General features: G+C 73.2%; 114 protein-coding genes, 3 tRNA genes, 1 other RNA gene, 2 pseudogenes and 1 riboswitch (2 of these 121 running past the window's edge). Of the genes and pseudogenes, 49 read left to right on the forward strand and 71 right to left on the reverse strand.

Annotated features, from left to right (window positions below; all coding sequences use genetic code 11):
* Positions 1-1,781 carry the 3' portion of a YhgE/Pip family protein gene (locus AC0GKK_RS13505; protein WP_489881754.1) on the forward strand. The gene continues 370 nt to the left of window position 1, outside the view, so 1,781 of the gene's 2,151 nt are visible here — the last part of the coding sequence; the start codon falls outside the window, past its left edge; its stop codon occupies positions 1,779-1,781.
* Between the two features lie 7 nt (positions 1,782-1,788).
* On the opposite strand, the gene AC0GKK_RS13510 is transcribed toward AC0GKK_RS13505, so the two are convergent.
* The 7 genes from AC0GKK_RS13510 to acs form a co-directional block, all read right to left on the reverse strand.
* Complete coding sequence (locus AC0GKK_RS13510) at positions 1,789-2,907, reverse strand: aminotransferase class I/II-fold pyridoxal phosphate-dependent enzyme (protein WP_202416648.1); 1,119 nt, start codon at positions 2,905-2,907, stop codon at positions 1,789-1,791.
* A 166-nt stretch (positions 2,908-3,073) separates the two neighbouring features.
* Positions 3,074-3,283: a hypothetical protein gene (locus AC0GKK_RS13515; RefSeq protein WP_139282823.1), complete on the reverse strand. Its 210-nt coding sequence runs from the start codon at positions 3,281-3,283 to the stop codon at positions 3,074-3,076.
* Between the two features lie 198 nt (positions 3,284-3,481).
* A complete protein-coding gene (purD, locus tag AC0GKK_RS13520; RefSeq protein WP_405420065.1) occupies positions 3,482-4,750 on the reverse strand; it encodes a phosphoribosylamine--glycine ligase in 1,269 nt (422 codons plus the stop codon).
* A 50-nt stretch (positions 4,751-4,800) separates the two neighbouring features.
* Complete coding sequence (locus AC0GKK_RS13525; RefSeq protein ID WP_357438553.1) at positions 4,801-5,751, reverse strand: alpha/beta fold hydrolase; 951 nt, start codon at positions 5,749-5,751, stop codon at positions 4,801-4,803.
* Between the two features lie 6 nt (positions 5,752-5,757).
* Positions 5,758-6,279 (reverse strand): phage holin family protein, encoded by a 522-nt coding sequence (locus AC0GKK_RS13530; protein ID WP_073575814.1) that lies wholly within the window; start codon positions 6,277-6,279, stop codon positions 5,758-5,760.
* Between the two features lie 133 nt (positions 6,280-6,412).
* Positions 6,413-6,838: an alternative ribosome rescue aminoacyl-tRNA hydrolase ArfB gene (arfB, locus tag AC0GKK_RS13535; protein WP_357438556.1), complete on the reverse strand. Its 426-nt coding sequence runs from the start codon at positions 6,836-6,838 to the stop codon at positions 6,413-6,415.
* A gap of 73 nt (positions 6,839-6,911) precedes the next feature.
* Positions 6,912-8,888 carry an acetate--CoA ligase gene (acs, locus tag AC0GKK_RS13540; protein ID WP_489881755.1) on the reverse strand — a complete coding sequence of 659 codons (1,977 nt, stop codon included), beginning with the start codon at positions 8,886-8,888 and terminating at the stop codon, positions 6,912-6,914.
* Positions 8,889-9,224: 336 nt separating this feature from the next.
* On the opposite strand from acs, the gene AC0GKK_RS13545 reads away from it, so the two are divergent.
* Positions 9,225-9,977, forward strand: a complete 753-nt coding sequence (locus AC0GKK_RS13545) for an oxidoreductase (protein ID WP_489881756.1) — start codon at positions 9,225-9,227, stop codon at positions 9,975-9,977.
* Between the two features lie 1,061 nt (positions 9,978-11,038).
* On the opposite strand, the gene AC0GKK_RS13550 is transcribed toward AC0GKK_RS13545, so the two are convergent.
* Positions 11,039-11,962, reverse strand: a complete 924-nt coding sequence (locus AC0GKK_RS13550; protein WP_489881757.1) for an HAD family hydrolase — start codon at positions 11,960-11,962, stop codon at positions 11,039-11,041.
* A 660-nt stretch (positions 11,963-12,622) separates the two neighbouring features.
* Here AC0GKK_RS13550 and ssd point away from each other — a divergent pair.
* The 7 genes from ssd to AC0GKK_RS13585 are packed head-to-tail and all read left to right on the forward strand — an operon-like array spanning position 12,623 to position 17,555.
* Positions 12,623-13,714 carry a septum site-determining protein Ssd gene (gene ssd, locus AC0GKK_RS13555; RefSeq protein ID WP_405420078.1) on the forward strand — a complete coding sequence of 364 codons (1,092 nt, stop codon included), beginning with the start codon at positions 12,623-12,625 and terminating at the stop codon, positions 13,712-13,714.
* Positions 13,711-14,868, forward strand: a complete 1,158-nt coding sequence (locus AC0GKK_RS13560) for a TadA family conjugal transfer-associated ATPase (protein ID WP_489881758.1) — start codon at positions 13,711-13,713, stop codon at positions 14,866-14,868. The genes ssd and AC0GKK_RS13560 overlap by 4 nt, the downstream gene beginning before the upstream one ends.
* 26 nt (positions 14,869-14,894) lie before the next feature.
* Positions 14,895-15,683, forward strand: a complete 789-nt coding sequence (locus tag AC0GKK_RS13565; RefSeq protein WP_489881759.1) for a type II secretion system F family protein — start codon at positions 14,895-14,897, stop codon at positions 15,681-15,683.
* Positions 15,680-16,393, forward strand: a complete 714-nt coding sequence (locus tag AC0GKK_RS13570; RefSeq protein WP_489881760.1) for a type II secretion system F family protein — start codon at positions 15,680-15,682, stop codon at positions 16,391-16,393. Before AC0GKK_RS13565 ends, AC0GKK_RS13570 begins: the two co-directional genes overlap by 4 nt.
* Before the next feature lie 58 nt (positions 16,394-16,451).
* The gene (locus tag AC0GKK_RS13575) at positions 16,452-16,652 is read left to right on the forward strand and encodes a DUF4244 domain-containing protein (protein WP_489881761.1); all 201 of its coding nucleotides are present in this window, start codon (positions 16,452-16,454) and stop codon (positions 16,650-16,652) included.
* Positions 16,630-17,124, forward strand: coding sequence for a TadE family type IV pilus minor pilin (locus AC0GKK_RS13580; RefSeq protein WP_489881762.1), 495 nt, complete (start codon positions 16,630-16,632; stop codon positions 17,122-17,124). The genes AC0GKK_RS13575 and AC0GKK_RS13580 overlap by 23 nt, the downstream gene beginning before the upstream one ends.
* Positions 17,121-17,555, forward strand: a complete 435-nt coding sequence (locus AC0GKK_RS13585) for an Rv3654c family TadE-like protein (RefSeq protein WP_405420092.1) — start codon at positions 17,121-17,123, stop codon at positions 17,553-17,555. Before AC0GKK_RS13580 ends, AC0GKK_RS13585 begins: the two co-directional genes overlap by 4 nt.
* Before the next feature lie 374 nt (positions 17,556-17,929).
* On the opposite strand, the gene AC0GKK_RS13590 is transcribed toward AC0GKK_RS13585, so the two are convergent.
* Positions 17,930-20,473: a DEAD/DEAH box helicase gene (locus tag AC0GKK_RS13590; RefSeq protein ID WP_489881763.1), complete on the reverse strand. Its 2,544-nt coding sequence runs from the start codon at positions 20,471-20,473 to the stop codon at positions 17,930-17,932.
* A 367-nt stretch (positions 20,474-20,840) separates the two neighbouring features.
* On the opposite strand from AC0GKK_RS13590, the gene AC0GKK_RS13595 reads away from it, so the two are divergent.
* The 5 genes from AC0GKK_RS13595 (at position 20,841) to topA (ending at position 28,380) form a co-directional block, all read left to right on the forward strand.
* Positions 20,841-23,144 carry a sodium-translocating pyrophosphatase gene (locus tag AC0GKK_RS13595; RefSeq protein ID WP_251783082.1) on the forward strand — a complete coding sequence of 768 codons (2,304 nt, stop codon included), beginning with the start codon at positions 20,841-20,843 and terminating at the stop codon, positions 23,142-23,144.
* Between the two features lie 119 nt (positions 23,145-23,263).
* Positions 23,264-23,869: a hypothetical protein gene (locus AC0GKK_RS13600; RefSeq protein WP_489881764.1), complete on the forward strand. Its 606-nt coding sequence runs from the start codon at positions 23,264-23,266 to the stop codon at positions 23,867-23,869.
* 74 nt (positions 23,870-23,943) lie between these two features.
* The gene (locus AC0GKK_RS13605) at positions 23,944-24,546 is read left to right on the forward strand and encodes a hypothetical protein (protein WP_062399624.1); all 603 of its coding nucleotides are present in this window, start codon (positions 23,944-23,946) and stop codon (positions 24,544-24,546) included.
* 75 nt (positions 24,547-24,621) lie between these two features.
* Positions 24,622-25,212 carry a hypothetical protein gene (locus AC0GKK_RS13610; protein ID WP_489884022.1) on the forward strand — a complete coding sequence of 197 codons (591 nt, stop codon included), beginning with the start codon at positions 24,622-24,624 and terminating at the stop codon, positions 25,210-25,212.
* Positions 25,213-25,551: 339 nt separating this feature from the next.
* Positions 25,552-28,380: a type I DNA topoisomerase gene (gene topA, locus AC0GKK_RS13615; RefSeq protein ID WP_489881765.1), complete on the forward strand. Its 2,829-nt coding sequence runs from the start codon at positions 25,552-25,554 to the stop codon at positions 28,378-28,380.
* Between the two features lie 68 nt (positions 28,381-28,448).
* On the opposite strand, the gene AC0GKK_RS13620 is transcribed toward topA, so the two are convergent.
* On the reverse strand, positions 28,449-28,922 hold the full coding sequence (locus tag AC0GKK_RS13620) for a GatB/YqeY domain-containing protein (protein WP_178374803.1): 474 nt from the start codon (positions 28,920-28,922) through the stop codon (positions 28,449-28,451).
* Positions 28,923-28,960: 38 nt separating this feature from the next.
* On the opposite strand from AC0GKK_RS13620, the gene AC0GKK_RS13625 reads away from it, so the two are divergent.
* On the forward strand, positions 28,961-29,911 hold the full coding sequence (locus tag AC0GKK_RS13625) for a metallophosphoesterase (RefSeq protein ID WP_226364720.1): 951 nt from the start codon (positions 28,961-28,963) through the stop codon (positions 29,909-29,911).
* Between the two features lie 37 nt (positions 29,912-29,948).
* Positions 29,949-30,022: transfer RNA gene (locus tag AC0GKK_RS13630), tRNA-Pro, on the forward strand.
* An 85-nt stretch (positions 30,023-30,107) separates the two neighbouring features.
* Here AC0GKK_RS13630 and AC0GKK_RS13635 read toward each other — a convergent pair.
* Positions 30,108-30,506: a tyrosine-type recombinase/integrase gene (locus AC0GKK_RS13635; RefSeq protein WP_489881766.1), complete on the reverse strand. Its 399-nt coding sequence runs from the start codon at positions 30,504-30,506 to the stop codon at positions 30,108-30,110.
* A gap of 293 nt (positions 30,507-30,799) precedes the next feature.
* On the opposite strand from AC0GKK_RS13635, the gene AC0GKK_RS13640 reads away from it, so the two are divergent.
* Both AC0GKK_RS13640 and AC0GKK_RS13645 read left to right on the forward strand, forming a co-directional pair.
* Positions 30,800-31,597 carry a transposase family protein gene (locus tag AC0GKK_RS13640; protein ID WP_161152599.1) on the forward strand — a complete coding sequence of 266 codons (798 nt, stop codon included), beginning with the start codon at positions 30,800-30,802 and terminating at the stop codon, positions 31,595-31,597.
* A 34-nt stretch (positions 31,598-31,631) separates the two neighbouring features.
* The gene (locus AC0GKK_RS13645) at positions 31,632-31,955 is read left to right on the forward strand and encodes an NUDIX hydrolase (RefSeq protein ID WP_489881767.1); all 324 of its coding nucleotides are present in this window, start codon (positions 31,632-31,634) and stop codon (positions 31,953-31,955) included.
* Here AC0GKK_RS13645 and AC0GKK_RS13650 read toward each other — a convergent pair.
* The 6 genes from AC0GKK_RS13650 to AC0GKK_RS13675 form a co-directional block, all read right to left on the reverse strand.
* A complete protein-coding gene (locus AC0GKK_RS13650) occupies positions 31,952-32,527 on the reverse strand; it encodes a hypothetical protein (protein ID WP_489881768.1) in 576 nt (191 codons plus the stop codon). The two genes, AC0GKK_RS13645 and AC0GKK_RS13650, sit on opposite strands and share 4 nt — an antisense overlap.
* Entirely contained in the window at positions 32,524-33,135 is a 612-nt protein-coding gene (locus AC0GKK_RS13655; protein WP_489881769.1) for a hypothetical protein, read from the reverse strand. Before AC0GKK_RS13655 ends, AC0GKK_RS13650 begins: the two co-directional genes overlap by 4 nt.
* A 49-nt stretch (positions 33,136-33,184) precedes the next feature.
* Entirely contained in the window at positions 33,185-33,982 is a 798-nt protein-coding gene (locus AC0GKK_RS13660) for a transposase family protein (RefSeq protein ID WP_345649927.1), read from the reverse strand.
* 225 nt (positions 33,983-34,207) lie between these two features.
* A complete protein-coding gene (locus AC0GKK_RS13665; protein ID WP_489881770.1) occupies positions 34,208-34,762 on the reverse strand; it encodes an HD domain-containing protein in 555 nt (184 codons plus the stop codon).
* 408 nt (positions 34,763-35,170) lie between these two features.
* Positions 35,171-35,557, reverse strand: a complete 387-nt coding sequence (locus tag AC0GKK_RS13670) for a hypothetical protein (RefSeq protein ID WP_489881771.1) — start codon at positions 35,555-35,557, stop codon at positions 35,171-35,173.
* Positions 35,558-36,368: 811 nt separating this feature from the next.
* Positions 36,369-37,127, reverse strand: a complete 759-nt coding sequence (locus tag AC0GKK_RS13675) for a TetR/AcrR family transcriptional regulator C-terminal domain-containing protein (RefSeq protein ID WP_489881772.1) — start codon at positions 37,125-37,127, stop codon at positions 36,369-36,371.
* Positions 37,128-37,194: 67 nt separating this feature from the next.
* Here AC0GKK_RS13675 and AC0GKK_RS13680 point away from each other — a divergent pair, with 67 nt between their 5' ends.
* The 7 genes from AC0GKK_RS13680 to AC0GKK_RS13710 all read left to right on the forward strand — a co-directional run bounded on the left by AC0GKK_RS13680 (position 37,195) and on the right by AC0GKK_RS13710 (position 41,080).
* On the forward strand, positions 37,195-37,587 hold the full coding sequence (locus AC0GKK_RS13680) for a VOC family protein (RefSeq protein WP_224403785.1): 393 nt from the start codon (positions 37,195-37,197) through the stop codon (positions 37,585-37,587).
* A 29-nt stretch (positions 37,588-37,616) separates the two neighbouring features.
* The gene (locus AC0GKK_RS13685; RefSeq protein WP_489881773.1) at positions 37,617-38,129 is read left to right on the forward strand and encodes a polyketide cyclase; all 513 of its coding nucleotides are present in this window, start codon (positions 37,617-37,619) and stop codon (positions 38,127-38,129) included.
* 57 nt (positions 38,130-38,186) lie between these two features.
* Positions 38,187-38,519, forward strand: a complete 333-nt coding sequence (locus AC0GKK_RS13690) for a hypothetical protein (protein WP_073575791.1) — start codon at positions 38,187-38,189, stop codon at positions 38,517-38,519.
* 349 nt (positions 38,520-38,868) lie between these two features.
* Positions 38,869-39,072, forward strand: coding sequence for a cold-shock protein (locus tag AC0GKK_RS13695; protein ID WP_020627798.1), 204 nt, complete (start codon positions 38,869-38,871; stop codon positions 39,070-39,072).
* A gap of 103 nt (positions 39,073-39,175) precedes the next feature.
* Positions 39,176-40,006: a phosphotransferase family protein gene (locus tag AC0GKK_RS13700; RefSeq protein ID WP_489881774.1), complete on the forward strand. Its 831-nt coding sequence runs from the start codon at positions 39,176-39,178 to the stop codon at positions 40,004-40,006.
* A gap of 9 nt (positions 40,007-40,015) precedes the next feature.
* A complete protein-coding gene (locus AC0GKK_RS13705; RefSeq protein ID WP_178374809.1) occupies positions 40,016-40,594 on the forward strand; it encodes a GNAT family N-acetyltransferase in 579 nt (192 codons plus the stop codon).
* Positions 40,595-40,714: 120 nt separating this feature from the next.
* Positions 40,715-41,080, forward strand: a complete 366-nt coding sequence (locus AC0GKK_RS13710) for a DUF4345 family protein (RefSeq protein ID WP_489881775.1) — start codon at positions 40,715-40,717, stop codon at positions 41,078-41,080.
* Here AC0GKK_RS13710 and AC0GKK_RS13715 read toward each other — a convergent pair.
* From AC0GKK_RS13715 to AC0GKK_RS13750, 8 genes are all read right to left on the reverse strand, one after another.
* Positions 41,023-41,799, reverse strand: coding sequence for a helix-turn-helix domain-containing protein (locus AC0GKK_RS13715; protein WP_489881776.1), 777 nt, complete (start codon positions 41,797-41,799; stop codon positions 41,023-41,025). The genes AC0GKK_RS13710 and AC0GKK_RS13715 overlap by 58 nt on opposite strands.
* Complete coding sequence (gene lnt / locus AC0GKK_RS13720; RefSeq protein WP_489881777.1) at positions 41,796-44,672, reverse strand: apolipoprotein N-acyltransferase; 2,877 nt, start codon at positions 44,670-44,672, stop codon at positions 41,796-41,798. The genes AC0GKK_RS13715 and lnt overlap by 4 nt, the downstream gene beginning before the upstream one ends.
* 8 nt (positions 44,673-44,680) lie before the next feature.
* The gene (locus AC0GKK_RS13725; protein WP_489881778.1) at positions 44,681-46,711 is read right to left on the reverse strand and encodes a hypothetical protein; all 2,031 of its coding nucleotides are present in this window, start codon (positions 46,709-46,711) and stop codon (positions 44,681-44,683) included.
* 47 nt (positions 46,712-46,758) lie between these two features.
* Positions 46,759-48,000 (reverse strand): ATP-grasp domain-containing protein, encoded by a 1,242-nt coding sequence (locus AC0GKK_RS13730; RefSeq protein ID WP_062399604.1) that lies wholly within the window; start codon positions 47,998-48,000, stop codon positions 46,759-46,761.
* Positions 48,001-48,099: 99 nt separating this feature from the next.
* Complete coding sequence (gene whiA / locus AC0GKK_RS13735) at positions 48,100-49,038, reverse strand: DNA-binding protein WhiA (protein WP_489881779.1); 939 nt, start codon at positions 49,036-49,038, stop codon at positions 48,100-48,102.
* A gap of 106 nt (positions 49,039-49,144) precedes the next feature.
* Positions 49,145-49,300, reverse strand: a complete 156-nt coding sequence (locus tag AC0GKK_RS13740; protein ID WP_226354787.1) for a hypothetical protein — start codon at positions 49,298-49,300, stop codon at positions 49,145-49,147.
* Between the two features lie 185 nt (positions 49,301-49,485).
* Positions 49,486-50,199: a TetR family transcriptional regulator gene (locus AC0GKK_RS13745; RefSeq protein WP_208823387.1), complete on the reverse strand. Its 714-nt coding sequence runs from the start codon at positions 50,197-50,199 to the stop codon at positions 49,486-49,488.
* 64 nt (positions 50,200-50,263) lie between these two features.
* Positions 50,264-50,896 carry a TetR/AcrR family transcriptional regulator gene (locus AC0GKK_RS13750; protein ID WP_346106413.1) on the reverse strand — a complete coding sequence of 211 codons (633 nt, stop codon included), beginning with the start codon at positions 50,894-50,896 and terminating at the stop codon, positions 50,264-50,266.
* A gap of 85 nt (positions 50,897-50,981) precedes the next feature.
* Between AC0GKK_RS13750 and AC0GKK_RS13755 the strand changes: the two genes are divergently transcribed.
* From AC0GKK_RS13755 to AC0GKK_RS13780, 6 genes are all read left to right on the forward strand, one after another.
* A complete protein-coding gene (locus AC0GKK_RS13755; RefSeq protein WP_062399596.1) occupies positions 50,982-51,422 on the forward strand; it encodes a nuclear transport factor 2 family protein in 441 nt (146 codons plus the stop codon).
* Complete coding sequence (locus AC0GKK_RS13760; protein ID WP_489881780.1) at positions 51,419-52,234, forward strand: Rossmann-fold NAD(P)-binding domain-containing protein; 816 nt, start codon at positions 51,419-51,421, stop codon at positions 52,232-52,234. Before AC0GKK_RS13755 ends, AC0GKK_RS13760 begins: the two co-directional genes overlap by 4 nt.
* Before the next feature lie 82 nt (positions 52,235-52,316).
* A complete protein-coding gene (locus AC0GKK_RS13765) occupies positions 52,317-52,916 on the forward strand; it encodes an alcohol dehydrogenase catalytic domain-containing protein (protein WP_489881781.1) in 600 nt (199 codons plus the stop codon).
* The gene (locus AC0GKK_RS13770; RefSeq protein WP_489884023.1) at positions 52,880-53,254 is read left to right on the forward strand and encodes a zinc-binding dehydrogenase; all 375 of its coding nucleotides are present in this window, start codon (positions 52,880-52,882) and stop codon (positions 53,252-53,254) included. The genes AC0GKK_RS13765 and AC0GKK_RS13770 overlap by 37 nt, the downstream gene beginning before the upstream one ends.
* Before the next feature lie 202 nt (positions 53,255-53,456).
* Positions 53,457-54,212 (forward strand): excalibur calcium-binding domain-containing protein, encoded by a 756-nt coding sequence (locus AC0GKK_RS13775; RefSeq protein WP_489881782.1) that lies wholly within the window; start codon positions 53,457-53,459, stop codon positions 54,210-54,212.
* A gap of 154 nt (positions 54,213-54,366) precedes the next feature.
* Positions 54,367-54,798, forward strand: a complete 432-nt coding sequence (locus AC0GKK_RS13780; protein ID WP_489881783.1) for a DUF1707 SHOCT-like domain-containing protein — start codon at positions 54,367-54,369, stop codon at positions 54,796-54,798.
* Between the two features lie 18 nt (positions 54,799-54,816).
* On the opposite strand, the gene AC0GKK_RS13785 is transcribed toward AC0GKK_RS13780, so the two are convergent.
* Entirely contained in the window at positions 54,817-55,902 is a 1,086-nt protein-coding gene (locus AC0GKK_RS13785) for an LLM class flavin-dependent oxidoreductase (protein WP_489881784.1), read from the reverse strand.
* 241 nt (positions 55,903-56,143) lie between these two features.
* Here AC0GKK_RS13785 and AC0GKK_RS13790 point away from each other — a divergent pair, with 241 nt between their 5' ends.
* Positions 56,144-56,734, forward strand: coding sequence for a TetR/AcrR family transcriptional regulator (locus tag AC0GKK_RS13790; RefSeq protein WP_073575772.1), 591 nt, complete (start codon positions 56,144-56,146; stop codon positions 56,732-56,734).
* 12 nt (positions 56,735-56,746) lie between these two features.
* On the opposite strand, the gene AC0GKK_RS13795 is transcribed toward AC0GKK_RS13790, so the two are convergent.
* Complete coding sequence (locus AC0GKK_RS13795; RefSeq protein ID WP_073575771.1) at positions 56,747-57,157, reverse strand: hypothetical protein; 411 nt, start codon at positions 57,155-57,157, stop codon at positions 56,747-56,749.
* A 75-nt stretch (positions 57,158-57,232) separates the two neighbouring features.
* On the opposite strand from AC0GKK_RS13795, the gene AC0GKK_RS13800 reads away from it, so the two are divergent.
* A complete protein-coding gene (locus AC0GKK_RS13800) occupies positions 57,233-59,071 on the forward strand; it encodes a prolyl oligopeptidase family serine peptidase (protein WP_489881785.1) in 1,839 nt (612 codons plus the stop codon).
* Here AC0GKK_RS13800 and arsC read toward each other — a convergent pair.
* Positions 59,068-59,412, reverse strand: a complete 345-nt coding sequence (arsC, locus tag AC0GKK_RS13805; protein ID WP_100879322.1) for an arsenate reductase (glutaredoxin) — start codon at positions 59,410-59,412, stop codon at positions 59,068-59,070. The genes AC0GKK_RS13800 and arsC overlap by 4 nt on opposite strands.
* A 68-nt stretch (positions 59,413-59,480) precedes the next feature.
* Positions 59,481-60,938 (reverse strand): catalase, encoded by a 1,458-nt coding sequence (locus tag AC0GKK_RS13810; RefSeq protein WP_073575767.1) that lies wholly within the window; start codon positions 60,936-60,938, stop codon positions 59,481-59,483.
* A 187-nt stretch (positions 60,939-61,125) separates the two neighbouring features.
* On the opposite strand from AC0GKK_RS13810, the gene AC0GKK_RS13815 reads away from it, so the two are divergent.
* Both AC0GKK_RS13815 and AC0GKK_RS13820 read left to right on the forward strand, forming a co-directional pair.
* Positions 61,126-62,319: an MFS transporter gene (locus AC0GKK_RS13815; RefSeq protein ID WP_489881786.1), complete on the forward strand. Its 1,194-nt coding sequence runs from the start codon at positions 61,126-61,128 to the stop codon at positions 62,317-62,319.
* Positions 62,320-62,674: 355 nt separating this feature from the next.
* Positions 62,675-63,619: an endonuclease/exonuclease/phosphatase family protein gene (locus AC0GKK_RS13820; protein WP_489881787.1), complete on the forward strand. Its 945-nt coding sequence runs from the start codon at positions 62,675-62,677 to the stop codon at positions 63,617-63,619.
* Between the two features lie 66 nt (positions 63,620-63,685).
* On the opposite strand, the gene AC0GKK_RS13825 is transcribed toward AC0GKK_RS13820, so the two are convergent.
* The 3 genes from AC0GKK_RS13825 to AC0GKK_RS13835 form a co-directional block, all read right to left on the reverse strand.
* A complete protein-coding gene (locus AC0GKK_RS13825) occupies positions 63,686-64,759 on the reverse strand; it encodes an aspartate-semialdehyde dehydrogenase (protein WP_251783105.1) in 1,074 nt (357 codons plus the stop codon).
* Between the two features lie 6 nt (positions 64,760-64,765).
* Positions 64,766-66,031 carry an aspartate kinase gene (locus AC0GKK_RS13830; protein WP_073575765.1) on the reverse strand — a complete coding sequence of 422 codons (1,266 nt, stop codon included), beginning with the start codon at positions 66,029-66,031 and terminating at the stop codon, positions 64,766-64,768.
* A gap of 227 nt (positions 66,032-66,258) precedes the next feature.
* Positions 66,259-66,756, reverse strand: a complete 498-nt coding sequence (locus AC0GKK_RS13835) for a CGNR zinc finger domain-containing protein (protein WP_253067159.1) — start codon at positions 66,754-66,756, stop codon at positions 66,259-66,261.
* A 56-nt stretch (positions 66,757-66,812) separates the two neighbouring features.
* On the opposite strand from AC0GKK_RS13835, the gene AC0GKK_RS13840 reads away from it, so the two are divergent.
* The gene (locus AC0GKK_RS13840; protein ID WP_167379067.1) at positions 66,813-66,974 is read left to right on the forward strand and encodes a hypothetical protein; all 162 of its coding nucleotides are present in this window, start codon (positions 66,813-66,815) and stop codon (positions 66,972-66,974) included.
* Positions 66,975-66,980: 6 nt separating this feature from the next.
* On the opposite strand, the gene AC0GKK_RS13845 is transcribed toward AC0GKK_RS13840, so the two are convergent.
* On the reverse strand, positions 66,981-68,378 hold the full coding sequence (locus tag AC0GKK_RS13845) for an amidase (RefSeq protein ID WP_405420203.1): 1,398 nt from the start codon (positions 68,376-68,378) through the stop codon (positions 66,981-66,983).
* 144 nt (positions 68,379-68,522) lie between these two features.
* Entirely contained in the window at positions 68,523-68,828 is a 306-nt protein-coding gene (locus AC0GKK_RS13850; RefSeq protein WP_073575761.1) for a hypothetical protein, read from the reverse strand.
* A 292-nt stretch (positions 68,829-69,120) separates the two neighbouring features.
* On the opposite strand from AC0GKK_RS13850, the gene leuA reads away from it, so the two are divergent.
* Positions 69,121-70,917 (forward strand): 2-isopropylmalate synthase, encoded by a 1,797-nt coding sequence (gene leuA, locus AC0GKK_RS13855; protein WP_482636341.1) that lies wholly within the window; start codon positions 69,121-69,123, stop codon positions 70,915-70,917.
* Between the two features lie 91 nt (positions 70,918-71,008).
* Here leuA and AC0GKK_RS13860 read toward each other — a convergent pair whose 3' ends face one another.
* From AC0GKK_RS13860 to AC0GKK_RS13885, 6 genes are all read right to left on the reverse strand, one after another.
* Positions 71,009-72,112 carry an ABC transporter ATP-binding protein gene (locus tag AC0GKK_RS13860; protein ID WP_489881788.1) on the reverse strand — a complete coding sequence of 368 codons (1,104 nt, stop codon included), beginning with the start codon at positions 72,110-72,112 and terminating at the stop codon, positions 71,009-71,011.
* Positions 72,109-73,119: an ABC transporter ATP-binding protein gene (locus tag AC0GKK_RS13865; RefSeq protein ID WP_280118322.1), complete on the reverse strand. Its 1,011-nt coding sequence runs from the start codon at positions 73,117-73,119 to the stop codon at positions 72,109-72,111. The genes AC0GKK_RS13860 and AC0GKK_RS13865 overlap by 4 nt, the downstream gene beginning before the upstream one ends.
* Positions 73,116-74,042 carry an ABC transporter permease gene (locus AC0GKK_RS13870; RefSeq protein ID WP_062399557.1) on the reverse strand — a complete coding sequence of 309 codons (927 nt, stop codon included), beginning with the start codon at positions 74,040-74,042 and terminating at the stop codon, positions 73,116-73,118. Before AC0GKK_RS13870 ends, AC0GKK_RS13865 begins: the two co-directional genes overlap by 4 nt.
* Complete coding sequence (locus tag AC0GKK_RS13875) at positions 74,039-75,043, reverse strand: ABC transporter permease (RefSeq protein ID WP_062399555.1); 1,005 nt, start codon at positions 75,041-75,043, stop codon at positions 74,039-74,041. The genes AC0GKK_RS13870 and AC0GKK_RS13875 overlap by 4 nt, the downstream gene beginning before the upstream one ends.
* 76 nt (positions 75,044-75,119) lie before the next feature.
* Entirely contained in the window at positions 75,120-76,772 is a 1,653-nt protein-coding gene (locus AC0GKK_RS13880; RefSeq protein ID WP_489881789.1) for an ABC transporter substrate-binding protein, read from the reverse strand.
* 114 nt (positions 76,773-76,886) lie between these two features.
* Positions 76,887-77,807, reverse strand: coding sequence for a helix-turn-helix domain-containing protein (locus tag AC0GKK_RS13885; protein WP_253067155.1), 921 nt, complete (start codon positions 77,805-77,807; stop codon positions 76,887-76,889).
* A 246-nt stretch (positions 77,808-78,053) separates the two neighbouring features.
* Here AC0GKK_RS13885 and AC0GKK_RS13890 point away from each other — a divergent pair, with 246 nt between their 5' ends.
* Positions 78,054-78,257 carry a hypothetical protein gene (locus tag AC0GKK_RS13890; protein WP_253067154.1) on the forward strand — a complete coding sequence of 68 codons (204 nt, stop codon included), beginning with the start codon at positions 78,054-78,056 and terminating at the stop codon, positions 78,255-78,257.
* 123 nt (positions 78,258-78,380) lie between these two features.
* On the opposite strand, the gene recR is transcribed toward AC0GKK_RS13890, so the two are convergent.
* Positions 78,381-78,998, reverse strand: a complete 618-nt coding sequence (gene recR / locus AC0GKK_RS13895) for a recombination mediator RecR (protein ID WP_062399547.1) — start codon at positions 78,996-78,998, stop codon at positions 78,381-78,383.
* Between the two features lies 1 nt (position 78,999).
* Complete coding sequence (locus AC0GKK_RS13900; protein ID WP_060713646.1) at positions 79,000-79,314, reverse strand: YbaB/EbfC family nucleoid-associated protein; 315 nt, start codon at positions 79,312-79,314, stop codon at positions 79,000-79,002.
* A gap of 127 nt (positions 79,315-79,441) precedes the next feature.
* Here AC0GKK_RS13900 and AC0GKK_RS13905 point away from each other — a divergent pair, with 127 nt between their 5' ends.
* Positions 79,442-80,245, forward strand: a complete 804-nt coding sequence (locus tag AC0GKK_RS13905) for an N-acetylmuramoyl-L-alanine amidase (protein WP_253067153.1) — start codon at positions 79,442-79,444, stop codon at positions 80,243-80,245.
* On the opposite strand, the gene AC0GKK_RS13910 is transcribed toward AC0GKK_RS13905, so the two are convergent.
* From AC0GKK_RS13910 to ffs, 3 genes and pseudogenes are all read right to left on the reverse strand, one after another.
* A complete protein-coding gene (locus AC0GKK_RS13910; protein WP_489884024.1) occupies positions 80,172-81,140 on the reverse strand; it encodes a hypothetical protein in 969 nt (322 codons plus the stop codon). The genes AC0GKK_RS13905 and AC0GKK_RS13910 overlap by 74 nt on opposite strands.
* A gap of 171 nt (positions 81,141-81,311) precedes the next feature.
* A pseudogene (locus AC0GKK_RS13915) lies at positions 81,312-82,910 on the reverse strand (DNA polymerase III subunit gamma and tau); the annotation flags it as partial.
* A gap of 51 nt (positions 82,911-82,961) precedes the next feature.
* Positions 82,962-83,056: signal recognition particle sRNA small type (gene ffs, locus AC0GKK_RS13920), an RNA gene on the reverse strand.
* 80 nt (positions 83,057-83,136) lie between these two features.
* Here ffs and AC0GKK_RS13925 point away from each other — a divergent pair.
* A tRNA-Ser gene (locus AC0GKK_RS13925) sits at positions 83,137-83,224 on the forward strand.
* Positions 83,225-83,298: 74 nt separating this feature from the next.
* Here the strand turns inward: AC0GKK_RS13925 and AC0GKK_RS13930 are convergent.
* From AC0GKK_RS13930 to AC0GKK_RS13965, 8 genes are all read right to left on the reverse strand, one after another.
* The gene (locus AC0GKK_RS13930) at positions 83,299-84,528 is read right to left on the reverse strand and encodes a tyrosine-type recombinase/integrase (RefSeq protein WP_489881790.1); all 1,230 of its coding nucleotides are present in this window, start codon (positions 84,526-84,528) and stop codon (positions 83,299-83,301) included.
* Complete coding sequence (locus AC0GKK_RS13935) at positions 84,525-84,719, reverse strand: excisionase family DNA-binding protein (protein WP_489881791.1); 195 nt, start codon at positions 84,717-84,719, stop codon at positions 84,525-84,527. The genes AC0GKK_RS13930 and AC0GKK_RS13935 overlap by 4 nt, the downstream gene beginning before the upstream one ends.
* A complete protein-coding gene (locus tag AC0GKK_RS13940; RefSeq protein ID WP_489884025.1) occupies positions 84,716-86,335 on the reverse strand; it encodes a replication initiator in 1,620 nt (539 codons plus the stop codon). The genes AC0GKK_RS13935 and AC0GKK_RS13940 overlap by 4 nt, the downstream gene beginning before the upstream one ends.
* Before the next feature lie 41 nt (positions 86,336-86,376).
* Positions 86,377-88,011, reverse strand: coding sequence for an FtsK/SpoIIIE domain-containing protein (locus AC0GKK_RS13945; RefSeq protein ID WP_489881792.1), 1,635 nt, complete (start codon positions 88,009-88,011; stop codon positions 86,377-86,379).
* A complete protein-coding gene (locus AC0GKK_RS13950; protein WP_489881793.1) occupies positions 88,008-88,178 on the reverse strand; it encodes a hypothetical protein in 171 nt (56 codons plus the stop codon). Before AC0GKK_RS13950 ends, AC0GKK_RS13945 begins: the two co-directional genes overlap by 4 nt.
* Positions 88,175-88,516, reverse strand: coding sequence for a WhiB family transcriptional regulator (locus AC0GKK_RS13955; protein WP_489881794.1), 342 nt, complete (start codon positions 88,514-88,516; stop codon positions 88,175-88,177). Before AC0GKK_RS13955 ends, AC0GKK_RS13950 begins: the two co-directional genes overlap by 4 nt.
* Positions 88,513-88,908 carry a hypothetical protein gene (locus AC0GKK_RS13960; protein ID WP_489881795.1) on the reverse strand — a complete coding sequence of 132 codons (396 nt, stop codon included), beginning with the start codon at positions 88,906-88,908 and terminating at the stop codon, positions 88,513-88,515. Before AC0GKK_RS13960 ends, AC0GKK_RS13955 begins: the two co-directional genes overlap by 4 nt.
* A gap of 166 nt (positions 88,909-89,074) precedes the next feature.
* On the reverse strand, positions 89,075-89,497 hold the full coding sequence (locus AC0GKK_RS13965) for a plasmid replication, integration and excision activator (RefSeq protein WP_489881796.1): 423 nt from the start codon (positions 89,495-89,497) through the stop codon (positions 89,075-89,077).
* 202 nt (positions 89,498-89,699) lie between these two features.
* Between AC0GKK_RS13965 and AC0GKK_RS13970 the strand changes: the two genes are divergently transcribed.
* A complete protein-coding gene (locus tag AC0GKK_RS13970) occupies positions 89,700-90,266 on the forward strand; it encodes a helix-turn-helix transcriptional regulator (protein WP_489881797.1) in 567 nt (188 codons plus the stop codon).
* On the forward strand, positions 90,263-90,631 hold the full coding sequence (gene cutA, locus AC0GKK_RS13975) for a divalent-cation tolerance protein CutA (RefSeq protein WP_489881798.1): 369 nt from the start codon (positions 90,263-90,265) through the stop codon (positions 90,629-90,631). The genes AC0GKK_RS13970 and cutA overlap by 4 nt, the downstream gene beginning before the upstream one ends.
* Before the next feature lie 244 nt (positions 90,632-90,875).
* Here cutA and AC0GKK_RS13980 read toward each other — a convergent pair whose 3' ends face one another.
* The 3 genes from AC0GKK_RS13980 to AC0GKK_RS13990 form a co-directional block, all read right to left on the reverse strand.
* The gene (locus tag AC0GKK_RS13980) at positions 90,876-91,727 is read right to left on the reverse strand and encodes an alpha/beta fold hydrolase (RefSeq protein ID WP_489881799.1); all 852 of its coding nucleotides are present in this window, start codon (positions 91,725-91,727) and stop codon (positions 90,876-90,878) included.
* Positions 91,728-92,145: 418 nt separating this feature from the next.
* Positions 92,146-92,787 carry a LysE family translocator gene (locus AC0GKK_RS13985; RefSeq protein ID WP_489881800.1) on the reverse strand — a complete coding sequence of 214 codons (642 nt, stop codon included), beginning with the start codon at positions 92,785-92,787 and terminating at the stop codon, positions 92,146-92,148.
* A 368-nt stretch (positions 92,788-93,155) separates the two neighbouring features.
* Positions 93,156-93,680 (reverse strand): DinB family protein, encoded by a 525-nt coding sequence (locus AC0GKK_RS13990; RefSeq protein WP_253069279.1) that lies wholly within the window; start codon positions 93,678-93,680, stop codon positions 93,156-93,158.
* A 122-nt stretch (positions 93,681-93,802) separates the two neighbouring features.
* Between AC0GKK_RS13990 and AC0GKK_RS13995 the strand changes: the two genes are divergently transcribed.
* The gene (locus AC0GKK_RS13995; protein ID WP_253069280.1) at positions 93,803-94,789 is read left to right on the forward strand and encodes a DUF418 domain-containing protein; all 987 of its coding nucleotides are present in this window, start codon (positions 93,803-93,805) and stop codon (positions 94,787-94,789) included.
* Positions 94,790-94,865: 76 nt separating this feature from the next.
* On the opposite strand, the gene AC0GKK_RS14000 is transcribed toward AC0GKK_RS13995, so the two are convergent.
* From AC0GKK_RS14000 to AC0GKK_RS14010, 3 genes are read right to left on the reverse strand one after another with little or no spacing between them, the layout of a single operon-like run.
* The gene (locus AC0GKK_RS14000) at positions 94,866-95,504 is read right to left on the reverse strand and encodes a LysE family translocator (RefSeq protein WP_253069281.1); all 639 of its coding nucleotides are present in this window, start codon (positions 95,502-95,504) and stop codon (positions 94,866-94,868) included.
* A gap of 47 nt (positions 95,505-95,551) precedes the next feature.
* The gene (locus tag AC0GKK_RS14005) at positions 95,552-95,932 is read right to left on the reverse strand and encodes a VOC family protein (protein ID WP_489881801.1); all 381 of its coding nucleotides are present in this window, start codon (positions 95,930-95,932) and stop codon (positions 95,552-95,554) included.
* A 35-nt stretch (positions 95,933-95,967) separates the two neighbouring features.
* Positions 95,968-96,225 carry a hypothetical protein gene (locus AC0GKK_RS14010; RefSeq protein WP_253069283.1) on the reverse strand — a complete coding sequence of 86 codons (258 nt, stop codon included), beginning with the start codon at positions 96,223-96,225 and terminating at the stop codon, positions 95,968-95,970.
* Positions 96,226-96,297: 72 nt separating this feature from the next.
* Positions 96,298-96,364: riboswitch (guanidine-III (ykkC-III) riboswitch) on the forward strand.
* Between the two features lie 19 nt (positions 96,365-96,383).
* Here AC0GKK_RS14010 and AC0GKK_RS14015 point away from each other — a divergent pair.
* A complete protein-coding gene (locus tag AC0GKK_RS14015; RefSeq protein WP_060713653.1) occupies positions 96,384-96,698 on the forward strand; it encodes a DMT family transporter in 315 nt (104 codons plus the stop codon).
* Between the two features lie 63 nt (positions 96,699-96,761).
* Here AC0GKK_RS14015 and AC0GKK_RS14020 read toward each other — a convergent pair whose 3' ends face one another.
* From AC0GKK_RS14020 to AC0GKK_RS14065, 10 genes are all read right to left on the reverse strand, one after another.
* The gene (locus AC0GKK_RS14020) at positions 96,762-97,079 is read right to left on the reverse strand and encodes a hypothetical protein (RefSeq protein ID WP_073575740.1); all 318 of its coding nucleotides are present in this window, start codon (positions 97,077-97,079) and stop codon (positions 96,762-96,764) included.
* A gap of 83 nt (positions 97,080-97,162) precedes the next feature.
* Entirely contained in the window at positions 97,163-97,633 is a 471-nt protein-coding gene (locus AC0GKK_RS14025; protein ID WP_073575739.1) for a (2Fe-2S)-binding protein, read from the reverse strand.
* 10 nt (positions 97,634-97,643) lie between these two features.
* Positions 97,644-99,995, reverse strand: a complete 2,352-nt coding sequence (locus AC0GKK_RS14030) for a xanthine dehydrogenase family protein molybdopterin-binding subunit (RefSeq protein WP_253069551.1) — start codon at positions 99,993-99,995, stop codon at positions 97,644-97,646.
* Positions 99,996-100,383: 388 nt separating this feature from the next.
* Positions 100,384-100,854, reverse strand: a complete 471-nt coding sequence (locus AC0GKK_RS14035) for a (2Fe-2S)-binding protein (protein WP_073575739.1) — start codon at positions 100,852-100,854, stop codon at positions 100,384-100,386.
* Between the two features lie 10 nt (positions 100,855-100,864).
* Positions 100,865-103,189 (reverse strand): molybdopterin cofactor-binding domain-containing protein, encoded by a 2,325-nt coding sequence (locus AC0GKK_RS14040; protein ID WP_253068985.1) that lies wholly within the window; start codon positions 103,187-103,189, stop codon positions 100,865-100,867.
* Between the two features lie 250 nt (positions 103,190-103,439).
* The gene (locus tag AC0GKK_RS14045) at positions 103,440-103,826 is read right to left on the reverse strand and encodes a hypothetical protein (protein WP_489881802.1); all 387 of its coding nucleotides are present in this window, start codon (positions 103,824-103,826) and stop codon (positions 103,440-103,442) included.
* A 112-nt stretch (positions 103,827-103,938) separates the two neighbouring features.
* Complete coding sequence (locus AC0GKK_RS14050; protein ID WP_489881803.1) at positions 103,939-104,562, reverse strand: maleylpyruvate isomerase family mycothiol-dependent enzyme; 624 nt, start codon at positions 104,560-104,562, stop codon at positions 103,939-103,941.
* A 124-nt stretch (positions 104,563-104,686) separates the two neighbouring features.
* Positions 104,687-104,771, reverse strand: a tRNA-Ser gene (locus AC0GKK_RS14055).
* Positions 104,772-104,792: 21 nt separating this feature from the next.
* Positions 104,793-105,266 carry a nucleoside deaminase gene (locus AC0GKK_RS14060; RefSeq protein WP_208826060.1) on the reverse strand — a complete coding sequence of 158 codons (474 nt, stop codon included), beginning with the start codon at positions 105,264-105,266 and terminating at the stop codon, positions 104,793-104,795.
* 1 nt (position 105,267) lies between these two features.
* The gene (locus AC0GKK_RS14065; protein ID WP_174525539.1) at positions 105,268-105,783 is read right to left on the reverse strand and encodes a tRNA adenosine deaminase-associated protein; all 516 of its coding nucleotides are present in this window, start codon (positions 105,781-105,783) and stop codon (positions 105,268-105,270) included.
* A 109-nt stretch (positions 105,784-105,892) separates the two neighbouring features.
* Between AC0GKK_RS14065 and AC0GKK_RS14070 the strand changes: the two genes are divergently transcribed.
* Positions 105,893-107,104 (forward strand): M20 metallopeptidase family protein, encoded by a 1,212-nt coding sequence (locus AC0GKK_RS14070; protein WP_489881804.1) that lies wholly within the window; start codon positions 105,893-105,895, stop codon positions 107,102-107,104.
* Between the two features lie 55 nt (positions 107,105-107,159).
* Here the strand turns inward: AC0GKK_RS14070 and AC0GKK_RS14075 are convergent, their stop codons facing one another.
* Positions 107,160-107,309 (reverse strand): hypothetical protein, encoded by a 150-nt coding sequence (locus AC0GKK_RS14075; RefSeq protein ID WP_157818417.1) that lies wholly within the window; start codon positions 107,307-107,309, stop codon positions 107,160-107,162.
* Between the two features lie 323 nt (positions 107,310-107,632).
* On the opposite strand from AC0GKK_RS14075, the gene AC0GKK_RS14080 reads away from it, so the two are divergent.
* From AC0GKK_RS14080 to AC0GKK_RS14095, 4 genes and pseudogenes are all read left to right on the forward strand, one after another.
* Positions 107,633-109,039 carry an MFS transporter gene (locus AC0GKK_RS14080; protein WP_489881805.1) on the forward strand — a complete coding sequence of 469 codons (1,407 nt, stop codon included), beginning with the start codon at positions 107,633-107,635 and terminating at the stop codon, positions 109,037-109,039.
* Between the two features lie 150 nt (positions 109,040-109,189).
* Positions 109,190-110,379: pseudogene (locus AC0GKK_RS14085) on the forward strand (amidase).
* Positions 110,376-110,939: a hypothetical protein gene (locus AC0GKK_RS14090; RefSeq protein ID WP_253069289.1), complete on the forward strand. Its 564-nt coding sequence runs from the start codon at positions 110,376-110,378 to the stop codon at positions 110,937-110,939. The pseudogene AC0GKK_RS14085 and the gene AC0GKK_RS14090 overlap by 4 nt, the downstream one beginning before the upstream one ends.
* 130 nt (positions 110,940-111,069) lie before the next feature.
* Entirely contained in the window at positions 111,070-112,014 is a 945-nt protein-coding gene (locus AC0GKK_RS14095) for a prephenate dehydrogenase (RefSeq protein WP_253069290.1), read from the forward strand.
* On the opposite strand, the gene AC0GKK_RS14100 is transcribed toward AC0GKK_RS14095, so the two are convergent.
* Positions 112,011-112,118 carry the end of a putative glycolipid-binding domain-containing protein gene (locus tag AC0GKK_RS14100; RefSeq protein ID WP_312888627.1) on the reverse strand. The gene runs 516 nt beyond the window's last position, so only the last 108 of its 624 coding nucleotides appear in the window; its start codon lies beyond the right edge, outside the window; the stop codon is at positions 112,011-112,013. The genes AC0GKK_RS14095 and AC0GKK_RS14100 overlap by 4 nt on opposite strands.

Raw genomic sequence — 112,118 nt, forward strand, 5'->3', positions numbered from 1 at the left:
GCGAGTTCACCCCGCGCCAGGGGATCCTCGTGCTCACCACCAACGACGCCAACAACTACCTGGCCCGCACGATCGCCGACACCCTCACCACCCGGGTCCGCGAATCGGTCGCCAAGGAGGTCGGGACGCAGGCCGCGGACCGGTTCCTCACCGGCTTCTCCACCATCCACACGAGGACCCAGGAGGCCGCGGACGGCGCCGGGAGGCTCGCCGACGGCGCGGCCACCGCCCACGACGGGGCCGCCCGGCTGGCGTCCGGCGCCGGTGAGCTGGCGACCGGGCAGCGCACGCTCCTCGACGGCGCCCAGCAGCTCTCCGGCGGCGCGGGCGAGCTCGCGACCGGGGCCGGGACCCTCGCCACCGGGGCGGGCACCGCCGCGTCCGGCGCGGACCGGCTGTCCGCGGGCGCCGGGGAGCTCGCGACCGGGCTGGGCACCCTGCGCCGGGCCACCGCCGACCTGCCCGCGCAGTCGCGGCGCCTCGCCGACGGCGCCCGCCAGGTCGCCGACGGCAACGCGCAGCTGGCCGCGGCCGGGGACCGGGTCGCGCAGGAGAGTGCCCGGCTGGCCGACCAGCTCGACGCCGCCGACGGCACCATCGCGGCGGGCCTGCGCGAGCGCGGGTTCACCGACGAGCAGGTCCAGCAGGCCCTGGCCGCGCTGGCGACCGCGAAGCAGCCGCTGGTCGACGGCAACGCCCGCGTCCAGCAGGTGTCCGGGCAGCTCGACCGCCTCGGTTCCGGCGCGGGGCGGGTCGCCGACGGCGCCGAGCAGCTCGCCGCGTCGGCCCCGCAGCTCAGCCAGGGCATCGCGAGCGCCGCCGACGGCGCCGGGACCCTGCGCGACGGCGCGACCGAGCTGTCCGGCGGCGTCCGGAGGCTCTCCGACGGCGCCACGCAGCTGTCCACCGGCGCCACGGCGCTGCGGACCGGGGCGGACCGGCTCGCCGACGGGGAGCGCACCGCGGTCGACGGGACCGACCGGCTCGCCGACGGGGCGCGCCGGCTCGACTCGGGCACCGGTGAGCTCGCCACCGGCGCGACGCAGCTGCACGACGGCCTGGCCTCGGGCCTGGACGACATCCCGAACCCGGCCCCGGGCGTCCGGGAGGCCACCGCCGCGAACATCGGCGACCCCGTCGCCACTCGCGACGTCGCCTACTCCCAGGCCGACACCTACGGCGCCGGGCTGGCCCCGTTCTTCATGGCACTCGCCACCTGGATCGGCGGCTACGTGCTGTTCCTGCTGGTTCAGCCCCTGTCCCGACGGGCGATCGCGGCCGGGCAGAGCCCGCTGCGGATCGCGCTGGGCGGCTGGATCCCGGCCGGCCTGCTGGGAGTCGTGCAGGTCACCGGCATGTACGCGGTGGTGTCGCTGCTGCTGGGGATCATCCCGGTGCACCCGTTCGCGACGCTGGCGCTGCTGTGGCTGACCTCGATGACGTTCACCGCGATCGTGCACGCCCTCAACGCCCTGCTCGGCGCGGTCGGGCAGTTCCTCGGGCTCGTCCTGATGGTGCTGCAGCTCGTCTCGGCGGGCGGAACGTTCCCGTGGCAGACCATCCCCGGGCCGCTCCACCCGGTGCACCACGTGATGCCGATGGGCTACGCCGTCGACGCACTGCGCCACCTGATGTACGGCGGTGAGCTGGCGGGTGTCGTCGGGACGGCGGTGCCGGTGCTGCTGGCCTGGTTCGCCGGGGCGCTGGCGCTGGCGACGTTCGCGGCATACCGCAAGCGGGTGTGGACGGCGACGGCGGTGAAGCCCGAGCTGGTGCTCTGAGGCCGGCTCAGACCCAGGCCCGCAGCCGCTCCAGCGCCTCGGTGATGCCCTCGGGCGTCCCGGCGCCGGAGAAGCGGATGTAGGCGCCGCCGTCGACCGGGTCGAAGTCCTGCCCCGGTGCGACGGCGATGCCGGTGTCGGCGAGCAGCCGGTAGGTCAGGGCCATCGAGTCCTCGCCCTCGCGCAGCAGGTGCGCGATGTCGGCGTAGACGTAGAACGCGCCGTCGGCGGGGGCGAGCCGGGTGATCCCGAGCCCGCGCAGGCCGTCGAGCAGCAGGTCCCGGTTACGGCCGTAGCGCACGACGTGGGAGTCGGCCTCGGCGTAGCTCGCCTCGTCGAACGCGGCGAGCGCCGCGTGCTGGGGCAGCGCGGGCGGGCAGACGGTGAAGTTGCCGGCCAGCCCCTCCACGGTGCGGCGCAGCCGCGGCGGGCACACCAGCCAGCCGAGGCGCCAGCCGGTCATCGAGAAGTACTTCGAGAACGAGTTGACCAGCACGGCCTCCCGCGAGGTCTCCCAGGCGCTGCTCGTCGCGGGACTGCCCGGGAACGTGATGCCGTGGTAGATCTCGTCGCTGACGAGCTGGATGCCGCGCTCCTCGCAGTACGACGCGAGCGCCGCCAGCTCGGCGGGGTCGAGGACGGTGCCGGTGGGGTTCGCCGGGCTGGCCACGATCAGGCCCTTCACCGGCTCGTCGAGCGCCTCCAGCATCTCCACGGTGGGCTGGAACCGGGTCGCCGGCCCGCACGGCAGCTCGACGACCTCGCAGCCCAGCGCGGCGAGGATGTTGCGGTAGCAGGGGTAGCCGGGGCGGGCCATGGCGACGCGGTCACCCGCGTCGAACGCGGCGAGGAAGGCCAGCAGGAACCCGCCGGAGGACCCGGTGGTGAGCACGACGTCGCCCGGGTCGACCTCCAGCTCCCGGGTGCGCCGGTAGTGCCCCGCGACGGCCTCGCGCAGCTCCGCGATGCCGGGGGCGACGGTGTAACCGAGCACCTCCGACTGCACCGCGGCGACGGCGGCCGCGCGCACGGGTTCCGGCGCCGGGGTCGACGGCTGCCCGGCCGAGAGGTTGATCAGGTCGCCGTGGGTGCGGGCCCGTTCGGCGGCGGCCGCCCAGACGTCCATGACGTGGAACGGGGCGACGGCGGCACGGGCGGCGACGGTCAGGCGGGTCACGCCGCCGAGCCTAGGCGGCGGCCCGGCACGGGACCGGACCGCGCGCCCGGGCGGGAGCCCACTCCCGGGCGCGCGGTCGGTCACGAACCGGGGCGGGCGCGGGGCCCGCCCGGTGTCACTCGGCCTCGAAGCCCAGGGCGTCGACGACGGCGCCGATCTGCGCGTCGGTGTCGGCGACGGTGTCGTCGAGGTACTCGGCGACCGGGGTCAGCTCGGCCGCCTGCGCGGTGCCGGTGAGCGCCAGGGCGGCGAGCGGCGCGGCGACGACGCCACCCACGAGGGCGAGGGCGCGACGACGACGGGCCTGCTGGGGAGCGTGGGCCATGGTGATCCTCCTGTCGTTCAGGGACACGGGCTGTGTCCCTGTGCCACAGGACGATTCCTCGACGAACCGGTGGAGATCAAACCCTGGTGTCCGGTTTTACCGGCTCTTCATGATCATCGAACAACCGGGAACGGAGGGCCAGGTCAGGCCATTCGGACTATTGGGGTTACGCCATACGGCGGTAACACCCGCGCAACATCAGGCCTGCGCGACGGGCACGCTGACCTCTCCGCGCTCGGCCTTCAGCCCGATGTCGGTGCGGTGGTGCGAGCCCGCGAGGCGGACCGGCTCCAGCCGGGCGTAGGCCTCGGCCCGGGCGGCGGCGAGGTCGGAGCCGGTGCCCACGACCGACAGGACGCGCCCGCCGGAGGAGACGACCGCGCCGTCCTCGCGGCGACGGGTACCGGCGTGCAGCACGCCCTCCCCCTCGGCGCCGGTGATGACGTCACCGAGCCGCGGGGTGGCCGGGTAGCCCTCCGCGGCGACGACGACCGTCACCGCCGACCCGTCGGCCCACTCGATCGCGGGCTGGTCGGCGAGGGTGCCGGTCGCGGTGGCGAGCAGCAGCTGCGACAGCGGGGTGCGCAGCAGCGCCAGCACGGCCTGGGTCTCCGGGTCCCCGAAGCGGCAGTTGAACTCGATGACCGCGGGGCCCTGCGAGGTCAGCGCGAGACCGGCGTAGAGCAGCCCGGCGAACGGGGTGCCGCGGCGCACCATCTCCTCGGCGACCGGCGCGACGACCCGGGCGACCAACTCCTCGGCGAGGTCCTCGCCCGCCCAGGGCAGCGGGCAGTAGGCGCCCATGCCGCCGGTGTTGGGGCCGGAGTCGTCGTCGCCGACGCGCTTGAAGTCCTGCGCGGGCAGCAGCGGCACCACGGTGGCGCCGTCGACGAGGCAGAACAGCGACGCCTCGGGCCCGTCGAGAAAGGACTCCAGCAGCGCCGGGTGGCCGGCGTCGAGCAGCCCGAGGGCGTGCGCGCGGGCCACCTCGATGTCGCCGGACACGACGACGCCCTTGCCCGCGGCCAGCCCGTCGTCCTTGACGACGTAGGGCGGGGTGAACACCGACAGCGCGGTGTCGAGGTGCGCCGGGTTGTCGACGACGACCGACGAGGCCGTCGGCACCCCGGCCGCGCTCATGACGGCCTTCGCGAACGCCTTGGACCCCTCGATCCGAGCCGCCTCGGCGCTCGGACCGAAGCAGGGGATGCCGGCCTCGCGCACCGCGTCGGCCGCACCGTTGACCAGCGGGCCCTCCGGCCCGACCACCACCAGGTCCGCCTGCCAGGTCCGCGCCACGTCGACGACGGCGCCGTTGTCGGTGACGTCGAGCCCGAGCTGCTCGGACACCGCGGCCGTCCCCGCGTTGCCCGGGGCGACAGCGAGCGCCGTCACCTCCGGGTCCTGCGCCAGAGCCACGGCGATGGCGTGCTCACGCGCACCGCTTCCCACGATCAGGATCCGCACGGTGGCCGAGCGTATCCGTGCACGTCGGACAACGGGGAACCGGTGTCCGCTCAGCCGTCGCAGCGTTGCAGGTGGGCCCCGATCAGCGCGGTGACGTGGGTGGGGTGCTCCTGCTGCGGGAAGTGCCCGGTGGCCGGGAGCGTGTGGTGGGTCAGCCCGCCGCCGGCGAACCGCTCGTCGCCGCGCATGGTGGTGTCGAGCACGCACGGGTCGTCGGCGCCGTGCACCTGCAGCACCGGCACCCCGACCGGCCGGGAGAGCTCGCGGGCGAACCGGCGGCCGTCGGGGCGCACCTGGGAACGCATCGACCAGCGGTAGTACTCGAGGCTGCAGTGGGCGACGGTGGAGATCCGCATCGCCTCCGCGTTGCGGGCGACGGCGTCGCCGAAGTCGGTGGTGGCGACCCACTCCGGACCCGCCCAGGCCCGCATGATCCGCCCGACCCGGGCGCCGCCGTCGGCACGCAGGGAACGCTCCGGCAGCCGTGGCAGCTGGAACCCGGCCATGTAGCGGCTCGCGCGACCCTGGCCGAGCGGGTCGCGCAGCACCGCGTCGCGCATCACGACCGGGTGCGGCGCCCCGAGCCCGGTGAGCGAGACGACCAGCCGCGGGTGCAGCGTCGCCACCGTCCAGCCGATCGCGGCACCCCAGTCGTGCCCGACGACGTGGGCACGCGGCTCCCCGAGCGCCCGGATCAGCCCGGCGCAGTCACCGGCGAGGGTCCACAGGTCGTAGCCGCGGGGGGTCTTGTCGGTGTCGCCGTAGCCGCGCAGGTCGGGCGCGACGACCCGGTAGCCGGCGTCGCCGAGGGCGAGGAGCTGGTGGCGCCAGGTCCACCAGAACTCCGGGAAGCCGTGCAGCAGCACGACCAGCGGGCCGGTCGGCGGGCCGTACTCGGCGAGGTGGATGCGGATGCCGTTGGCCGACACCGCACGGTGCGTCCACGGACCGGGCACCCGGACGACCGAGGGGTCGGGCGGGGTACCGGTCGCCGCGGACACGCCGGATCAGCCCGCGGCGGCGTGCCGCCCGGAGGTGCCGTCGGCGATCTCGCGGACGTTGTCGCGGTCACCGCGGTGACCGCGCTGGGCGAGCACCTGGGCGGAGTCCTTGAGCGAGTCGATGGTGCGCTCGGGCTTGCGGATCTTGCGGACCCGCAGGTAGCCGAGGAAGCCGAACAGGCCGGCGACGAGCAGCATGAACAGGAACGTGATCCCGAAGCCCGCGGCGCGGTTGAGCCACAGCGACAGGAACTCGGCCAGGGTGAAGAACAGGTAGAACAGGCTGAACAGCCCGACCACCGCCGCGATCACGAAGAAGACGCTGCCCTGCACGCCCTTCTTCACCTCGGCCGTGACCTCGGCCTTGGCGAGCTCCACCTCCGACCGGACCAGGGTGGAGAGGTGGGTGGTGACGTCCTTCGCGAGGGCACCGAGGGACGCGTCGCGCGGCCCCGGCTCGTTGGTGAGCGGGATCGAGGGCAGGACCGGCGGAACCTCCGCGTTGCCCGACTGGCTGTTGCTGGCCACCGTCTTCCCTCCTGCTGGTGCACTCGCCTACCCGGGGCGCTGGGGATCCCCCGGACGGCCGTCGTTCGGTGAGCCGCCATCGTGCCACGGGGCCCGGCGACCCGCTCGGCTGCGCCACGCCGGGGACACGGCCTCACTCGTCCGGGCGGCCGCGCAGTTTCTTGATCTGACCGCGCCGGTTCTTGGCGGCGAGCCTGCGACGCTGCGAACCGCGCGTCGGACGGGTCGGGCGACGGGTGCGCGGGCCCGCCGCGGTCGCCTCAGCGAGCAGGGTCGCGAGCCGCCCGCGGGCGGCCTCGCGGTTGCGGAGCTGGCTGCGGTGCTCGGAGGCGACGACGGTCAGCACGCCGTCGACGAGCCGGTTCGCCAGCCGTGACAGGGCGCGGTCGCGCAGGTCGTCGGGGACGCTCGGCGAGGCCGCGAGGTCGAAGGACAGCTCCACCCGCGAGTCGGTGGTGTTGACGCCCTGCCCACCGGGCCCCGAGGCGCGGGAGAACCGCCAGTGCAGCTCGCGGGCGGGCACGACGAAGCCCCGCCGCACCTCGATCGGGTCGTCCACACCGACCAGTGTCGCCGATCGGCCCCGGGTCCCGTGCGGTGAGCACGGGCCCGGGGCCGCCGGGACCGGAGGGTCAGTCCTCCTTCGACTCGCTCATGCCGGACGAGATCAGGTCCATCACCGACGAGTCGGCGAGGGTCGAGACGTCGCCGACGTCCCGGTTCTCGGCGACGTCGCGCAGCAGGCGGCGCATGATCTTGCCGGATCGGGTCTTCGGCAGCTCCTCCACGACCAGGATCTGGCGCGGCTTGGCGATCGGGCCGATCTCCTTGGAGACGTGGTCGCGGAGCGCCTTGATGGCCTCCTCGCCCTTCGCCTCGTCCTTCGACGCGCTCCCGCGCAGGATGACGAACGCGACGATCCCCTGGCCGGTGGTCTCGTCGGAGGCGCCCACGACCGCGGCCTCGGCGACCGTCGGGTGGCTGACCAGCGCCGACTCCACCTCGGTGGTCGAGATGCGGTGCCCGGAGATGTTCATGACGTCGTCGACGCGGCCGAGCAGCCAGATGGCGCCGTCGTCGTCGTACTTGGCGCCGTCACCGGCGAAGTAGTAGCCCTGCTCGGCGAAGCGGGACCAGTAGGTGTCCTTGTAGCGCTCGGTGTCGCCCCAGATGCCGCGCAGCATCGACGGCCACGGCTTGTCGAGGACCAGGTAGCCGCCCTCGCCGTTGCCGACCGGGGTGCCGGTGTCGTCGACGACCGTGGCGGAGATGCCCGGCAGCGCACGCATGGCCGAGCCCGGCTTGGTCGCGGTGACGCCCGGGAGCGGCGCGATCATCTGCGAGCCGGTCTCGGTCTGCCACCAGGTGTCGACGATCGGGCAGTTCTCCTTGCCGATCTTCTCCCGGAACCACATCCAGGCCTCGGGGTTGATCGGCTCGCCGACCGTGCCGAGCACCTTCAGCGAGGACAGGTCGTACTTCGCGGGGATGTCCTCGCCCCACTTCATGAACGTGCGGATCAGCGTCGGGGCGGTGTAGTAGATCGAGACCTTGTACTTGTCGACGATCTCCCAGTGCCGGCCCTCGTGCGGGGTGTTCGGCGTGCCCTCGTACATCACCTGCGTGGCGCCGTTCGCGAGCGGCCCGTAGACGATGTAGGTGTGCCCGGTGACCCAGCCGATGTCGGCGGTGCACCAGTAGACGCTCTCGCCCGGCTTGTGGTCGAACACCACGTTGTGGGTGTAGGCGGACTGCGTGAGGTAGCCGCCGGAGGTGTGCAGGATGCCCTTCGGCTTCCCGGTGGTGCCCGAGGTGTAGAGGATGAACAGCGGGTGCTCGGAGTCGAAGGACTCCGGGGTGTGCTGGTCGGACGCGCCGTCGACGGCGTCGTGCCACCACACGTCGCGACCGTCGGTCCACGGCACGTCGGTCTCGGTCCGCTTGACGACGAGGACCTTCTCGATCGAGGTGCCCTCGACGGCCTCGTCGGTGTTCTCCTTCATCGGTGCCGGCTTGCCGCGGCGGTACTGGCCGTCGCTGGTGATCAGCACCTTGGCCTCGGCGTCCTCGATGCGCGCCTTGAGCGCGCCCGGGGAGAACCCGCCGAACACGACGCTGTGCAGCGCGCCCAGGCGGGCGCAGGCCAGCATCGAGAACACGGCCTCGGGGATCATCGGCAGCTGGATGGCGACCCGGTCGCCCTTGCCGACGCCCAGCTCGGTCAGCGCGTTGGCGGTCTTGGAGACCTCGCGCTGCAGGTCGGCGTAGGTGATCGTGCGGGAGTCGCCGGGCTCGCCCTCCCAGTGGATGGCGACGCGGTCGCCGTTGCCCTCCTCGACGTGCCGGTCGGCGCAGTTGTAGGCGACGTTGAGCTCGCCGCCGACGAACCACTTCGCGAAGGGGGGCTCCCAGTCGAGGACCCGGTCCCACTTCGTCGTCCAGTGCAGACGGTCCGCCTGCTCGGCCCAGAAGCCCTCGCGGTCGGCATCGGCGCGGTCGTACCACTCGGCGGTGGCGTTCGCCTGCGCGGCGAACGCCTCCGGCGGAGGGAACGACCGGCTCTCGGTGGAGAGTGCGCTGAGCGCAGAGCTCTTCTCGGACTCGGCCATGTCCTCGTGTCCTCCTCGACGCGGCGGGTCACTTCGGGCCGGTGTGGCGGCCTCGGTCGCACTCGGTGTGCGCACACGTGTGCTGTACGACGCTAGTGAAACGTCGTGGCCCGTGCACCGTCTGTCGGGACAGGTACGGACAGGACACGAATGCTGCACCTGACCGTCCGCGCAGGTCGGGGGCCGCTCCCCGGTGCGTCACGGGGGTTCTCGGGACCCTCGGCGGTGGACGGACGGACGTCCGGCGGTCGGTGGATCACCACGACCGGTCGCCGAGCGGTCCGCACCGCAGGGGTACTACCCGACGGTAACCCACGGGTTGGGACGATGACGCCCATGGCCCGCCCCGCAGCAGCCGATCCGCTCGCCCCGCTCGCCACCCTCCCCGGCGTCCCCGAGGCGGTCTCCCGCGCCCGCGACGCAGCCACCGAGGTGCACAATCAGCCGGTCAACCGGCGCGGCTGGCCCGCGACGGCGGCCGAGGCCGCCCTGCGCGCGGCCCGCTCCTCCGCCGCGGTCGACGGTGCCCCGCTGCGGCCGGTCACCGCCGACCACGTCTCGGACCCGGTCCTCGCCGGCGCCGTCCGGATCGCCGACGAGCGCGCGAAGCTCCTCGACACCTGGGGGCGCGCACCGCTGCAGGGGCTCGCCCGGCTGCACGTGCTGGCCGCGGGCGACCTCGTGCCCGCCGCCGAGCACGAGCAGGTGCTGGGCAGGCCGCGCCCGGCGACGTCGGGACGGCTCGCGGCGCTGGCCGACCTGATCGGCGGGGGCACCTCCGTGCCGGCACCGGTGCTGGTCGCCGTCGTGCACGGCGAGCTGCTGACCCTGGCCCCGTTCGGCACCGCCGACGGCGTCGTGGCCCGGGCCGCGGCCCGGCTGACCGCGATGTCGACCGGGCTGGACCCGCGCGGTCTGTCGGTGCCCGAGGTGGGGTTCCTGCGCCGCACCGCGGAGTACCGGGAGGCCGCGGCGGCGTTCGCGTCCGGGACGCCCGACGGTCTGGCCCGCTGGATCGTCCACACCTGCGCGGAATGGGAGGCGGGCGGCCGGGAGGGCCTGTCGATCGCCGCCGCGCAGTCCGGCTGAGCCCCCGCACTCGGCACGTGCCTCGCGCGCCCTCGGTCGAGCCGCTGCACCCCGGTCGAGGCGCTGCCCCCGGTCGGGCTCCCGCACTCCGGCCGGGCTCGAACACGACAGAGCCGGGTGGCGCCCCGAGGGGCGCCACCCGGCCCGACGTGGGAACCGGCGTCCTGGCGTGCACTACGTGTCGTGTTGTGCGGCCTCGGCGCCCGGCGTCCCGGTTCGCAGGCCCACGACGACATGCCTCCCGCGGCGTGCTCGGCGTGGACGTGATCCGGTTCCCACGTACGGAGCCCGGTCAGGGGAGACGCCTCTTCTCCTCCGAGACGCCCCTGGCCCGGCCGGGGTCCGTGCCTCCTTCGTAGACCCGGAACGTGATGCGGGCAACCCTCGCACCGGGATGCACCGGTTCAGCAGCACAGGGTGACCGTCGACGGCCGCCGGGTGGGTGCACGACGACGTCCGGACGGCGGTCGCGCGCGGCATCCGGGCCGCTTTCCGGCCCGACACCGTCGGCGCCGGGTCGCCCACCGCTACTCGCACCGCTACCCGCACCGCCACCGCGCTGCCCGCATGGCCACCCCGCTCCCCGCACCGGCACCGCGCTGCCCGCACGGCCACCCCGCCACCCGCACCGGCACGGCCGGCCGGCTCGCACCGGCACGGCCGGCCACGCCGCACCGGCCGGATTCCGCCACCGAGCCGCACGGCTCCGTCGATCAGTGCATCAGCGCTGTCCGACGGCGGTCGGGCAGCAGTCGTGCACTGATCGACGGTCGCTCCTCGGGGCGCTCCGCACCGTCCCGCGCCTCGCCCCCCCGGCAGTCCGCTCACCGCGTGTCGATCAGTACACGAGCGTGCTCGCAGGCTGCCCGGACAGCATCGGCGTACTGATCGACGGTCGCGACGCGGTCGGGTCCGCGGTGGTCGCGGCGGGGACCCGCGGTAGTCGCGGCGGGGACGGGCGGGGGCGCCGGACGAGCCGGGCAGCGCGCCGCTCGGCGCGGCCGGCGACGCCCTGCCCACAGGTCGGCCGTCGCGTCAGCGGCCACCGCGGGCGGACCGGGCTACGGCCGCCCCGCCACCAGCGCCGCGAGCACCCCGCCGACCGCCGCCGCACCGAGCAGCGCCGGGTCCCGCCACAGCCCGCCCGCACCGGCCCCACCGGTGTCCTCGCCGGTCCCCTCGGTCGCCCGCCCGGCGTGGACACCACCGCGGGCCCCGGCCGCGAACCGGTCGGACAGCCGGTCGCGCAGCCGGAACAGCCGGTCCCGGCGGGAGGCGGCGCGCACGAACGCGAGCACCGGCCACCCCCGCTCACGGGCGATCGCCCGCAGCTCACGGTCCGGGTTCACCACGGACGGCTGCCCGACCGCCTCCAGCAGCGGCAGGTCGGTGATCGAGTCGGTGTAGGCGGCGCACCGCGCGAGGTCGAGTCCCAGCTCCTCGGCGATCTCCCGGGCAGCGACGGCCTTGCCCTCGCCGTAGCAGTAGAACGCGATCTCCCCGGCGTAGCGGCCGTCCTCGATGTGCATCCGGGTCGCCCGGAAGCGCGTGATCCCGACCAGCTCGGCGATCGGCTCGACGACCTCCAGCCCCGACGCCGACAGCAGCACGATCTCCGCCCCCTGCGCGCGGTGGTGCTCGATCAGCCGGACCGCCTCGGGGTAGACGAGCGGGCCCACGATCTCCTGTAACGTCTCGGCGACGATCGCACGGACCCGCGCCACCTCCCAGCCCTGGCAGACCAGCACCATCCGCCGGCGCAGGGTGTCCATCGTGGACGCGTCCGCGCCGGCGAGCACGAGCAGCAGCTGGGCCCACGCCCCGCGCAGGACGGTCGCGCGGTCGATCAGACCGGCGCGGGCGAACGGACGCGCGAACGCCAGCGCACTCGACCCGGCGATGATCGTGTTGTCGAGGTCGAGGAACACCGCCCGGGGGCCGGCGGTCCGGTCCGGTGCGACGGGGGCTGTGGAGAACTCGGGCACGACGTCCAGCCTGCCCGAACCGGGACGCGCCTCGTCCCCGGTCCCCGACTCTTCCACACCCCGCCGACCGTCGGCCCCACGACGGGCGCCGCCCGTCCCCGCACCGCCCGGCCGGGGGTACGAGCAAGCCGATGACCGGCAGCGGAGGGTGATCGAACGTACGCGACCGGTCGCCCGGACGCGCCCACCGGTCAGTGGCGCAGTTCACCCCGCCGGGGTCGAGAGCGACATCGCCGCCGGTACCGGTCGGCGCAGGCCACGGCCGGAGTATGGGCGCGACCGGCATGTTCCGGCTACAGTTGACCGAGCTCGGACGTGGTCCGAGCGGGTTCAGCTCGACCCCCCGGGGCTGAACCGCCCGACGGCCCCCGCCAATCCCCCCTGGCGGGGGTCGTCCTACGTCCGGGGTCGGACGACACGGTCGTGTCGGTCGCCCGCCTCCCGGCGCTCCGGTTCTGCTCCTCCGTGGCGCGCCCGCGAGGGCCCTCCCCCGTGCTCCATCCTCCCGCACGAGACCGACGGAACCGGTGAGTTGTCCACAGGTCGGGCCGTTTCCACCACGTTGTCCACAGGCCCGCGATCGGGTCCGGCGGAGCCCTCCCGGGACCGCACGCTCGACACCGGGGCCCGCACCGGCGGGCCGGTGTGGAGGACGACGCGATGGACCGGCGCTGCCTGATCGTGGCCGACGATCCCGAGCTGCTCGACGCGCTGCTGCGGCTCGCCGCGGCAGCCGACATGGACGCCCAGCGCGCGGTCGACGCGGCCGACGCCCGCCGTGCCTGGGCCCGCGCACCGGTCGTGCTGCTCGACCGGGCCGGGGCCCGGCGCTGCGGTGAGGCCGGTTTCCCACGCCGCGACGGCGTCGTGATCACCGTCCCCGGCGAGCCCGCCGCGGAGGACTGGCGGATCGCGGTCACCCTCGGCGCGGACCGGGTCGTGCAGCTCCCCCAGGGCGAGGCCGGGCTGGCCGGGATCCTCGCCGACGCCCGGGAGCGCGCGGCGGGCGACGGGCGGGCCGGCCGGGTGCTGGCCGTGGTCGGCGGCAGCGGTGGGGCGGGCGCCTCGGTGCTCGCCACCGCCGTCGCGCTGACCTCCGCGCGGGCCGGGGAGTCCGCGCTGCTGGTCGACTGCGACCCGCTCGGCGGCGGCCTCGACCTGATGGTCGGTCTGGAGCAGGAGGCCGGGCTGCGCTGGCCGGAGCTGTCGGTCGGCGACGGCCGGGTGCGCGCCGCGTCGCTGCACGCCGCGCTGCCGCGGGCCGGGTCCGGGCGCACCGCGTTGTCGGTGCTGTCCTGCGCGCGCTCCCCGCACGGCCCCGAGCCGGCCGCGGTCACCGCGGTCCTCGACGCCGGGCGTCGCGCGGGCGGCACCGTCGTGTGCGACCTGCCCCGCTACCCCACCGACGCCGCACTCACCGCTCTCGGCACCGCCGACCTGACCGTCCTGGTGGTCCCCGCCGGGCTGCGGTCCTGCGCCGCGGCCGCCCGGGTCGCCGACGTGCTCGCCGAACACGCCCGGGCCGTGGAGCTGGTCGTGCGCGGGCCGTCCCCCGGCGGCATCACCCCCGACGAGGTCGTCGCCTCCCTCGGGCTGGCGCTGCTCACGACCATGCGCCCGGAGCGCGACCTCGCCGGTGCCCTCGAACGGGGGCGGACCCCCGGCTCCGGGCGGGGCCCGCTCGCCACCGCGGCCCGGGCCGTGCACGAGCGCCTCTCCGGCTCGGCCGGCCCCCGGCGGGTGGCGTCGTGAACCCGCTGGTCGACCGGGTGCGGGCCCGGCTGGCCGACGCCGGCGGCGAGACCGGGCCGGCCGCCGTCGCCGCGGCGGTGCGGGCCGAGTCCGGTGGGGTCGCATCCGATCTGGACGTCCTCGCCGCGCTCCGCACCCTGCGCCAGGAGTTCACCGGAGCGGGCCCGCTCGACGCGCTGCTGCGCGACCCGGCGACCACCGACGTGCTGGTCACCGCGCCCGACGCCGTCTGGGTCGACCGCGGCGACGGGCTGCGCCGCACCGGCATCACCTTCACCGACGAGGCCGCGGTCCGGCGGCTCGCCCAGCGCCTGGCGCTCGCCGCGGGCCGCAGGCTCGACGACGCGAGTCCCTGCGTCGACGGCAGACTCCCCGACGCCGGGGTCCGGCTGCATGCCGTCCTCCCACCGGTGGCGGCCGCCGGGACCGCGATCTCGCTGCGGGTGCTGCGCCCCGCCGGACACGACCTGGCCGCCCTCCGGCGGACCGGCACCCTCGACGCGACCGGCGAGGCCCTGCTGCGCGCGATCGTCGCCGCCCGGCTGGCCGTGCTCGTGGCCGGTGGGACGGGCAGTGGCAAGACCACGCTGCTCAATGCGCTGCTGGGCGCGGTCGACCCGGGCGAGCGGCTCATCACCGTCGAGGACGCCGAGGAGCTCTCGCCGCGCCATCCACACGTCGTCCGGCTGGTCGCCCGGCCGCCGAACATCGAGGGCTCGGGTGGCGTGCCGCTGCGCGAGCTGGTGCGTCAGGCGTTGCGGATGCGTCCGGACCGGCTGGTCGTCGGCGAGGTCCGCGGCTCCGAGGTGTGCGACCTGCTGGCCGCGATGAACACCGGTCACGACGGCGGCGGCTGCACGGTGCACGCCAACTCGGTCCGCGAGATCCCGGCTCGGATGCGCGCGCTCGCCGGGCTCGGCGGCATGTCCCCCGCCGCGCTCGACGGGCAGCTGACCGCGGCCGTCCAGGTCGTACTGCACATGCGACGCCGCCCCGGCGCCGGCCGGACGCTCGACGAGATCGGCGTGCTGGGCCGCTCCGACGACGGCACCCCCCGCGTCACCGCCGCCTGGAGCCGCGGCGGCGGGGCCGGACCGGGCCGCGACGAGCTCGCCACGCTGCTGCGCGAGCGCGGGGTCGGTGTGCCGTGCTGAGCACACTGCCCGGGACAGCGCAGGGCGTGGCGGTCCCCACCCTGCTCGCGCTGGCGGTGCTGGCACTGCCTGCGGCCCCGGGCCGGTCCCGGTGGCGGGCCCTGACCGGCACCGCGGCCGGCCTCCCGACGGCCCGGCTGCTCGCCCCGCCGTTGCCCCTGCTCGCCGCGCCGCTGGGGTGGCTGCTCCTGGGCCCCGCCGGTGCGGTGTGCGCAGCGGGGGTGGCCTGGAGTGCGCGGCGCCGGGTCGCCGCACGCCGCGCCGCGGAACGGGCCGGGGCGACGGCGGCCGAGCTCGCCGACGGGCTCGCCCGGATCACCGACGAGCTGCGCACCGGCGCGCACCCCGCGGCCGCACTGGCCGGGCACGTGCACGACGGGCCGCTCGCCCGCGTGCTGCTCGAGCCGGCGGCCGTCGCCGCGCGGATCGGTGAACCGGTACCGGAGGCACTGCGCCGGACGGCGCGAGGGCCCGCCCGGCGCGACGTCGAACGGGTCGCAGCGGCCTGGGAGCTCGCCGACACCCACGGCGCCCCGCTCGCCGACCTGCTCACCGGGCTGCTCGACGACATCCGCTGGCGGATCGCGCACGGCGCCCGGGTGCGGGCCCAGCTGGCCGGACCCCGGGCGACGGCGTCGGTGCTGACCGGGTTGCCGTTGGCCGGGATCGGTCTCGGGCAGCTCATGGGTATCGCGCCGCTGACCGTGCTGCGCACCGGACTGCACGGGCCGGCGCTGCTGCTGACGGGGGTCGTCCTCACGGTCGCCGGCGCGGCGTGGGCCGACCGGATCCTGCGTGCGGCGGTGCCGACGTGACCGCGGCCGCGCTCGGGCTCGCCGCGCTCGCCCTGGCCGTCGGCGGCGGGCGTCCCGGGCCGGGACGGCTGCGCGGGCTGCGTGCCGCCGTCGGCACGGCTGCGGCCGCGGCGCCGCCCCGCACGGCGGTCCTCGCACTGCTGGTCCCCGCCGGGGCCGCACTCGGCGGAGCCCTCGGCGGGGCGGGTGGCGCGGTCGTCGGCGCGGCGACGGGCGGCGGGCTGCTGTGGCTCGGCCGGCGGGCGGCCCGCGGGCCGGCCGCGCCGGTGGACTCCGCGGACCTGGCCGCCGCCTGGGACCTCCTGGCGACGTGTCTGGCCGCCGGTCTCGCCGTCGCGGACGCCGTCGGAGCCGCGGCCCGGCGGCTCGACGGCCCGGCCGGTGAGGCGCTGCGTCGGGTCGCGGGCCTGCTCGCCCTGGGCGCCGACCCCGACGACGCCTGGGCCGCCGCCGCCCCGGTCCCCGAACTCGCCGGGTTCGCCCGCGCGGCGGGCCGGTCGGCCCGTACCGGTGCCGCCCTCGGACGCTCCGCCGCGGCGGAGGCGGCCCGGCTGCGCGCCGGTCTGGCGGACCTCGCCGAGGAGCGGGCGCAGCGCGCCGCGGTCCGCATCACCGCCCCGCTGGGGCTCTGCTTCCTGCCCGCCTTCCTGGTCCTCGGCATCGTGCCGGTCGTGATCGGGCTGGCCGGGGAGGCGTTCGCGCGGTGGTGACCACCGCCGCGCGGCGACCGGGTCCGCACCCCGCGGGCCCCCGACGAAGGAGACACCGATGACCCCCACCCGTTCCCAGCTGCACCGCCGGCTGCACGCACTCGCCTCCGCCGACGACGGCATGTCCACCGTCGAGTACGCCGTCGGCACCGTCGCGGCTGCGGCGTTCGCCGCGCTCCTCTACGCGATCGTCAGCGGCGGCGACGTCCTCGCCGCCCTCACCGGGATCGTGCAACGTGCGCTGTCCACGACGCTCTGACCCCCACCGCACCGGCCGCGGCGGTCACCCCACCGTCGGCCGGGGTGCAGCCGTCGGCGCCACGAACGGCCTGGCGAACTCCGCGGCGGACGACGACGGTGCGGTCACCGTCGAGGCGGCGCTGGCGCTCGGCACCCTGGTCGCGGTCACCGCGGCGGCGGTCGGAGCCGTCGCCGCGGTGGCGGCCGGGGTCCGCTGCACCGACGCCGCCCGCGAGCTGGCCCGCCAGGCCGCACGTGGCGACACCGAACGGGGCCGGGCCGTGGCCGCGCAGCTGGCCCCGGCCGGCGCCGAACCGGAGCTGCATCTCGACGGCGATCTCGTCGTCGTGACGGTGCGGGTCCGCCCGGTCGGGCTGCTGCCGGTCACGATCAGCGGCACCGCGAGCGCCGCGGTCGAACCCGGCGTCGCGACCGGCGCGGCCCGGTCCGGCGTCACAGCCGGGTCGGCCCCGCCCGGCGGCGCGTCATGAGCCGCCCGGCCCCTCCGCGCCGGGGCGACGATGCGGGCGTCGCCTCGGTGTGGGCCGCGACGGCGGCGGCGGTGCTGCTGCTCGTCGGCATCGTCGGCGTCGACCTGGCCGCCGCCACCCGCGCCCGGCACGTCGCCTCCGCCGCCGCGGACCTGTCCGCGCTCGCGGCCGCCGGCCGGTCGGTGGACGGCACGGCCGCCGCCTGCGCCCGTGCCGCCGACCTGGCCGACCGCAACGGCGCCGAGCTCCTGACCTGCCGCCTTGACGGCTGGGACGCCCTGGTCGAGACCCGGGTCGCCTGGTCGGGACTGCTCCCGCCGCGCGGTCCCGCGCGGGCGCGGGCACGTGCAGGCCCGGCTCCCGTGGACACCGGCCCGCCCCCGGCGAGCGGGACCGTGGACGGTTCCGGCCCCACCGCGGAGCCGTCGTGAACTCCCCCGGACGTGATCACGATCTCGGTGAGCGGTCCACGCCCCCGGATGAACGGACGGCGAACCCCGGAGCACACCGTCATCACGAGTGCTTACGACGAACGTCCCAGCGCGACCGCGTTTCGTCGTGGGGGCCTGACCGATCACCGACGTCGCGCGGCCCGCATCTGGTCACCGTCGCGACACTCGGGCCTACTGGGAGTCGCAGGGACGGGCAGGGTCCGGTCCGCTCCCGCCACGAAGACCACGCTCCCCAGACAGCGACGACGTCGGAGCGCCCCTGGCGCCCCCGTCCGATGTCGTCGCACGTGGTTGCCACCGGCCCGCCCCCGCCCCCGACGGGCGGGCCGGTGGTACCCCGTCCGGTTCCGCGATCATCGCGAACCGGTCGGGGCACCGCCTTCCAGCGCGGCGAGGACCAGGTCCAGCACCTGCACCGCCCCCGTCTTGTCCAGCGGGTTGTTGCCGTTGCCGCACTTCGGGGACTGCACGCAGGACGGGCAGCCCGTGCGGCACTCACAGTCCCGGACCGCGGCGCGGGTCGCCGTCAGCCACCGTCCCAGCACCTCGTGGCCGCGTTCGGCCAGGCCCGCGCCGCCGGGGTGCCCGTCGTGCACGAACACCGTCGGGAGCCCGGTGTCGGGGTGCAGCGCGGTGGACAGGCCGCCGATGTCCCAGCGGTCGCAGATCGCGAACAGCGGGAGCAGACCGATCGCGGCGTGCTCGGCGGCGTGCAGTGCGCCGGGGAGGCGTGCCTCGTCGATGCCGGCGTCGGCGAGCGCGTCGGGGTCGATCGTGTACCAGACCGAGCGGGTGTCCAGGCTCTGCGGCGGCAGGTCCAGCGCCGTCTGGTCGAGCACCGTCCCGTCCGGGTTGCGTCGCCGGTAGGCGACGACCTGGCTGGTCACCGTGGTCGCGCCGAAGCAGACCTGCACCGGTCCGTACCGGCGGTGCTCCATCACCTCGAGCACGGTGACGTCGGAGACCGACTGGGCCTCGGTGCGCCAGTCCGGGTCCTCGGCGTGGACGAGCGCGACGCCGTCGTCGAGGTCGAGCTCGTCGACGACGAAGCTGTCGCCGCGGTGCAGGTACACCGCACCGGAGTGGACCGTGCCCGGGGCCGAGCCGCCGTCGACGGTGCCGAGCATCCGCCCGGTCGCCGCCTCCACCACGGCGACCTGCCCGAGCCCGGAGCCCCGGATGTCGACGTCCGCGGCGGGGGCGTCGCCGGTGTCGGGCCAGAACCAGCCGTGCGGTCGTCGGCGCAGCACGCCCTCGTCGACCAGGGCGTCGAGAACCTCCACCGCGGGGGCTCCCCCGAACATCTCCTCGACGTCGACCGTGGTCAGTGGCATCTCCGCGGCCGCGCACGCCAGCTGCGGCGCGAGCACGTACGGGTTGACCGGATTGAGCACGCAGCTCTCCACGGGCGCCCCGATCAGCGAGCGCGGGTGGTGCACGAGGTAGGTGTCGAGCGGGTCGTCGCGGGCGACGAGCACGACGAGCGCCTCGTCGGCGGCCCGTCCGGCGCGCCCGGCCTGCTGCCAGAACGACGCGCGGGTGCCCGGGAAACCGGCCTGCACCACGGCGTCGAGCCCGGAGATGTCGACGCCGAGCTCGAGCGCGTTGGTGGTCGCGACCCCGAGCAGCACGCCCGACATCAGGTCGGCCTCCAGAGCGCGGCGTTCCTCGGGCAGGTAGCCGCCGCGGTAGGCGGCCACCCGCGCGGCCAGCTCCGGAGCGATCTCGGAGACCTGGCGCTTCGCACCGAGCGCGGTGAGCTCGGCGGCCCGCCGGGACCGGACGAACGCCAGGGTGCGGGCGTCGGTCAGGACGAGGTCGGCGAGCATCCGGGCGACCTCGGCCCCGGCCGAGCGGCGGACCGGCGCCCCGTTCTCCCCGGTGATCTCGGCGAGCAGCGGCGGCTCCCAGAACGCGACGGTGCGCCCGGCGTGCGGGGACCCGTCCTCGGTGACGGCGACGACGCCGCGTCCGGTCAGCCGGGACGCGAACTCCTCCGGGCGGGCCACCGTCGCCGACGCGAGCACGATCACGGGACGCGCGCCGTAGCGCGCGGCGAGGCGCAGCAGCCTGCGCAGCAGCAGTGCCACGTGCGAGCCGAACACCCCCCGGTAGGTGTGGCACTCGTCGACCACGACGTAGCGCAGCCGGCGGAGGAAGGTCGTCCAGCGTCCGTGCCGGGGAAGGATCGACCGGTGCAGCATGTCCGGGTTGGAGAACACCCACCGGCAGTGCCTGCGGACCCAGTCACGCTGGTCCATGGGGGTGTCGCCGTCGAACGCGGCGGGCCGGACCCCGTCCGGGGCGAGCCCGTCGAGGGACCGCAGCTGGTCGGCCGCGAGTGCCTTGGTCGGGGCGAGGTACAGCGCCGTGGCCCGCGGGTCCTCGGCCAGCCCGGCGAGCACCGGCAGCTGGTAGACCAGCGACTTCCCCGACGCCGTCCCCGTCGCGACGACGACGTCGGCGCCGGAGTGCACCAGCTCCGCACCCTGCGCCTGGTGCGACCACGGGCGGGCCACGCCGCGGGCCGCCCAGGCCGTGCGCAGCGGCTCGGGCGTCCAGCCCGGCCAGTCGACGGGGTTCCCGGCCCGCGCCGGGATCCGCACGACGTGCCGCAGCGGGTCGTCGACGGCGCCGACCCCGTCGTCGACGGAGCCGCGGGATTCGTGAGAACGGTCGGAACCGCGGAGACCGTCAGGACCGTCGAAGCCGTCCTGCGCGGCGAACGTCCCGGCACCCGGCCCCGGCCCCGGCGCGTCCGTGTCGGCGGCACCGGACGCCCACGTGGTGTCGGCGCGGGCCGGGTCGAGCCCCGAGCCCGCCAGCACGCGACGCAGCAGCTCCACCCCGCGCTGCGACCCGTCCGGGCCCTGCGTGCTCTCCGCCGTCGCTCCCACGACCGACCACGATGGCACAGATGTTCGAACACTCCGCCGTCGCTCCCGGTGGCCGACCCGAACCGCCGGCCCGCAGCCGGTCGGATCGCGGATGTCGTTGCACCGCAGTTGGTCTGCAGGTTCCCGGATTGCGTCGCGACATCGTGTGGGATTGATCACTTTTGCCAGTTCGTTACGTCTTGTGATCCCAATCGCACTGAGGGATGCACCACACTCCTAGACTGCACCAGCCCGGTCACCGGTGGACGCCGCCCGGGCCCAGTCGACGCCGACGAGGCCGTCGCCGCCCGGACGGGTCGAGCCACACCGGCCCGTCCCGGCCGCCGGGGACCTCGCCGGCCGGATCCTTTCCACCGGGAGGACACGGATGTCCCAGCCCACCTACCTCGCCCAGGGCCTCGAGCTCGGCGGCGGGGACCTCGCCATCGTCGGCGTGGTCGCGGTGGTCGCCCTCGTCGCCCTGGTCGTCGGCGGTCTCCTGTTGCGGGAGGTGCTCTCCTACGGCGAGGGCACCCCGAACATGCAGGAGATCGGCCGCGCGGTCCAGGAAGGCGCCACGGCGTACCTCAACCGTCAGTTCCGCACGCTCGCGATCTTCGCCGCGATCGTGTTCGTCCTGCTCTTCGCGCTCCCCGCCGAGGACCTCGGCGAACGCATCGGCCGGTCGATCTTCTTCGTCGTCGGCGCGGTCTTCTCCGCGATCATCGGCTACCTGGGCATGTGGCTCGCGACGCGCGCGAACATCCGGGTCGCAGCCGCCTCGCGCGAGACGGGCGGCCGGGAGAAGGCGACCCGCATCGCGTTCCGCACCGGCGGCGTCGTCGGCATGTTCACCGTCGGCCTCGGCCTCTTCGGGGCCGCGATCGTCGTGCTCGTCTACGCCGGCCAGGCGCCCCGCGTCCTGGAGGGCTTCGGCTTCGGCGCGGCACTGCTCGCGATGTTCATGCGGGTCGGCGGCGGCATCTTCACCAAGGCCGCCGACGTCGGCGCCGACCTGGTCGGCAAGGTCGAGCAGGGCATCCCCGAGGACGACCCGCGCAACGCGGCCACCATCGCCGACAACGTGGGCGACAACGTCGGCGACTGCGCCGGCATGGCCGCCGACCTGTTCGAGTCCTACGCGGTGACCCTGGTCGCCGCGCTGATCCTCGGCACCGCGGCGTTCGGTCTGCAGGGACTGCTGTTCCCGCTGATCGTCCCCGCGATCGGCGTGATCACCGCGATCCTCGGCGTCTACCTGACCAAGGCCCGCGCCGGGGAGAACACCCTGCGCGCGATCAACCGCAGCTTCTACCTCTCGGCGCTGTTCGCCGGGGTGCTGTCGATCGTCGCCGCCTACGTCTACCTCCCGGGCACCTTCGGCGAGCTGCTGAACCCGACCGACACCAGCGTCGTCGGCCTCGCCGGCGACCCGCGCCTGATCGCCTCGGTCGCGGTCGTCATCGGCATCGTGCTGGCCGCGGTCATCCTCAAGCTGACCGGCTACTACACCGGCACCGAGGACCGTCCGGTCAAGGACGTCGGCGAGTCCTCGCTGACCGGCGCGGCCACCGTGATCCTGTCCGGCATCTCGATCGGCTTCGAGTCCGCCGTCTACACCGCCCTCGTCATCTCCGCGGCCGTCTACGGCGCGTTCCTGCTGTCCGGCTCGATCGTCGTGTCGCTGTTCGCGGTCGCGCTGGCCGGTACCGGCCTGCTGACCACGGTCGGCGTCATCGTCGCGATGGACACCTTCGGCCCGGTCTCGGACAACGCCCAGGGCATCGCGGAGATGTCCGGTGACGTCGAGGGCGAGGGCGTCGACATCCTCACCGAGCTCGACGCGGTCGGGAACACCACCAAGGCGATCACCAAGGGCATCGCGATCGCGACCGCGGTGCTCGCCGCGACGGCGCTGTTCGGCTCCTACCGCGACGCGATCAGCCAGGCCCTGGCCGGGGTGAACATCGCCGCGCAGGACGCCGGGACGGCCTTCGCCTACGAGGTGTTCAGCCCGAACACCCTGGTCGGTGTGATCATCGGCGCCTCGGTGGTCTTCATGTTCTCCGGTCTCGCGGTCAACGCGGTGACCCGCGCCGCGGGCGCGGTGGTCTACGAGGTGCGCCGCCAGTTCCGCGAGCACCCCGGGATCATGGACCGCACCGAGCGCCCGGAGTACGGCCGCGTCGTCGACATCTGCACCCGGGACTCGCTGCGCGAGCTGGCCACCCCCGGTCTGCTCGCCATCTTCGCCCCGATCGCGGTCGGGTTCGGTCTCGGTGTCGGCCCGCTGGCCGGCTACCTGGCCGGTGCCATCGCGACCGGTGTCCTGATGGCGATCTTCCTGGCCAACTCGGGCGGCGCCTGGGACAACGCCAAGAAGCTCGTCGAGGACGGCAACCACGGCGGCAAGGGTTCCGACGCCCACGAGGCGACGATCATCGGCGACACCGTCGGCGACCCGTTCAAGGACACCGCGGGCCCCGCGATCAACCCGCTGATCAAGGTCATGAACCTGGTCTCGGTGCTGATCGCCCCGGCGGTCGTGGTGCTGTCCACCCCCGACGCCAACCCGGTGATCCGGATCGTCATCGCGATCGTCGCCGTGGTGATCATCGCGGCCGCGGTGGTGGTCTCGAAGCGTCGCACCTCGGCGATCACCGACACCCCGGCCGAGAGCTCGGTCGGCTGACCGACACCTCGCAGGACCACGGCGGCCGCTCGTCCCATCGGGACGGGCGGTCGTCCTGCGTCGCGGGACGATTCGGATACTCTCCGCCGGACGGCAGTGATCACCCCGACGGAGGAGCGATGCGGACATCGCGAGGTCTCGCCGGACTCCTCGTCGCCCCGGCCGTCCTGCTGGCGGGCTGCGGCCCCTCCGGGCCGACCGTCGAGCAGTGGACCGAGTCGATGTGCGCGGCCGTGCTGCCCTTCGTCCGCACCGCCGTCGACACCCCCGGTGAGACCCCGGACCCCGCGCAGCGGCTGGGGGCCCTCTCGGACTACCTGACCCGCACCACCCAGGCCGCCGACGGCGCGCTGGGCGACCTGGACCGGCTCGGTCCGGCCCCCGTCGACGACGGCGAGGCCCTCTCCGCACGGCTCCAGGGCGGGCTGGGCGAGATCCGCTCGGCGTTCTCCGGGGCGCGTTCGCGGGTCGACGCCATCGACCCGGCCGACCCGGCCGCGGTGCAGCGCGACCTGCCCGCCGCGCTGGAGCCGCTCGCCCGCCTCGGCGGCACCACCGGCCCCCTCGACGAGGTCACCGGCAACCCGGCGATCGCCTCGGCGTTCCGGGCCTCGACAACCTGCACAGATCTCACCCGGTCGGCGGAGCAGGCCCGCGCCACACCACCGCCCGGCGCACCCGCTGCTGCTCCGAACGGGCCAACCGGGGAGGGTGGAAGCAGCTGACCGGCGACGGCGTCCTACCGTCGACCACTGTCCGTGCCCCGGGCCCCGACGGGCCCCGACCCTGGAGCCCGACGATGGCCACCCCCCGCCCGGCGCGAACCGCCCGGGTCCTGCTCCCCACCCTGCTCGCCGCGCTCCTGGCCGGCGGCTGCGCGTCGAGCGTGGCCGGCACCCCCGCGGCGGACCCGGCTCCGCGGCCGACCGCGGGCGTCGGCGCCGACCCGGTCGCCTGGGGCGACAAGGTCTGCGGCGCGACCCTGGCCTACTACCAGCCGCTCAACACCCCGCCGAACTACGACGGCGCCGACCTCGCCGGCATCAAGACGCGGCTGTCGGAGTACCTCGGCAAGGTCGCGGCCGGCATCGACACCGGCAAGAAGCAGCTGACCGCGGCCGGCGAGTCCCCGGTGAGCGGCGGCGACGCGTGGGCGACCGCGGTGCGCGACATGCTCGACCGGTCCGGCACGACGATCGCCCAGGCCAAGAAGGACGTCGACGCGATCGACCCGAACGACGTCCAGGGCTTCAAGGGCAAGCTCGACGGCGCCCAGCAGAAGCTGCGGACGATCTCCGGTGCCCAGGGCCTGGACAAGATCGGCCCCACCCCGCGGCTGGACAAGGCGTTCGCGACCGCGCCGAAGTGCGTCGCCCTCAAGAAGATCAACGGTCCCGCCTGACCCGCCGCGTCACCCGTCCGGCGCTCCCTGCTGGGCAAGCTCGAACATGCGTTCTATGCTTCGCGGGTGCCGCAGATGTCGCTGTTCTCCGCGGAGGCCCGGCCGGCCGGGCTGACCGACCTGGCCGGGCTGCTCTGCGGGCCCGGGCGGATCGAGCGGTTCGGCGCCGGTGACACGGCCCGGTTCGACGTCCCGCTGCCGATCGAGGGGCGCGAGACGGCGCTGGCCGCGCTGGCGGTGGCCCGCGGCGTCACCCTCGCCCCCGGCGCGTCCGGGATGCGCAGCGCGTTCCGGCGCGACCTGGTCCCACTGGCCCGCGCCTGGTGCACGCCGGACGGTCGCAAGCAGATCCCGCCGGACTTCCAGCTCGACGGCGCCACACTCCGGCTGTGGGCGCTCTCCGCAGGCACCCCCGACCTGCGGGGCGGGCACCTGCTGCTGCTCGACCCGCAGGCCCCGTGGACGCACGGCCCGCTGATCGCCGCCGCCACCCGGGCCGGCCTTCCCCCGGCACGGCTCGCCCCGGGGGAACACGGCGCGCCCGGCCCGGCGTTGCGTCTGCACGGAGCGCGCCGACTGGCCCGACTGGTGGAACTGGTGGGCCCCGCGCCGCGGATGACGAGCCCGACCGAGTGGCCCCGGCACCACGGCCGACCGGCCGCCTGACCTGCCGAACCACGGCCGGGTCTACGCTGGCGACTCGCCCGCTCCCAGTGGCACGAGCCACGACACGGGGCGACGACGGTGTGAGATCGTGCGATCGTCGACCCCGGAGAAGACGCTCAGCGCAACCGTCCCGGCACGCTCCGGGACCGCACGGTGTAACAGTGCGGGGTCGGGAAACGGCTACGACGTCGCAGGGACCGCGACGCAGCCGAGGAGATGAGGTAGGACCACGTGGCAGCAGCGACAACGGGAACGACGGGTTCGGCACGCACGTCGGGGGGCAGCACGCGCAAGCCGACCTCGACGGCGAACGCATCCGGCCGCCCGACGCGCCGCCTGGTGATCGTCGAGTCCCCCAGCAAGGCGAAGAAGATCCAGCCCTACCTGGGCAACGACTACGTCGTCGAGTCCTCGGTCGGTCACATCCGTGATCTGCCGCGCGGCGCGGCGGACGTCCCGGCCAAGTACAAGGGCGAGTCCTGGGCGCGGCTCGGCGTCGACGTCGACAACCAGTTCAGCCCGCTCTACATCGTCACGCCGGAGAAGCGCAGCACCGTCTCGGAGCTGCGCGAGGCGCTGAAGACCGTCGACGAGCTCCTGCTCGCGACGGACCCCGACCGTGAGGGCGAGGCCATCGCCTGGCACCTGCTGGAGACCCTCCAGCCGAAGGTCCCGGTCCGGCGGATGGTCTTCCACGAGATCACCGAGTCGGCGATCCGCGCGGCCGCCGAGAACACCCGCGAGCTCGACCAGCACCTCGTCGACGCGCAGGAGACCCGCCGCATCCTGGACCGCCTCTACGGCTACGAGGTCTCCCCCGTGCTGTGGAAGAAGGTCATGCCGAAGCTGTCGGCGGGCCGCGTCCAGTCGGTCGCGACCCGGCTGATCGTGCAGCGCGAGCGGGACCGCATCGCGTTCCGCTCCGCGGAGTACTGGGACATCGCCGCAACCCTCGACGCCGGGGAGAAGGCCACCCCGCGCTCGTTCGGTGCGCGGCTGCTGCAGGTCGACGGCAAGCGCGTCGCCACCGGCCGCGACTTCGACTCGCTCGGGCAGCTGAAGAAGGGCTCCGCGGAGGTCGTCACCCTGAACGAGGCCGAGGCGCGCCGCCTCGCCGAGGGGCTGCAGGACCGTCCGATGGAGGTCGCGTCGGTCGACTCCAAGCCCTACACGCGCAAGCCGTACCCGCCGTTCATGACCTCGACGCTGCAGCAGGAGGCGGGCCGCAAGCTGCGGTTCTCCTCCGAGCGCACGATGCGCAGCGCGCAGCGTCTGTACGAGAACGGCTACATCACCTACATGCGTACGGACTCGACGACGCTGTCGGCGACGGCCATCGAGGCGGCCCGCTCGCAGGCCCGTGAGCTGTACGGCGACGCCTACGTCGCGGACTCGCCGCGCCAGTACACGCGCAAGGTGAAGAACGCCCAGGAGGCCCACGAGGCCATCCGTCCCGCCGGCGAGACCTTCCGGACCCCGGGTGCCATCGCCCGCGAGGTCGACGGCGACGACTTCCGCCTGTACGAGATGATCTGGCAGCGGACCATCGCCTCGCAGATGAACGACGCCCGCGGGACCACCGTGAGCGTCCGGATCGCGGGCACCGCGGGGACCGGCGAGAAGGTCGTGTTCGCGTCCTCCGGCCGCACGATCACCTTCCCCGGCTTCCTCAAGGCCTACGTCGAGACCCTCGACGACGAGGCCTCGGGCCAGCAGGCCGACGACGCCGAGTCCCGGCTGCCCGAGCTGACCGAGGGCCAGCCGCTGACCGCCACCGAGCTGGTGCCCGACGGGCACTCCACCAGCCCGCCGTCGCGGTTCACCGAGCCCGCGCTGGTCAAGGCGATGGAGGAGATGGGGATCGGCCGGCCGTCGACGTACGCGTCGACGATCAAGACGATCCTCGACCGCGGCTACGTCTGGAAGAAGGGCTCCGCACTCGTCCCGTCGTGGGTGGCGTTCGCCGTCGTCGGGCTGATGGAGCAGCACTTCGGCCAGCTCGTCGACTACGACTTCACGGCCGCGATGGAGGACGACCTCGACTCCATCGCCTCCGGTGACGACTCCCGCGTGCACTGGCTGTCCGGGTTCTACTTCGGCACCGACGGCGCGAGCAGCGGCTCGGAGATCGCCCGGGCCGGTGGGCTGAAGAAGCTCGTCGGGTCGAACCTGGAGGAGATCGACGCCCGCACGGTGAACTCGATCCCGATGTTCGCCGACGCGGCGGGCAACGACGTCGTCGTCCGGGTGGGGCGCTACGGCCCGTACCTGGAGCGGATCGTCGACGGCGAGTCCCAGCGCGCGAACCTGCCCGACGACCTGGCCCCGGACGAGCTGTCCGAGGAGATCGCCGAGAAGCTGTTCTCGGTGCCGCAGGAGGGCCGCAAGCTGGGCACCGACCCGGTCACCGGCCACGAGATCGTGGCCAAGGAGGGCCGCTTCGGCCCCTACGTCACCGAGCTCCTGCCCGAGCCCGAGGTGCCCGAGGGCGCCAAGAAGAAGCCGGCCAAGCCGAAGCCGCGCACCGGCTCGCTGTTCAAGTCGATGACGGTCGACACCATCACCCTCGAGGACGCGCTGCGGCTGCTGTCGCTGCCGCGGATCGTCGGCACGGACCCGGACTCCGGTGACGAGATCACCGCGCAGAACGGCCGCTACGGCCCGTACCTGAAGAAGGGCACGGACTCGCGGTCGCTCTCCGGCGAGGAGCAGCTCTTCACGGTCACCCTGGAGGAGGCCCTGGAGATCTACAAGCAGCCCAAGCAGCGGGGCCGCGCCGCCGCGGCGCCGCCGCTGCGCGAGCTGGGCGAGGACGCCTCGACGAAGAAGAAGATGGTGATCAAGGACGGCCGGTTCGGCCCCTACGTCACCGACGGCGAGACCAACGCCAGCCTGCGCAAGGGCGACTCGGTCGAGGAGATCACCGACGAGCGGGCCTCCGAGCTGCTCGCGGAGCGGCGGGCGAAGGCCCCGGCGAAGAAGACGACGACCCGCAAGCCTGCGGCGTCGAAGAGCACGGCGTCGAAGAGCACGGCGGCCAAGGGCACCGCGGCCAAGACCGGGACCCGCACCGCCGCGGCGAAGAAGACGACGACCCGCAGCACCGCGGCCAAGACCACGCCGACGAAGTCGACCGGGACCCGGACGCGCAAGACCCCGACGACCTGAGACCGGTGACGACGACGGGCCCCGCTCCGGATGAACCGGTGCGGGGCCCGTCGCGTCGGCGGGGCCGGTCAGCCCGCGGCGAGGGCCTTCTTCACGGCGGCGGCGACGCGGCCGCCCTCGGCGCGGCCCGCCGCGGCGGCGTTCGCCTTCTTCATGACCTGGCCCATCTGCTTCATGCCGGGCTTCTCCCCGGTCTCGGACTCCACCTCGGCGACGGCGGCGGTCGCCAGGGCGGCCACCTCGTCGTCGTCGAGCTGGGTCGGCAGATACCGGGCGAGGACCTCGCCCTCGGCGCGCTCACGGTCGGCGGACTCGGGGCGGCCGCCGTCGGCGAAGGCCTGGGCGGACTCGGCGCGCCGCTTGGTCTCCTTGGTGATGACCGCGCGGACCTCGTCATCGGAGAGCTCCCGGGCCGTGTCACCGGCCACCTCGGCGTTGCCGATCGAGGTCAGGACGGATCGCAGGGTCGTCCGGACCAGCTCGTCCCTGGCCTTCATCGCGGTGGTCAGGTCGGCCCGCAGCTGCTCCTTGAGGGTGCTCACGGGTCGCCACGATAGTCCCGCGACGTAGGCTGGATCGCGTGAGTATCGCCGGGACCCTCGCCCGTACCGCCGCCGGCGCCGCCCTGCTCGGAGCGTCGGGCATCGGGTACGCGGCGGGGATCGAGCGGCGGCACTGGACGCTGCGCCGGGTCGAGCTGCCCGTCCTCGACGAGGGTGCGCGGCCGCTGCGGATCCTGCACCTGTCGGACTTCCACCTGACGCCGGGCCAGCGCAGCAAGATCCGGTGGATTGCTGCGCTGGACGAGCTCGACCCGCACCTGGTGATCGACACCGGGGACAACCTGGCGCACCCCGACGCCGTCCCGGGCGTGCTGACCGCGCTGGGGAGGCTGCTGGAGCGGCCGGGCGCGTTCGTGTTCGGCAGCAACGACTACTACGGCCCCACCCCGAAGAACCCGGCCCGCTACCTGCGCCGCGGGGACACGAAGCGGGTGCACGGGGCGGACCTGCCCTGGACCGACCTGCGCGCCGCGTTCCGCGAGCACGGCTGGGTCGACGCCACCCACGCCCGGCACGTGCTCGAGGTCGACGGCCGGACGGTCCGGATCGCGGGCGTCGACGACCCGCACCTGAACCTGGACCGCTACCCGCGCATCGCCGGCCACGACGCCGACGCCGACCTGCGCATCGGGCTGACCCACTCCCCCGAGCCGCGGGTGCTCGACGGCTTCGCCGCCGACGGCTACGACCTCGTCCTCGCCGGGCACACCCACGGTGGCCAGCTGCGGCTCCCCGGCTACGGCGCGCTCGTCACCAACTGCGGGATCGACCGGTCCCGGGCCCGCGGGGCGAGCCGCTGGGGCAGCCGGATGCGGCTGCACGTGTCGGCCGGGCTGGGCACCTCGCCGTACGCGCCGGTGCGCTTCGCCTGCCCGCCGGAGGCCTCGCTGCTGACCCTCGTCCCCCGCACGACCGGCCCCGATGCGCGGACGGGAACCCCCGCGCAGGCCTCGGAGGGCATCGGGTAGAGTTCTCCACGGCTCACGGGGAGACCCGGGTGTCCATCGGGGTGTGGCGCAGCTTGGTAGCGCGCTTCGTTCGGGACGAAGAGGTCGCAGGTTCAAATCCTGTCACCCCGACACGAGAACGGCCTGGTCAGAAGCTCGAACGCGAGCTTCTGACCAGGCCGTTCGGCGTTGCTGGCGCCGCTGAGTCATCAGAAAGTCATCCGACCGGGACGGGCGCGGTGGGCGGGTCGTCGTCCTCGTCGTCCTCACCGAGGGCACGGAGGATGCGGTCGTGGCCGTCGGTTCGGCGCGTGTAGAGGTCGAGCGTTGTCGACGAGCGCTCGTGTCCCATGACCCGCTGCACCATGTTGACCGGGACGCCGTCGTCGACGAGCCAGGTGGCGTACGAGTGCCTGAGGTCGTGAAACCGAAGCCCGCCGGCCGCCGATCGCGCGATGTGCTGGACGGCCTCGCGCTCGGTCGGGAACTCCTTGATGTGCGCGCCGCCGCCGCTATCGGTCCAGCCGGCGCGGACGGTGTGCTCGTCGACGACAACGAGCTGCCCGAGAAGGCCGGCGCGGACGAGGGCCGGCCGCCAGACCCGGGACCGGAACAACGTTCGCCGGAGCGGCTTGCCGACGGCGTTCCCGAATACGAGGCCCTGCTCACCGGGCGGGAACGCGCGCAGGTGCTCGGCCAGGATCGGCAGCAGCCACGCCGGAAGCGGGACAGTGCGCCGGCCCGCGGCGCTCTTCGGGAACGGCTTGAACGCGGTGTTCCCACTGAGCCTTTGCCAACCTGACGGACGGGCAGGTCAGAGCGTGTGCGGCGTGGCGTGACCTCGAAGGGGTGAAGCTCCTGGTAGACGAGCGGTTGCTGAGACCAATCCGTCCGACCAGGAGCTTCAAGGTGCTGTCCTACCCGTCCGGGATGACCGTGTCCACCCACACGCTGAAGATGGTCAGCACGCTGCTGCGTCGTCACCGCCGCGAACGCGCGACCCGCTGGCGCAGGCTCACCCCGGGCCGTCAAGCCCTGCTGGTCGTGGCGCACCTGCGCACCGGTGACACCTACGCCCAGCTGGCCTGCGGATTCAAGGTCGGGACCTCCACGGTGTACCGCTACCTGCGCGAGGCCATCGACCTGCTCGCTGCGATGGCCCCGACCCTGGAGCAAGCGATGCAGGTCGCGGCGCGCAAAGCGTTCGTGATCATCGACGGGACCCTGCTGCGCATCGACCGGGTCGGCATGGCGAGCGGCTATGACCGGGGGTTCTACTCGGGCAAGCACAAATGCCACGGGCTGAACGTGCAGGTCATCGCCGACCCGGTCGGCCGGTTGGTGTGGATCTCCCCGCCGCTGCCCGGGGCCCGTCACGACATGGGCGCAGCCCGCGAGCACGGCATCATCGACGCGCTCACCGAGTACGCGATCCCGGCCGCCGGCGACACCGCCTACCAGGGTGCCGGGCCTACGGTCGCGGTCCCGCAGCGCCGTCGGCGCCTCGACCCCGACACCGGTCGTTACCGACCCTTGTCGGTGAACCAGAAGGCGGTCAACGCCGCGCACGCCCGCCGTCGCGGGCCGGGCGAGCGGGTCAACGCCGAGCTGAAGACCTGGAAGGTCCTGCGCAAGATCCGCTCCAGCCCGAACCAGGCCGCAGCGCTCATCGCCGCAGTTCAGACCCTCATGATCGCCAACACTTGATCAGGTTGGCAAAGGCTCACTGCCCGGCGGCGCCATGGACGTCGGCGAGTCCGTGGCCGACGCCGCGGTCCGCGAGGTCCAGGAGGAGACCGGCGTCCTCGTCGAGCTGACCGGCCTCGTCGGCATCTACACCGACCCCGGCCACGTCATGGCTTACGACGACGGCGAGGTCCGCCAGGAGTTCTCCGTCTGCTTCCACGCCCGACCGATCTCCGGCGAACCCCGCCAGGACAACACCGAGACCAAGGCCGCCCGATGGGTCGACGTCGCCGACCTGCCGGGCCTCAGCATCCATCCGTCAATGCGCCGCCGCATCGACGACGCCATCGCGGGCCAGCCGCAGCCACAGATCGTTTAGTAGGACGTTCCCAAGTCGCGGTTGGTCTTGGCGATCAGCGCCTCCGCCTCTGCAATACGGGCCTGCGCTTCAATCTCGGCGGCGTTGGCGTCCATAATTGCCTGGTGGTTGGCGTTGCTCTCGCGCAGTTCCGCCTCGTGTTCGGCCACGGACTGTCGAATTTCCGCATCCGCGTTCATGCCTTCGAGCTGCAGCGCCATCCGGTCGAGTTGCTCCGGCGACGCGTTCACAACTCCGGATATGAACTGCTGTGTAGACTCGACCCCGGAGGGCACGTGGTCCGTACCCATTGCATTCTCATATATCGTCGATACCTTGCTCATCGTGTCCTGAACGCTGCTCAGGACCGGATCGTTCGCGATGATCTGTCGGCCTTCCGCCAACGGATCGACGAAGTCCCCGCCCGGTGCAGACGGGGCTGCGCCGACCTCCAGTGGATCAGCAAAATCGAGCGAACCCGAACCGCCTGTAAGCGCCCCCTCGGCAACGGTCGACGTCGCCTTCTCGGCACCGTCACCCGAGAAGAACTCGGATGCCTCCTCGATGAGCCACGAGAGGATCCCCATGCTCACGCCGCTCCTCGGTTGCGGGCGACCGCTTCATGCAGGGCCTGCTGAAGCTTAGGCTCCCACGTACCACCGAATGATGCGATCATGCCCTTCCAGAACCGCGGGCCGAGGGAGGCCGATGTATTCGGCGCGAGCCGAATGTCCCGGCCGTCATTCGTCCTGATCTCGAGCATCACGATTGTCCCCATGGCGCGCGTCTGTCGCACCGAGGTAATGGTGTGCAGCGGAATAAACAGGCTGTTCGGGTTGGCCACGAAAGCCTTGATCCGATCGCGCTCTGTCGTACTGAGCTTCTGGAATGTCGCATGAGCGATGCTGCTAACGCTCTGGAACCGGCCCCCATACTTCCAGGTCTGAAGCATGGGCTTTACCATCTCCTTGCTGAAGAACTTCTCTGGGACCGTGCCGACCGGCTGCGTCGAGTCCGTGAAAAATGCCAGCCAGTCCGGGTATAGGAGCACGTAACCGTAAGGCACGCGGTTCACCCACAAGGGCTTGAAGCCCTTGAGTAGGTGGACCTGAGCGCAGTTGGCCTCGGTCTTGTGCAGCGGCTCGGGCGACTTCTCTGCGAGAACGTAGTTCGCGAACTCCTGAACGAATGGCCGGCCCACTTGTCCCCCTCGTTGTTCCGCGGTCCACACTGAGCCTTTGCCAACCTGATCACGCGCTGGCGATCATGAGGGTCTGAACTGCGGCGATGAGCTTGTCCGCCGTGTTCGGGCTGGACCGGATCTTGCGCAGGACCCGCCAGTTCTTGAGCTCGGCGTTGGCCCGCTCACCAGGCCCGCGGCGGCGGGCGTGTGCCTCGTTCACGTCCTTCTGGAAGCGGGAGAGCTTGCGGAACTTCCCGGTTTCGGGGTCCTTGCGGCGGCGACGCTGCGGGACCGCGACGGTGGGCCCGGCGCCTTGGTAGGCGGTGTCGGCCGCGGCAGGGATCTCGTGGGCGGCGAGGGCATCGATGATGCCGTGGTCGCGGGCGGCGCCCATGTCGTGCCGGGCGCCGGGCAGCGGTGGGGAGATCCACACCAGGCGGCCGACGGGGTCGGCGATGACCTGCACGTTCAGGCCGTGGGTCTTGTGTTTCCCGGAGTAGAACGCCCGGTCGTACCCCGAGGCCATGCCGACCCGGTCGATGCGCAGCAGGGTGCCGTCGAGGATGACGAATGCCTTGCGCTTCGCGACCTCGATCGCCTGTTCCAGCGTCGGCGCCTTGGCCGAGAGCAGGTCGAGGGCCTCACGGATGTAGCGGTAGGCCGTCGAGGTGCTGACGCCGAACCCGCAGGCCAGCTCGGCGTAGGTGTCGTTCTTACGCAGGTGCGCCACTACGAGCAGGGCCTGGCGGCCGGCGGGGAGCTTGCGCCAGCGGGTACCGCGGTCGGTGCGGCGCCCACGCAGAAGGTCGGCGAGCAGGTTGAGCGCGCGATTGGACACGGTCATCCCGGACGGGTAGGACAGCACCTTGAAGCTCCTGGTTGGACGTTCTGGTCTCAGCAACCGCTCGTCTACCAGGAGCTTCACCCATCCGTGGCCACGCCACGCCGCACTGGCCCTGACCTGCCCGTCCACCAGGTTGGCAAAGGCTCACTGCTCTCCGCGATGTGACTCGTCTCAACCCCCGTCCGCGTTACGCATGGCCGCAGGTCTTCACGCGCAAGCAAGGCCATCTCGCGGCAGGACCCGCCCTTACGCTCGGCCAACCAACCGGTGGCGCGTCCGTGCGATCGCCCCTTCGATCGAAGGTCGCGCCCTGGCCATCGCGCGAGTCACCGGGGAGTCCGTACGGTAGCGATGGACGATCTCCGCCAGACGATCCGCGTAGTCCAGCCTCTCCCCTCGGGGCCCAGTCGTCATGTCAGCCGCCCAAAGCGCGTCCGCAACCGCCCCTTCCTCCTGCGGCCACTCGGCCATCTCCGCGACGAGACGGCGCTCGTGAGCTTCGACCACGGCGGCGGAGTGGTGCGCGATGAGGGCGCACAGCCGGCGGTCCTCGCCGAGACGAGCCAGGAAGCGAGCGCCGTCGATGGGGTGGAAGCCGACATCGACAAGGGCGGGCGCGTATCCGAGGTCGTGGCACCACGCGGCGACGACCAGCAGCTCCCGATCCTCGTCCGGCACCGCGTCCGACAGCTCATACGCCCGGGCCGCCACGCCCTGCGTGTGCCGCCATCGATCGCCGAGCGGCGCGAGGAGTTCCTCTGCCAGGCTCTCGGCGGCAACGATGCTCGAAGCGGTTACCACGTTCACGAGCGTAGTCCCGGCACTTCTCGCTCCTGCGCTGCCGAATCCGCCTCTATGGGATCAAGGCGCCGCCTCCGGCGGCGCTCGGGCCGGCTGCGCCGGCCCCACCGTCTCGCTCCCTCTACCTCCGGCCCGGTCGCGGCCGGCGTGACCGCCTGGCCGGCCCAGCGTGCCGAGGACGGGGCCTGATCACAGAGCCGATCGCCGGCGCCAAGGCGAGGGACACCGGGCTCCGCCCGGACCCGGCACCGCTTCGGAGATCAGCCGAGAGAGGCGGTGCCCTCCTCCCGGCGCGCCCGAAGGCAGCCAGATCGACGCCCTGCCGGCAAGCCGGGACTGAGTGGCCTGCCGGCAGGGCGTCGCCCCGGCAGGGTGAACCCGCGCCGCGAGGAGATCACCTCCACCAACTCAAATTTCAGGCAAGGGCGCAAGCCCGTTCTCACGATCTCGGCCAATCTCAATCGCGGTCTTACACATGCCATTAGGCGGCGCGAGGCTGAATGCTGTTTCATCTAGCCCATCTTGCAGCAGGCCGGACACATCCATCGACCAATCTCGACATTCTTGCTGCTGCTCCTGAATGGACTTCGGTGCAAGTCTTTCCACTCCTTCATCTGCAACTTTGTCCGTCGCCGCCCCCCCCACGAATAATGCACCGGCCGAAAGTGCTCCAAGGGCGCCTTTCGCCCACTTCTTCTTCCACCATGGCTGCTTGAGAGGCGGTTCAGGCGGTAGCGCTTGTTCGCTAGTCATCCTGATCGGCTCGATCCAATTGTCTAGCAGTGGATGATGCACGCAGTTCCCGACGAATTACTTCGGCTTCTCGAAGCGCACCCGACTCTTCCAAGTAGGTGGCCCACTCATCCGCTCGCCGCCAAGCCTCCTGAACCGCCTTCTTGTCTTGTGCGACATGGCTTTGGGCAATGCTGTCGAGCGCAAACCTGCGAGCAAAATAGATAGATCGCCGTCGTTCGAGGACTGCATTGATCAGCCACAGTACACCGGCAATCGCTAGGAGCAGGCCGCCGACCTCCATTGCTACCGATATGGCCCCGTCGGGAGGTGAGACGGTTATTAACGTGCCGAGCACGATGATGAGCCCGACGAGGCATGCCAGCGCGGTTATCAATGAGCCGAGCCTTTGGGGGGGGTCAATAGATCTAGACTTTTTCACTAGCCTCCTTCTGGATTATTAGCGGCGAAGCTTTCTACCTCAACGCAGGCAGCAGTATCCAACGATTCGAGCAACCACACAAGCAACAGCCCGGAGATGACTGCACGACGACCCGTTCGGACAAGCGGCCTGGGCCCCGGAGAACCCAGCGGACGAGTCTCCACCCGGAGAGCGGTGGGTGCTGCATCCTTGAGAACGGGCGACACTCGGAGTCATCGAGAAGTCATCGGACGCCCTACTCGTGATCGTCATCGAACCGAGCGGGACGAGGTGAACGCCCGCCGCGAGCAGGGCCGATCGCACTCAGCATGGTCCAGGATCACACCAGATCGCCGTTCGGGACGAAGAGGTCGCAGGTTCAAATCCTGTCACCCCGACAACACGAAGGCCCAGGTCCGACGGACCTGGGCCTTCGTCGTGTCCCGGTCGGAACTACACCCCGACGAGCCCCGCGAACCCGTCCAGGGTCCGCGCGAGGCCGAACTCCCACGCCCGGTCCGCGTCCCAGGCGCTCCCCTGGGCCGCGCCCACCGCGGAGCCGACCCGCACCGCCAGCGGGAAGACCTCCGGGTCCAGCACGCGCCCGAGCAGCGGCGCGTTGACCGCCCACCACTGCTCGTCGGTCTGGGACGACAGCAGGGCGGCGTCACGCGCCTCCTGCTCCGCGAGGGCGTGCTGCCGGACGAAGGCCAGCAGGTGCGAGAGCGCGCTGTCCCGGTCCAGGTCCGACAGCCCCAGGCCGTCGAAGGCGTGCAGCTCGTACTCGTACTTCGCCATCTGGCCGGGCCCGAGGGACGGCCGGTGCGTGGAGACGGTCGCCGCCCACCGGTGCGCCCGGTGGAACGCGCGGTTGCCGTCGGCGAGCGAGGTGATGCGGTCACGCCACGGCCGGCCGGTGAGGTCGGGCATCGGCATCCCGCGGTAGGCCGCGTCGAGCATCAGGTCCAGCAGCTCGGCCTTGCCCGGCACGTAGGTGTAGGTCGTCATCGTGGAGACACCGAGCGCATCGGCGACCTTGCGCATGCTGAGGGCGGGCAGACCGTCCCGGTCGGCCAGGGCGACGGCCACCTCCACGACCCGGTCCAGCGAGAGCGACTGCCGCGGTCCGCGGCGCGGGACGGCCGCGGGATCGCGCCAGAGGAGGGCGAGTGTGCGGTCCGGGTCGCCGGCGTTCGTTCGCGTGGGAGCCACGGGACGATTCTCCTCCACTCTCTCGCGTACGCTGTACAATGTACGCTGTACAGAATCGAGGAGCCCCATGCACATCACCGCCTCCGCTGTCTCACTGAACGTCGAGGACGTCGCCGCGTCACGTTCCTTCCTGACCGAGCACTTCGGGTTCGAGGTCGCCATGGCGGCGGACGGGTTCGCCTCGCTCACCCGCGACGACGTCGGCATGAACGTGATCTACCTGCGGCGCGGCCTGGCGACGCTCCCGGACGACCAGCGCGACGTCCACGCGGCCGGCCAGATCCTCGCGTTCACCGTCGACGACCTGGAGGGCGAGCTGTCGCGCCTCGTCGCCGAGGGTGTCGCGATCACCATGCCGCTGACCACCGAGGAGTGGGGCGAACGGGCCTTCCAGGTCCGCGACCCCAACGGTGTCGTCGTCCAGCTCGTCGACTGGAACGGGGCGACCTCCTCCCGGTAGCGGGCGGCCTCCGGGTGCACGATGGACCCGTGATCGGTGACCGCTGGGGCGTGAGCGACGCCGAGACCGCCCGCCCCTACCCGTGCGACGAGTTGGTCCCGGCCCCCACGCTGCAGGCGTGGCGGGGCGTCTCCGTCGCCGCGCCGGCCGCCGCCGTCTGGCCGTGGGTCGCCCAGATCCGGCTCGCCCCGTACTCCTACGACTGGGTCGACAACCTCGGACGCCGATCCCCGCGGGAGCTCGTGGGACTTCCGGAACCGCAGGTCGGGGACACCTTCACCGCGACCGGCGGACGGCGGATCGGCCGGATCCTCTCGGTCGACCCCGGGGTGCAGCTCACCGGCAGCGTCCTGGGCGCCGTCATGTCCTACGTCCTCGCGCCGCAGGGGGCGGACACGACCCGCCTGCTGCTCAAGGTCGTCATGGGCGGCACCCGCGCGCTCGCGCCGCTGGTGTCGGTCGGCGACCTCGTGATGGCCCGGCGGCAGCTGCTGAACCTGGGACGGCTCGCCGAGGACCACAGCCGGCCACCGGGTCGTTGACGACACACCGGGCACGGTGGGGTGCGACGACGGGGTGTGATGCGCGATCCTGACGGGATGAGTGAGAACCCGGTAGCGCTCGATCTCGACGACGCGGGACTGGCCGGTGGCCTCCCCCGCCCGGCGCACCAGCTCGACGGGATCCAGGACGTACCGTTCCGCCCGGTCCAGTTCCGCGACAACGACCTCCCGACCGCACTGGAGCGCGCCGCGCAGTGGCTGCGGGAGACCCAGTCCTGGCTGGGCGAGCCGGTCGACGTGATCGCCATCCACCTCGACTACAACGAGGCGTCCGAGGCGGCTTACTACGAGCTCAAGCTGATGTGCAACGAGGAGGACCTCGCCGGGGCACCCATCGCGGTGCGCCAGCGGGCCGCCGCCGACGCCTGACCACACCCCGACGGGTCGTCGCCCCGGCACCGACCGTGCCGGGGCGGCGTCCATCCAGTGATCAGAGTCACGCCGAGCGTGACGATCAGCAGGTCGCGACCCTCCGGAACGGCCGCGGGAGCGTCTCGGGGCGGACGGCTGTTTGGCCGACACCGGGCCCTGCGGTAGCGTCCTCCTCGGTCACCGTAGTTCTGAGTTTCGTGTCTCAAGCGCGCTCGCAGAATGATGATGCGGGCGGATCCGCTGTCTTTGGTGTAGCTGAAGCTGGCTGCCGTCTGGGAATTCCTCTGACCCGGGCAGCCGCACGACGTGGTTGTTCCGTCCGAAAGCTGCATGACAAGGAGTCACCATGACCAACGGAACCGTGAAGTGGTTCAACGCCGAGAAGGGCTTCGGCTTCATCGCCCCCGAGGACGGCGGCGCCGACGTGTTCGTCCACTACTCGGCCATCGAGGGCTCGGGCTTCAAGGAGCTCCAGGAGAACCAGGCCGTGTCCTACGAGGTCACCCAGGGCGCCAAGGGCCCGCAGGCCTCCTCGGTGTCCCCCCGCTGACACCCCCGCCCGGCCGTGCGGCCGGGCACTGTTCCTCCGTCCGATGGCGGCATCCCCACGCGGGATGCCGCCATCGGCGTCTCCGGGCCGCTAGCGTGGCGGAGTGCCGCTGTCCGCCCGCCAGACCGCGCTGCTCGCGGACCTGCTACCCGGACACGAGGTCGTCGCCGACCACGGCTGGGGTCTGGTCGGGACCACCGTGCTGCAGATCCGCCACGCCGGTGCCGACCTCATCGTGAAGGCCGGCGACGACGCCGACACCCACATCGCCCGTGAGCTGCGCGCCCACCGCGAGTGGCTGGCCCCGCTCGTCGCCCGCGGCCGCGCGCCGGAGCTGCGCCACGCCGACGCCGACGCGAAGCTCCTGGTCACCCGCTACCTGCCCGGGGCCCTGGTGCAGGACACCCCCGCCGAGCACGAGGCGTCGACCTACCGCGGCGCCGGCGAGCTGCTGGCGCTGCTGCACGACCGGCCCGCCGTCGTCGACGAGGGGTACGGCGCCCGGCTGCGCGACACCGTCCTGACCAGGCTCGGGCGTCCGCACCGCATCGCCCCCGGGCTCCTCGCGCGGCTCCGGGCGGAGGTGGCCGGCTGGCCGACACCGGCGGCCCGGCTCGTCCCCACCCACGGCGACTGGCACCCGCGCAACTGGCTGGTGCACGACGGGGTCGTCGCCGTGATCGACCTGGGCCGGGCGGCACTGCGCCCGGCGTCCACCGACCTGGTGCGTCTCGCGGCCCGCCAGTTCCGGTGGGACCCGGCGCTGGAGACGGCCCACCACGACGGCTACGGCGGCGACCCGCGCGAGCCCGGCCCGTGGCGCCGGGAATGGGTCGCCGAGGCCGTCGGCACCGTGACCTGGGCCCTCCAGGTCGGCGACGAGCCGTTCGAGGCCCACGGACACCGGATGCTCGCCGAGGCGTTCCCCGACTAGCCTGCGCCGGTGCCCCTCGTCGTCGGTCCGGCCACCTCGTTCGACGACCTCGCGACCCTGCTGGGTCCGAAGCGCGACCCCGACGCGTCGGTCTGCTGGTGTCTCTCGCACCGCCTGCCCGCGGCGACGCACCGCGCCCTGACCGGCCGGGCCCGGGGCGAGTACGTGCGGGAGCTGACGACCCGCGCGGTCGCACCCGGCGTCGTCGCCCACGACGACGGCGAACCGGTCGGCTGGGCCGCCGTCGCGCCACGCTCCGAGCTGCCGTTCGCCCGCTCCCGCACCATCCCGCACGTCGACGACCTCCCGGTCTGGTCGGTGTGGTGCTTCCGGGTCCGCGCCGGGCACCGGGGCCGCGGCATCGCGCGGGCCCTGCTCGCCGGAGCCGTCGCATACGCCCGGGACCAGGGGGCGCCGGCCGTCGAGGGCTACCCGGTGGACAACCGGGGCGCCCGGGTCGACCTGACGATGGCCTACGTCGGCACCCGCGCGTTGTTCGAGGCGGGCGGGTTCACGTTCGCCGCGGCGACCACCGGGGTGTCCGGCGGGTTCCCGCGGGTGGTCATGCGACGCGCGCTGACCGGCTGACCCGGCACCGCCCCGGATCGCGCAGATCCGTGACGGCGGACCGCTCCCGTTCCCGGCAGGCTCGCCCACGTCCTGACGAGCCTCCGGTCGCCGCCGGAGGAGCACCGAGACGGAGGAGCGATGATCGTGGTCGTCGTCGTGGTCGGCATCTTCTTCCTGCTCATGGGCGGGTACGCGCTGGCCGCGCCGGCCGCGCTGGTCCGGCCGTTCGGGCTGGTGGCCAACGGCCCGGAGAGCAGGTCGGAGGTGCGCGCCGTCTACGGCGGATTCGGCCTGGCGATCGCGGCCGTGCTCGGGCTGGCCCTCGCCGTCCCCGGGCTCCGCATCGGTGTGGTGCTCACCGTCGCCTTCGCGCTCGGCGGGATGGCCGTCGGGCGCGTGCTGTCCCGGCTGGTCGACCGGCCCACCGCGTTCTACCCGATCTGGTTCTACGGCCTGGTCGAGACGGTCGCGGCCGGGGCGCTGGTCGTCGTCGCCGCGACCTGACCGGGCACGACCCGGATGTCGAGCCCCGACCGGAGGAGCCGCCCGGGCGGCAGGCCGAACATCCGGCGGAACGCCAGCCCGAGGTGCGACGGCGTCGCGAAACCGGCGTCGGCCGCGGCCCGGGTGAGGTCTCCGCCGTCGCGCACGACGCCCGCGACGATCCGCATCCGCGCCCACCTGCGGTAGGCCCGCAGGCCGGCCCCCGTCTGCCGGGTGAACAGGCGCGCGAAGTACCCCGGCGACAGCCCGGCCGCCGCCGCGAGGTCACCGGTCGGCAGGTCCGGGCCGCCGGGCCGGTGCAGGGCCGCGATCGCCCGCGCGATGCGGGCGTCGGGCTCGGCGAGGGCGTCCGGCGCGGTACCGCTGTCGCTCAGGATCCGCCGCAGCCCCGGCCCGTCGCCGTCGACCGCGCAGGCGACGAGGTCGGGCTCGGCCGGGTGCCCGGTCACGATCCCGGCGGGCCCGCGACCGGGCTCGAGGAACACGAAGGCCGCCCGGTGCGCGCCGCCGGTGATGCGGTGGCGCAGTCCGGCCGGGACCAGCAGCGTCCGCGCCGTGCGGTCCGGCGCACCGTCGACCCGCACGGTCAGGTCGTCGTCGACACCGACCGCGAGGCACGCCACCGCACCCCGGTGTGCGTCGAGTCCGAGCATCGGCCCCAGGTGGACGGCCCAGCAGGGCCCCACCCACAGCCGCGCCGGGCCCGCCGCCACGGTCACCGGACGCCCGCCCGCCGGCGTCGCCACCCGAAGCCGGCGGCCGCCACGAGCAGCCCGGCGAGCGCCAGACCGTGCTCGAACCACGTCCCCCAGCGGGTCGCGAACGTCAGGTCGGTGCGCAGCGGCACCTTTTCGACCAGCGTGTCCGCGGTGTACAACCCGGTCTCGGCGACGACGGAGCCGTCGGGCCGGATCACCGCACTCGCCCCGGACAGCGCCGCGACGACCGCAGCCCGCCCGTGCTCGACGGCCCGCAGCCGCGACATCGCGAGGTGCTGCCAGGTCATCTCGCCCCGCCCGTACCAGGCGTTGTTCGTCGGGATGACCAGCAGCGAACCGCCGTCGGCGACGCCGTCGCGCAGCACGTGGTCGTAGGCGGTCTCGTAACAGATCGCCGTCGCCACCCGGGTGCCCGCGACGGGCAGCACCGCGGGCGCCGTACCGGGGGTGAAGTCGGCCAGCGCGACGAACGGGGTCAGGTACTGCGTGACCGCCCGCAGCGGGATGCGCTCGCCGAACGGCACGAGCTCCTGCTTGGCGTAGCGCGCCCCCACCCCGGTCCCCGGGTTCCAGACGGCCACCGCGTTCTCGGTCTCGGTCGCGCCCGCCTCGTAGTTGGTGCCGACCAGGAACGGCACGCCCAGCGCGTCGACGACCCGGTCGACCGCCGGGTCGACGCCGTCGGTCGACAGCGAGCTCTCCGGCCACACGACGAGGTCGGGCCGACCGACCGCGCCGGACCGGACGCGGTCGATCAGCACGGAGGTCTCGGCGAGGCTGTTCGCGCGCAGGGTCCGACCGGCCGTGAACAGGCCGAGCCCGATGTCGGGGGCGTTGCCCTGCACGACCGCGACGGTGCGGGTGCCGTCCTGCGCGTCGACGGGCGGGGCCGGCACCGCGAGCAGCACGAGCACGACCGCCACGACCGGGACGAGGCCGACGACCCGGCGGGGACGCTGCAGGAACGCCGCCACGCAGAACCCGGCCGCGACCACCGCGACCGACACCAGCGGGGCCCCACCGATCGCGGCGAGCGGCAGGAACGGCCCCTCGACCTGCCCGAACGCGACCCGGCCCCAGGGGAAGCCGTTGAGCGGGAACCGGCTCTGCAGCCACTCCTGCGCGGCGAAGGCCAGCGCACCCCACACCGGCGCGGCGGGCAGCCGGGCGGCGAGGGCGACGAGCGCACCGCCGAGCGCCGGGAACCCCGCCATGACCAGCGACAGCCCCACCCACGGGAACGGGCCGTAGTCGCGGCCGAGGAAGTCCTGGATCCACATCAGGTGCGCCAGGTAGAAGGCGAACCCGAACACCGCACCCAGCCAGGCGGCGCGGCGCACCCGGACCCCGGACAGGGCCCACCAGAGCACCGCGAACGCCACGATCGCGGTCCACCACACGGTGCGCGGCGGGAACGCCAGGTGCAGCAGCACCCCGCCGACGACGACCGCCGCGATCCGCAGCGCGAGTGCCTTCACCACACGGTCAGCATGATCCGGCCGCGGCGCGGGCCCGCGCGCGGGTCCCGGCGGCCACCGACCCCACCACCGCGACGACGAGCAGCGCGCCCGCGTAGGCGGCGACGAGCTGCATCGGCCGCCCGGAGAAGTCCCCGCGAGCGGCGGCACCAGCACCGCGAACAGCGCCACGACGCCCGTCAGCGCCGCCCGCGGCCGCGGCGGGAGCGGCACGCAGGCCAGCGGGGCCAGCGCCCACAGCAGGTACCACGGGTGCAGCACCGGCCCGAGCACGACGACGGCGCCGAGCACCAGGCCGAGCGCCGTCGTCGCACCGGTCCGGCCGCGGGCCTGTGCGACGAGCACCCCGGCGGCGAGGAGCGCGGCGAGCAGCGTCCCGGCGGTCCGCGTCGCCGTCAGTGCCGTGACCGGGTCGGCGCCGAGCACGCCCGCGACCGCCGCGGCCCAGTTGGTGGGCGCCATCCAGCTGAACAGCTGCCCGGGAGCGGAGACCGCGCCGAGCCAGCTCCCCCCGCCGGCGTCGACGGCCGACACCGCGACCGCGACCGCCGCGGCCACCCCCGCGACCAGTACGACCGCCCCCCACCGGCGGGTACGGCCGGGCGCGGACCGGGCCGCGGCGACCGCCAGGACCACGAGCCCGGCCGTCGCGGGGGCCTTCACCAACGCCCCCAGCACGACGAGCGCGGCGCCCGCGGCGAGCGCCGCCCACGGCCCGCGCAGCCCGACGGCGAGGCCCACGAGCAGCAGCGCGAGCATCGGGCCGTCGTTGTGCATCCCGCCGACGACGTGCCAGAGCACCAGCGGGTTCGCGACCCCCCACGCCAGCGCCGTCCCCGGTGGGATCCCGTGGGCACGGGCCAGGCGCAGCACGGCCCACCCGATCCCCACCACCGCGACGACGGCGAGCAGCCGGTACGCCGCCACCCCGGCGACCACCCCGTCCCCGGCGACGGCGGCGACCGCCTTCTGCCACAGGTCGGTCACCGGCCAGTACGGCGACGGCGTCTCCCTCCAGTAGCCGTCGACCCGCGCGAGGACCGGCGACCCGGCGGGCAGCCCGGCCGCCGGACCGGTCCGGTGCGGGTCGGCGCCGCCGAGCGCGACCATCCCCTGGGCGAGGTAGCTGTACACGTCGCGGGAGAACAGCGGCGGTGCGACGAGCAGTGGCGTGGCCCAGGCGAGCAGCGCCCGCACCGCCTGCACCGGGAGCACCGGAGCGCGCACCAGCAGCAGCCAGGCCACGACGACCAGCCCCGTCCCGGCCACCGCGGCGCCGAGCGCCACCGTCGACCCGGGCCGGAGCACCACCGCCCAGGCGCCGCCGGTCAGCAGCACCGACCCGGCGGCGCCGAGCGCGGTCGGTGCCGCGACCGGGCGGCGTCGCTCCCCCACGGCCGGGGTCAGGCGGTCGGGGCCGCCGGGCCGTCGGAGGCCTGGAGTGCACCCGCGGGGAGCCGGTCGGCGCCCCAGCTGCGTTCGATGTAGCCGACGATCGTGGCGATGTCCTCGGCGGGCACGCGCTCGGGCTCCCCGTGCTCCAGCGGGTCGCCGTGGAAGATGTAGAGCCGCGACGCGAACTGGTCGAACGGCAGCGACGCCTCGCCGAAACGCTCCCCGTTGCCCGCCGTCGAGACGACGACGCCGTCGCCCCAGTCCTGCCCGCTGTCGTTGTTCGGGTTGTAGAAGTACACCCGCATCACGTCGTTCGGGTCCGGCGCGACCCGCAGGATGGCGATGGCGTGCCAGCCGACGTAGCGGGCGGCGCTGTCGGTGACCGCGATCCCGGCGGGCTGCGGGTGGATCAGCGGCTGGCCGCCGTTGTACCCGGGGTGGTAGCCGGCGTGGAACTGACGCAGGAAGGCGTCGAGGTCGGTGAGGTTGCCGGTCCCGACGTCGACGTTGATGTGGAAGCCGCGGGCCGCCCACCAGCCGTGGAACTCGGGGTTGACCCAGCGGTGCGGGTCCCCGGGCCGGTCGGAGCAGCGGCGGCCCATCTCGGCGTAGATCCGGTCCAGGTGCGGGACGACGACCAGTGACACCGGGTCGAGGTCGATCGGCAGCTTCTCCGCGACCCCGGCTCCGCTCTCCTGCGACGAGATCCGCTGGCCCTCGAAGTGCATGACGATCTCGTCGTCGCGGGCCGCCCAGACGACCATCTGCAGCAGGTAGTCCGGGTCGTTGTAGGCCCACATCGACAGGGCGCGGGCGGACTGGCAGGTGGGGTTGTCGCCCTGCCCGACGCCGAGCGGCTGGCCCAGCATCGACAGCACACCGGCCAGCAGCCGCACCTCGGGTGCGGGCTCCTCGCCGAACGCGGCGACCAGGCGCTCCCGCGCGGCCGGGCCGATCTCGAGCGCGATCTGGCGCCACAGCCCGGGCACGACCGGCGGCTCGTAGAGGATGCCGCGGTCGAGCAGCAGCGCCAGGCCGTAGATGCACTGCGCGGTGTGCGGGGTGACGGCCTCCTCGATCAGCCGGTGCACCAGGTCCCGGAAGCGCAGCAGGCAGTTCTTGCCGGTGTCGGACAGGCCGAGCGCCTCGGCGAGCAGGTAGTCGCTCTCGTGGCGCAGGAACTGCAGCAGCTCCGCGTGGTACGGCGACACGAGCCCGGTGTCGTGCATGGCCCGGGCGAACCCGGCGGCCTCGTACTGCAGGCCTCCGGTGTCCATCGCCTCCAGCCGGGAGCGGAAGACGTCGATGCCCGGGTCCTCGCGGCTCGCCTCGGTGGTCCCGAACAGCGCGGTGATCAGCCGGTCGAGTCCCTGCCCGGAGGACAGGTCCACGCTCGGGTCACCGCGCCACACCGTCAGCCGGGTGATCAGCGACGACACCTGGTCGACCTGGATCGGGCGCTGGCGCAGGATCCGCCAGATCTCGGCGACCAGCTTGTCGAGGACGCTGTCGTAGCCGATGCCCTCGGCGATGTGGCGGAACAGGTCGCGGATCATCTGGGCCGTCCGGCCCTCGTGGACCCGCTCCGCCTCGGTCGGCGGTGTGAACAGCAGCTCGAGGTTCATCGCCAGCACCTGGGACAGGAACTGACGGGCCTCGTCGGCGGAGATCGCGGGGTGGTCGTATTCCCCGAGGGCGACCGCGAGCATCCGCAGCTCGCTGGTCGCCTCCATCACCACCGTGTCGGCGACGCCGCTGTGCAGCCCCGCCCCGACCAACGCCGGGACCAGGATGTCCGGGTGGGCCCAGTCGGTGCCGGCGAACACGCCGGCCTCCTCCAGGTCCCGGGCGCGGGCCTGCACGGCGGCGGGGCCCCCGTCCTGCAACAGGACGCGACGGAGCTGCTCCAGAACCCTGCGGATCTTCGTCGTCTTACCGAAGTCCGGGGTCCGGGCAAGGTCCCGGGTGGCGTCGTCGAGCGAGACCAGGCGCCTGTCCAGCACCGAGGTCCCACTCGCGACGTCGACGGTCGGTTTCACACGGCTTCCCTCGTTCGGGCTCCACGGCCGTGGGCGGGTACCCGCCCTCAGACGTAGAAGTCGAGTTCTTCCTGCTTCTTCAACAGATCGCGCATCCGGTAGGGGTCGTCCCCGAAGAAGTAGAGCAGACCCCAGTGCGTGCCGAACGCGGTCCTCTTCGTCACGGTCTCCTCGACCGGCGACGTGAGGTCGTGCGACTCGTAGTAGTCGTCGTCCTCGGTCTCCTCGGGGATCCGCAGGCTGCTGACGACGCGGCGGCGCGGGTAGACCCCGAAGCAGCCGGCCACGCCGGAGGCCCCCTCGACCTCCTTCGGGAAGAAGGCGTCGATCTCCTCCTCGGTGGTCTTCGGGTCGAACGCCAGCACGAGGCCCTGGTAGGCGTTGAAGCCGTAGGAGCGCTCGAGCAGCTCGAAGACCTTGAAGCCCGGCGGGCGGTAGGCGACCTCGCCGAAGTACATCTCGCCGTCGGAGGTGACGAAGTACTCCGGGTGGACGAAGCCGAACTCGATGTCGAAGGTCTTGATCAGCTTCTCGATCTGCGCGGTGATCGCGGGCCGGTACTTCTCCAGCTCCGGGGTCGCCGGCACGAACACCGAGTAACCGAGGGTGACGTACTCGGAGATGTTGAGGAACTTGATCTTCCCGTTGTGCACCCACGCCTCGACGGCGAACTCCCACCCGTCGAGGTGGGATTCCATCAGGAGCGGGAACTCCTCGTCCGGGATGTTGTCGATGTCCTCGTAGGTGCGCACCACGCGGTGCCCGAGGCAGCCCGCCTTGTCGAACGCCTTGATGTGGATCGGGTCGTTCGGGTCCCCGTCGAGCTTCAGCAGGGTCTGGTTGACGCGCTTGAGGAAGCGGACGATGTCGTCACGGTCGTGGGCCTCCTCGAAGATGCCCACCCGGATCCCGCCGAGCTGTGCGCGACGCTTCATCAGCGCCTTGTCCCGGAGCAGCATCGCCTGCCCGAACAGCCGCGGGTTGTCGAGCAGCACCGAATTGATCGCGCCGGCCCATTCGACGGTTTCCTCGAACAGCGGGATGGCGACGTCGACGCCCATCTCCTGCAAGGTCTCCGCGATCTCCATCGAGCGGTCGTTCAGCCGCTCGAAGTTCCACGGGACGTACGGGATCTCGTGCTCCTTGCAGTACTCCTCGGCCCAGTCCGGGGCCACGACGACGTACCGGCGGTCGAAGCGGTCGATCGCCTCCACCGCATTGAGACTCCACCCGAGAAGCGCGACGTATCCCTTTTCCGGATTCTTGGTGGCCGAGTCGGACCGAGGCATGGAAAAGCAACCTCCCGATTTAGACTAATTTAGGCGGCGAATGCTTGAGTCCACACCGTACCCCGAGTACGCCGCAGCGGCGGATCGTGGCGGCGGGACTCAGTCGTCGTCGGGTCCGGCGACCCCGGAGAGCCGGACCAGCCTGCGCAGCCGCCCGGCGACGGTGTCCTTCGTCAGCGGCGGGTCGGCGAGACGGCCGAGCTCCGCCAGCGACAGCGACGGGTGCTCCAGACGCAGCAGCGCGGTCTCCCGCAGGTGCGGGGCGACGTCGTCGCCGAGCGCGCGCAGCGCCATCCGGACCCGCTCGGTCGTCGCGGCGGCGGCCGTCGCCGCCCGGCGGGCGTTCACCGTCTGCAGCGACCCGTCCGCGGTGGTCGCACCCCGCGGGGCGACCGGGACCCGGCTCAGCACCTCGGCCACGCCCGGCGCGCCGACACTGCGCAGCAGCGCTTCGGCGCTCTCCGGGTCCCGCACGACGACGCGGTGCTCGCTCACCGTCTCCTGCGGTGCGGCCAGCACCCCGAGCCCGCGCGCCGCCCCGACCAGTGCGAGCACGACGGCCGGCCCCGGGCAGGTGACGACCAGGCGGACCCGCCCGGCCGGTCGCACGACCCGGCCGCGCGCGATCAGCGCCCCGCGCCACACCCCGGCGGCCGCGGCGGGCCCCGCCGCGACGACGGCGGGTGGCAGCCCGAGCACCGGCCGTCCGGTCCGGTCGACCAGACCCGTCGCCCGGGCCAGGTCGGTCCCCGGCGCCGTCACCCGCACCTGGTAGCGCAGGATCGCCCCGCCACCGGTCACGACCTCGGCCCGCAGCCCGCCGCGACCGTGCAGCGCCCCGAGCTCGGAGCGCATCCGCAGCGCGGGGGCCGGGGCGTCGAACTCGGCGTGGATCGTCGTCCTGCCGTCGCGGACGCCGACCTCCCCCGCCAGGCGCAGCTGGGTGACGAGCCCGGCATGCCGGACACCGGGGCGCTCCTCGCGGACCGCGCCGAGCTCACGGTGCAGCTCTGCGGTCACGCGCTCCAGGTCGAACACGATCGTCTCCTGCGGATGGGAGGCGGCAGGGCGGGGACACATCCCCCGAGGTGAACCCCGCCCTGCCCGGAAGGGCGGGGCGCCGGGGCGCCCCGCCGTGGCGGGATCAGTCCTCGGACGGGTCGGCGTGCATCGGGCAGCGCGGATCGATGCAGGGCCTGCTCTCGGCCCCGGCCCGGAACGCCGCGTTCGCCAGCACCGAACACAGGCAGCCCTGGGCCTTCGCCCGCGGCCCGCCCGGCGCCAGATCGTCGACCGGCACCGGTCTCGGGCCCGGCCGACCTCCGCCGTTCGCCCCCTCGGACATGGCTCCCCCTCCGCACGACTGCGCGCCCGGAGTTCCCCGGCGACGGGGCCCGTGCGCAGATACATCCGGCGGTCGCCACGAGGGTCCGAGACCTGCCGGGGCGACCGGCTCGCGACGGTACCCTATACGCGGGGTAACGCCTATTTCGGCTCGACGCGCACAGGGAGTGGCGATTCGGGACTCACCGTGACCCCGTGCCGCCGGGCCAGCCCCTCGATCTGCGCCCAGATCAGGTCCGTCAGGTGGGTCGCGACGACGTCCCGCCCCGGGACGTCACCGGTCGCCCGGCCGCGCAGCCACCACTCCGCGGTCGCCTGCACCGCGCCGACGAGCGACTGCGACCACACCCGGACGAGGTCGGGCTCGTCGACGTCGAGCATCAGGGCGTAGGCGCCGAGCAGGCCGGTCAGCGCGGAGGCGATGAACTCCCGGCCCGCGTCGACGACCTCGCCCCGCTGCCCGGGCAGGCGTCGGCGGAACAGCAGGTCGACTCCGGGCGAGTCGTCGAGGAAGCCCAGGACCGCGTCCACCGAGTCGTGGATCCGCGTCCACGCCGGGCTCTCCCGGTAGATGGCGGGCATCAGCCGCTCCATGAGGCGGTCGGTGGCCCGTTCGGCCATCGCGTCGAGCAGCGCGGCCCGGTCGCCGAAGTGCCGGTAGATCACCGGCTTGGTGACGCCGGCCGCCTGCGCGACCTGGTCCAGGCCGAAGTCCTGCCCGTCCCGGCCCAGCACGATCAACGCCGCGTCGACCACCTGCTCCCGACGGCGCGCGCGGTGCGCGTCCCAGCGCGTACTGCGGCCGTCGGACCGGAGGTCGTCCGCGGCCCCGGGGCCCGTGCGGTCGGACGACACGCCCACCATGCTCCTCCCTCGGCGGGCCCGGCGGGAGGAAGGCCGGACCCCGGGCGACAGTGGATCACGAAGGCCGTCGGCCGACTCGGTGCGGCGCGGTCATCCCCCGTGCGACGAGCCGGGCGAGGGCCGCCGCACCCTCGTCGTCGATCGGGCCGCCGTGCACGGCCACGCGCCAGAACGGCACGCTGCCGAGCAGGTCGACGACGAGCTCCGCCTCGACCCCGCCGGCCTGCTCCGGGGTGATCTCCCCCCGCGCGACGGCCCGGGCGAGCACCTCCCGTGACCGGTCCCGGCGCGGCCCGGACAGCCGCTCCCGGAACGCCTCGGCCAGCCGCGGCGACCGGCGTGACTCGGCGAGCAGGTCCGGCACGATCGACGCCAGCCGGGGGTGGTCGAGCCAGTCCCGCATCCCGACGACGAGCGCATGCAGGTCCCCGACGAGCGTGCCCGTGTCCGGCGGCGGCTCGGCCGGGACCCCGAACCGGCCGACGACGTCCATGACCATCTCGTCCTTGCCGGGCCAGCGCCGGTACAGCGCACTCTTGCCGACCCCGGCGCGCGCCGCCACCCGCTGCATCGACAGCCGGCCGTGGCCGACCTCGGCGAGCTCGGCCAGCACGGCGTCGACGACGGCCTCGGTCAGCTCGGGCCGCAGGACGGCGGCTCCGGACGGGGCACGGCGCGGAGTGGACACATCCACAGCATAGCGACTGGACGGGACGGTACCGTCTCGTCCATAGTCGTCGGGACGGAACCGTATCGACGCAACGGAGAGACCGATGGACGACGACGCCCGACGCCGGCGCGCCCACGCCGCCGTGGACGCGGCCCTGGACCGGGTGCTGGCCCACGACATGGCGGGCTTCGCCGCGCTCTGGGCCCCCGACGGCACGATGACCTTCCCGTTCGCCGCGCCCGGCTCGCCGCGCGCGCTCACCGGGCGCGACGCCGTCGCCGACTACGTGGCCGGGTACAACGACCTGCTGCTGCCCACCGCCGTCGTCGACGAGGTGCGGCACACGACCGGCGACCCGGACACCGTCGTCGTGGAGTTCGGCGTGCGCGGCACGGTCGTCGCGACCGGGGCGGACTACGCCCTGCACTACGTCGCGGTCGTGACCGTCGGCCCGGACGGCATCACCGGCTACCGCGACCACTGGAGCCCGCTGGAGGTCCAGCAGGTGCTCGGCCGAACGGGGCTGGCGGAGGCCACCCGATGACGGTCCTGGTCACCGGGGCCACCGGCACCACCGGGCGGCGGGTCGCCGCGCTGCTGGAGTCCGCCGGGGCCGACGTACGCCGGGCCGCCCGGTCCACCTCGCCGGGGTTCGACTGGCTGGAACCGGCGACCCACGACGCCGCGTTCGAGGGCGTCGAGAGCCTGTACCTGCTCCCGCCGCTCGCCACCCCCGACCCGGCCCCCGTGGTCGCCCCCGCTCTGGAGCGGGCGGTCCGGCGCGGTCTGCGCCGGGTGGTGCTCCTGAGCGCGGCCGCCGTCGAGCGCGGCACGCCCGGGCTGGGCGCGGTGCAGGACGTCGTCCTGGGCACGGTCCCGGAACCGTCGCTCCTGCGACCCTCGTGGTTCGCCCAGAACCTGCTCGGTGACCACCTCACCGCACGCGGGCTGCGTGCCGGTGACGTCGTGACCGCGACCGGGGACGGCCGGGTCCCGTTCGTCGACGCGGGGGACATCGCCGCCGTCGCCGTCGCACTGCTGCTCGACCCGGCACCGCCGGAGCCGGACGTGGTGGTCACCGGTCCCGAGGCACTGTCCTACGACGACGTGTGCGCCATCTGGACCGAGGTCACCGGGCGGCCGGCCCGGCACCGCCCGGTGGGCGTGGCCGCGATGGCCGAGCGGCTCGTCGCCGACGGCATGCCTGCCGACTACGCCGACGTGCTCGCCGGACTCGACGGGCTCGTCGCCACCGGGGCCCAGGCCCGTACGAGCGACGCGGTGCGCCGGATCACCGGGCGCGACCCGCGCAGCGTCCGGGAGGTGCTGTGGGAGGCCTGCCCGGCCCGGTCATGACCGCGGCCACTCCGACGATCACCGCCGGGCACCCGCGTGCGAGGCTCGCCCACGGACGCAGTGGGCGACGCGAGGAGGCGTGGTGCGACGGGTGCTCTGCCGGGAGTTCGCCGATCCGGAGCGGTTCGAGCTGGTGGAGGAGCCGGGCCCGGAGCCGGGACCGGGCGAGGTGCTCGTCGCCGTCGAGGCCGCCGCGGTCAGCTTCGTCGACGGGCTGATCGCCCGCGGCGGCTACCAGCTACGACCGCCGCTGCCGTTCACACCCGGCACCGCGGTCGCCGGGACGACCCCGGACGGCAGGCGGGTCGCCGCCCTGCTCACGAGCTTCGGCGGGTTCGCCAGCCACGTCGTCGTCCCGGAGGAGCGCCTGGTCCCGGTGCCCGACGGGGTCGACGCGGGCGTCGCGGCCAGCTCGATGGAGAGCCACGGGACGATCGCCTTCGCCTTCCGGGACCGGGTCACCGTCCGCCCGGGCGAGTGGGTCGTCGTGCTCGGGGCGAGCGGGGGGATCGGGCAGGCCGCGGTCGACCACGCCCGCGCCGCCGGGGCGCGGGTGCTCGCCGTCGCGTCCACACCGGACAAGCGCGCGGCCGCGCTCGCCGCCGGGCCGAGGCCGCCGTCGGCTACGACGCCCTCAAGGACACGATCCGCGAGCACACCGGCGGTGGCGCGGACGTCGTGATCGACCCGGTCGGCGGCGACGCCGCGGAGGCCGCGCTGCGGGCGCTGGGCGCCGGCGGCCGGTTCTGTGTGCTGGGCTTCACCTCCGGCGCGATCCCGAAGCTGCCCGCGAACGTCGTGCTGCTGCGGAACCGGACCGTCGTCGGCGTCGACTGGGGCGACTGGTCGCGCACCGACCCCGCCGCGTCGCGGGACCTGGCCGAGGACGTGCTGCGCCGGATCGGTGCCGGGGAGCTGCACCCGGCCCGCCCGCGGGCCCTGCCGCTGGCCGACGCGGCGACCGCGACCCGCGCGTACGCCGAGCGCTCCGCGGTCGGGAAGCTCGTGCTCACTCCCTAGTCATCAACCCTGATGACGGGCGGTAATGGCCGCGTCACGCCCCTCGACAGGCCGTTCGTCGGAGCGGGAGCAGCTCCGGTCGGGCCACCACGAGGGGACCAGTCATGACCGCCACCCAGCCCTGGACGACCGTCGCCGAGCCGGTCCCGGCGACCCGCGGGAACACCCCCCCACTGCCGGCTTCTGGCTCTCGGTGCTGGGGATGGTGGTCGGGTTCGTGCCGGTGCTCGGCCTGCTGGTCACGGTGCCCGCCGCGCTGCTGTCGCACGCCGGCCGCGCCCGTTTCCGGGCCGGCGGGGCGTCGACGCCGGGCCGCTCGACGGTCGGCATCGTGCTCGGCTGGACGGCCACCGCGCTCTGTGTGCTCATGACCGTCCTCGGGATCGTGGGCGCGGCCACCGCTCCGGTGCGTCCGCTCGCGGCGGCCCCGGCCGCTCCCGCCGCCCCGGCGGCACCGGTGCTGCTGACGGTGCCCAACGTCGTCGGGATGACCGACGTGCAGGCGCGGGACACGCTCCGTGCCGCCGGATTCACCCAGGTCGTCCTCGGCCCGTCGACCGGCTCGGTCGCCGGGGTCGCCGCCGGGACCGTCACCACCCAGCTGCCCGGCCCCGCGGCGCTCGCCTCCGCCGGTGACCCGATCACGATCGGCGAGGCCGCCGCCCCGCCGGTCCCGCCCGCTCCGGTCGTGGTGCCGCAGAGCGCCCCGGTCACCGAGTCCGCCCCGCCGGCCGCGCCGCTGGTCGCCGACACCGACGTCGACCGGCCCTACGTCCCGGCCGCGCCGCAGCCCCTGGTCTCCTCCGGCTCGTCGTCCTCCGGCTCGTCCGGCGGCGGCTCGGCCTACTACACGAACTGCGCCGCGGCCCGCGCCGCCGGAGCTGCCCCGCTGAGCAGCGGCGACCCGGGCTACCGCTCGGCCCTCGACCGCGACGGCGACGGCATCGCGTGCGAGTGAGCCGACCCACGTGACCCGGTGCCCGGCGGGGGTCCCGCCGGGCACCGGCGCGTCTCCGGCCGGACGACGGCGCCCGCGCCCGCGCCGGGACCGCCCTCGCCGCCACAGCGGTCATCCTGGCACGGACCGGGCACCGACAGGCATCATCGAGGAGGTGGACGAGGTGGTGGGACCCGAGCAGATCCGTATCTCCGACGCCGAACGCCAGGCCGTCGCCGACCGGCTGCGCGCCGCCCACGCCGAGGGCTACCTCGACCTCGCCGAGTACGACGAGCGCGTGACCGAGGTCTGGCGGATGCGCAGCCGCGGCGACCTGGGCCGGGTGACCCTGGACCTGCCCGCCTCCTCGGCCCCGTCCCGGCGCGACGGCCTGGTGTTCTCCGCGACGGCCGGGGGCGTCGCGATGCGGGTCCTGACGGTCATCTGGCTGTGCATCACCGCCGCGGCCGCCGCCGGGACCTCGGTGCTGGCATTGCTGACCGACCTGAGCCCGTGGTGGTTCCTGGTCTTCTCCGCGCCGACCGGGGCGGTGCTGCTGACGTTGTGGGTGGCGGGCGCGGGGCGCCCGCGGCGCGGCGGCCGGTAGCCGCCGCGCCGGGACCCGTCAGCCGCCCGCCTTCTCCTGCTCGTAGCGCTTGGTCATGGTGTCGACGGCGTCGAGTTGGGTCTGGGCGTGCTTCTCCCGGGTCGAGCTGGCCCGGTCCTTGGCCGCCAGCGTGCCCGCGGCCTGCCCCTGGAACTCGGGCATGACGTGCTGGGCGATGAGCTCGTAGGAGCGCTTGGTCGCGACCGGGTTGGCCCACTCGTGGCCGAGCAGCAGGAAGGCGCCGAACCCGCCGGACTGGTCGACGAGCTTCTGCACCTGCGCCTTCGCGTCCTCGACGGTGCCGATCGCGCCGATCCCGGCGTCGTTGATGAAGTCGATCATCTCCTTGACGTCGCCGCCCGCGACCGCCATCTGCGGGAACGCCGCGACCTGCTGGAAGTAGCGGAACCAGTGCTCGATGCCGTACTCGACCTCGCGGTAGGCCTGTTCCCGGGTCTCGGCGACGTGCATGAGGCCGACCAGGCGCCACTTGCTGCGGTCGGGCGCGGGCTGCCCGTGGTGGGCGGCGCGCTCCTCGACGACGCTCCAGTGGTGGGCCAGCGCGTCGAAGCCGTCCTGGGTGAGGGTGGCGCCGATGGACAGCAGACCGACGCCGTGCTGCCCCGCCATCCGCGGCCCGGTCGGGGACGCGACGGCGGCGACCGCGATGTCGAAACACGGGTCGCTGTAGGGCGCGAGCTGCAGCTGGGCGTCGATCAGCGTGTGGGTCCTGGTCTCGGCGTTCACGACCTCGCCGCGCAGCAGCCGCATGATGATGTCGAGGTTCACCTCGAGCAGCTCACGGGTGTCGGTGGGGTTCAGGCCGATCATCGACGAGTCGGTGGGCAGCGAACCGGGCCCGCAGCCGAGCATCGTGCGGCCGCGGGTGAGGTGGTCGAGCATCACCATGCGGTCGGCCACCCACAGCGGGTTGTGGTAGCTGATGGAGGTGACGCCGGTCCCGAGCTTGATGTTCCGGGTCCGCTCAGCCGCCGCGGCGATGAAGATCTCGGGCGAGGCGATGATCTCCGAGCCCGCGGAGTGGTGCTCGCCGATCCACGCCTCGTCGAAGCCGAGCCGGTCGAGGTGTTCGACGAGCCCCACCCTCGCGCTGCAGCGCGAGGGTGGGGTTCTGCCCGGGCTGGTGGAACGGGGCCAGGAAGGTGCCGAATCGCAGTCTGCTCACGGTGACTCCTCGTCGCTCCGGCGCCCGCTCCGTCGGGGGCACCGCCACGACAGTCCTTACCCGTCGTGACCGGCGTCACGCAAGCGTTGCACGACAGTGGCAGACCGGGTGAACGGCCGGTGTACGGACGTCCGTGACGACCCGATAGGTTCCGCGATCATGGGACACCGCGAGGAGCTTCTGGACGGGGCCGCGCAGTGCCTCTACGAGAAGGGGTTCGGCCGCACGACCGCACGGGACGTGGTGGCCGCGTCCGGGACGAACCTGGCCTCCATCGGCTACCACTTCGGCTCGAAGGACGCCCTGCTCACCGAGGCCCTGCTGCGGGCGACGACGGCCTGGGGCGAGGAGCTCGACCGGGCGCTCGCCGAGCCCGCGGGCGGGACCACCGACCCGCAGCGCCGGGTCGAGGAGACCTGGAGCCGGGTGGTCGGCCTGTTCTCCACCCAGCGACGCCTGTGGGCCACCCACGTCGAGGCGCTCGCCCAGGCCGAGCGGCTGCCGGAGCTGCGCGCGAAGCTCGCCGAGGCCCAGCGGGAGGTCCGTGAGGGCCTGGCCCTGACCTTCCACACGCTGCCCGACGACCCGGCCGCCGCGGACCGCCGCGTGCACGTCCTCGGCTCCGTCTACCAGGCGCTGCTCACCGGGCTCATGGTCCAGTGGATGCTCGACCCCGGCACCGCGCCGTCCGGTGTGGACATCGCCGAGGGGCTGCGCGCCATCGCCGACCGGGCCGACGCCTTCGCCTGATCCCCCGGCGGGTCAGTGCCAGGGCTCGACCCGGCCGATGATCGTCCCGCCGCGGACCGCACCGGGCTCGGCCACCCGCACGGTGAACGTCCCCAGCGCGAGGAAGCGCAGGGTGACCGTGCCCCCGGCGCTGACGTCGAGGGCACGGCCCTGCTCCGGGACCAGCACCCGGCGCGCGACGTCGCTGCCGACGGTGAGCACCACCGTCGTCCCGCGGCGCACCCGCACCGTCGGGACGGCGGGCTCCGGATGCGTCGCGGAGTGGTCGAACCGGACCGCGGTGAGGCCCTGCGAGTCGGCCCTGGCGGTGACCGTCGGACCACTCACGACGGTGCCGGCGGTCGATCCGGCCGCACCGCAGCCCGCAGCGGCCGGGAAGAGGACGAGCACCCCGGCGAGCAGCAGCCGGGCCGGTCTCCGCATGCCTCCATGCTGCCGGATGCGCGTCCGACGACCCCGCCCGGTGCACCCGTTCGTGGCGTTCGGCACGATCGGGGCGTGAGCCCGCACCCCAGCGCACCCGTTCCCCCGACGCTCTTCGACGACGAGCGCGAGCAGCGCTGGCGGTCCCGGTTCACCGCGGTGCGCATGTCGCGTCCCGGCTGGGCCCGCGACGCACCGGCCCGCTCGGTCTACGTGTCCAACGCGACCGGGACCTTCGAGATCCACGCCTGGGACCGCGACTCCGGGGAGCACCGCCAGGTCACCGACCGGCGCAACGGCACCACCTCGGCCGTGCTGCCGCCGGACGGCGGGCACGTCTGGTGGTTCGCCGACACCGACGGCGACGAGTTCGGCCACTGGGTCGCCCAGCCGTGGTCCTCCGCGGCGGGCACCGACACCGTGCCCGCCGTCCCCGGCGCCGGCGACGGCTACCCGGCGGGCCTGGAGATCGGCCGCCGGGTCACCGCGATCGGGGTGTCCACCGACGACGGCACGGTCCTGTCGGTGCACGAGCGCGGCCCCGGCACCGACGCCCGGGAGATCTACCGGCACACCGAGGACGCGGGCGTCGGCGCGCTGTCGGGGGACGAGACGCTGCTGGCGATCTCGCACTCCGAGCACGGCGACTCCCGCCACCCGTCGCTGCGGGTGCTCGACGTCGCCACCGGGGACACCCTCGCCGAGCTGCACGACGGGCCCGGCCGCGGCCTCGCCGCGCTGGAGTTCTCCCCCGTCGCGGGCGACCAGCGGCTGCTCGTCGGCCACGAGCGCCGCGGCCGCGACGAGCTGCTGGTCTGGGACCCGACCACCGGTGAGGTCACCGAGCTCGCGGTCGACCTGCCCGGCGAGCTGGTCGGCGGGTTCGTCCCGGACGCCTCCGCGCTGCTCCTCGCGCACACCCACGCCGCCCGCACCCGGCTGTTCCGCTATGTCCTGGCCTCCGGCGAGCTGACCGAGCTGCCCACCGCGCCCGGCTGCGTCGGGTCCGCCGAGGTCCGCGACGACGGCACCGTCGAGTACTCCGCGTCGTCGGCGGCCACCCCGTCGCAGATCCGGGCACTGCGCCCGGACGGCACCGACGACGTCCTGGTCGCCCCGCCCGGGGAGCGCCCGCCCGGCTCGGTCGCCGTGCGCGACGTGTGGACCGACGGACCCGGCGGCGCCGTGCACAGCCTCGTCGCCGAGGCGCCGCGCACCGCCGACGGCCCGGCCCCCGCGGTGTTCGTGCTGCACGGCGGCCCGCACGCCGCCGACGAGGACCGTTTCGACGCCGGCCGCGCCACCTGGGTGGAGGCCGGGTTCACCGTCGTCGAGGTCAACTACCGCGGCTCCACCGGCTACGGCTCGGCCTGGCGGGACGCGATCGAGGGCAGGCCGGGGCTGACCGAGCTGGAGGACGTCGCCGCCGTCCAGGACGCGCTGGTCGCCGACGGCGCCGTCGACCCGGCCCGCTGCGTCGTCGACGGCTGGTCCTGGGGCGGGTACCTGTCGCTGCTCGCCGCCGGGACGCAGCCGCAGCGGTGGGCCGCGGCCGTCGCCGGGGTGCCGGTGGCCGACTACGTCGCCGCCTACGCCGACGAGATGGAGCAGCTGCGCGCGTTCGACCGGGCGCTGTTCGGCGGCTCCCCCGACGCGCTGCCCGACCTCTACCGGGAGGCCTCGCCACTGACCTACGTCGACGAGGTCCGCGTGCCGGTCCTGGTGCTGGCCGGGGAGAACGACCCGCGCTGCCCGATCCGGCAGATCGACAACTACCTGGACGCGCTGGCCGGACGCGGGGACGTGACCTACGAGGTCAGCCGGTTCGACGCCGGGCACGGCTCGCTGGTGGTGTCCGACCAGCTGGACCTGATCGCGACCGAGGTCGATTTCGTGCGGCGGGCTCTGGGCTAGTCGCCGAGCAGGCCCAGCACGTTCTCCGGCGGCCGGCCGACGACGGCCCGGTCACCGTCGATCACCACGGGCCGCTCGATGAGCTTCGGCTCGGCGGCCAGCGCGTCGAGCAGGGTGTCCCGGTCGGCGCCGGCGAGGCCCTGCCCGCGGAACGCGGGCTCGCCGGTGCGGGTGATCGCGAGCGGGTCCTCGGTGCCGAGCGCGGCCAGGGCCCGCTCCAGCTCGGCGCGGGTCGGCGGGTCGTCGAGGTAGCGCCGCACCGTCGGTTCGACGCCGCGGTCGGTCAGCAGCGCGAGGGCGGCGCGGCTCTTCGAGCAGCGCGGGTTGTGCCAGATCTCCACACCCCGAGCCTAGGACGCACGACGGCCCCGGGGGTGTCCCCGGGGCCGTCGGTCGGTGCGCGGAGCGGTCAGCCGCCGTTGCGGACGGCCTGCTCGATCCGGTCGCCGATGTTCTTGTCGACGTTGCGCCAGTACTCGAAGGCGCGCTGCAGCACGGGCTCGGTCACGCCGTCGAGCAGGTGCCCGGCGACGTTGCCGACGAAGCGCTCGCGGGCGGCGTCGTCGAAGACCTCGCGGACCATGATCCCGGCCTGGCCCCAGTCGTCGTCGGACTCGCGCAGGGAGTACGCGCTGCGGACCATCTCACCGTCGGCGTACCAGAGGGCCTCGGAGACGCGCTTCGGGTCGGCCGCCGGGCCGCCGTAGGAGTTGGGCGCGTAGATCGGGTCACGGGTGTTCGTGATCCGCATGGCGCCGTCCTTCTGGTAGTTGTTCACCTCGCTGCGGGGCGCGTTGACCGGGATCTGCTTGTAGTTGACCCCGAGCCGGGCGCGGTGGGCGTCGGCGTAGGAGAACCCGCGGGCGAGCAGCATCTTGTCCGGCGACAGCCCGGTGCCGGGCACCAGGTTGTTCGGCTCGAACGCGGCCTGCTCCATCTCGGCGTGGTAGTCCTCGACGTTCCGGTCCAGCGTCAGCTTCCCGACCTTGATCAGCGGGTAGTCGCTGTGCGGCCACACCTTGGTCAGGTCGAACGGGTTGTACCGGTAGGTCTTGGCGTCGGCGAACGGCATGACCTGCACGTACAGCGTCCAGGACGGGTGGTTGCCCGCCTCGATCTCGTTGTAGAGGTCGGCCTGGTGGTAGTCGGGGTCCGAGCCTGCGAGGGTGTCGGCCTCGTCCTGGGTCAGGCACTCCACGCCCTGGTCGGACTTGAAGTGGTACTTCACCCAGACCATCTCGCCGGCCTCGTTGATCCAGCTGTAGGTGTGGCTGGAGTAGCCGTTCATCTGCCGCCAGGTCTTCGGGATGCCCCGGTCGCCCATGAGCCAGGTGACCTGGTGCGCCGACTCCGGCGACAGCGTCCAGAAGTCCCACTGCATGTCGTGGTCGCGCAGGTTGTTCGCGACGCGCCGCTTCTGGCTGCGGATGAAGTGCTGGAACTTCATGGGGTCGCGGACGAAGAAGACCGGCGTGTTGTTGCCGACCATGTCCCAGTTGCCCTCGGTCGTCCACAGCTTCAGCGAGAAGCCGCGCGGGTCGCGCCAGGTGTCGGGGCTGCCGCGCTCACCGGCGACGGTCGAGAACCGGATCACGCCACGGGACTCGACGCCCGGCTGGAGGAACGCGGCCTTGGTGTACTGCGAGACGTCCTCGGTGGTCTCGAACCGCGCGAACGCCCCACCGCCCTTCGCGTGCGGCTGACGCTCCGGGATGCGCTCCCGATTGAAGTTCGCCATCTGCTCGATGAGGTAGTGGTCGTTGAGCAGGAGCGGGCCGTCGGGGCCGATCGTCAGCGAGTGCTCGTCGCTGGCGACCGGGCTGCCGGAGTCCGTGGTGGTGGGCTTGGGCTGGTGCGACGTGGTCACGGCCGAGCCTCCTCGTACGCGTCATGGGTGGGGCGGGCGGCGCCCCGCCGGGTCGACCGGGACGCTCCCGCGGCTGCGCGGCCGCGTCGCGGTCGGCGGTGTTCGGTCCCCAAGGACTTCCCGTGGGGTCCCGGCCGAAACCCGAAACCGGTGCGCGACGACGACGGGCGCGGGTCAGGATGGGGTCGTGCCCGACACCGCCGCCACCGCACCCCGCGCCGGCCCGGGTGCGTTCGCCGACGTGCTGCGCCTGCCCGGGGTCGGTGCGATCACCGCGATCGGCATGGCCGCCCGCATCCCCGCGACGGCCGTCGGCGTCACCCTGACCCTGCACACCGTCACCACGCTCGGCCACGGCTTCGGCGCCGCCGGGCTGGTCGCCGCCGCGGTCCCGACCGGGATGGCGATCGGCGCCCCGCTGCTCGGCACGATGGTCGACCGGCACGGGCTGCGGCCGGTCCTGGCGCTGACGATGACCGCGGGCCTGCTGTTCTGGTCGGTGGCGCCGCTGCTGGGTTACGCCGGTCTGCTCGGCGCCGCCTTCGTCGCCGGCATCCTGACCCTCCCGGTGTTCTCGCTGGTCCGGCAGGTCATCGCGGCCGCCGTCCCGGCCGGACGACGCCGCCCCGCCTTCGCGCTGGACTCGATGACCGTCGAGATCTCCTACATGACCGGGCCCGCCGTCGGGTCGCTGCTGACGGTGTGGCTGGGCTCGGCGACGACGATGCGCGTGATCGGCGCCGGGTTCGTCCTGGCCGGGATCGCGCTGTGGCGGCTCGACCCACCGGTCCGTGCCGACGGCAACGGGGCCGCCCGCACCGGCCCCCGCCCCCCGCTGCGCAGCTGGCTGACCCGACCGCTGGTCGGCGCGCTGCTGGCGGTGACCGCCGCGGTGATCGCGATCATGGGCACCGAGTTCGCGTTCATCGCCGCCCTCACCTCCTCCGGGCAGGCGTGGGCGATCGCGCTGGTCAACGCCGTGTGGTGCCTGGCGTCGCTGGTCGGCGGGTTCCTCTACGGCAGCGCCCGCCGCAGCCTGCCGCTGCCGCTGCTGCTCGCCGCGCTCGGGCTGGCGACGCTCCCGGCGGCGCTGGCCTGGTCGTGGTGGAGCCTGCTGTTCCTGCTGCTCCCCGCGGGTCTGGCGACCGCGTCGACGCTCGCGGCGGGCAGTGCCGCGATCGGCGACCTCGCCCCGGACCGGGTGCGCGGCCTGGTCACCGGCCTGCAGGGCTCCGCGACGACGCTCGGCATCGCCATCGCGACCCCGCTGGCGGGGGTGCTGGTCGACACCGCCTCACCCGGCGTGGCGATGCTGGCCTGTGGGTCGGTCGCGGTCGTCGCCGCCGGGGTGGCGGCGCCGCTGCTGCGCGTCCGGGCCTGACCGGCCGGGGCGGCACGGCCGTCGGTGTCACCGAGATGCACCTCAGCGGGATTCGTGGATCTTCCAGGCCCGCTGGGCTGCATCTCGGCGATCCCGCTGCCGCCGAGATGCACCTCGGGGTCGTCCGAATCGCTCCGCCGGAGCCCTGAGCTGCATCTCGACGTGCGAGCGGTCGACGAGCGGTCGCGCAAGTCGGACACTGAGAGCGCCCACAGACGATCGGCGCAGGGCACCGTCCGGATGCGGCGGGCAGGTGTGCCCCTCGGGCAGACTGGATCGAGTGAGCGCACCGCCCCACCCCGACTCCGAGACCCAGCCCATCCCGAGTGGGCGGCCCCGTCGTCGGGGAGGTCGGGTGCGCTGGGGGTTCGCGCTGTTCCTCGGTGCCGCCGCCGCGCTCGCGACGCTGCCCGACCTCGTCGGTCTCGACGCCCACTCCCCGTTCGCGCAGGTCATCGCCTTCCGGCCGTTGATGGTCGCTGCGCTCGGCGTGCTGGTGGTGGTCGGCCTGCTGATCACCCTGGCCGCCCGCCGGTTCTGGCCGGTGCCGGTCGTCCTCGCGCTGGTCGCGCTGGTCGGCGCCGCGATGGTGCTCCCCCGCACCGTGGCCGACCCCGCGCCCACCGGCGGGACCCCGCTGAAGGTGCTGGCGCTCAACGTCTACGAGGGCAACGCCGACACGCAGTCGCTCGCCGCGCTCGTCGCCGCGGAGAACCCCGACGTCGTCTCGATCCCGGAGGCGGGCGGCCGCTACGAGAGCGAGATCGCGCCGCTGCTGGAGCCGCTGGGCTACCGGACGGCGTCCAGCGTCGACCGCTGGGACCGCGACGTCACCGGCAACACCGTGGCCTGGTCGGACCGGCTCGGCGACGTCCGCACCCGGATCGGCAAGGACGTCCGCTTCGACTACATCGAGATCACCGGCGGCGGCCTGGGGAACCTGCGCTTCGTCGCGTTCCACTCCGTCGCCCCGGTCCCGCGCTCGGTCGGACAGTGGCGCTCGGACCTGGAGACCGTCGCGAAGTGGTGCTCCGGGGCGAGCCCGGCGATCGTCGCCGGCGATTTCAACGCCTCGCTCGACCACTCGGTGTTCCGGGACGCGATCCAGGGCTGCGGCGACGCGGGCTCGCAGACCGGCAACGGGCTGGCCGGGACCTGGCCGACCTGGGCGCCGTCGTGGCTGGGGCCGCAGATCGACCACATCGTCTACAACGGCGGGATCAGCGCCGAGTCCTTCGCGACGCACGAGGTGCCGGGCACCGACCACCGCGCCATCGTCTCGACGCTGCGCCTGCCGTAGCCCTCGGACGCACGACGGCCGCCGCCCCGGGCTCCGGGACGGCGGCCGTCGTGGCGTGTGGAGCGGTCAGCCGGCCGCGGCGACCGTCTCCGCCACCTCGTAGGTGTTCAGGGCGGCACCCTTGCGCAGGTTGTCCCCGCACACGAACAGCTCCAGGGTGTTCGGGAAGTCCAGCGACTGCCGGATCCGGCCCACCACGGTCGGGTCCCCGCCGACGGCGTCGGCCGGGGTCGGCCACTCGCCCGCGGCCGGGTCGTCCTTGACGACGATCGTCGGCTGCGCGCCGAGAACCTTGCGGGCGGCGTCCACCGAGACCTCCGAGGAGAAGGTCGCGTGGATCGCCAGCGCGTGCGTGGTGACGACCGGGACGCGCACGCAGGTCGCGGAGACCTTGAGCTCCGGGATCCCGAGGATCTTGCGGGACTCGTTGCGGACCTTCAGCTCCTCCGACGACCAGCCGTCGTCCTTGAGGGAGCCGGCCCACGGCACGACGTTGAGCACCAGCGGAGCCGGGAACGGCGAGTCGCCGCCGACCGGGATGCCGGCCTCGGTCAGGACGGCCGCGACGTCGCCGGCGGCCTTGCCGAGGTCCTTGCCGGCGACCGCGGACAGCTCGGCCTGCAGCTGGTCGATGCCGGGCTGGCCGGCACCCGACGCGGCCTGGTACGACGACACGACCAGCGCCTCGAGCCCGAACTCGCGGTGCAGCGCACCCATCGCCGCCATCATCGACAGCGTCGTGCAGTTCGGGTTGGCGATGATCCCCTTGGGCCGCTCGGTCACCTTCTCCGGGTTGACCTCCGGCACGACGAGCGGGACCTCGGGGTCCATCCGGAACGCGCCGGAGTTGTCGACGGCGATCGCGCCGCGGGAGGCGGCGATCGGCGCCCACTCGGCGGAGACCTCGTCGGGCACGTCGAACATCGCGATGTCGACGCCGTCGAAGACCTCGGGCTTCAGCTCCAGGACGGTGATGTCCTGGCCGCGGACCGTCAGCACCTTGCCGGCGCTGCGGGCCGAGGCGATCAGGCGGATCTCGCCCCACGGCACCGACTCGCGGGAGTCGATGATCTCGATCATGGTGGTGCCGACGGCACCGGTCGCGCCGACCAGCGCGAGAACGGGTGAGTCCATGGCCATCTCAGCTCACCGGCCCGTTCCGGCGGCGACCACCGCGTCGTCCTCGGCGCCGAGCTCGAACGCCTCGTGCAGCGCCTGCACCGCGTCGTCGAGCTGGTCGGAGCGGCAGATGACCGAGATCCGGATCTCCGAGGTGTTCATGGTCTCGATGTTGATCCCGGCGTCGGAGAGCGCCTCGCAGAACTTCGCGGTGACGCCGGGGTGGTTGCGCATACCGGCGCCGACCAGCGAGACCTTGCCGATGTCGTTGTCGTAGATCAGCTCGGTGAACCCGATCTCGCCCTTCGCGCGCTCCAGCGCCGCGACGGCGGTGTCACCGTCGGTGCGGGGCAGCGAGAAGGTGATGTCGGTCTTCTTGTCCGACACGTTGGAGATGTTCTGCAGCACCATGTCGATGTTGATCTCCGCGTCGGCGACCGTGCGGAAGATCTTCGCCGCCATGCCGGGGGTGTCCGGCACCCCGGTGACGGTGATCTTGCCCTCGGACCGGTCGTGGGCGACGCCGGTGATGATCGGATTCTCCAACGGGATCTCCTCGATCGAGCCGGAGACCAGGGTGCCCGGCTTGTCGTTGTAGGAACTGCGCACCCGCAGCGGGACGCCGTAGCGGCGGGCGTACTCGACGGCGCGCAGGTGCAGCACCTTGGCGCCGGACGCGGCGAGCTCGAGCATCTCCTCGTAGGTCACCGTCTCGAGCAGGCTCGCCTTGGAGACGATCCGCGGGTCGGCGGTGTAGACGCCGTCGACGTCGGAGTAGATCTCGCAGACGTCGGCGTTCAGCGCGGCCGCGAGCGCGACGGCGGTGGTGTCCGAGCCGCCGCGGCCCAGCGTGGTGATGTCGCGGGAGTCCGCGCTCATGCCCTGGAAGCCGGCGACGAGCACGATGTGCCCCTCGTCGAGGGCCTCACGCAGGCGCCACGGGTTCACCTCGGTGATGCGGGCGTCACCGTGCTTCGAGGTGGTGAGCATGCCCGCCTGCGAGCCGGTGAACGACCGGGCCTCCGCGCCGAGGGCGTGGATCGCCATCGCGACGAGTGCGTTCGAGATCCGCTCACCGGAGGTGAGCAGCATGTCCATCTCCCGCAGCGGGGGCTTCGGGGAGATCTGCTCGGCGAGATCGGTCAGCTCGTCGGTGGTGTCCCCCATGGCGGACACGACGACGACGACATCGTGGCCCTCCTTGCGGGTACGGACGATGCGCTCGGCGACCTTCTTGATCCGCTCAGCGTTCTCGACCGACGAACCGCCGTACTTCTGCACGACGAGGGCCACGCCGACCTCCAATCCTGGCTCCGCGGTGGGAGCCGTCGGGTGCTCTCTCTTCGACCGCCGGAATGCGCAGGTGACGCACCGGCGGCGTTGGTCGGAACGGAACAGTACCGGCGAGCGCCGTCCGTTTTCAGGATCTGGACGGTCACCGATGACCCAGACCACACGGGCTCGCCCGCGGACCCCCCGCTCGGGTATGTGCGCGGGCCGTACGGCCCCGGACCGGGGGCTCAGGCCCGGACGGGCTGCTGCCTGCCGCGGTGCCGACGGACCGCGTCGGTGTTGCCGCAGCGTGCGCTGCAGTACCGCTGCCTGCCGTTGCGGGAGACGTCGGCGTAGACGCGGGTGCAGCCCTCGGCGGCGCACCGGCCGAGCCGGTCCATCCCCCGGGTCGCCAGGTGGGTGGCGGTGCCGGTCGCGAGCAGGGCGCGCAGCACACCGGCCAGGCCCAGACCGTCGTCGCGGTGGTGCAGGTGCCAGTGGCCGTCGTGGTCGGTGAGGCGTGGCGGCCCGGTCGACTCGGCGAGCAGGGCGTTGAGCAGCCGTGCCCGCTCCGCGCCCGGCTCGGCGTCGACGACCGCCTCCCACCGGCGCAGGAAGTCGAGCACCGTCGGCAGGTCGGCGCCGACCGGGTCCCAGTCGCGCGTCACCCCGGCGGCGAGACAGCGCGCGACGAGCTCCCCGGTCGACGACGGCGGCGCGTTCACCAGGTCGGCGGCGAGGAGCACCGGATCCCGTCCGTAAGGGTTGATGTGCACTGACCCATTACAGCAACGTCGTCGTCGTGAGTACACCCCTGGACCACGAGTGGGAGACGACGTCGCGGCACCGCACCTCCGACGGCGTCGTGAGCTACCAGCGCTGCCGGTGCGGGGCGTGGCGGATCCGGCTACGCCCGGACCGGGTGGACGGCCCGCGGACCCTCGCCCCGGCCGAGCGCGGGTAGGACCCTTCAGGCCGCGGGACGCGCCAGGCGCTCGACGGCCGCGGCGATCTCCAGCAGGGCGCGGTCGGCGCCGTGGCGGGCGACGAGCTGGACCCCGACCGGGAGCCCGTCGGGGGTCCGGCCGAAGGGCACCGAGACGGCAGGGCAGCCGGTCACGGTGATCAGGTACGCCGAACGCATCCAGTCCAGGTAGGACGCCATCGGGACGCCGTCCACGGTGGCCGGGAACTCCTGGTCGGCCGGGAACGGCGGCACCTGCGACACCGGCAGCACCAGCACGTCGTGCTCGGTGAAGAACTCCCGCATCCGCTGGGCGAGCGTCGTGCGGCGCTGGTACGCGACGGCGACATCAGCGCCGGTCAGCGCCTCGCCTGCCCTGATGTTCGCGGCCAGCGAGGCCTTGAACTCCTGCGGGTGCACGGCGAGCTGCATGCCGAACCGGGCCTGGAAGTGCCAGGCGCGGAGGGTGCGGAAGCACTCGTCGGCGCCGGTCAGGTCGGGCGCGGTGCCCGAGACCGCCGCCCCGGCGCCGGCCAGTGCGTCACCGGCCGCCTCGACGACCGCGGCGACGGAGCGGTCCACGGTGAACGCGCCACCGAGGTCGGCCGACAGCGCCACGCGCAGCCCGGCGAGCGGGACCGGGCGCAGCGGCGAGGCGAAGGTCTCCCCCGGGTCGCCCAGGGCGTGCGGGGCGCGCGGGTCCGGACCGGCGAGCACCGACAGCAGCAGCGCGGCGTCGTCGGTGGTGCGGGCCATCGGACCCCCGGTCGACGTGGTCTCCCACATGTTCGACGACGGCCACTCCGGCACCCGTCCCCACGAGGGGCGCAACCCCACGACCCCGCAGAACGACGCCGGGTTGCGCAGCGAACCGCCCATGTCCGAGCCCTCGGCCAGCGGGACCATCCCGGCCGCCAGCGCGCACGCCGCGCCGCCGGACGACCCACCCGCGGACCGCGTCGGGTCGTGCGGGTTGACCGTGGTGCCGAAGACGCGGTTGAACGTGTGCGAACCGGCCGCGAACTCCGGCACGTTGGTCTTGCCGATCGGCACCACACCGGCGGCCCGGATGCGCTCGACGATCAGGTCGTCGGTGTCCGGGACGTGGTCGGCGAACAGCGGCGAGCCGTAGGTCGTCCGCCACCCCGCGACGGCATGGGTGTCCTTGAACGCGAACGGCAGCCCGTGCAGCGGCCCGACGGGCGCACCGGAGGCCAGCCGCTCGTCGGCGGCGGCGGCACCCGCCCGCGCGCGCTCCACGTCGAGGGAGACGACCGCGTTGAGCTCGGGGTTGCGGGCCTCGATCCGGGCCAGGTGCAGGTCCATCAGCTCGCGGGCCGAGATCTCCCGGGCGCGCAGCGCCGCGACCTGCTCGCGGGCGGTCGAGGCGACCGTGACGGTCACCGCGACCGCACCCGGACGGCTCCGACGCCGGTGGGTCGGGTAGTGCTCATGGGTGGTGCTCCTCCGGGCCGGACGGGTCCGGCGTCGCGGCGCCGGTACGTCCCGGCATCCTGCCACCGCACCCGCGCCCGGCGGGGGGACGTGTCAGACCCGGCGCAGCAGCCGCACGACCACCGTGGTGATGATCAGCCACAGGATCGCGGCGACCCCGTAGTTCAGCGTGACGGCCATCTTCGGCTGGGACGGGGTGAACAGGTCACCGAGACCGAGGTTCAGCTGGGCCGCCCAGGAGGACACGAACTCGGTGAGGAAGTTCGCCGGGTTGGCGTCGAGCAGGGTCAGCACGATGTGCGCGACCAGGATGGCCACGATCACCAGGCCCACGATCCGCACGATCGTCGCGATGATGCCCATGCCCTGCCGCACGGTCGTACCCACGGTTGCCGCCATCACAAACCCCTTCGTCACGGACGGCGTCATGGTTGCACCGCCGCACCCTCACTGCCCTTCCAACGAGGGGAAACGCCGCTGGTTGTGATCACTTCGTTGCGAGCCGGGACTCGGGGCCGGGTTCGACCGTGCGGGTGGTGACTTGCCGCGCAACGGGGGTTCGGGTCTACGGTAGGAGGCATGGCGCGCCTGCTCCTTCGCCGCCGCGGCGGGGTCTGAACCGACCGGCCCCTCGTCGCGGGGTTTCGCGTGTCCGCCGGTCGCCACGACGGCACGACGACGGAGCATTCCCGTGACCACCTCTCCCGACGCCTACGAAGCCCGCGCCCGCAGCAACGTCCGCACCCCCGAGGGCGCGCCGCACGCGACCCAGCCCGCCTGGAACCGGCAGCGCGGCTCGCAGATGCCGGTCCACCGGTACAAGCCCTTCCATCAGCTGGTCGAGCCGGTCTCGCTGCCCGACCGCACCTGGCCGGACAAGGTCATCGACACCGCGCCGCTGTGGTGCGCGGTCGACCTGCGTGACGGCAACCAGGCACTGATCGACCCGATGAGCCCGCTGCGGAAGCGGCGCATGTTCGACCTGCTGGTACGCATGGGCTACAAGCAGATCGAGGTCGGCTTCCCGGCGGCGAGCCAGACCGACTTCGACTTCGTCCGCGAGATCATCGAGCAGGGCGCGATCCCGGAGGACGTGCAGATCCAGGTCCTGACCCAGGCCCGCCCGGAGCTGATCCAGCGGACCTTCGAGGCCTGCGAGGGCGCGCACTCGGCGATCGTCCACCTCTACAACTCGACGTCGATCCTGCAGCGCCGGGTCGTCTTCCGCTCCGACCGCGCGGGCATCACCAAGATCGCCACCGACGGTGCGGAGGAGGTCAGCAAGTTCGCCGAGAAGTACCCGGCGACCGACTGGACCTTCCAGTACTCGCCGGAGTCCTACACCGGCACCGAGCTGGAGTACGCCGTCGAGATCACCAACGCGGTGAGCGCGATCTGGCAGCCGACGCCCGAGCACCCGATGATCGTCAACCTGCCGGCGACGGTCGAGATGGCGACGCCGAACGTCTACGCGGACTCCATCGAGTGGATGCACCGCAACCTGGCCCGCCGCGACGCGCTGGTCCTGTCGCTGCACCCGCACAACGACCGCGGCACCGGCATCGCCGCCGCCGAGCTGGGCTACCAGGCCGGCGCCGACCGGATCGAGGGCTGCCTGTTCGGCAACGGCGAGCGCACCGGCAACGTCGACCTGGTCGCGCTGGGCATGAACATGTTCACCCAGGGCGTCGACCCGCAGATCGACTTCTCCGACATCGACGAGATCCGCCGCACCGTCGAGTACTGCAACCAGCTGCCGGTGCACGAGCGCCACCCGTGGGGCGGCGACCTGGTCTACACCGCGTTCTCCGGCTCCCACCAGGACGCGATCAACAAGGGCTTCGCCGCGATGGAGGCCGACGCCGCGGAGGCCGGTCACCCGGTCGCCGACCACACCTGGGAGGTCCCGTACCTGCCGGTGGACCCGAAGGACATCGGCCGCACCTACGAGGCCGTCATCCGGGTCAACAGCCAGTCCGGCAAGGGCGGCATCGCCTACATCATGAAGACCGAGCACCAGCTCGACCTGCCGCGCCGGCTGCAGATCGAGTTCAGCCACGTCATCCAGGCCTTCACCGACACCGAGGGCGGCGAGGTCGAGCCCAAGGCCATGCGCGACGCGTTCGACGTCGAGTACCTGGGCCGCGAGACCCCGCTCAAGCTGGTGCGCCACCGCGTCCACAGCGACGGCGAGGGCCGCGACGAGATCGTCGCGACCGTGCGCGTCGAGTCCGACCTGCACGAGATCGCCGGGTCGGGCAACGGGCCGATCGCGGCGTTCGTCGACGCGCTGGCCGGGATCGGTTTCGACGTGCGGGTGCTCGACTACCACGAGCACGCGATGGGCGGTGGTGACGACGCCCGCGCCGCGGCCTACGTCGAGTGCGCCGTCGAGGAGAAGGTGTTCTGGGGCGTCGGGATCGACAGCTCGATCACCAGCGCCAGCCTCAAGGGCGTCGTGAGCGCGATCAACCGCGCCCTGCGCTGAGTCCGCGGACCCCTCCCCGCCTGCCCCCAGGGTCACCCTCGTAGCGCTCTAAGCCACGAGAGTTCCCCTGGGGGCACCGCGGGCCCGGGGCTCAGCGGCCGATCGCGTCGCCGACGGTGATCTGCTGGTCGGGGACCTCCGGGCCGCCGCCCGGACCGACGGCGGCGTCGGCCTCCTCCGCGGTCACCTCGTGCGGGGTGATGCGCCCGTCGCGGATCGCCTCGGCGTGGTGGCAGGCGACCCGGTGCCCCGAGGTGTCGCCGTCGAGCACGCGCAGCTGCGGGCGCTCGGTGGAGCACCGGTCGTCCTGGCGCCACGGGCAGCGGGTGTGGAACCGGCACCCGGACGGCGGCGCGGCGGGCGAGGGCAGGTCCCCGGACAGGAGGATCCGCTCGCGGGTGTCCTCCACGGTCGGGTCCGGCTGGGGCACGGCCGAGAGCAGCGCCCGGGTGTAGGGGTGCAGCGGGCCGTCGTAGAGCGCGCGGGCGGGCGCCTCCTCCACGATCGACCCGAGGTACATCACCCCGACCCGGTCCGACACGTGCCGCACGACGGCCAGGTCGTGCGCGATCACCAGGTAGGTCAGGCCGAGCTCGCGTTGCAGCGAGCGCAGCAGGTTGAGCACCTGGGCCTGCACCGACACGTCCAGCGCCGAGACCGGCTCGTCGGCGACGACGAGGTCGGGCTCCACGCACAGGGCCCGGGCGATCCCGATGCGCTGACGCTGCCCGCCGGAGAACTCGTGCGGGTAGCGGCGCAGCGCGGACTCCGGCAGCCCCACCGCGCGCATGAGCTCGGCGAGCCGGTCCGGACCGGCCTCGATCCCGTGCGCGGCCAGGCCCTCGCGCAGCAGCGACCCGACCGACTGGCGCGGGTCCAGGCTGGACATCGGGTCCTGGAACACCATCTGGAACCGGCGGCGCATCCGGCGCAGCGGCTCCCCCTTCAGTGCGGCGACGTCGGTGCCGTCGAAGGACACCGTGCCCGCGGTCGGCTCGGTGAGCTTGAGGATCGCCCGCCCGAGGGTCGACTTGCCGCAGCCGGACTCGCCGACCAGGCCGTAGGTCTCGCCGCGCTCAATCCGCAGCGAGACGCCGTCGACGGCCCGGACGTGACCGACGGTGCGCTGCACCAGCACACCCCGGGTGATCGGGAAGTGGACCTGCAGGTCCTCGACCTCCAGCAGGGGGCTCATGCCGTCGCTCCGATCGGCTCGGGATTGTGGCAGCGCAGCAGCCGGCCCGCCTCGTCGTCGGCCACCGGGGTGACCGAGGTGCAGGTCTCCAGCGCCCGCGGGCAGCGCGGCGCGAACGCGCAGGCGTGGTCCCAGGGCAGGTTGTCCGACACCGACCCGGTGATCGCGGGCAGCTCCGCGGCGGGGTCGGAGTCCAGCCGCGGGATCGACCGGATGAGCCCCGAGGTGTACGGGTGGCGCGGGCCCCCGAACAGGGCGTGCCGCTCCGCGCGTTCCACGACCCGGCCGCCGTAGAGGACGTTGACCCGGTCGCAGAGCCCCGCGACGACGCCCAGGTCGTGCGTGATCATGATCAGTGCCGTTCCCGTCTCGGCGACGAGTTCGCGCAGCAGCTCCAGGATCTGGGCCTGGATGGTGACGTCGAGGGCGGTGGTCGGCTCGTCGGCGATGAGCAGCTTCGGCCGGCAGGCGAGCGCGATCGCGATCAGCGCGCGCTGGCGCATCCCGCCCGACATCTGGTGCGGGTAGGCCGACACGCGTCGTGCCGGGTCGGGGATGCCGACCCGCTCCAGCAGGGCGACGGCCTCCGTACGCGCCTCGTCCTTGCTCATCCCGCGGTGCCGGGTGAGCGCCTCGGTGATCTGGACACCCACCGGGACGACCGGGTTCAGCGACGACAGCGGGTCCTGGAAGACCATCCCGATGTCGCGGCCGCGCCGCTCGCGCAGCTCGGCGTCGGACAGGGTGAGCAGGTCGACGGACTCGTCCCCGGAGGAGAACAGCACCGAGCCGCCCACCCGGGGGGTACGGCCCGGCAGCAGTCCCATGATCGCCAGAGAGGTCACGGACTTGCCGCAGCCGGACTCGCCGACCAGGCCGACGACCTCGCCGGGGCGGACGTCGAACGACACACCGTCGACGGCGACGACGTCGGCCTCGCCTTTGCGGACGAAGCGCACGGACAGGTCCTGGACCTGCAACAACGGGTTCATCGGAGGTGTGGTCATCTCCGGCCTTTCGGGTCGATGGCCTCGCGCAGCGACTCGCCGAGCAGCGTGAACCCGAGCGCGACGACGATGATCGCGATCGCCGGGTAGACCGCCAGCCCGGGCCGGACGTCGAGGTAGGGCTGCGCGGAGGCGAGCATCAGGCCCCACTCGGCGCGGGCCGGGTCGGCGTCGCCGAGGCCGAGGAAGGACAGCGCGGCCGCGTCGAGGATCGCCGTCGCCAGGGTCAGCGTGGCCTGCACGATCACCGGGCCGATCGCGTTGGGCAGCATGTGCCGCAGCACGACCGCCCGTCGCTTCACGCCGAGCGCGGTGGCCGCGAGGACGTGGTCGGAGTCGCGCTGGGCGAGCATCGACCCGCGCAGCAGCCGCGCGAAGATCGGCACGTTCACCAGCGCGACGGCGATGATGACCGTGGTCTGGCTGGGCCGGGCGGCCAGCGCCGCGACCGAGATCGCGAGCAGCAGCGACGGGATCGACAGCAGCACGTCGGTGACGCGCATGAGGACGGTGTCGATCCAGCCGCCGAACGCGCCGGCGAGCACACCGATGACCAGGCCCGCCGCGAGCCCGAACACGGTCGCGAGCACGCCGACGAGCAGGGTCTGACGCGACGCCAGGATCATCCGGGAGAACTCGTCGCGGCCGTTCTGGTCGCTGCCGAGCAGGAAGCCGGGCTGCGGTCCGGGGATCGAGCCGGGGCGCAGCTGGTCGAGCAGCTGCGGGAACGCCTGGGCCGGGTCGTGCGGGGCCAGCAACGGCGCGAACACCGAGACCAGCACGAACACCCCGATGATCACCGCCCCGACGATCGCGGTGGGGCTGCGGCGCAGCCGGCGCAGTGCGTCCGCGGACAGACTGCGGCCGGCGGTGTCGTCGATCCGGTCCTTCCGCCGCTGCGCCCAGGTGGTCGGTGCGCTCATCGCAGCCTCACCCTCGGGTCGATCACGGCGTAGGACAGGTCGACGAGCAGGTTGACCAGCACGTAGATGAGCGCGCCGAGCAGCACCACGGCCTGCAGCCGCGGGTAGTCGCGGCGCTCGATGCCCTCGGCGATCAGGGTGCCGATGCCGGGCCGGTTGAACACCTTCTCCGTCAGCACCGCACCGGCGAGGAGCAGACCGGTCTGCAGCCCGATCGTCGTCGAGACCGGCAGCAGCGCGTTGCGCAGCACGTGCCGGCCGCGGACGGTGCCCGGCGCGAGCCCCTTGGCGTTGGCGGTGCGGACGAAGTCGGACTCCAGCACGTCGAGCACCGAGGCCCGGGTGATCCGCACGATGACGGCGAGCGGGATCGTGGCGAGGGTGACGGCGGGCAGCACGAGGTGGAGCAGCGAGTCCCAGCTGGCGTCGAACTCGCGGGTCAGCAGGCCGTCGAGGGTGGGGAAGCCGGTGACCGAGGTGGCGTCGATGCCGGTCGACTGCAGTCCGGACGGCGGGAACAGGCCGAGGTCGACGGCCAGGAACTGCTTGAGCACGTAACCGAGGAAGAACACCGGCACGGCGACGCCGACCAGGGTCCCGACGATGGTCAGGTTGTCCCAGATCCCGCCGCGGTGGCGGGCCGCGAGGTAGCCCAGCGGGATCCCGAGGGCGACGGCGAGCAGCAGGGCCGACAGGGACAGCTCGATCGTCCCCGGCAGCGCGCGGCCGAGCTCGGTGATCACCGGGTCACCGGTGACCAGCGAGGCGCCGAAGTCGCCGGTCAGCGCCCGGCCGAGGTAGTGCAGGTACTGGATCGGGATGGGCTGGTCCAGGCCCAGCGTCTTGTTCAGTGCCGCGATCGACTCCGGGGTCGCCTTGTCTCCGAGCAGCGCACCGGCCGGTCCGCCGGGCAGCGAGCGCAGCCAGGCGAACAACAGCACGGACAGGATGAGCAGCGTCGGGACGACCTGGAGCAGGCGGCGCGCGACGAAGCGCAGCATGCGTGGATGTCCTCAGTGGTGGGAGGCGGGACACGCGACCGGGCGCCGCGGGGTCTCCGCGGCGCCCGGGGCACGGTCAGTTCTTGCTGACGGAGACGAAGCGCTCGTCGGTCAGCGGCGACGGGATCACGCCCTGCACGTCCGGTCCGACGACGATCGCCGGGCCGGTGGTCAGGATCGGCACGGCCGGCAGGTACTTGGCCATGATGTCCTTGTTCGCCTGCTGGTACGCGGCGGCGTGACCGGCCGGGTCCGGGATGGAGTCGGCCTTGGCCAGCTCGGCGAACATCGCCGGGTCCTGCGGCCCGAACTCGGCCTTCTCCCGGCCGAAGAACGTGCCCACGAAGTTGCCGGCGTCGTTGTAGTCGCCGGTCCAGCCGAGCATGTGCAGGTCGTGCTTGCCCGCCTTCTGGACGTCGTCCTTGTAGCCGCCGTTCCACGGCCGCGCGACCGGGTTGACCGTGATGCCGACGGCCTTCAGGTTCGCCGACATCGCCGAGAACAGGTCCGCCGGGTTCGGCATGTAGGGCCGGGTGATCTCGGTCGGGTAGTAGAAGTTCAGCGTCAGGTTCTGCGCGCCGGCCTCGGCGAGCAGCTGCTTGGCCTTCTCCGGGTCGTACGGGTACTGGGTGACGTCGTCGGCGTAGCCCGCGACGGTCGGCGGCACGAACTCCTTCGCGACCGCGGAGCCCTCGGGCATCTTGGTGCGGACCAGCGACTCGCGGTCGATGGCGTACGCGAGCGCCTGGCGGACCCGCAGGTCCTTGAGCTTCGGGTTGTTCTTGGTGTTGATGCCCATGTAGAGCAGCGAGAACGGCTGGCGGATCAGCACCTGGTCACCCTGGTCCTTCAGGGTCTGGTAGTCCGCCGGGGACGGGTAGTCGTAGCCGTCGATGGTGCCGGCGGCCAGCTCCTGCTTGCGGGCGTTCTCGTCGGGGATGATCTTGAAGATGAGCCGGTCGAGCTTCGCCTTCTCGCCCCAGTACTGGTCGTTGCGGACCAGGGTGATCGTGTTGTTCGCCTTGTCGAAGCTCTCGAACTTGAACGGCCCGGTGCCCGTCGGGTGCTCGTTCGCATAGGCGGGGTAGGTGAAGGAGTCACCACTCTGGGTGACGGCGTCGGCGTCGTACTGCTTGAGCGCCGCCGGGCTGGAGATCGAGAACGACGTGAGGCCGAAGGCGGCCGGGAACGCGCCCTTGAACTTGTTCAGCGCCAGGACGGCGGTGTTCGGGCTCTGCGCCGTGCAGGACTTGTACAGCGGGGCGCCCGAGGCGTCGCCCTCGTTCTTGGCGAAGCCCTCGAAGACGTCGCCGTAGTAGATCATCTGGCTCTGCGCCGCGGCGCCCTTCATGGTGAACCAGCGGTCGAAGTTCGCACAGACCGCGGTCGCGTCGAGCGGCGTGCCGTCGTGGAACGTGACGCCCTCGCGGAGGGTGAACGTCCAGGTCTTGCCGTCCGGCGTGGACTTCCACTCGGTGGCCAGGCCGGGCTCGAGCTCGGTGGTCCCGGGCTTGTAGGTGATCAGCGTGTCGAACATCTGCCGGGCCGGGCGGAAGCTCTCGCCGTCGTCGTTGAAGATCGGGTCGAAGTTCTTCGGCGCACCCGCGGCGCCGAACACGAACGTCCCCCCGGCGGCGTCGCCACCCGCTCCGCGCTCCGAGCTCGCGCAGGCGGTCATGCCCACTGCGAGCACGCCCGCCATGACCGCCGTCATCCACCGTCTGCGCATTCCGGTCCCCTCGTCGGCAGAGGCGTCCACCCGATGTGTGCGTGCGGACACCTGATGACGGGGAAACCTATAGCGGTCCGTTACCAACCGGTAGACCCTTGCGTCACGATAGTGCTACGAACTGGTACGCACGTCCCGTTCGTCCGGGCCGTCGTCGACGGCCGACCGGTGCGCGTCCCGGTGGGCCGACACCGCGGCCCGCGAGGCGTCCTCGCCGAGCGCGGCGGCCCGGACCTCGTCGAAGACCTCGCGGTAGGTGCGCAGGTCGGCGGGCGACTCCAGGAACGACTCCCCCGCGTGCCCCTCGGTGTGGACGACGTCGGGGCCGAGCTCGTCGGGGACGGTCAGGATCGCGAAGCGGCCGGCGTGCGCCCGCTGCGGCCCGGCGCCGAACGGGAGCACGCGCAGCGTCACGTCGGGCAGGCCCGACAGCGTGAGCAGCCGGTCGAGCTGCTCGGCCATCACCGCGGGGCCGCCGGTCGCGCGGGCGAGCACGGCCTCGTCGACGACGGCGTCGAGCACCAGTGGCGGCGTCGCGGTGAGCGCCTCGTGGCGACGTCCGCGCAGCCGCACGAGCTGGTCGATCTCCCAGTCCGGGCGCCCCGGGAGCCGGGCACGCAGCGCGGCGTGTGCGTAGGCGGGCGTCTGGAGCAGCCCGTGCAGCACGGTCAGGTCGAACGCGGCGACGGCGGTCGCGTCGGACTCGGCGGCGGCGTAGCGCCCCGGCGGCGGCAGGAAGTGCGGGTCACTGCGCAGGCCCTCGGTGAACGGCTCCCACCAGCCGCGGGTGCGGCTCTCGGTGACGAGCCGCTCGAGCATCTCCGCCTCGACCCCGGCGACTCCGCCGTAGACCTCGACCAGCGCGGCGACGTCGGCCGGGCGCGGCACCCCCTTGCCGTTCTCCAGCCTGCTGATCTTCGACGTCGAGCAGCCCACGCCACCCGCGGCGTCCTCCAGCTTCAGACCGGCGTTGACGCGCAGCCTGCGCAGTTCGGCGCCCAGCCGTCGTCGCGCGCCGGTCGGCTCCTGCTCCACCTCGCGCTCCCTCCGTGGCCCCGCCGTGCAATCTACAGTTCTGTGCAATTCCCTGTGCCTGCAATTGCACGGACGCGTGTCGTCGTGCATCCTGGACTCACCCGGACGTGACGGCGGACACACCAACCGTGGCGACCGGGGACCACGGACCGACCGCGACACACGAAGGGAGATTGACATGATCCGCAGGACGCAGGTGCCGCACACAGGCACGCACCACAGCGCCCGTACCGGGCGGTGGTCGCCGTGATCGCGCTGGTGGCGGTGGCCATGGCCGGGCTGGCCACGCTGGTCGTCTCGGCGATCGTGATCGGGGTGACCGAGCGGCGCCGGAGCGAGGCGTGGCGCCGGATCGCCGAGCAGCGACGCCGGGAGTGGGAGCGCAGGCAGCGCCAGCTCCACGGCCGGCCGCACCACGTGGACGCGTGGGGCGACGAGGATTCCGACTGACACCGCTCTCGAGACCCACCGGGAAGGAAGGACGGCGCAGCGGCGGGGGGTTGCTGCGCCGGGTGGCCGGTCACGGCCGGGGCAACGCGCCCTGGACGGACCGGCCCGTCCTGTGTCCGGGGGCTAGAGGGCCCGCCGGCCGGCGAGCGCGCGGCCGAGCGTCATCTCGTCGGCGAACTCCAGGTCGCCGCCCATCGGCAGGCCGGACGCGAGCCGCGTGACGCTCAGGCCCGGGAAGTCGCGCAGCAGCCGGACCAGGTAGGTCGCGGTCGCCTCGCCCTCGGTATTGGGGTCGGTCGCGATGATGACCTCGGAGATCTCGGTCTCGTCGGTCGCCGGACCGGTGCCACCGAGGCGGGCGAGCAGCTCGCGGATCCGCAGCGTGTCCGGGCCGATCCCGGCCAGCGGGTCGAGCGCACCGCCGAGCACGTGGTAGCGCCCCTTGAACTCCCGGGTCCGCTCGACGGCCAGGACGTCCTTGGGCTCCTCGACCACGCACACCAGCGTCGGGTCGCGTCGCGCGTCGGAGCAGTAGCGGCAGCGGGTGTCCGACGCGACGTTGCCGCACACGTCGCAGAACGCGACGCCCTGCTTGACCGTCTGCAGGACCTCCTGGAGCCGGTTGATGTCGGCCGGGTCCGCGGCGAGCAGGTGGAACGCGATGCGCTGGGCGCTCTTCGGACCGACCCCGGGCAGGCGCCCCAGCTCGTCGATCAGGTCCTGGACCGGTCCTTCGAACACCTCAGGCGCCCGGGAGGCCCAGGCCGCCCATGTCGAGACCGCCGGCGAGCGGACCCATCTTCTCCTGCTGCAGCTCCTGCGCACGGCGGACCGCGTCGGCGAGCGCGCCGGCGACGAGGTCCTGCAGGGTCTCGACGTCCTCGGGGTCCACGACCTTCGGGTCGATCCGCACCGAGCGCGGCTCCAGGCCCGCGGTGACGGTGACCTCGACCAGCCCGTTCCCGGCCTGGCCGGTGACCTCGGCGGTCGCGAGCTCGGCCTGGGCCTGCTGGAGCTGCTGCTGCATCTTCTGGGCCTGCTGCAGGATCATCTGCATGTCGGGCTGACCGGGTTGCACGCGTACCCCTCGCTGTCGGGTCCGGCTCGCGCGATCGGGGGCTTCCCCGGCGCGACCGGCGCGGACGTGTCCTTCTCCCAGGGTAGACGTGTCAGGCTGACCGACCGTGCGCGCCCTGATCCGTTCCGCCACAGCCGTCCTCCCGGCCGTCGTCGCGCTGCTGTGCGCCGGCTGCGGCGCAGCGGCACCGGCTCCGCCCTCGGTCGACGCGACCCCGGTACCGGCCGCGACGACCCGTTCGCTGCCCACCACCCCGGCGCCGGTCCCCGCCCCCGTCGTGCTGCTCGACCCCGGGCACAACGGCGGCAACGCCGCGGACCCTGCCGCGGTGAACCGGCCGGTCCCCGACGGGCGCGGCGGGACCAAACCGTGCAACACGACCGGCACCTCCACGAACGCCGGCTACGCCGAGCACACCTTCACCTGGGACCTGGCCGGGCGGGTGCGGTCCCGGCTGGAGGCCGCCGGTGTGCGGGTGGTGCTCACCCGCTCCGACGACGACGGCGTCGGCCCCTGCGTCGACGCCCGCGGTGCGGCGGGCGGCCGGGCCGGTGCGGCGCTGGCCGTGTCGCTGCACGCGGACGGCGCGGCGGCCTCGGCCCGCGGGTTCCACGTCGCGTACGCGGAGCCCGCGGTGCACGGGACCGGACCGGCGTCGCTGCGCCTGGCCACCGGGCTGCGGGACGCGCTCCGCTCGGCCGGGTTCGCCCCGGCCGGTTACATCGGCCGCGACGGGCTCGACGGCCGCGAGGACCTGGCCGGCCTGAACATCTCGACCGTGCCGACCGCGCTGGTGGAGGCGGGCAACATGCGCAACGCCGGCGACGCCGCCGTGCTCACCGACCCCGCCGGGCGGGACCGGATCGCGGCGGCGGTGGCCGCTGCGGTGCTGGCACAGCTGCGCCGCTGACCACCTGCGCCCCGGCCACCACCCGTCCGGGCCGGGGGTCAGCGCGGGTCGATCGCGCGGGCCCCCAGGTGCGAGGTGAGGATCTCCAGCGCGGCGGCCTCGGGGTCCCGACGGGCGCCCGGCGACGCCGCCTCGGCCGCGGCCTCGGCGAGCATGTCCTCCTCCTCGGCGGCCTGGTTCCGTACCGGGGCGGGTCGTGCGCCCGGACCGTCGCCCCCTGCGGTCCGGCATCACGAGGGTCCGGCGGTGCGTCCTCCGGCGGCGGCTCCGGCGGCAGCGGGACGTCGGGGTCCCCCGCGGGACGGCGGGTGGGCCGCCCGCCCTGCTCGCGCTGCGGGGCGTCGCGCTGGGAGGGGCGCTGCGGCACCGCCCGCTGCGCGCGTTCCGGTGTGGCGGCGCGACGCGCGGTCGCGGCCTCCCCGGTGTCGCAGTGGACCCGCCACTGGACCCCGAGGACGGCGCGCAGCGCATCGGCGATCACATCGGTGTTGCGCGCCTCGGACAGCCGCCGGGCCAGCGGCGGGGCGCCGATCGCGAGGACCAGGGTGTCGCCGTCGACCGCCCGGACGGTGGCGTTGACCAGCAGCGCCTCGGTGCTGCGGCTGCGCTGACGGACAGCGGCGAGGATCTCCGGCCAGACCCGGCGGACCGCCGTCGCGTCCAGCGACGACGCCGACGACACCGGCTGTGCCGACTCCGGCGGTACGGCGTCGGCGGGGGCGCCGTCGCGGGGCGGGGCGGGACGACGGGCCGGGGCCTCCTGCGCGGTGGGCTCCTCGGTCCCGCCCGCTCCCGGCCCGTCCGCCCGGCGACCGTCCGCCTGCCGCCCCTCTGCGGCCGGGCCGTCCGTACCCGGGCCCTCGGCAGCAGGTCCGTCGGCAGCCGGGCCGTCCACCGGGGCCGGGCCGGCGGTCGCCGGAGCGCGTTCCCCGGAACGCTCCGCACCGGACTCCGCACCGGCGGAGGGAGCAGCGGGCCTGCCCGAGGACGCCGCCTCCGTCGCGGCGCCGCCCGGTCCGCGTGGCCCGGTCGCCTCCTCGGCGTGGGGTGCCGTGGCGCCCGCCGGCCGGGTCCCGGCATCCGCGGCCGCGGGGCCACGACCGGAGCCCTCACCGCCCCGGTCCTGGACGTCGCCGCCCCGGTCCTGGGGGCCGGCGCCCTGGTCCTGGGGGCCGGCGCCCTGGTGGGCACCGGGGGCCGTTGCCGGGGCGGCAGTGGTGGCCGTGGTCCGGCCGTCGGAGCGTTCCGCGGAACGCTCCGCGCCCGCCTCCGGACCGGTCCCCGCGGGCTCCGGGGCGGTGGGTGCCGGGGCGGCGGCGTCCGGGGCGGGGTCGGCGGGGCGCGGCGGCGCCGGGGCGGGCACGGCCATCGGGGCCTCTGCCTCGCGTTCCGCGGAACGCGACGGTGCGCCGCCGGTCGGCTCCGGGGTGGCCGGGCGCTCACTGGGCCGGACGAACCGCTTGGCGGCGCCGCCGTCGTCGGCCGGGCCGGCGGGGCCGGGCGCGATCGCGTTGCGCCGCTCGATGCGCTCCAGACGTTCGAGCAGCCCGCCGTCGGAGGTCGTGGCCGCCGGGAGCAGCATCCGCGAGACCAGCAGCTCCAGCAGCAGCCGCGGGGCCGTCGCCCCGCGCATCTCGATCAGACCCTGGTGCAGGATCTCGCCGTAGCGGGTGAGGGTGGCCGGGCCGAGCCGGGCGGCCTGGTCGGCCATCCGGGGCAGCTCGTCCGCGGCGCCGTCGACCAGTCCCTGCTCGGCGGCGTCCGGCACGGCCTGCACGAGCATCAGGTCGCGGAAGCGCTGCAGCAGGTCCGAGGCGAAGCGACGGGGGTCGTGCCCGGCCTCGACGAGCCGGTCCACCGCGCCGTAGACGGCCGCGCCGTCGGCCGCGGCGAGCGCGTCCACGGTGTCGTCGATCAGGCCGGAGTCGGTCACCCCGAGCAGCGCGACCGCGCGCTCGTAGGTCACACCCTGCGGCCCGGCGCCGGCGAGCAGCTGGTCCAGCACCGACAGCGTGTCTCGGGCCGAACCGCCCCCGGCCCGGATGACCAGCGGGAACACCGGCGGCGCGACGGTCACCTGCTCCTCGCCGCAGATCTTCTCCAGCAGCGCGCGCATCGTGCCGGGCGGGATCAGCCGGAACGGGTAGTGGTGGGTCCGCGACCGGATTGTCGGGAGCACCTTCTCCGGCTCCGTCGTCGCGAACACGAAGACCAGGTGCTCCGGGGGCTCCTCGACGATCTTGAGCAGCGCGTTGAAGCCCTGGGTGGTGACCATGTGCGCCTCGTCGACGACGAACACGCGGTAGCGCGACTCGGCGGGCGCGTAGAACGCCCGGTCACGCAGCTCGCGCGCGTCCTCGACACCACCGTGCGACGCCGCGTCGAGCTCGACGACGTCGATGCTGCCCGACCCCTCGGGGGCGAGCGCGATGCACGAGTTGCAGACGCCGCAGGGGTCCGGGGTCGGCCCCTGCTCGCAGTTCAGCGAACGCGCCAGGATGCGGGCCGAGGACGTCTTGCCGCAGCCCCGCGGCCCCGAGAACAGATACGCGTGGTTGATCCGCCCCGCGGTGAGGGCGGTGGCCAGGGGCTCGGTGACGTGCTCCTGCCCCACGACGTCGGCCAGCTTGGCCGGGCGGTACTTGCGGTACAGAGCCAGAGCCACGAGGGGAAGGCTACCCAGGGGGTCCGACACTCCGGGGACCCGCTCGGAGACAGAAGGGGACCCCGCGCACCCGCCAGAGCCTGTTGACCCTTGCTGCCTTCCGGCCCTGGGGGAGTTCACAGGATGGACGCCGCACGGGGTCCACGGACAGTGTGCCACGGACGGCGCCGTCGGGCGGCGAGGGGGCCGCGTCGGATCACCGAGGGCGTCGCGTAACCTCTTTCGCGGAGGATTCGCCTAGTGGCCTAGGGCGCACGCTTGGAAAGCGTGTTGGGAGCAATCCCTCAGGGGTTCAAATCCCCTATCCTCCGCCAGCCTCTACAGGCAGAACGCCGGGCGGCTCCCACGCGGAGCCCCCGGCGTTCGGCGTTCAGTCTCATTTCCAGTCTCACTTGTCATCTGGCCGACCCCAGATCAGACCGCCCACACGCTGGGCTATGTCGCTGCGCACGACCCCGGTGATGTGCTGGTAGCGGGCCGCCATCGCGGTGGTCGACCAGCCCATCAGGCCCATGACGGCGCGCTCCGGGACACCGAGGATGAGCAGCACCGTCGCGGCCGTGTGCCGGGCGTCGTGCAGGCGACCGTCGCGGACTCCGGCGTCGCGCAGGAGCTTCTTCCAGTGGTGGTAGTCGGTGTTCGGGTTCAGCGGTTCGCCGCGCTCGTCGGTGAAGACGTAGCCGGAGTCCCGCCAGAGCTGTCCGGCCGTGTCCCGCTCGCGGCCCTGCTCCTCGCGGTGTGACTTCAGGAGCGCGACCAGTTCGTCCGGGAGGCCGATGGCGCGGCGTCCGGCGCGCGACTTCGTGTCGTCGGTCTCTGGCCGGTCCGCCAGTCGCTTCGGGCAGTAGCCGGCCTTCTTGCCGCACGAGCCGCCGCAGCCGTGGCGGTAGCGGGGACGGAGCCGGCCCCGGCGGACGAGCAAGGTTCCGGTGTCGAGGTCGACGTCCGTCCAGCGCAGCCCGAGGACCTCACCCTGTCGGAGACCGAGCGCGAGGGCGATGGCCCAGCGGGCGTGGTTCCGTCCCTCGGCGGCGGTGACGAGCAGCCGTCGAACCTCGTCGACGGAGTAGGGCTCCACCTCCGTCTCGCTGACCCGGGGCGCCTTGGCGAGCGTGGCCGGGTTCCTCGTGATCCGTCCGCGGCGTTCGGCCTCACCGAGTGCGGTCCGGAGTGTGCGGTGCGCCTGGTGAGCGGTGCCCGGCGAGCTGCCGTTGCGGATCATCCGCGCGTACAGCTTCTCCAGGTGCTCGGGCTGCAGCCGGTCGAGCCGGTGGGCGCCGATCCCGGGGATCAGGTGCGTGCGGATCGCGACGCGATACCCGGCGAGCGTGTTCTCCCGGACCACCGCGGCGGCGATGTTCTCCACCCAGTGCTCCAGCCACTCGCCCACGGTGCCGACCCGGCCGGTCGCCTGCACGGTTGCCGAATCGCGGTCGCGCTCCAGCTTCCGGACCGCGCGGATGGCGTCCGCCTTGGACTTGCGCATCACGTGTCGCCGGTCGGGCTTGCCGTCGTCCCGAACCCCGACGGTGACCCGGCCGTGCCAGTAGCCGTCCTTGCCCTCGTAGACGCTCGACGTGCCGTTCGGCTGCCGGGTGCGCTTCTTCTCCTCGGTCACGCCGCACTCCCCCGCAGTCCCTCGACGTAGACGACCAGGGCGTCGCGCGGGATGCGCCGGAGCCGCCCGATCCGGACCGACTCGACCTCCCCGGCGGCCACCAGGGCGTACATGAGCGTCCGGCCGATCCCCAGCAGCTCGGCGGCCTCCTCAACTGTCAGCACGATCCGGGCCTCGCTGATCTTCGTCATGCCGCTGCTCCCTCGGTTGCCGAACGGTCGTCGGATGGTGCGTCGGTGGTCGCCAGGAAGGCAGCGTCGTAGTCCGCGCGCCATCGGGAGCGTTGGTTGATCGCATGGAGCAGCAGCACCGTGCGAGGAGGCACGTCCGAGTCCCCGGGTCTGGTGGTCTCCCAGGTGAACGGGCCGTCGTCGACGGCGTAGGCGGGCTTCACCCCGGCGCGGTCCAGGAGTTGCCGAACGAACGCGGTCCGCTCCGCGCGGTGGTCGGACAGGCTCTTGTTGGACCACTTGCGGGATACGAGGACCCGGCGTCCGGCGATGCCGAGGTGTTCGGGCTTGTGCGCTTTGCCCTTGCAATGCCCTGGCGTCGTCCCGGGCCGGGCGCCCTTGGGTTCGATGCCGTAGAGCAGCCAGATCGGGCAGCGCGGCGAGCACGGCGTGACGGCCAGCTCGGCGGCCAGGCGGCGTGCGTGCTCCCGCTGTCGAGACGTCGCGGACTCGTCGAGGCCGGCGGCCTGCCCGACGGACTTGGTGAGGTACTTGGTCAGGTAGCCGATGTGGCGGCCAGCCTCCTCCGAACCGCCGAGGATGCCCTTCACGTGGACCTGCGGCCCGAACACCACCGTGTGCGCCGGGGTGGTCAGCGCGTCCGGGTCAGTGGCCTCGTCCCAGGTCGGTAGCGGCTCGCGGGTGTCGGGGTCGACGAACGCTTTGTGGTGGTTGGCCCAGCGCGGGAGCCGGTCCCCGCTGTAGATGATCTCGTCGTGGGCGGGCCACCACACCTGGTGGTAGGTGGCGGCGGTGATGGCCCGGAGTTCAGAGCGGGGGATGGTGCCGCGGATGGCGGCGTGGAAGTGCGGTGTCCCGCGCTTCTGCGGTTCGACGGTGCCGAAGTACTGCACGTCCCAGCCCACACACCGGCGGGTGTTCTGCCAGAACCGATCGAGCAGCTTCGGGAAGTGGATCGCGTCGCGGGCGGCCCGGCGGTAGTCGTAGGAGTCGGGGTCGAGCGCGGCGCCGTGCTTGTCCACCCGCCCGTACGTGTCCAGTGTGAGCGTGAGGAACGTCGAGGGCCGGTACTTCCCGCCGAACACCCGGCCCACGGTGCGGTCCTCCACCGGACGACGCGGAAGGTTCGGTGCGTCCTGCCGGCGCCGGGTGGAGCGCCGCACGGTCTGCGGTGTCGGGTCGAGCGGCGCCAACCGACCGCGGACCCCGAGGGCGCGTAGCTCGGCGTCGACCTCGGTGACGGTCTCGCGGATCTCCTCGCACTCCTCCTCATCGCCCTTGGCGCGGGCGTCGGTGTAGGCGGCGTGCAGGTCCGCCCGCACCGTCATCAGCTCCTTCTGCGCGGCGGACGGGTCAGCAGGCTTGGCGATCGGTTCGTCCTCGAGGTGCCAGCCCTCCCGGCACTGCACCATGCGCAGGCGTCGGGCCTTCTCCGCACACGGGCGGCACTGGTCCTCCCGCGTCGACCCGCACGGCACGGGCACGACGTCGACCCGGCCGCTGCTCTGGTCGATCCGGCGCATGGCCAGCGGGCGGACACAGACGCCGTGGTCCTCGGCGAGCTGGGTAGCGACCTCGTTGGACAGCGCCAGCATGGCTTTCTGGGCGCGGGTCATCGACTCCTGGTCGACTGGCGCCGGGGCCGTCTCGGGGGCGCTCACGCAGCACCTCCAGCGGGCAGCACGGGCGTCCCGGGGCGGAACGGCAGCACCGGCGCGGGCCGACGGGCCGGGTCCGGGGCCGGGTTGGTCACGAACCGCTCCAACTCCTTGATCGCCTCGTCCGACACCCACGCTGCCCGGACCCGCAGGGGCTCGCGGACACCCTCACCGAACAGGTACCCGACGCCGGGTTCGGACTCCCCGATGCGGTTCGCCCACGCACCCCGGTCATACGCCTGGTCCCCGAGCACCATCCCGACGTGGGACTTGGAGGCCACGCGCAGGCAGATGCGGCGCGGGAACAGCTCCCGGACCGGGACGGTGTCCTTGGTCGGCTCCTGCACGTAGCCGCGCACGGTGTAGCCCAGCGCGCGGCCCTGGGTGGTCAGCAGCGCGATCCGTTCGGTGATGGCCTCGCGGGTCTTGCGGTCTCCGACGTAGCGCAGCAGGGCGCCGATCTCGTCGAACTCCACGATCTCCAACGGGGTGTCCCGGGTGATCGGGACGAGCCGGGTGGTTCCGGCGTGCTCGCGCTTGCGGGTCTCCATCTGCTCGACCAGGTCGTCGAGCATGGCGAGGGCGTCCTTGGAGGTGACGGCGTAGCGGTGGAACAAGTCGCGGCCGTAGGCCAGTTCCATGCCCTTGGGGTCGATCCCGTTGACCCGGACCAGGCCGTCCCGGATGGCCGGGGCGATCGACAGCAGCGGTGCCCACATCAGGGAGCCCTTGCCCGCGCCGGTGGCGCCGCCGACGAGGGTGTGGCTGCCGCGGATCGACTGCCGCCACTCGGTGCCGTACTCGGTCGCCCCGGATAGCACCCGGTCCAGGTCGATCGCGTCGCCGGTGAGGCCGACCATCGCGTCCAGGACGGGTGCGTCGACGACGTGGTCGAGCAGGTTGCGGCGCTGATAGTCGATCGACACCACGTTCGGTGCCAGCTCCCGGACCTGGCAGCGGTTCACCCCGCGGGCGACGGCGAGAGCGCGTGCGGCGGTATCGAAGTCCTCCGGGGTCTGCCCCGGCACCAACCGCACCCACACCTCATCCCAGGACGGGCCGGAGCGGACGCCGAGGATGCGCGGGAGCTGGTCGCGGCGCGGACGGGACCGGGGTGCGGTGGCGGTGCGGCGCAGCGGGTTGACCTGTACCACGGTCGCCCCGGCCTGGTCCGGGACGGTCAGGTTGCAGGAGCGCAGCCAGCGCGGCATCCGCGGGGCGTAGACGGCCCAGCGTTGCCACCAGGACCGGATCCGGCGCCCGGCCCATCGGTCGAACGGCAACGGCGCAGCGACCCGCCACAGCCCCAGCACGGCCGCGACGGTGAGCGCGACGAGCAGCAGCGAGAGCCAGCCCCACCACCAGCACCACGCCGACACCACCGTGACGGTCGTGGTGGTGCGCCAGTGCCGGACCGCCCACACCAGCGCGAGCACGATCCCCTTGGCGGCGAGGTAGATGGCGACGAACACGACGGCGGCGGTGGCGAGGGCTTCGAGGACCCGGGCGAGGTAGTGCCCGATCCGGTACAGCACGTAGAGGACGACGGCGAGCACGGCGCCGCCGACCATGGTGATCTGCTCCCACGACAGCGGCGGCGTTTCGGCGCCGGGCGGGACAACGGCGGTGATCATCGACGGTCTCCCTTCCGGCGGGTGGTGCGGACGGTGGTGAGCGGGACCAGGGCGAGCTGGTCGAGGTGATCGGCGCACCGACGGCGACGCGGGTCGGGACGCTCGTGCAGCGGGGTCCGGCACACCTCGCACCGGGGCGGGCGCGGCGGCTTCATCGTGGTGGTCATGCGACGTCACCCCCGGCGGCCGGGCGGGTGGTGATCGTGAGCCCGGCCCGGTGCAGGGACCGGCGCTCTGCGGGCGTTGTGCCGCCGACGATCCCGAACCGGCGGGCCGGGTCCTCCGTGGACAGCGCGTCGGCCAGGCAGGCGGCCCGCACGGGGCAGGCTCGGCACACCCGACGGGGCGGCTCGACGGAGGGGGCGCGGTCGTCGACGGGGAAGAACAGCTCGGTGTCCAGCCCGGCGCACGCGGCCTCGTCACGCCAGCCGGTGGACGGGTCCGGGGCGTCGGGGTCGGCGAGCGCGACCAGGCGCAGCACCGGCCGCCCGGACAGCCCGGTCATCGGACGACCTCGGTCCCGGTGCCGGGCAGACCCGTGGCGGGCGCGGTGGTGAGACCGAGGTCGGCCCAGTTCGACATGGCCCCGGCCACGTCGGAGGTCGGGCGCTGCTCGGCGCGGGCGGTCCAGTCGGCGGCGGTGTCGGACCAGAACCGGGCCTCCCGCTCGGCGACCGTCACGGCGGCGTAGGCGGCCTGGGCGTGGACCATCGGCATGTCGTGGTCACCGACGATGCCGCGCTCCAACACCGCCCACCAGCGGGCCCGACGGGAGTGCAGCTCGGCCAAGCGCCGGGCCCGAGCGGCGTGCGCGAGCGGGTCACCGGGCGGGGGCGGGGCGGTGTCGCGGATCGCGGCGGCGACCCGACGAAGGCCGGCCTCCACGAGCCGGGCCACCGGCACCACCGTCGAACCAGTGGCGGCGGTAGGGGCAAGTGCAGGATAAGTGCTCATCTAGGGTCGGTGTCCTTCCGAACTCAGATGCCTGGCTAGGGCGTGGGTGAGGGAGATCCGGAGGGGGAGCCCGTTGCAGCGGGCCCCCCTCCACCTACAAGACCGCAGGTCAGGCGGCGTCCTGGTTCTTGCCGGGCGTCGGGCGCTGGTGACCGGGAGCGCGCATCCCGACGGCCCGGAAGCTGTAGGCCACCCGCGGCCGGCCACCGGACTCCTGCACGTACGGGGTCACGGTCAGGCCGTCGAACTCGACCGGGCGGAACGGCAGCCCCGCGGCCGCCTCCGGCGGGACCGGCTGATGCGGCGCGGAGATCTTCACCGTCACCGTCTTGTCCGTACGCCGCGCGGCCGGGTCCGCGTCAAGGACCGACACCGACCACACCGGCAGACCGGACTCCTTGTCGAGCTGCTGCACCGGTCGCCCCGGGGCGGACTTGTCGAAGTCACGCACCGGCTCGACCTCCGAGACGACGAACGCGCCGTGCGGGAACACGTCGCCCATCGCGACCGGGAACTTGTTGGTGATCGCCATCTGGCGCCTCCTCGGGTTGCTCGGCGAGACGGTCATGTCTGCCGAGGTCAGACCGGTGGGGCGGACGTTCCCGACCTCATCGCGGACTAACTAGTCCTACGATGAGGCGAACTAGTCCGGTTGTCAAGGACTAGGAAGTCCTACGACGATGGGGTGCGTGGAAATGGGCGAAGTGATCCGGCGACGCCGGGCCGATCTCGGCATGTCACAGGCCGATCTGGCGCGCGTGGCCGGTGTCGACACCCGCCAGATCCGCCGCTACGAGGCGGGCGAGCAGCAACCGCTGCTGTCGGTCGCGCTGACCATCGCCGACGCTCTCGGCATCTCGGTCAGCGAGCTGGCCGGTCGCACGCCGGGCCGGGTGAGCTTGACCGGTGATTGGTGGGCGTCCTGGCAGACCACCCGTGACGGCGTCGAGAAGATCGCCACCCAGCCGGTGCACATGCGCCAGGAGGGCGACCTCGTCCACATCGCTGCCACCCAACGCGGACTCAGCCAGGCCGAGGGCGGCTACCTCTGGTCGGGCGAGCTGCGCCTGTGGGACAACCAGATCCTCACCGGCTGGTACGCCGCAGCCGACGGCGCCGTGCGGTCCAAGGGAACGATGTTCCTAGCCATGCACCCGCACGGGATCGAGTTCACCGGCCGGTGGGTCGGTCTCGGCTACGACGACCAGGTCATGACCGGCTGGGCCACGATGGGCCGCACCCGCGAGGACTCCGAGCAGACCATGACCGACCTCATCGCCACCCGCCGCAGCACGCCGTGAAATCGCCAGACGAGGTCGAGCTCTGCGAAGTCGTCATCACCGCACCCGACCCCGAATGGCTGCGCGAGTTCACCCGTGACCTGGTCGTCGAGCGCCTGGCCTCCAACGTCCACAATTTCGCGCCCGTCCAGTCCACCTACCGGTGGGACGGCCAAGTCCACGACCGAATCGAAGGACGCGCAGCGCTCCACACCCGCCGCAGCCTCATCCCGACCATCGTCGAGCGAGCAGCGGCCGCGCATCCCTACGACGTCCCGAGCATCAGCGCCCGGCCGATTCACGACGGCAGTCCGACCTACCTCGCGTGGATCCGCGAGCAGACCGAGTCACCGACATCTGCGCGTGCTGCCGAATCCGGCTCTTGAGGATCAAGGCGCCGCCTCCGGCGGCGCGGGGCCGGCCACGCCGGCCCCGTCGCTCGCTCACTACACCTCCGGCCCGTTCGCGGCGCCGTGACCGTCTACCCGGCCCAGCCGTCGAGGCGTCGTTGACCACTGAGAAGATCGCCGGGCGGCGACCACGGAGACGGGCCGCTGGGGAACCGGTGCTCGGGTCAGTACGGCGCGCACGGGCGGCCTCGGCATGTCGCCAGCCGGACTAAGCGTCGGGTCATGTCGATGTGTGATCGAGCACCAACCTTGCTATCTCGGCGTACGCGCGACGTGGAAGCTCTGCGCCAACATCATCGAGCACTGCCAGGGAGGCGCCGGGGATCTCCTCCGCTAGCGCGTCCGCGTTGCCCACGGGGAAGAACGGGTCCAAGGCACCGTGCACCACCAGCGTCGGTGTCGTGATCTCCGAGAGTCGTTCGCGCCAGCGCGGCGCACAGTCCAGCTTGGAGAACACGGTGCTGAACAACCCGTTCTGTACCGACCCCGGATGCCCGCCGGAGCGGTCCAGGATCCTGCTCGTACGGGCGACTGCTTCGTCGACGTCGAACCGCGGCGAGCCGGAGAGCACTCGGGCCATCTCCACCGCCGCACTCAGGACCGATGACCGGTCCGTCCAGTCGACCGGTGCCGCACTACTGAAGTGCGCCATGATCGCAGGCGAATGGTCCGGTAGATCGCGGTCGACAGGACCCGGCGCGACCGGACGAGTGCCGATGAGCACGAGCGAGTCGACCCGTGTCGGGTGATCCAACGCGATGCGCTGTGCAATGAAGCCACCGGTCGCCATGCCGACGACGTGAGCGCGGGCGATCCCCAGCCCGTCGAGTACCCCGACGGCATCGGTGGCCAGATCGTGGAGCGTGTAGCTCGGCGAATCCGGGTCGCTCACGGTCGATCGGCCGGCGTCCCGGAGGTCGTAGCGGACGACGAACCGGTCACAGAGCCGACCTACGAACTCGTCGTCCCAGCTCGCAACGGTTGTGCCGATCAGCAGGACAGCTGGGTCCGTCGGGGAGCCGATGGTGCTGACACACAGCTCGACATCTCCCACCTGCAGCAGAGTCTCCATGCTCGGTCGACTCCGTGAACTGGAATGACTCATCGCTGTAGTGGTGCCGCCAGGCAAGAATCCACAGTGCTCCCATCCTCTGATGGCCGGACAGGGACAGAGATGTCCCGGGCTCCGCCCGGACCCGACACCGCTCGGAGATCAGGGAAGTGCGGCAGGGGCCGGTGATCTCCTCACGGCGCGCCGAGACGGCAACCAGGCCGGGGAGCGGGGCGCAAGGCGGGACCCCGTGCCCTGCACCCCACTCCCCGGCCTGGCAGGGGTGAACCCGCGCCGCGAGGAGATCACCAGCAGGCCGGGCATGTGGGGGAGAAGCCCCGTCGGTGCCGCTCACGGACGATACGCGGACGCGGGCGGGTGGTCCGCACTTAAGCCGCAGTTCAGGACCGGTATGGCAGCTCTCTGTAAATCCGTCGCTTTATCGCGATTCAGTAGCGAGTCGAACCCCAACACCGATCAGCACGACGGCTGCCACCCGCTCCATCCACGCTCGGACGCGGTCGCGAAGCAGCACACCTCGAGCTCGAGCCGCGATCATGATGAGGGCCGGATACCAGAGGAAAGTCACGGCTAGGTGGATCGCGACCAGTGCGATTCCCCATGTTGTTGCGCTCGGCCCCACTGGCAGGAACTGCGGCAGAAGACTGATGTAGAAGACCCCAACCTTGGGGTTCAGCAGGTTGGTGAAGAACCCCACCCGGAGTCCGGTACGAGTCGACACCTCCAGCGTTTTGAGGGCGTCAAGGCCACTAGCAGCCTCGGCCCTGTTGCGGGGCAGCGTCTTCCAGAGGCCCGACAAGCCTAGCCAGACTAGATAGACCGCCCCGGCGATCCGGACGATGTCGTAAGCGAGCGTGGATGCGGCCAGGAGCGCGGTCAGTCCGGCGAGGCTGGCACCGGCCCAGGCCACACAGCCGAGTGCGATCCCGCAAACGACGGCAAGCCCGCTACGTCCGCCGCCGAGGATGGTGTGTCGGAGGACGAGCATGGTGTCGATGCCGGGGGTCATGACGCCGAGGAGCGCGACGACTGTCCAGGTCGCCAGAGCTGTAGTGGACACGGAAGCCTCCGTCACTGTCGCCGAACAACGGGGTCCACATCAACACGGACGCTGCCCACTGTCGATCCCAAAGCAGCGCCCACGCCGAATACGTGCCGAACTTCGGGTGCGTCGCGAACAGCAGCCGATGTCCAGTCTCAGTCGCAGTCTCATTCGCCCTCGTTCATCGAGGTCCGGGGTGGCCGGACGGGGAGCCCGGACGCAGGTACGGGACGAGCCAACCGTGGCCGGACCCCGCTCCCCAGACTTGGAAAGCGTGTTGGGAGCAATCCCTCACGGGTTCAAATCCCGTATCCTCCGCCAGCAGGAAGGCGGAACGCCGGGCACACCCTCGCGGGTGGCCCGGCGTTCGTCGTTCCCGGGTCCGCTCAGCGACCGGCCGCGCGTACCAGCCGCAGCTGCCCGACCTCCGCGACGTTCTTCGCCAGCTCGGTGTTCACCCAGGCCAGGGTGTGGCCGACCGTCATCTCCGGATCCCCCTGCCACGGGAACGGGGCCTCCGCGGCGAGGTCGTCGTCGGACAGCCCGTCCAGGACGTCCGCCCACTCGTCACGCAGCGCGCGCATCCGGGCGACGGTCGATGCGGCGTCGCCCGGCCACACCACGTCGGTGCGGTCCCGCGGGGTCCGGCCGCGGAGGTGATCCAGCGTCACCGACCACCACCAGTCGATGTGCCAGGTGACCCACGCGATCGTCGGGACGGGGACCGGGTCGGGTTCGGAGTCCGCCCAGTCGGGCCGCCACGTCCCGTCGCCGGACGGGTGCACCGTCCAGCAGACGCGCGCCGGCCGCCACAGGGTCTCGTGGTCGTCGAGCCGGTCGAGGTGGTACTCGAACAGGGCCCACGTCAGGTCGAACTGCCACCGCAGGAGCGCGACACGGGATGCGGACATCGCCCGAGCCTGGCATTCCACGGTCCCGGCCGAAAGTACGACGCCCCGCAGGCGGAACCGGCCTCCGGGCCGATCCGCGAGCTCTGCACGGCCGCCACGCTGAACCGGTGCAGCGAACAGACGTGAGCGTTCCCCCGGATCCGACGACCACCGCGCCCGGCCGGGTCGACGCCCTCGACGCCCTCCGCGGGCTGGCCCTGTGCGGGATCCTGCTCGTCAACATGCCCGCGATCGCCGGGCTGCCGCCCGCCACGGGGTCCTGGAGCGGCACCCTGCCGCAGTGGCTGGAGCTCACCGCGCACCAGCGCTTCTTCCCGCTGTTCTCGTTCCTGTTCGGGCTCGGCACCGCCCTGTTCCTGGACGGGGCCGCCCGGCGGACCACCCGGCCACGGCTCGTGCTGCTCCGCCGGCTGCTCGTGCTCGGCGTGCTCGGCGCCGCGCACCATCTCCTGCAGCCCGGTGAGGCGCTGCTCCCGTACGCGATCGTCGGCGTCGTCGTCCTCCTGCCGGCCTCCTGGCTGCCGCGGCCGGTGATCGCACTCGGCGGCGCGGTCGCGACGGGCGTGGCGCTCGCGTTCACCAGCGGCGGGCTCCTCCTCGTGCCCGGGCTGTTCCTGCTCGGTCTCGCCGCCGCCCGCTACGGCCTGCACCACCGGATGGCGGCGCCGAACCGGGCCGTGTGGACGGCCGTGCTGGTCGGGGCCGTCGTCGTCGCGGTGCCGCTGCTGAGCATCCAGGTCGACACGATCGAGCACAGCGGATTCGACCGGGTGTCCTCGACCGCCGGGCTCGTCATGGCCGTCGGGTACGCGAGCGCACTGGTGCTGCTGACGGCGTCCCGGGTCGGGCCGTGGGTGTCGTCCGTGCTCGCCCCGCTCGGCCGACTCGCGCTGACGAACTACCTCACGGCGACGCTGCTGGTCGTGCTGCTGACCACGGCCCCGGCGTTCTCCGGCCCGGGCGGGTACCGCGCCCTGCTCCCGCTCGCCGCCGGGATCCTGGTGGTCCAGATCGTCGCGAGCCGCCGGTGGCTGCGGCGCTTCCGGTACGGGCCCGCGGAGTGGTTGTGGCGCAGCATCTCCTGGTGGTCACCCGCACGGATGGTCTAGCCCGTCCCGGGTCACCCGAGCGGTGCGATCCACCGGCCGGACGCCGGTCCACCTCGCCCTGTGGTCATGGTCCCGGCTACTGCGACGACCCCGTCGCCGCCACCCCGACGCCGAGCCCGATCATCGCGAGCCCACCGGCACCGCCGACGGCCGCGATCCGCCTCGGCGACGACGCGAACCAGGCCCGGGCCGATCCGGCGGCGAGGGCCCACACGCTGTCGAGCACCAGACCGATGGCGACGAAGAACGCCCCCAGCAGCAGGATCTGCGTGGCGACCGGCCCGCGGGCGTCGACGAACTGGGGCAGGAACGCGACGAAGAAGACGACGGACTTGGGGTTCAGCAGGCCGACCACCAGACCGTCGACGACGCTGCGGGCCGGACCCACCTGCCGGGCGTCACCGGCCGAGCGCTGCATCGCGCGGACGACGTCGTGCCGGTGCCGGAACGCCGTGATCCCCAGGTGCACCAGGTAGGCGGCACCCACCAGCTTCAGGACGGTGAACGCCGCGGCGGACTGTGCGACGAGGTGTCCGAGGCCCACCGCCACCGCGACCACCTGCAGGAAGACGCCGACGGCGTTGCCGACGACCGTCGCCAGCGCGGCGGACCGGCCGGCCGCGAGCGCGCGGCCGACGGTGAACACGACGCTGGGTCCGGGGACGACGATGACGACCGCCGCGGCGGCGGCGAACGCGAGGAGTCGATGGTCCACGGCGGAAGCGTCCGCCGGCCGGCCTCCGGTGTCGAGCCCGTTCCCGATCAGCGTCGGGGCGGCGCCGGCCGGTCCCCACCGTCGACGACGCAGAACCGGTTGCCCTCGGGGTCCTGCATGATCACGTAGTCGGCGTCGTCCGGCCGGTTGGTCCACGGGACCTCCTGCGCGCCGAGGGCGACCAGGCGCCGGACCTCGGCCTGTTGGTCGTCGGCGTAGAGGTCCAGGTGGATACGCGGCGGCAGGACCCGCTCGGACGGGGCGACGTCGAGCGAGACGTTCGGGCCGGGGCGGCCGTCGCCCGGGCGGAGGAGCACGAAGTCGTCGTCCGCGGGGGTGCGCACCTCGTAGCCGAGCGCCTCGGTCCAGAACCGGACCTGTCGTGCGAGGTCGGTGACGCGCAGGACGACCGAGCCGACGACCAGCATGCGACGACGGTAGCGGGATCGATGCGGTTCAGGTCTCAGCGCAGCCGGGCGATCAGCCGGAACACCAGCCACAGCAGCGCCGCTCCCCCGCAGACCAGGCCGATGCCGACCAGCACGACTCCCAGGATCGGCCAGGTCAGGTCCGGACCAGGTGGCTCGGGGGCCCCGGGCGGAAGGTGGTACACGTGCGGCTGGTCGCCCTGATCGGGCAGCACCCGCTCCAGCCAGGACGGCAGCAGCACGATCCCACCGGTCACCAGACACAACCCCGCGACGACGGCGAGCAGGCGCACCCGAGAAGGGTAGGGGGCGGTCCGACCGGTCACCATCACTCGACCCGGGCCCGGCGGTCCGCCATCCTGGTATCGGACCGCCCACCCGGCGGCTCCCCGGACGAGACGCGCCGTACCCGGAACGCCAAGACGACGCATCCTTCCGGGAGGAGCTCGTCATGGCATGGATCTACCTCGTGGTCTCCGGTGTGCTGGAGACGGTGTGGGCCGCGGCGCTGTCGCAGAGCCGCGGGTTCAGCAGGCTCGGCCCGTCGCTGCTGTTCGCGGGCGCGCTGGCCCTGAGCATGGGCGGGCTGGCCCTGGCGTTGCGCGACCTGCCGGTCGGCACCGCGTACGCCGTGTGGGTGGGCATCGGCGCGGTCGGCACCGCGCTCTACGGCATGGCCGCCCTCGGGGAGCCGGCGACGACGGCGCGGCTGTTGTGTCTGCTGGCGATCGTCGCCGGTGTGGTGGGGCTGAAGGTCCTGCACTGAGGCTGGAGACGACGGCGGGGCCGGACCTCGTGAGAGGTGCCGGCCCCGCCGCCTGGGAGCCCCTTACTCGAAGGGTCCGTCCTTCAGCAGCCCACCGACGGGACCCTCGACGAAGCGGGGGTCGGCCTGCGGGATCTCGGTGTCGGTGCCGTTGACTCCGTCCGGCCGGTTGTTCGGCGAGAAGGTGTCCGCGGCGTCGAGGAAGCTGTAGCCGAACGTGTCGGAGGTCTCGAGCACGGCGTCGAGGCCCTGCGTCGGGCTCTGGGTGCTCGGGTAGCCGTGGTCGCGGTCCTCGTCGGCCGCGGCGATGCCGGCCAGCGGGAACGCCACGGCGCCGAGGGCGCCGACGGCGATCAGTGAGCGGCGCATCCGGTTCTTCATCGAATCCGTCCTTCGGTTGGGGAGCAGGCCGTTCACACTAACGGCCCAGCGCGGTACGGCGTACGGAGCACGCCGCACGGTCGTCACATGTTGTCGGCGCCGGCCTTGATCGCCTCGCGGATGCGGTTGTAGGTGCCACACCGGCAGATGTTGCGGATCTCGTCCAGGGCGTCGTCGTCGATCGAACGGCCCTCGGCCGCACACCGCTTGACCAGGTCGATAGCGGCCATGATCTGACCGGGCTGGCAGTAGCCGCACTGGGCGACGTCGTTGTCGATCCAGGCCTGCTGCATCGGATGCAGCTCCTCACCCTTCGCGATCCCCTCGATGGTGGTGATCTCGTCGGACTCGGAGATGGCGCCGACCGGCACCGAGCAGGGGTTGAACGCCTTGCCGTTGATGTGACTGGTGCAGGCCTTGCAGACGTTGATCCCGCAGCCGTACTTCGGACCGGTCACGCCCAGCAGATCCCGCAGGACCCAGAGCACGCGGACGTCGTCCTCGACGTCGACGGTGACCTTCTCGCCGTTGACCGTGAAGGTGTGGGAAGGCATGTCAGTCTCCTCAGCGGACGAAGTCGAGGCCGTTGGTCGGCGACGGCGGGACGGGCGGGACAGTCGGATACGGCTCGAACGGCAGCGGCTCGTTGTGCAGGATCGGGAACTCGGTCGGGACCTTCCCGGTCGCGCGGGCGTAGGCGTTCGCGATCGCGCCGCAGGTGGCCGCCACGCCGAACTCGCCGGCGCCGCCGGGCTCCGGGGCCTCGGAGTCCTCGATGAGCACGATGTTCATCTCCGGCGGGGTGTTCCACTGCCGGGTGTAGAAGTAGTTGTCCCAGCTGGCCTCGACGAAGTGACCGTCGACCAGGTGCAGGCCTGAGGTCAACGTCATCGCGATGCCGTCGTTGATCCCGCCCATCATCTGGGCCTCGAGACCGCGTGGGTTGATGATCAGGCCGACGTCGACGACGTAGGTGACCTTGGTGACGCGCGGGCCGGTGCGAGCGGAACGGATCTTCCGGTTCACCGTCTCGGGGCGGCAGTCCAGCTCGACGACGGCGCAGGCCACGCCCTTGTACTCGACGTGCATCGCGATGCCCTGGGCGGTGCCCTCCGGCATCGACTTGCCCCAGTCCGCCTCCTGCGCGGCCCGGTCGACGACGTTCTTCCAGCGGGTCAGCTTGGTGAACTCCGAACGGAACTCGTACGGGTCCTTGCCCATCTTCGCCGCGACCTGGTCGATCATCAGCTCGCGCGCCGTGGCCGTGTCGGGCGAGTAGATGTTGCGCATCGAGCAGGTGTTGAAGCGCATGTCGACCTCGTTGAGCAGCGAGGTGGCAGCGCCGACGTTGTACGGGTTGGTCTGCGTCGTCAGGTAGATGCTCTGCGAGATCGTGTAGTTGCCGCCCGGAGCCTTGTTCGCCGCGGCGGTGATCGCCTCGGACAGGCCGGGGTTGATCTCGGAGGCGACGCTGGTGTGGCGGATCTCGAAGCTGGACACCGCGTCGCCGGAGACCTGCGCCCGGACCCGGGTGGTCGCCATCGGGTGCGTGCGCCCCTGGCGGGAGTCGTCGGCGCGGGTCCACATGAGCTTGACCGGCTTGCCGAACGCCTGCGAGCACTCGGCGGCCTCCTCGAGACCGTCGAAGAACAACCGGCGGCCGAACGAGCCGCCGCCCTCGGTGACGTGCACGGTGACCGCGTTCTGCGCGATCCCGAGCTTCTTGGCGATCTCGGCCTGCGCGGCGATCGGCGACTTGGACGGTCCCCAGATCTCAGCCGAGCCGTCGCGGACGTCGGCGATGGCGCAGTTGGTCTCCAGCGCGGAGTTGCTGCGGAAGTAGAACGTGAAGTCGCCCTCGACGGTCTCACCCGGCACCTGGGGCACGGCCAGCGGCAGCTCGCCACGGCGCAGGGCCGCCAGCACGGACTCGTCGTTCTCGCCCTCGACCGTGCCGCCGTCCCAGTCGACACGCAGCGCGTTGACCGCGTCGACGGCCTGCCCGAACGTCTTCGCGCGGACCGCCACGCCGGTCGGGACCTGCTCGACGTCGGTGACGCCGGGCATGTTCCGGACCTCGTCGATGTTGCGCACACCCTGCGGGGCCGAGTTGATGTTCGGACCGCGGCAGATGACGGTCGGCAGCGCGTCCGGGATCTGCAGGTCGGCGAGGAACTTCTTCTTCCCGGTCACCATGGCGCGCGCGTCGGACTTGGTCCGCGGCTTCCCGATGACGGTGAACTCCTCGCGGTCCTTCAGGACGACGTCGACGGCCTCGTTCACCGAGCTGGACGCCAGCTCGGTGAGCTCCCCGAAGGGCAGCTGCTCGCCGTTGTTGCCGGTGATGAGCCCCTGACGGCTGCGCAGCACGTTCACGTCCTGGCGCAGCTCGTTCGCGGCCGCGTCGAGCAGCCGCTTCTGCGCGAGCGCCGCCGCGACCCGGATCGGGGTGTAGGTGGAGAACGTGGTCGTCGAGCCGCCGGTGAGCTGGTTGAACACCAGTTCCGGGCGGGCGTCGGCCAGGGTGACGATCACCTGGTCGGGGTCGAGGTTCATCTCCTCCGCGATGATCATCTGCGTCGAGGTGATGATGCCCTGGCCGTTGTCCGAGCGCGGCAGCGCGAACGAGACGGTGCCGTCGCGGTTGACCTCGATGCGGATGAGGTTGGCGGTCGGGCGCGCGGAGTCGCGGATGACGTCGAGCAGGTCGTAGAGCTCGGCGGGCAGGGGCGGCGACGGGATCGCGGCCGCGTTGGCCTGCGGGACGCCCGGGAAGTAGGTCTGGCGCCCGATCTCGGCCGCGACGACCAGCGTCGGGGCGGCGACCAGGTAGCCGAGGAACCGCCGGCGGCTGACGTTCTTGCGGTCGTCTCCGGACGCCGGACGCTCGGGGGCGGTGGCGCTGTGAGCGGGCATCGTTGTCCTCTCGGAATGTGCTGCGGTGCGCGCCCGATGCGACGTCCGGTGCGGGGAGCGGGGGACGACTGCGGGGCTTTCGGACGATCAACGACGTGCCTGATTCGACGGATACGCGTCGGTACGCGCGGCACACGTAGAGGGAAATCCGCTGGTCGGACTGTCCGAGATCCAATGATTCGCAGGTCAACGACCTGGCGTTCAGGGTCCCCTTACCCGCAGATGCGGATGACTTGCCGCCACAAGTTCCGCAGGATGGGGTTGCTCTACCGCCGAGTAGACCACTCGTACGGGTGATCCGGTGGAGAGCACCCGAACCGGGACCCGGGTGTCGACCGAAGGGGCTGCGCCCGCCGCCCGGGTCCCCGGTGCGGCGGGCGCATGGTCGTCACATGTTGTCGGCGCCGGCCTTGATCGCCTCGCGGATGCGGTTGTAGGTGCCACACCGGCAGATGTTGCGGATCTCGTCCAGGGCGTCGTCGTCGATCGAACGGCCCTCGGCCGCACACCGCTTGACCAGGTCGATAGCGGCCATGATCTGACCGGGCTGGCAGTAGCCGCACTGGGCGACGTCGTTGTCGATCCAGGCCTGCTGCATCGGATGCAGCTCCTCACCCTTCGCGATCCCCTCGATGGTGGTGATCTCGTCGGACTCGGAGATGGCGCCGACCGGCACCGAGCAGGGGTTGAACGCCTTGCCGTTGATGTGACTGGTGCAGGCCTTGCAGACGTTGATCCCGCAGCCGTACTTCGGACCGGTCACGCCCAGCAGATCCCGCAGGACCCAGAGCACGCGGACGTCGTCCTCGACGTCGACGGTGACCTTCTCGCCGTTGACCGTGAAGGTGTGGGAAGGCATGTCAGTCTCCTCAGCGGACGAAGTCGAGGCCGTTGGTCGGCGACGGCGGGATCGGCGGGACGGTCGGATACGGCTCGAACGGCAGCGGCTCGTTGTGCAGGATCGGGAAGTGGTCCGGCACCCGGCCGGTGGCGCGCGCGTAGGCGTTCGCGATCGCCCCGCAGGTCGGGGCGACGCCGAACTCGCCGGCCCCACCGGGCTCCGGCCGGCCGTTGTCGACCAGGTGGACCTGCAGGTCGAGCGGGGTGTTCCACTGCCGGGTGTAGAAGTAGTTGTCCCAGCTCGCCTCGAGGAAGTGACCGTCGACCAGGTGCAGGCTTGAGGTCAGCGTCATCGCGATCGCGTCGTTGATCCCGCCCATGATCTGGGCCTTGAAGCCGAGCGGGTTGATGACCAGACCGCCGTCGACGGCGAAGACCGCCTTGGTCACCCGCGGGCCGGTCCGCGCCTGGCGGACCTCACGGTCCACGGTCTGCGGGCGGCAGTCGATCTCGACCAGGCAGGCGGCGAAGCCCTTGTACTCGACGTGGAACCCGATCCCCTGCGCCGTGCCGTCGGGCATCGACCGGCCCCAGTCGCCCTCCTCGGCGACCTTGTCGAGCACGGCGCGCATCGCGTCGTTGCGGAGGAACTCGCGGCGGAACTCGTAGGAGTCCTTGCCCATCTTCTCCGCGATGCGGTCGACGATCAGGTCGCGCGCGGTGCAGACGTCGGGCGAGTACACGTTGCGCATCGAGCCGGTGTTGAACCGCATGTCGACCTCGTTGAGCACCCGGGTCTGGGCGCCGAAGTCGTAGGGCGTGGCCTGGGTCAGCTCCCAGATCGCCTCCGCGACCGAGACCTGGCCCAGCGGCGCCTTCGCGGCGGCCGCGGTGACGGCGTCACCGAAGCCGTGCCCGAAGTCGCAGCTGACACCGGTGTGCCGCTGCTCGAAGCTGACGACGGACTCGCCGGCGACGACCGCCCGGATCCGGGAGGTCGCCATCGGGTGCACCCGGCCCTGGCGGGAGTCGTCGGCGCGCGACCAGATCAGCTTGACCGGCTTGCCGAGCTTCTGGGAGATCTCGGCGGCCTCCTTGGCCGCGTCGCCGAAGAGGCGACGGCCGAACGAGCCGCCGCCCGGGACGATGTGGATGGTGACCGCGTTGACCGGCAGCCCGAGCTGCTCGGCGATGTCGTGCTGCACGGTGATCGGGATCTTCAGCGAGGTCCAGATCTCGCACCGGCCGTCCCGGACGTCGGCGATCGCGGTGTTGGTCTCCAGGGCCGAGCTGCTGCGGAAGTAGAAGGTGAAGTCGCCCTCGACGGTCTCCCCCGGCACCGACGGGACCGCCAGCGGCAGCTCGGCCGCCCGTACCTTCTGCAGCACGGACTCGTCGTTCTCGCCCTCGACGGTGCCCGCGTCCCAGCGCACGCGCAGCGCGTTCGCACCGTCGACGGCCTGGCCGTAGGTGTGTGCCCGCACGGCGACGCCGGTGGCGCACTCGACGACGTCGGTGACGCCCGGCATGGAGCGCACCTCGTCGGCGTTGGCGACCGAGACCGGGGCGCAGTTCAGGTTCGGGCCGCGGCAGATCACCGTCGGCAGCGCGTCGGGGATCTTCATGTCGGCGATGAACTGCTTGCGGCCGGTGACGATGTCGCGGGCCTGCGCGTTGCGCCGGTCGGTCCCGATGACCGTGAACTCCTCGCGCGGCTTGAGCACCACCTCCACCGAGCGGGTGGCGTCGACGGCCGCGGCCTCGGTGAGCTCCCCGAACGGGATCGCGCTGCCCCCGGCGCCGGTGATGAGCCCGGCGCGGCTGGTGAGGGTGCCCACGTCCTGCTGGAGGAGGGCGGCGGCCGCGTCGAGCAGCCGGCCCTTCGCGATCGCCGCGGCGACCCGGATCGGGGTGTAGGTCGAGAACGTCGTGCTGGAGCCGCCGGTGAGCTGGTTGAAGACCAGCTCCGGGCGCGAGTCGGCCAGGGTGACCGTCACCTGGTCCGGGTCGAGGTCCATCTCCTCGGCGATGATCATCGCGGTCGAGGTGATGATCCCCTGCCCGTTGTCCGACCGCGGGAGCTGGAACGACACCGTGCCGTCCCGGTTCACCTCCACCCGGATCAGGGCCGAGGTCGGCCGGGAGGAGTCGCGGACGGCGTCGAGCAGGTCGTAGGCGTCGGCCACCTGGGGCGGCGACGGGATCGCGGCGGCCGAGGCCCCCGGCGGGGCGAACAGGTGCTGGCGGCCGACCTCCGCCGCGACGACGAGGGTGGGGGCGGCGACCAGGTAGCCGAGGAATCGGCGACGGCTGACATCGCGGCGTTCGGTGCGTGCACGTGTCGGGGCAGACATCGTTGTCCTCTCCTTCGCTCCGTGGCCCGGGGGGAGCGGCCGGCGGAGTCCGTTGGAGAGCGGAACGAGAGGTCAGTGGTCGTGATGCGCTCGGCGCTGTGACGCACGGAACCCGCTGAGATCCGCATACCGCCGACGATCGGCGAGAACGTATCCGCAGATGCGGATACGTTGTGTCTCACAGGTCCGAATCAGGCGGTTGTGCGCCGGATATTCCGTTCACCTGTTCGAGCGAGCGTCACTACCAACTTCAGTGGGTACGCCGACCGGCGCGCAGCAGCTTCACGAAGGTCCAGGGCAGGACGCCCAGCGCACCCAGGACACCGACGATCCCGGCGACGACGATCGCCCAGTGCCCGGCACCCGGCTCCGGCGTCGCCACGAGGCCGGCGACCAGCACCAGCGCCGGGACGGCCACGATCCCCGGCCACACCAGGGTGCCGAGCCACTTCTCCCCGACCGTCCAGGAGCGACCGGTCCACAGCATCACGACACCGGCGAGCCAGCCGACGACGGGCAGCACGAAGCCGCCGAGCATCAGCATCAGGACGGTGAGGACGGGGTAGGCGTCCGGGTCGCCGGGGCGGGCGGGCTCCGGGGTCGCGTGGTCGTGCGGGGTGGTGGTCATCGTGGTCATCTCCAGCTCCTCGTGTCGGGGTGTGCACCCACTGTCGCGCCGAACGGGGGTCGGCCACATCGGAGCCGGGAATGATCCACGGCGTCGGACCACGGTCGGAGACGGGACGCGCTCACTCCGCCCGCGCGAGTGCCTCCGCCCCGGGACCGGTGAGCGCGTCGTCCCCCGGCGGCCGGCCCGAGACCGCGAGGAGCAGAGCCAGCGCGGTCCCCCGCACCTCGGGGCCGCTGCCGACCACCAGGCCGGTGTCGGTGGCCGACAGGCGGAGGCCGGCGACGGTCTCGCGGGCACCCCCGAACGAGGTGGAGGTCCGGACCTGCAGCGCGAGCGCGCGGGCCACCGCCGCGGGGGCGTAGGTCCGGACGATCCCGAGCGGTCGACGGACGTCCTCCCCGTGCACGACCATCTCGACCAGCCGGGTCGCGAGCGGGGCCGGCGGTGTGGCGGTCATCGGCACGCACTCCGCGAACCGGCGCAGGGTCTCCTCCGGCGTCGCACCGCGTGCGCGGGCGATCCCGTGCTCGTTCTGCCGGTCGAAGTCCATGCGCGCCCGCAGCATGCCGACGACGAACCGGCCCCGGGTCGTCCGGGCGGTGTCGACGAGGTGGGCCAGCACGTCGTGGACGGTCCACCCGGGACAGAGCGACGGGGTGTCCCACCGGTCGCCGGACACGTCCCGCAGGTCGGCGACGAGCGCCGCGCGCTCGGAGTGGACGAGCTTCCAGACCTCGGTCACGGTGGTCCTCCCGGGCGTCGCGCGGATGGTCGGCTGCTCCTGGGGACCACCCGGCGGCCGTGGACTCATCGGCCGGACGACAGAGGGCCGGACCCCCGACTCGGGGATCCGGCCCTCCGACCAGCGGTAGCGGTGGGATTTGAACCCACGGAGGCGTGAACCTCACGCGCTTTCGAGGCGCGCTCCTTCGGCCGCTCGGACACGCTACCGCCGACAAGGTTACAAGAAGCTCAGTCGCGGTCGGCGCACGGGGTCCGGCCGAAGAACTCACGCATCAGGGCGGCCGCCTCACCTGCGCGGACCCCGCCGACGACCTCGGGCCGGTGCGCGAGCCGCCGGTCGCGCAGCACGTCCCACAGCGAGCCCGCGGCACCGGTCTTGGGCTCCCACGCCCCGAACACGACGCGCTCGACCCGGGCCAGCCCGATCGCGCCGGCGCACATCGTGCACGGTTCGACGGTGACGGCGAGGGTCGTCCCGGTCAGCCGCCACTCCCCCACGACGGCCGCGGCGGCGCGCAGGGCGAGCACCTCGGCGTGCGCGGTCGGGTCACCGGTGGCCTCACGGGCGTTGCAGGCCGCGGCGAGCTCGGTGCCGTCGGCGGCGAACACGACCGCGCCGATCGGGACGTCCCCGGTCGCCTCGGCGTCGCGCGCGACGTCGAGGGCACGGCCCAGCGCGAGCCGATCGGCCGGGCGGAACAACTCAGGAGCCGACGAGCTCGTCCAGCGCGGCGGCGAACCCGCAGCGGCGGGCGATGGTGTCGAGCTGCTCGTCGGGGTACAGCTCGAGGTCGGAGACGAGGATCTCCAGCTCGTCGGCGGGCAGGCCGAGGTCGGCCAGGATGCCGAGGTCGCCCTCCGGCCAGGCGTCGTCGAGGGCGTCGTCGTCCGGGGGGAGCTCGACGCGGAGCAGGTCGAGCACGTCCGCCGCGATGTCGTAGTCCAGCGCGGCGACGGCGTCGGAGATCAGCAGGCGTACCCCGCCCGCGGACGGGCGGAGGAGGACGAAGAACTCGTCGTCGACGTCGAGGAGGCCGAGCACCGCACCGGTGGAGCGCTGCGCGCGCAACGCGGTGATCGCCGCGTCGAGGTCCACGAGCGCTTCGGAGTCCAGCCGGACACAGCGCCAACGGCCCTCCTCCCGGATCGCGGCGACCGCGAATCCGGGCAGGGCGGCGCCCCGGGTGTCCGGGGCTGCCTCGACGCTCTGTGTGGCCACGCACCAACGGTACGTCGCTCCGGGGCTGTGAGTCACGCCACGACCAGGTACGCGTGGTCACACCGGGCCCGCGGGCGCCGGACGGGCTCCGGTCAGCGACGATCGGTCCATGCCCATCACGCCCGCCTCGGTCGCGGGACTCCCCGGCGGCCTGCTCGAGGCCGCCCGCGTCCTGCAGCCGCGGACGGTCGCGCTGCGCCGGGAGCTGCACCGGGCACCGGAGCTCGGACTGCACCTGCCCCGCACCCGGGACGCGGTCCTGCGGGCCCTCGACGGGCTGCCGCTGCGGATCCGCACGGGCGGGTCCTGCACCTCGGTGACCGCCGTCCTCGACGGCGACCGTCCCGGACCGACGGTGCTCCTGCGGGGCGACATGGACGCGCTGCCGCTGCCCGAGGACAGCGGACTGGACTTCGCCTCGGGCACCGACGGCGTCATGCACGCCTGCGGGCACGACGCCCACACCGCCATGCTCGCCTCGGCCGCGCGGCTGCTCGCGGACCGGCGGGACCGGATCGCCGGCCGGGTGGTGTTCATGTTCCAGCCGGGCGAGGAGGGGTTCCACGGCGCCCGGCACATGATCGACGAGGGCGTGCTGGACGAGGACCCCGAGCTGGCCTACGCCCTGCACATCACCTCGACGGTGCCGACGGGGCAGCTCCACCACCGGCCGGGCCCGATCATGGCGGCCGCGGACGTGCTGCGGGTCCGGGTGACCGGCCGCGGCGGGCACGCCTCGGCCCCGCAGGACGCCTGCGACCCGGTCCCGGCCGCCGCGGCGATGGTCGGCGGCCTGCAGACCCTGCTGACCCGCCGGGTCGGGCCGCAGGAGTCCGCGGTCCTCACGGTGTCCCGGATCGAGGCGGGCACCACCGACAACGTCATCCCGGAGACCGCGGAGCTGACCGGGACACTGCGGACGTTGTCGCAGCCGGTGCGCACGCTGCTGCACCGGGCGGTCACCGAGCACTGCCGGCACACCGCGCTGGCCTACGGCTGCACGGCCGAGGCCGAGATCGTCCCGGGCTACCCCGTCACCCGCAACGACGACCGCGCGACCGCCGGGCTGGTGCGCGTCGCGGAGAAGGTGCTCGGCCGCGGCGCCTGCGTGGCGATGCCGGACCCGCTGATGGGGTCGGAGGACTTCTCCTACGTGCTGGACCGGGTGCCGGGCTCGCTGGCGTTCCTGGGGGCGCGGCCGCCGTCGGTCGACCCGGCCCTCGCCCCGCCGAACCACTCGAACCGGGTGGTGTTCGACGAGGCCGCGTTCCCGGCGGGGGTCGCCGTGTACGCGGGACTCGCCCTGGCCGCGACGGGCTGAACGCGCGACGGCGCCGCACCCCCGGACGGGGACGCGGCGCCGTGCACGCGGACGCTCAGACGGTCTCCTCGACCTGCTCGGCCGGGGCCACGCGGCCGTAGCCCTTCCAGGTGCGCTGGGCGTAGGCGGCCAGCGCGGAGGTGACCGCCAGGCCCACCCCCGTGCTCGCGATGATCGACAGGAAGACGGCGTTCGACACAGCCATGACGGCTCCTCCTCACACGGGCACGCGCCGGGTCCGGTGACCGGGTCCGGATGACCCGGGCGGAGTCGCGACGCTTGCGAGTCCCACGGGCGCCACCTGCGCCCGCCGACCACGGTCCCACGTCGGAAAAGCGCTGTCCCGCCTGCGGAACCACCGAATCGAATGACTCCGCTCACAGACACATCGGTGCCTCATCCGGCACCGGGGGCGACGTCTCGTTAACGTCGGGGAGAACTGTTTGACGAAACGGACAGAACGACACGGATTGACAATTTCCCGACGAAAGCTTCATCCGTGGCGTGCACTGTCGCCAGGGGGAACGCGTGGACGACACAGCAGAGGGGACGGTCGACGGCGTCACCGTCACCGATCCCGCGACCATGCGGCGCGCTGTTGCGGCGGCCGCGGTCGGCAATATCACCGAATGGTTCGACTTCGGTGTCTACGGCTATCTGGCCACGACCATCGAGGCCGAATTCTTCCCACCCGGGCCGCTGTCCCAGGTGGCGGTGTTCGCGACGTTCGCGATCGCGTTCTTCTTCCGTCCGCTGGGCGGGCTGTTCTTCGGTCCGCTGGGCGACCGCATCGGCCGCACCAAGGTCCTGTCGATCACGGTCATCCTGATGGCGCTGGGCACGTTCCTGATCGGGCTCATCCCGTCGTACGCCTCGATCGGGCTGGCCGCGCCGATCCTGCTCGTCGCCGCCCGCGTCCTGCAGGGCTTCTCCACCGGCGGTGAGTACGCCGGCGCCATGACCTTCATCGCCGAGTACGCCCCCGACCGTCGTCGCGGGTACTTCGGCAGCTTCCTGGAGCTCGGCACGTTCGTCGGCTACGCACTCGGCGCCACCATCGCCTCGGTGCTGCCGCTGGTCCTCAGCGCCGAGTCCATGTCGAGCTGGGGCTGGCGGATCCCGTTCTTCGTCGCGCTGCCGCTGGGCATCGTCGGGGTGTACCTGCGGGTCAAGCTGGAGGAGACCCCGGCCTTCCAGACCCTGCTCTCGGAGTCCGAGGAGCGCGAGGGCACCCAGGTGAAGGACGGCCTCAAGCTGATCTTCACGAAGTACCTGCCGACCTTCGTCATGGTCGGTGGCGTCGTCGTCGCCTGGAACGTCACGAACTACATGCTGACCAGCTACATGCCGACCTACCTGGAGACCACGGTCGACCAGCACGGCGGCACCTCGATCGACTCCACGACGTCGTCGTGGCTGCAGATCGCGGTGCTGTGGCTGGCGGTGTTCATCATCCCGCTGCTCGGGTGGCTCTCCGACCGCACCGGGCGCAAGCCGATCATGTGGGTCGGCGCGGGCGGGCTGATCGTGCTCGGCATCCCGATGATCCTTCTGATGCAGAACGGGTCGGTGCCCGCGGTGTTCCTCGGCCTGCTGGTCATGGGGCTGCTGCTGATCTGCTTCTCGGCCACCGGACCGTCGACGCTGCCGGCGCTGTTCCCGACACAGATCCGCTACGGCGGACTGTCGATCGCGTTCAACATCTTCGTGTCGGCGTTCGCCGGGACCGTGTCGCTGGTGATGTCGGCGCTCGTCCTGTCCACGGGCGACCTGCTGTGGCCCGGCTACTACCTGATCGCGGCGGGGGTCATCGGCGTCGTGACGCTGCTGTTCCTCCCCGAGACGGCGAACCGGCCGCTGCGGGACTCGCAGCCGTCGGCGGGGTCGGTGGACGAGGCGCGCGAGATCGCGGCGACGATGCACGCCGCGCGCTGACCACCGGTTGTCGGAGTCGGGGAGCGACGGCACGCTGAGCGCGTGCTGCCGCTCCCCGATCTGTTGCGGGCCCTCGACTCCGGGGAGCTCTCCCCCTCCGAGCACGTCGACGACGTGCTGTCCCGGCTCGGGTCCGACACCACGAACTGCGTGGTCGCCCTCGACGCCGACCGCGCCCGCGAGCGCGCCGCCGAGCTGACCGCGCTGTCCGCCGCGGGACGACGGCTGGGCCCGCTGCACGGCGTCGCCGTCGGGATCAAGGACCTGGTCGACGTCACCGGGCTGCCGACCCGGTGCGGCTCGCGGCTGCTGGCCGACGCCGCCCCCGCGACCGCCGACGCACCGGTGGTGACGATGCTGCGGGCCGCGGGGCCGTGGTCGTCGCGAAGCTCCACACCCACGAGTTCGCCTACGGCCCCACCGGCGACGTCGCCGCCACCGGCGCGGCCCGCAACCCGCACGACCCGGCCCGGATCACGGGCGGCTCGTCGTCCGGGTCCGCCGCGGCCGTCGCCGCCGGGCACCTCGCGCTGGCCGTCGGGACCGACACCGGGGCGAGCGTGCGCACCCCGGCCGCGCTGTGCGGCGTCGCCGGGCTGAAGCCGCGGCGCGGGGCCATCCCGGGCGAGCGGGTGTTCCCGCTCGCCGAGTCGTTCGACACGGTCGGGCTGCTGGCCGCCGACGCCGCCTCGCTCGCCGTCGCCCGCACCGCGCTCGGGGAGCCCGGCGCGTCGGCCGCGGCGGTGCTGCCCCGGATCGGCGTCGCCGACGACGACTGGTGGCGCCCGCACGACCCGGTGATCGCCGACGCCGTCCGGGCCGCGGCGGACGCGCTCACCGCGCTCGGCGCACCCGTCGCCGCCCAGGACACCCCCGGCGTGGCCGAGCTCGCCGCCACCTACCCGGTGATCACCGGCGCGGAGGCCTATGCGACCCACCGGCGCTGGTTCGCCGAGCGCCGCGACGAGTACCAGCCCGCGACGGCCGCCCGGCTCGCCCCGCACGCGGAGGCGCCGGCGCACCTGTACGTCGACGCCCGGCGCGAGCGCCGCCGGGTCGGGCGCGCCCTGCTCGACCGGCTCGGGGCCTCCTGCGACGTGCTGCTCTGCCCCACCACCCGGCTGCGGGCCACGCCGATCGGCGCGACCGAGCACGACGGGGTGCCGGTGCTGCCGTCGATGCTGCAGCTGACCTCGCCGTTCAACCTGCTCGACCGGCCCGTCGTCGCGCTGCCGGTCCCGGTGCCGGGGCTGCCCGCGGGGGTGCAGCTGGTGGGGATCACCGTCGGGGAGGACGTGCTGCTGGGGCTGGCGCGGGCGTTGGAGAGGGCGTTGCGGTGATTCTCCCGGTGGCGGTGGCGCGCGGGGTCGCCGCGGGCGAGGTCGACCGCGTGTACCGCCGCTGGGCGCGGTCGCGGGTGGCCGTGGGCTCGACGCTGCGCACCGCCGCCGGGGTGGTCGAGGTCGTCGCCGTCGACGAGGTGGACCCGGACCGCATCACCGACGACGACGCCCGCGCCGCGGGCGAGCCCTCCGCCGACCGGATGCGCCGCGCGTTCCGCGGAACGCGGTCCGACCCGGTGTTCCGCATCGGGCTGCGCTTCGCCGGGGCCGACCCGCGGGAGTCGCTGCGGGACGCGACCGGGGACCTCGACGACGTCGTCGCGGCCCTGGACCGGATGGACCGCCGGTCGCGCCGGGGGCCCTGGACCCGGCCGACGCTGCGGCTGGTCGCCGAGCTGCCCGGCGTACGGGCCGCCGAGCTCGCGGAGCGGGCCGGGCGGGACACCCCGGCGTTCAAGCGCGACGTCCGCGCGCTCAAGGAGCTGGGCCTGACCGAGAGCCTGGAGGTCGGCTACCGGCTCTCCCCGCGCGGGGCCGCGCTGCTCGCCGGCCCATGATCACCGGTTGTGGAGTCCGGAGTGCGCTGTCCGTGCCTCTGCGCTCCACAACCGGTGATCACCGGGTCGGGCGGTGCGACGAGCGGAGTCCGCGCGGGGCCGGGAACCGCGGTCTCTACCCTCGTGACGCATGCGAGCGGTGTGCGTGCTGGGGACCGGACTGATCGGCGGGTCGCTGATGCGGGCCGCGGCCCGCGCCGGGCGTGAGGTGTGGGGCACCGCCGCGTCCGAGCCCACCGCGGCTGCCGCCGTCGCCGACGGGTTCGACGTCACCACCGACATCGACGCCGCGCTGGCCCGGGCCGCCGAGGCCGACGCGCTGGTCGTCGTGTGCGTCCCGCTGACCGCGCTGGAGGCGGTGCTGCGCCGCGTCGACGCGGTCGCCCCCACCTGCCGGCTCACCGACGCGGTGAGCGTGAAGGTGCCGGTCGCCGACGCGGTCGCCCAGTTCGCACCGCGCACCCGGTTCGTCGGCGGGCACCCGATGGCCGGCACCGCCGAGTCCGGCTGGCCCGCCGGGTCCGCGGACCTGTTCGCCGGCGCCGCCTGGGTGGCCGCCGCCGACGACGGCCTCGACGTCGAGGTGTGGCGCGACGTCGCCGAGCTGGCCTGGGACTGCGGGTCCCGGGTGGTGCCCGCGGCCGTCGACGAGCACGACGTCGCCGTCGCCCGGATCTCGCACCTGCCGCACCTGTTCGCCGCGGTGCTCGCCTCCGTCGGCGCCGGTGAGCAGGGCGACGACCTCGCCCTCGCCCTGTCCGCGAGCTCGTTCGCCGACGGCACCCGGGTGGCCGGGACCCGGCCCGAGCTGGTCCTGGCGATGTGCGAGGGCAACCGGGGCGCGCTGCTTGCCGCCGTCGACGACGCGCTGGGCAGGCTCGGCGCGATGCGCGGGGCGCTGGCCTCCACCGGTGGGCTGGCCGCGACCGTGCGCTCCGGGCACGAGGCGCGGATGCGGTGGGCCTCGACCCGCGAGCCGCTGGAGGTGCCGGTCGACCTCGGCGCACCGGACGTGTTCGCCGAGCTGCGCGAGCTCGGCCGCCGCGGCGACGTCGTCGAGCCGGTGAAGCGCTAGAGAGTCACCCGGGACGCGATGCCCGGGTAGTCGAGGACGAAGCCGTCGTCGTCGACGGTCATGTCGGCGGCGAACGAACCCGCGGCGAAGCCGACGACCGCGGG

The organism is Pseudonocardia sp. P-1 (genome assembly GCF_058111925.1).

Coding starts and splice junctions, on each gene's coding strand:
- AC0GKK_RS13510 (WP_202416648.1), bottom strand. CDS start 2,907: ATGGACGTCTGGGCGGCCGCCGCCGAACGGGCCCGCACCCACGGCGAC.
- AC0GKK_RS13515 (WP_139282823.1), bottom strand. CDS start 3,283: ATGGCCCACGCTCCCCAGCAGGCCCGTCGTCGTCGCGCCCTCGCCCTC.
- acs (WP_489881755.1), bottom strand. CDS start 8,888: ATGGCCGAGTCCGAGAAGAGCTCTGCGCTCAGCGCACTCTCCACCGAG.
- AC0GKK_RS13545 (WP_489881756.1), top strand. CDS start 9,225: ATGGCCCGCCCCGCAGCAGCCGATCCGCTCGCCCCGCTCGCCACCCTC.
- ssd (WP_405420078.1), top strand. CDS start 12,623: ATGGACCGGCGCTGCCTGATCGTGGCCGACGATCCCGAGCTGCTCGAC.
- AC0GKK_RS13575 (WP_489881761.1), top strand. CDS start 16,452: ATGACCCCCACCCGTTCCCAGCTGCACCGCCGGCTGCACGCACTCGCC.
- AC0GKK_RS13585 (WP_405420092.1), top strand. CDS start 17,121: ATGAGCCGCCCGGCCCCTCCGCGCCGGGGCGACGATGCGGGCGTCGCC.
- AC0GKK_RS13595 (WP_251783082.1), top strand. CDS start 20,841: ATGTCCCAGCCCACCTACCTCGCCCAGGGCCTCGAGCTCGGCGGCGGG.
- AC0GKK_RS13600 (WP_489881764.1), top strand. CDS start 23,264: ATGCGGACATCGCGAGGTCTCGCCGGACTCCTCGTCGCCCCGGCCGTC.
- AC0GKK_RS13605 (WP_062399624.1), top strand. CDS start 23,944: ATGGCCACCCCCCGCCCGGCGCGAACCGCCCGGGTCCTGCTCCCCACC.
- AC0GKK_RS13610 (WP_489884022.1), top strand. CDS start 24,622: ATGTCGCTGTTCTCCGCGGAGGCCCGGCCGGCCGGGCTGACCGACCTG.
- AC0GKK_RS13645 (WP_489881767.1), top strand. CDS start 31,632: ATGGACGTCGGCGAGTCCGTGGCCGACGCCGCGGTCCGCGAGGTCCAG.
- AC0GKK_RS13680 (WP_224403785.1), top strand. CDS start 37,195: ATGCACATCACCGCCTCCGCTGTCTCACTGAACGTCGAGGACGTCGCC.
- AC0GKK_RS13690 (WP_073575791.1), top strand. CDS start 38,187: ATGAGTGAGAACCCGGTAGCGCTCGATCTCGACGACGCGGGACTGGCC.
- AC0GKK_RS13695 (WP_020627798.1), top strand. CDS start 38,869: ATGACCAACGGAACCGTGAAGTGGTTCAACGCCGAGAAGGGCTTCGGC.
- AC0GKK_RS13710 (WP_489881775.1), top strand. CDS start 40,715: ATGATCGTGGTCGTCGTCGTGGTCGGCATCTTCTTCCTGCTCATGGGC.
- AC0GKK_RS13730 (WP_062399604.1), bottom strand. CDS start 48,000: ATGCCTCGGTCCGACTCGGCCACCAAGAATCCGGAAAAGGGATACGTC.
- AC0GKK_RS13755 (WP_062399596.1), top strand. CDS start 50,982: ATGGACGACGACGCCCGACGCCGGCGCGCCCACGCCGCCGTGGACGCG.
- AC0GKK_RS13760 (WP_489881780.1), top strand. CDS start 51,419: ATGACGGTCCTGGTCACCGGGGCCACCGGCACCACCGGGCGGCGGGTC.
- AC0GKK_RS13775 (WP_489881782.1), top strand. CDS start 53,457: ATGGTGGTCGGGTTCGTGCCGGTGCTCGGCCTGCTGGTCACGGTGCCC.
- AC0GKK_RS13790 (WP_073575772.1), top strand. CDS start 56,144: ATGGGACACCGCGAGGAGCTTCTGGACGGGGCCGCGCAGTGCCTCTAC.
- AC0GKK_RS13795 (WP_073575771.1), bottom strand. CDS start 57,157: ATGCGGAGACCGGCCCGGCTGCTGCTCGCCGGGGTGCTCGTCCTCTTC.
- AC0GKK_RS13825 (WP_251783105.1), bottom strand. CDS start 64,759: ATGGCCATGGACTCACCCGTTCTCGCGCTGGTCGGCGCGACCGGTGCC.
- AC0GKK_RS13850 (WP_073575761.1), bottom strand. CDS start 68,828: ATGGCGGCAACCGTGGGTACGACCGTGCGGCAGGGCATGGGCATCATC.
- AC0GKK_RS13860 (WP_489881788.1), bottom strand. CDS start 72,112: ATGAGCCCCCTGCTGGAGGTCGAGGACCTGCAGGTCCACTTCCCGATC.
- AC0GKK_RS13865 (WP_280118322.1), bottom strand. CDS start 73,119: ATGACCACACCTCCGATGAACCCGTTGTTGCAGGTCCAGGACCTGTCC.
- AC0GKK_RS13870 (WP_062399557.1), bottom strand. CDS start 74,042: ATGAGCGCACCGACCACCTGGGCGCAGCGGCGGAAGGACCGGATCGAC.
- AC0GKK_RS13875 (WP_062399555.1), bottom strand. CDS start 75,043: ATGCTGCGCTTCGTCGCGCGCCGCCTGCTCCAGGTCGTCCCGACGCTG.
- AC0GKK_RS13880 (WP_489881789.1), bottom strand. CDS start 76,772: ATGCGCAGACGGTGGATGACGGCGGTCATGGCGGGCGTGCTCGCAGTG.
- AC0GKK_RS13900 (WP_060713646.1), bottom strand. CDS start 79,314: ATGCAGATGATCCTGCAGCAGGCCCAGAAGATGCAGCAGCAGCTCCAG.
- AC0GKK_RS13935 (WP_489881791.1), bottom strand. CDS start 84,719: ATGACGAAGATCAGCGAGGCCCGGATCGTGCTGACAGTTGAGGAGGCC.
- AC0GKK_RS13940 (WP_489884025.1), bottom strand. CDS start 86,335: ATGACCCGCGCCCAGAAAGCCATGCTGGCGCTGTCCAACGAGGTCGCT.
- AC0GKK_RS13945 (WP_489881792.1), bottom strand. CDS start 88,011: ATGATCACCGCCGTTGTCCCGCCCGGCGCCGAAACGCCGCCGCTGTCG.
- AC0GKK_RS13950 (WP_489881793.1), bottom strand. CDS start 88,178: ATGACCACCACGATGAAGCCGCCGCGCCCGCCCCGGTGCGAGGTGTGC.
- AC0GKK_RS13955 (WP_489881794.1), bottom strand. CDS start 88,516: ATGACCGGGCTGTCCGGGCGGCCGGTGCTGCGCCTGGTCGCGCTCGCC.
- AC0GKK_RS13965 (WP_489881796.1), bottom strand. CDS start 89,497: ATGGCGATCACCAACAAGTTCCCGGTCGCGATGGGCGACGTGTTCCCG.
- AC0GKK_RS13970 (WP_489881797.1), top strand. CDS start 89,700: ATGTCACAGGCCGATCTGGCGCGCGTGGCCGGTGTCGACACCCGCCAG.
- AC0GKK_RS13980 (WP_489881799.1), bottom strand. CDS start 91,727: ATGGAGACTCTGCTGCAGGTGGGAGATGTCGAGCTGTGTGTCAGCACC.
- AC0GKK_RS13990 (WP_253069279.1), bottom strand. CDS start 93,680: ATGTCCGCATCCCGTGTCGCGCTCCTGCGGTGGCAGTTCGACCTGACG.
- AC0GKK_RS14005 (WP_489881801.1), bottom strand. CDS start 95,932: ATGCTGGTCGTCGGCTCGGTCGTCCTGCGCGTCACCGACCTCGCACGA.
- AC0GKK_RS14015 (WP_060713653.1), top strand. CDS start 96,384: ATGGCATGGATCTACCTCGTGGTCTCCGGTGTGCTGGAGACGGTGTGG.
- AC0GKK_RS14020 (WP_073575740.1), bottom strand. CDS start 97,079: ATGAAGAACCGGATGCGCCGCTCACTGATCGCCGTCGGCGCCCTCGGC.
- AC0GKK_RS14025 (WP_073575739.1), bottom strand. CDS start 97,633: ATGCCTTCCCACACCTTCACGGTCAACGGCGAGAAGGTCACCGTCGAC.
- AC0GKK_RS14030 (WP_253069551.1), bottom strand. CDS start 99,995: ATGCCCGCTCACAGCGCCACCGCCCCCGAGCGTCCGGCGTCCGGAGAC.
- AC0GKK_RS14035 (WP_073575739.1), bottom strand. CDS start 100,854: ATGCCTTCCCACACCTTCACGGTCAACGGCGAGAAGGTCACCGTCGAC.
- AC0GKK_RS14040 (WP_253068985.1), bottom strand. CDS start 103,189: ATGTCTGCCCCGACACGTGCACGCACCGAACGCCGCGATGTCAGCCGT.
- AC0GKK_RS14045 (WP_489881802.1), bottom strand. CDS start 103,826: ATGACCACGATGACCACCACCCCGCACGACCACGCGACCCCGGAGCCC.
- AC0GKK_RS14070 (WP_489881804.1), top strand. CDS start 105,893: ATGCCCATCACGCCCGCCTCGGTCGCGGGACTCCCCGGCGGCCTGCTC.
- AC0GKK_RS14075 (WP_157818417.1), bottom strand. CDS start 107,309: ATGGCTGTGTCGAACGCCGTCTTCCTGTCGATCATCGCGAGCACGGGG.
- AC0GKK_RS14095 (WP_253069290.1), top strand. CDS start 111,070: ATGCGAGCGGTGTGCGTGCTGGGGACCGGACTGATCGGCGGGTCGCTG.